The 110,067-nt window shown below is 46.4% G+C and carries 127 protein-coding genes and 1 tRNA gene (2 of these 128 running past the window's edge); 38 read left to right on the forward strand and 90 right to left on the reverse strand.

All coding sequences use genetic code 11. The features are described from left to right. Nucleotides 1-1,103 carry the 3' portion of a glycosyltransferase gene (locus DXN05_RS03170; protein ID WP_116845744.1) on the forward strand. It extends 10 nt beyond the left edge of the window, so 1,103 of the gene's 1,113 nt are visible here — the last part of the coding sequence; the start codon falls outside the window, past its left edge; the stop codon is at nt 1,101-1,103. Here the strand turns inward: DXN05_RS03170 and DXN05_RS03175 are convergent. From DXN05_RS03175 to DXN05_RS03230, 11 genes are all read right to left on the reverse strand, one after another. Continuing rightward, nucleotides 1,066-1,557 carry a SixA phosphatase family protein gene (locus DXN05_RS03175; RefSeq protein ID WP_116846377.1) on the reverse strand — a complete coding sequence of 164 codons (492 nt, stop codon included), beginning with the start codon at nt 1,555-1,557 and terminating at the stop codon, nt 1,066-1,068. The genes DXN05_RS03170 and DXN05_RS03175 overlap by 38 nt on opposite strands. A gap of 102 nt (nt 1,558-1,659) precedes the next feature. Beyond that, nucleotides 1,660-3,507, reverse strand: a complete 1,848-nt coding sequence (locus DXN05_RS03180; RefSeq protein WP_116845745.1) for an amidophosphoribosyltransferase — start codon at nt 3,505-3,507, stop codon at nt 1,660-1,662. 92 nt (nt 3,508-3,599) lie between these two features. Then, nucleotides 3,600-4,151 carry an NADPH-dependent FMN reductase gene (locus DXN05_RS03185; protein ID WP_116845746.1) on the reverse strand — a complete coding sequence of 184 codons (552 nt, stop codon included), beginning with the start codon at nt 4,149-4,151 and terminating at the stop codon, nt 3,600-3,602. 98 nt (nt 4,152-4,249) lie between these two features. After that, nucleotides 4,250-4,960 (reverse strand): pirin family protein, encoded by a 711-nt coding sequence (locus DXN05_RS03190; protein ID WP_116845747.1) that lies wholly within the window; start codon nt 4,958-4,960, stop codon nt 4,250-4,252. A gap of 220 nt (nt 4,961-5,180) precedes the next feature. Further along, entirely contained in the window at nt 5,181-5,705 is a 525-nt protein-coding gene (locus DXN05_RS03200; protein ID WP_116845749.1) for a YceI family protein, read from the reverse strand. A gap of 45 nt (nt 5,706-5,750) precedes the next feature. Further along, nucleotides 5,751-6,467 (reverse strand): pirin family protein, encoded by a 717-nt coding sequence (locus DXN05_RS03205; protein ID WP_116845750.1) that lies wholly within the window; start codon nt 6,465-6,467, stop codon nt 5,751-5,753. Nucleotides 6,468-6,522: 55 nt separating this feature from the next. Further along, nucleotides 6,523-6,975 carry a MarR family winged helix-turn-helix transcriptional regulator gene (locus tag DXN05_RS03210; RefSeq protein ID WP_116845751.1) on the reverse strand — a complete coding sequence of 151 codons (453 nt, stop codon included), beginning with the start codon at nt 6,973-6,975 and terminating at the stop codon, nt 6,523-6,525. Between the two features lie 174 nt (nt 6,976-7,149). Beyond that, nucleotides 7,150-8,532, reverse strand: a complete 1,383-nt coding sequence (locus tag DXN05_RS03215; RefSeq protein ID WP_116845752.1) for a peptidylprolyl isomerase — start codon at nt 8,530-8,532, stop codon at nt 7,150-7,152. Nucleotides 8,533-8,712: 180 nt separating this feature from the next. Next, entirely contained in the window at nt 8,713-11,994 is a 3,282-nt protein-coding gene (infB, locus tag DXN05_RS03220; protein WP_116845753.1) for a translation initiation factor IF-2, read from the reverse strand. Nucleotides 11,995-12,133: 139 nt separating this feature from the next. Further along, nucleotides 12,134-13,381 (reverse strand): transcription termination factor NusA, encoded by a 1,248-nt coding sequence (gene nusA / locus DXN05_RS03225; RefSeq protein ID WP_116845754.1) that lies wholly within the window; start codon nt 13,379-13,381, stop codon nt 12,134-12,136. Between the two features lie 65 nt (nt 13,382-13,446). After that, nucleotides 13,447-13,917: an LSm family protein gene (locus DXN05_RS03230; protein ID WP_116845755.1), complete on the reverse strand. Its 471-nt coding sequence runs from the start codon at nt 13,915-13,917 to the stop codon at nt 13,447-13,449. Nucleotides 13,918-14,362: 445 nt separating this feature from the next. On the opposite strand from DXN05_RS03230, the gene DXN05_RS03240 reads away from it, so the two are divergent. Continuing rightward, complete coding sequence (locus tag DXN05_RS03240) at nt 14,363-14,629, forward strand: DUF4834 family protein (RefSeq protein ID WP_116845757.1); 267 nt, start codon at nt 14,363-14,365, stop codon at nt 14,627-14,629. A gap of 54 nt (nt 14,630-14,683) precedes the next feature. Here the strand turns inward: DXN05_RS03240 and DXN05_RS03245 are convergent, their stop codons facing one another. The 3 genes from DXN05_RS03245 to DXN05_RS03255 all read right to left on the reverse strand — a co-directional run bounded on the left by DXN05_RS03245 (nt 14,684) and on the right by DXN05_RS03255 (nt 17,005). Further along, a complete protein-coding gene (locus DXN05_RS03245) occupies nt 14,684-15,301 on the reverse strand; it encodes an HAD family hydrolase (protein WP_116845758.1) in 618 nt (205 codons plus the stop codon). A gap of 93 nt (nt 15,302-15,394) precedes the next feature. Next, complete coding sequence (locus tag DXN05_RS03250) at nt 15,395-16,063, reverse strand: hypothetical protein (protein WP_147313818.1); 669 nt, start codon at nt 16,061-16,063, stop codon at nt 15,395-15,397. Nucleotides 16,064-16,150: 87 nt separating this feature from the next. After that, on the reverse strand, nt 16,151-17,005 hold the full coding sequence (locus DXN05_RS03255) for a hypothetical protein (RefSeq protein WP_147313819.1): 855 nt from the start codon (nt 17,003-17,005) through the stop codon (nt 16,151-16,153). Nucleotides 17,006-17,185: 180 nt separating this feature from the next. Between DXN05_RS03255 and DXN05_RS03260 the strand changes: the two genes are divergently transcribed. The 9 genes from DXN05_RS03260 to DXN05_RS03300 all read left to right on the forward strand — a co-directional run bounded on the left by DXN05_RS03260 (nt 17,186) and on the right by DXN05_RS03300 (nt 27,633). After that, a complete protein-coding gene (locus DXN05_RS03260; protein ID WP_116845761.1) occupies nt 17,186-19,030 on the forward strand; it encodes a type VI secretion system Vgr family protein in 1,845 nt (614 codons plus the stop codon). A gap of 17 nt (nt 19,031-19,047) precedes the next feature. Continuing rightward, nucleotides 19,048-20,322: a hypothetical protein gene (locus tag DXN05_RS03265; RefSeq protein WP_116845762.1), complete on the forward strand. Its 1,275-nt coding sequence runs from the start codon at nt 19,048-19,050 to the stop codon at nt 20,320-20,322. Beyond that, nucleotides 20,300-20,818, forward strand: coding sequence for a hypothetical protein (locus DXN05_RS03270; RefSeq protein WP_116845763.1), 519 nt, complete (start codon nt 20,300-20,302; stop codon nt 20,816-20,818). Before DXN05_RS03265 ends, DXN05_RS03270 begins: the two co-directional genes overlap by 23 nt. After that, nucleotides 20,815-21,744: a hypothetical protein gene (locus DXN05_RS03275; RefSeq protein WP_116845764.1), complete on the forward strand. Its 930-nt coding sequence runs from the start codon at nt 20,815-20,817 to the stop codon at nt 21,742-21,744. Before DXN05_RS03270 ends, DXN05_RS03275 begins: the two co-directional genes overlap by 4 nt. A gap of 16 nt (nt 21,745-21,760) precedes the next feature. Continuing rightward, nucleotides 21,761-22,231: a DUF4280 domain-containing protein gene (locus DXN05_RS03280; protein WP_116845765.1), complete on the forward strand. Its 471-nt coding sequence runs from the start codon at nt 21,761-21,763 to the stop codon at nt 22,229-22,231. Between the two features lie 22 nt (nt 22,232-22,253). Beyond that, a complete protein-coding gene (locus DXN05_RS03285; protein WP_116845766.1) occupies nt 22,254-25,004 on the forward strand; it encodes a hypothetical protein in 2,751 nt (916 codons plus the stop codon). Between the two features lie 77 nt (nt 25,005-25,081). Beyond that, on the forward strand, nt 25,082-25,975 hold the full coding sequence (locus DXN05_RS03290) for a hypothetical protein (protein WP_116845767.1): 894 nt from the start codon (nt 25,082-25,084) through the stop codon (nt 25,973-25,975). A gap of 207 nt (nt 25,976-26,182) precedes the next feature. Next, nucleotides 26,183-26,256: transfer RNA gene (locus tag DXN05_RS03295), tRNA-Ile, on the forward strand. Nucleotides 26,257-26,364: 108 nt separating this feature from the next. Then, a complete protein-coding gene (locus DXN05_RS03300) occupies nt 26,365-27,633 on the forward strand; it encodes a tyrosine-type recombinase/integrase (RefSeq protein WP_116845768.1) in 1,269 nt (422 codons plus the stop codon). Nucleotides 27,634-27,684: 51 nt separating this feature from the next. Here the strand turns inward: DXN05_RS03300 and DXN05_RS03305 are convergent, their stop codons facing one another. The 29 genes from DXN05_RS03305 to DXN05_RS03445 all read right to left on the reverse strand — a co-directional run bounded on the left by DXN05_RS03305 (nt 27,685) and on the right by DXN05_RS03445 (nt 55,665). After that, nucleotides 27,685-27,876, reverse strand: a complete 192-nt coding sequence (locus tag DXN05_RS03305; RefSeq protein WP_116845769.1) for a hypothetical protein — start codon at nt 27,874-27,876, stop codon at nt 27,685-27,687. Continuing rightward, a complete protein-coding gene (locus DXN05_RS03310) occupies nt 27,860-28,411 on the reverse strand; it encodes a helix-turn-helix domain-containing protein (RefSeq protein WP_147313820.1) in 552 nt (183 codons plus the stop codon). Before DXN05_RS03310 ends, DXN05_RS03305 begins: the two co-directional genes overlap by 17 nt. A gap of 37 nt (nt 28,412-28,448) precedes the next feature. Further along, nucleotides 28,449-28,715 carry a hypothetical protein gene (locus DXN05_RS03315; protein WP_116845771.1) on the reverse strand — a complete coding sequence of 89 codons (267 nt, stop codon included), beginning with the start codon at nt 28,713-28,715 and terminating at the stop codon, nt 28,449-28,451. Between the two features lie 224 nt (nt 28,716-28,939). Then, nucleotides 28,940-29,560, reverse strand: a complete 621-nt coding sequence (locus DXN05_RS03320; protein WP_116845772.1) for a hypothetical protein — start codon at nt 29,558-29,560, stop codon at nt 28,940-28,942. Between the two features lies 1 nt (nt 29,561). Continuing rightward, the gene (locus DXN05_RS03325) at nt 29,562-30,251 is read right to left on the reverse strand and encodes a hypothetical protein (RefSeq protein ID WP_116845773.1); all 690 of its coding nucleotides are present in this window, start codon (nt 30,249-30,251) and stop codon (nt 29,562-29,564) included. Next, on the reverse strand, nt 30,248-30,547 hold the full coding sequence (locus DXN05_RS03330; RefSeq protein ID WP_116845774.1) for a hypothetical protein: 300 nt from the start codon (nt 30,545-30,547) through the stop codon (nt 30,248-30,250). The genes DXN05_RS03325 and DXN05_RS03330 overlap by 4 nt, the downstream gene beginning before the upstream one ends. A gap of 31 nt (nt 30,548-30,578) precedes the next feature. Then, entirely contained in the window at nt 30,579-33,362 is a 2,784-nt protein-coding gene (locus tag DXN05_RS03335; RefSeq protein WP_116845775.1) for an SGNH/GDSL hydrolase family protein, read from the reverse strand. Beyond that, nucleotides 33,359-33,730: a hypothetical protein gene (locus tag DXN05_RS03340; RefSeq protein ID WP_116845776.1), complete on the reverse strand. Its 372-nt coding sequence runs from the start codon at nt 33,728-33,730 to the stop codon at nt 33,359-33,361. The genes DXN05_RS03335 and DXN05_RS03340 overlap by 4 nt, the downstream gene beginning before the upstream one ends. After that, complete coding sequence (locus tag DXN05_RS03345) at nt 33,730-34,428, reverse strand: hypothetical protein (protein WP_147313821.1); 699 nt, start codon at nt 34,426-34,428, stop codon at nt 33,730-33,732. The genes DXN05_RS03340 and DXN05_RS03345 overlap by 1 nt, the downstream gene beginning before the upstream one ends. After that, nucleotides 34,382-35,785 (reverse strand): phage portal family protein, encoded by a 1,404-nt coding sequence (locus DXN05_RS03350; protein ID WP_116845778.1) that lies wholly within the window; start codon nt 35,783-35,785, stop codon nt 34,382-34,384. The genes DXN05_RS03345 and DXN05_RS03350 overlap by 47 nt, the downstream gene beginning before the upstream one ends. Nucleotides 35,786-35,788: 3 nt before the next feature. Next, nucleotides 35,789-36,043, reverse strand: a complete 255-nt coding sequence (locus tag DXN05_RS03355; protein ID WP_116845779.1) for a hypothetical protein — start codon at nt 36,041-36,043, stop codon at nt 35,789-35,791. Nucleotides 36,044-36,053: 10 nt separating this feature from the next. Next, the gene (locus DXN05_RS03360) at nt 36,054-36,875 is read right to left on the reverse strand and encodes a hypothetical protein (protein ID WP_116845780.1); all 822 of its coding nucleotides are present in this window, start codon (nt 36,873-36,875) and stop codon (nt 36,054-36,056) included. Between the two features lie 44 nt (nt 36,876-36,919). Then, complete coding sequence (locus tag DXN05_RS03365) at nt 36,920-37,807, reverse strand: hypothetical protein (RefSeq protein ID WP_147313822.1); 888 nt, start codon at nt 37,805-37,807, stop codon at nt 36,920-36,922. 172 nt (nt 37,808-37,979) lie between these two features. Next, a complete protein-coding gene (locus DXN05_RS24880; RefSeq protein WP_211329967.1) occupies nt 37,980-38,570 on the reverse strand; it encodes a hypothetical protein in 591 nt (196 codons plus the stop codon). A 45-nt stretch (nt 38,571-38,615) separates the two neighbouring features. Then, nucleotides 38,616-39,740, reverse strand: coding sequence for a head maturation protease, ClpP-related (locus DXN05_RS03375; protein WP_116845782.1), 1,125 nt, complete (start codon nt 39,738-39,740; stop codon nt 38,616-38,618). A gap of 40 nt (nt 39,741-39,780) precedes the next feature. Continuing rightward, the gene (locus tag DXN05_RS03380) at nt 39,781-40,020 is read right to left on the reverse strand and encodes a hypothetical protein (RefSeq protein ID WP_116845783.1); all 240 of its coding nucleotides are present in this window, start codon (nt 40,018-40,020) and stop codon (nt 39,781-39,783) included. Further along, entirely contained in the window at nt 40,017-40,706 is a 690-nt protein-coding gene (locus DXN05_RS03385; protein WP_116845784.1) for a hypothetical protein, read from the reverse strand. Before DXN05_RS03385 ends, DXN05_RS03380 begins: the two co-directional genes overlap by 4 nt. Further along, complete coding sequence (locus DXN05_RS03390) at nt 40,706-45,697, reverse strand: phage tail tape measure protein (RefSeq protein WP_116845785.1); 4,992 nt, start codon at nt 45,695-45,697, stop codon at nt 40,706-40,708. Before DXN05_RS03390 ends, DXN05_RS03385 begins: the two co-directional genes overlap by 1 nt. 3 nt (nt 45,698-45,700) lie before the next feature. Further along, entirely contained in the window at nt 45,701-48,154 is a 2,454-nt protein-coding gene (locus tag DXN05_RS03395; RefSeq protein ID WP_116845786.1) for a hypothetical protein, read from the reverse strand. Then, a complete protein-coding gene (locus DXN05_RS03400; RefSeq protein WP_147313823.1) occupies nt 48,154-49,395 on the reverse strand; it encodes a hypothetical protein in 1,242 nt (413 codons plus the stop codon). The genes DXN05_RS03395 and DXN05_RS03400 overlap by 1 nt, the downstream gene beginning before the upstream one ends. 41 nt (nt 49,396-49,436) lie before the next feature. Next, nucleotides 49,437-49,928 (reverse strand): hypothetical protein, encoded by a 492-nt coding sequence (locus tag DXN05_RS03405; protein WP_116845788.1) that lies wholly within the window; start codon nt 49,926-49,928, stop codon nt 49,437-49,439. Next, nucleotides 49,925-50,188, reverse strand: coding sequence for a hypothetical protein (locus tag DXN05_RS03410; RefSeq protein WP_116845789.1), 264 nt, complete (start codon nt 50,186-50,188; stop codon nt 49,925-49,927). Before DXN05_RS03410 ends, DXN05_RS03405 begins: the two co-directional genes overlap by 4 nt. Continuing rightward, nucleotides 50,188-50,847: a hypothetical protein gene (locus DXN05_RS03415; RefSeq protein ID WP_116845790.1), complete on the reverse strand. Its 660-nt coding sequence runs from the start codon at nt 50,845-50,847 to the stop codon at nt 50,188-50,190. Before DXN05_RS03415 ends, DXN05_RS03410 begins: the two co-directional genes overlap by 1 nt. Then, nucleotides 50,840-51,202 (reverse strand): hypothetical protein, encoded by a 363-nt coding sequence (locus tag DXN05_RS03420; protein WP_116845791.1) that lies wholly within the window; start codon nt 51,200-51,202, stop codon nt 50,840-50,842. The genes DXN05_RS03415 and DXN05_RS03420 overlap by 8 nt, the downstream gene beginning before the upstream one ends. Beyond that, entirely contained in the window at nt 51,199-51,627 is a 429-nt protein-coding gene (locus DXN05_RS03425) for a hypothetical protein (RefSeq protein WP_147313824.1), read from the reverse strand. The genes DXN05_RS03420 and DXN05_RS03425 overlap by 4 nt, the downstream gene beginning before the upstream one ends. 198 nt (nt 51,628-51,825) lie before the next feature. Continuing rightward, nucleotides 51,826-52,533, reverse strand: coding sequence for a hypothetical protein (locus tag DXN05_RS03430; protein ID WP_116845793.1), 708 nt, complete (start codon nt 52,531-52,533; stop codon nt 51,826-51,828). Nucleotides 52,534-52,535: 2 nt separating this feature from the next. Further along, nucleotides 52,536-53,312 (reverse strand): hypothetical protein, encoded by a 777-nt coding sequence (locus DXN05_RS03435; protein WP_116845794.1) that lies wholly within the window; start codon nt 53,310-53,312, stop codon nt 52,536-52,538. Nucleotides 53,313-53,471: 159 nt separating this feature from the next. After that, a complete protein-coding gene (locus DXN05_RS03440) occupies nt 53,472-55,019 on the reverse strand; it encodes a terminase large subunit domain-containing protein (protein WP_158559110.1) in 1,548 nt (515 codons plus the stop codon). A gap of 28 nt (nt 55,020-55,047) precedes the next feature. Then, the gene (locus DXN05_RS03445) at nt 55,048-55,665 is read right to left on the reverse strand and encodes a terminase small subunit (RefSeq protein WP_116845796.1); all 618 of its coding nucleotides are present in this window, start codon (nt 55,663-55,665) and stop codon (nt 55,048-55,050) included. A 107-nt stretch (nt 55,666-55,772) separates the two neighbouring features. On the opposite strand from DXN05_RS03445, the gene DXN05_RS03450 reads away from it, so the two are divergent. Next, nucleotides 55,773-56,600: a hypothetical protein gene (locus DXN05_RS03450; protein ID WP_116845797.1), complete on the forward strand. Its 828-nt coding sequence runs from the start codon at nt 55,773-55,775 to the stop codon at nt 56,598-56,600. Between the two features lie 439 nt (nt 56,601-57,039). Here the strand turns inward: DXN05_RS03450 and DXN05_RS03455 are convergent, their stop codons facing one another. The 3 genes from DXN05_RS03455 to DXN05_RS03465 are packed head-to-tail and all read right to left on the reverse strand — an operon-like array spanning nt 57,040 to nt 58,432. Beyond that, nucleotides 57,040-57,411, reverse strand: coding sequence for a hypothetical protein (locus DXN05_RS03455; RefSeq protein WP_147313825.1), 372 nt, complete (start codon nt 57,409-57,411; stop codon nt 57,040-57,042). A 10-nt stretch (nt 57,412-57,421) separates the two neighbouring features. Beyond that, complete coding sequence (locus tag DXN05_RS03460; RefSeq protein ID WP_147313826.1) at nt 57,422-57,709, reverse strand: hypothetical protein; 288 nt, start codon at nt 57,707-57,709, stop codon at nt 57,422-57,424. Between the two features lie 39 nt (nt 57,710-57,748). Continuing rightward, nucleotides 57,749-58,432, reverse strand: coding sequence for a hypothetical protein (locus DXN05_RS03465; protein ID WP_116845800.1), 684 nt, complete (start codon nt 58,430-58,432; stop codon nt 57,749-57,751). A 32-nt stretch (nt 58,433-58,464) separates the two neighbouring features. Between DXN05_RS03465 and DXN05_RS03470 the strand changes: the two genes are divergently transcribed. Continuing rightward, on the forward strand, nt 58,465-58,734 hold the full coding sequence (locus DXN05_RS03470; RefSeq protein WP_116845801.1) for a hypothetical protein: 270 nt from the start codon (nt 58,465-58,467) through the stop codon (nt 58,732-58,734). 179 nt (nt 58,735-58,913) lie between these two features. Here DXN05_RS03470 and DXN05_RS03475 read toward each other — a convergent pair whose 3' ends face one another. The 20 genes from DXN05_RS03475 to DXN05_RS03580 all read right to left on the reverse strand — a co-directional run bounded on the left by DXN05_RS03475 (nt 58,914) and on the right by DXN05_RS03580 (nt 71,494). Continuing rightward, the gene (locus DXN05_RS03475; RefSeq protein ID WP_116845802.1) at nt 58,914-59,342 is read right to left on the reverse strand and encodes a hypothetical protein; all 429 of its coding nucleotides are present in this window, start codon (nt 59,340-59,342) and stop codon (nt 58,914-58,916) included. Then, entirely contained in the window at nt 59,329-59,502 is a 174-nt protein-coding gene (locus DXN05_RS24455) for a hypothetical protein (protein WP_158559111.1), read from the reverse strand. The genes DXN05_RS03475 and DXN05_RS24455 overlap by 14 nt, the downstream gene beginning before the upstream one ends. A 390-nt stretch (nt 59,503-59,892) precedes the next feature. After that, nucleotides 59,893-60,366: a TRM11 family methyltransferase gene (locus DXN05_RS03485; RefSeq protein ID WP_116845804.1), complete on the reverse strand. Its 474-nt coding sequence runs from the start codon at nt 60,364-60,366 to the stop codon at nt 59,893-59,895. An 18-nt stretch (nt 60,367-60,384) separates the two neighbouring features. After that, nucleotides 60,385-60,531, reverse strand: a complete 147-nt coding sequence (locus DXN05_RS24555; RefSeq protein WP_158559112.1) for a hypothetical protein — start codon at nt 60,529-60,531, stop codon at nt 60,385-60,387. A gap of 25 nt (nt 60,532-60,556) precedes the next feature. Beyond that, nucleotides 60,557-61,003: a hypothetical protein gene (locus tag DXN05_RS03495; protein WP_116845806.1), complete on the reverse strand. Its 447-nt coding sequence runs from the start codon at nt 61,001-61,003 to the stop codon at nt 60,557-60,559. Further along, entirely contained in the window at nt 61,003-62,556 is a 1,554-nt protein-coding gene (gene dnaB / locus DXN05_RS03500; RefSeq protein WP_116845807.1) for a replicative DNA helicase, read from the reverse strand. The genes DXN05_RS03495 and dnaB overlap by 1 nt, the downstream gene beginning before the upstream one ends. Beyond that, nucleotides 62,480-63,334, reverse strand: a complete 855-nt coding sequence (locus DXN05_RS03505) for a hypothetical protein (RefSeq protein WP_116845808.1) — start codon at nt 63,332-63,334, stop codon at nt 62,480-62,482. Before DXN05_RS03505 ends, dnaB begins: the two co-directional genes overlap by 77 nt. Before the next feature lie 2 nt (nt 63,335-63,336). Next, nucleotides 63,337-63,534, reverse strand: coding sequence for a hypothetical protein (locus tag DXN05_RS03510; RefSeq protein ID WP_116845809.1), 198 nt, complete (start codon nt 63,532-63,534; stop codon nt 63,337-63,339). Between the two features lie 12 nt (nt 63,535-63,546). Beyond that, on the reverse strand, nt 63,547-63,846 hold the full coding sequence (locus DXN05_RS03515) for a hypothetical protein (protein ID WP_116845810.1): 300 nt from the start codon (nt 63,844-63,846) through the stop codon (nt 63,547-63,549). Beyond that, a complete protein-coding gene (locus DXN05_RS03520) occupies nt 63,847-65,547 on the reverse strand; it encodes a DEAD/DEAH box helicase (RefSeq protein WP_116845811.1) in 1,701 nt (566 codons plus the stop codon). A 6-nt stretch (nt 65,548-65,553) separates the two neighbouring features. Continuing rightward, complete coding sequence (locus DXN05_RS03525) at nt 65,554-65,958, reverse strand: hypothetical protein (protein ID WP_116845812.1); 405 nt, start codon at nt 65,956-65,958, stop codon at nt 65,554-65,556. Nucleotides 65,959-65,988: 30 nt separating this feature from the next. Continuing rightward, nucleotides 65,989-66,612, reverse strand: a complete 624-nt coding sequence (locus DXN05_RS03530) for a hypothetical protein (protein WP_116845813.1) — start codon at nt 66,610-66,612, stop codon at nt 65,989-65,991. A gap of 294 nt (nt 66,613-66,906) precedes the next feature. Beyond that, the gene (locus DXN05_RS03540; protein WP_116845815.1) at nt 66,907-68,181 is read right to left on the reverse strand and encodes a hypothetical protein; all 1,275 of its coding nucleotides are present in this window, start codon (nt 68,179-68,181) and stop codon (nt 66,907-66,909) included. Next, nucleotides 68,178-68,609 carry a hypothetical protein gene (locus DXN05_RS03545; protein ID WP_116845816.1) on the reverse strand — a complete coding sequence of 144 codons (432 nt, stop codon included), beginning with the start codon at nt 68,607-68,609 and terminating at the stop codon, nt 68,178-68,180. Before DXN05_RS03545 ends, DXN05_RS03540 begins: the two co-directional genes overlap by 4 nt. A gap of 6 nt (nt 68,610-68,615) precedes the next feature. Continuing rightward, nucleotides 68,616-69,485 (reverse strand): AAA family ATPase, encoded by an 870-nt coding sequence (locus tag DXN05_RS03550; RefSeq protein ID WP_116845817.1) that lies wholly within the window; start codon nt 69,483-69,485, stop codon nt 68,616-68,618. Between the two features lie 61 nt (nt 69,486-69,546). Further along, nucleotides 69,547-69,999 carry a hypothetical protein gene (locus DXN05_RS03555; RefSeq protein WP_147313828.1) on the reverse strand — a complete coding sequence of 151 codons (453 nt, stop codon included), beginning with the start codon at nt 69,997-69,999 and terminating at the stop codon, nt 69,547-69,549. Next, entirely contained in the window at nt 69,971-70,183 is a 213-nt protein-coding gene (locus tag DXN05_RS03560; protein WP_147313829.1) for a hypothetical protein, read from the reverse strand. The genes DXN05_RS03555 and DXN05_RS03560 overlap by 29 nt, the downstream gene beginning before the upstream one ends. Nucleotides 70,184-70,244: 61 nt before the next feature. Then, nucleotides 70,245-70,718 (reverse strand): hypothetical protein, encoded by a 474-nt coding sequence (locus DXN05_RS03565; RefSeq protein WP_147313830.1) that lies wholly within the window; start codon nt 70,716-70,718, stop codon nt 70,245-70,247. A 240-nt stretch (nt 70,719-70,958) separates the two neighbouring features. After that, a complete protein-coding gene (locus DXN05_RS03575; RefSeq protein WP_116845822.1) occupies nt 70,959-71,210 on the reverse strand; it encodes a hypothetical protein in 252 nt (83 codons plus the stop codon). Nucleotides 71,211-71,245: 35 nt separating this feature from the next. Next, a complete protein-coding gene (locus DXN05_RS03580; RefSeq protein ID WP_116845823.1) occupies nt 71,246-71,494 on the reverse strand; it encodes a hypothetical protein in 249 nt (82 codons plus the stop codon). Nucleotides 71,495-71,607: 113 nt separating this feature from the next. Between DXN05_RS03580 and DXN05_RS03585 the strand changes: the two genes are divergently transcribed. The 13 genes from DXN05_RS03585 to DXN05_RS03640 all read left to right on the forward strand — a co-directional run bounded on the left by DXN05_RS03585 (nt 71,608) and on the right by DXN05_RS03640 (nt 79,700). Further along, nucleotides 71,608-72,186, forward strand: coding sequence for a helix-turn-helix domain-containing protein (locus DXN05_RS03585; RefSeq protein WP_116845824.1), 579 nt, complete (start codon nt 71,608-71,610; stop codon nt 72,184-72,186). A gap of 337 nt (nt 72,187-72,523) precedes the next feature. Beyond that, on the forward strand, nt 72,524-72,739 hold the full coding sequence (locus DXN05_RS03590) for a hypothetical protein (RefSeq protein ID WP_116845825.1): 216 nt from the start codon (nt 72,524-72,526) through the stop codon (nt 72,737-72,739). Between the two features lie 10 nt (nt 72,740-72,749). Continuing rightward, the gene (locus DXN05_RS03595; RefSeq protein WP_116845826.1) at nt 72,750-73,259 is read left to right on the forward strand and encodes a DUF4468 domain-containing protein; all 510 of its coding nucleotides are present in this window, start codon (nt 72,750-72,752) and stop codon (nt 73,257-73,259) included. Nucleotides 73,260-73,392: 133 nt separating this feature from the next. Further along, nucleotides 73,393-73,707 carry a hypothetical protein gene (locus DXN05_RS03600; protein WP_147313831.1) on the forward strand — a complete coding sequence of 105 codons (315 nt, stop codon included), beginning with the start codon at nt 73,393-73,395 and terminating at the stop codon, nt 73,705-73,707. A 184-nt stretch (nt 73,708-73,891) separates the two neighbouring features. Continuing rightward, complete coding sequence (locus DXN05_RS03605) at nt 73,892-74,281, forward strand: hypothetical protein (RefSeq protein WP_116845828.1); 390 nt, start codon at nt 73,892-73,894, stop codon at nt 74,279-74,281. Nucleotides 74,282-74,573: 292 nt separating this feature from the next. Beyond that, on the forward strand, nt 74,574-75,116 hold the full coding sequence (locus DXN05_RS03610) for a hypothetical protein (protein ID WP_116845829.1): 543 nt from the start codon (nt 74,574-74,576) through the stop codon (nt 75,114-75,116). Between the two features lie 64 nt (nt 75,117-75,180). Then, on the forward strand, nt 75,181-76,128 hold the full coding sequence (locus DXN05_RS03615; protein WP_116845830.1) for a hypothetical protein: 948 nt from the start codon (nt 75,181-75,183) through the stop codon (nt 76,126-76,128). A 107-nt stretch (nt 76,129-76,235) separates the two neighbouring features. After that, complete coding sequence (locus DXN05_RS03620) at nt 76,236-76,580, forward strand: helix-turn-helix domain-containing protein (RefSeq protein WP_116845831.1); 345 nt, start codon at nt 76,236-76,238, stop codon at nt 76,578-76,580. A gap of 38 nt (nt 76,581-76,618) precedes the next feature. Continuing rightward, nucleotides 76,619-77,320 carry a CHC2 zinc finger domain-containing protein gene (locus DXN05_RS03625; RefSeq protein ID WP_245975108.1) on the forward strand — a complete coding sequence of 234 codons (702 nt, stop codon included), beginning with the start codon at nt 76,619-76,621 and terminating at the stop codon, nt 77,318-77,320. Next, the gene (locus tag DXN05_RS25020) at nt 77,305-77,571 is read left to right on the forward strand and encodes a toprim domain-containing protein (protein ID WP_245975144.1); all 267 of its coding nucleotides are present in this window, start codon (nt 77,305-77,307) and stop codon (nt 77,569-77,571) included. Before DXN05_RS03625 ends, DXN05_RS25020 begins: the two co-directional genes overlap by 16 nt. Before the next feature lie 118 nt (nt 77,572-77,689). After that, nucleotides 77,690-78,070, forward strand: coding sequence for a plasmid mobilization protein (locus tag DXN05_RS03630; RefSeq protein WP_116845832.1), 381 nt, complete (start codon nt 77,690-77,692; stop codon nt 78,068-78,070). Further along, entirely contained in the window at nt 78,067-79,113 is a 1,047-nt protein-coding gene (locus DXN05_RS03635; protein ID WP_116845833.1) for a relaxase/mobilization nuclease domain-containing protein, read from the forward strand. Before DXN05_RS03630 ends, DXN05_RS03635 begins: the two co-directional genes overlap by 4 nt. A gap of 29 nt (nt 79,114-79,142) precedes the next feature. Further along, nucleotides 79,143-79,700 carry a hypothetical protein gene (locus DXN05_RS03640; protein WP_116845834.1) on the forward strand — a complete coding sequence of 186 codons (558 nt, stop codon included), beginning with the start codon at nt 79,143-79,145 and terminating at the stop codon, nt 79,698-79,700. Between the two features lie 104 nt (nt 79,701-79,804). Here DXN05_RS03640 and DXN05_RS03645 read toward each other — a convergent pair whose 3' ends face one another. The 3 genes from DXN05_RS03645 to DXN05_RS03655 are packed head-to-tail and all read right to left on the reverse strand — an operon-like array spanning nt 79,805 to nt 82,872. After that, nucleotides 79,805-80,200 (reverse strand): hypothetical protein, encoded by a 396-nt coding sequence (locus DXN05_RS03645; RefSeq protein WP_116845835.1) that lies wholly within the window; start codon nt 80,198-80,200, stop codon nt 79,805-79,807. A gap of 35 nt (nt 80,201-80,235) precedes the next feature. Next, the gene (locus DXN05_RS03650; RefSeq protein ID WP_116845836.1) at nt 80,236-82,605 is read right to left on the reverse strand and encodes a P-loop ATPase, Sll1717 family; all 2,370 of its coding nucleotides are present in this window, start codon (nt 82,603-82,605) and stop codon (nt 80,236-80,238) included. A 51-nt stretch (nt 82,606-82,656) separates the two neighbouring features. After that, the gene (locus DXN05_RS03655) at nt 82,657-82,872 is read right to left on the reverse strand and encodes a helix-turn-helix transcriptional regulator (protein ID WP_116845837.1); all 216 of its coding nucleotides are present in this window, start codon (nt 82,870-82,872) and stop codon (nt 82,657-82,659) included. A gap of 468 nt (nt 82,873-83,340) precedes the next feature. Here DXN05_RS03655 and DXN05_RS03660 point away from each other — a divergent pair, with 468 nt between their 5' ends. The 3 genes from DXN05_RS03660 to DXN05_RS03670 are packed head-to-tail and all read left to right on the forward strand — an operon-like array spanning nt 83,341 to nt 85,432. Further along, nucleotides 83,341-84,093, forward strand: coding sequence for a sensor histidine kinase (locus DXN05_RS03660; RefSeq protein ID WP_116845838.1), 753 nt, complete (start codon nt 83,341-83,343; stop codon nt 84,091-84,093). Between the two features lie 24 nt (nt 84,094-84,117). Then, nucleotides 84,118-85,035, forward strand: a complete 918-nt coding sequence (locus tag DXN05_RS03665; RefSeq protein WP_116845839.1) for a HEPN domain-containing protein — start codon at nt 84,118-84,120, stop codon at nt 85,033-85,035. Nucleotides 85,036-85,066: 31 nt separating this feature from the next. Next, a complete protein-coding gene (locus DXN05_RS03670) occupies nt 85,067-85,432 on the forward strand; it encodes a hypothetical protein (RefSeq protein ID WP_116845840.1) in 366 nt (121 codons plus the stop codon). 316 nt (nt 85,433-85,748) lie between these two features. Here the strand turns inward: DXN05_RS03670 and DXN05_RS03675 are convergent, their stop codons facing one another. The 4 genes from DXN05_RS03675 to DXN05_RS03690 form a co-directional block, all read right to left on the reverse strand. Then, nucleotides 85,749-86,618: a nucleotidyl transferase AbiEii/AbiGii toxin family protein gene (locus DXN05_RS03675; protein WP_116845841.1), complete on the reverse strand. Its 870-nt coding sequence runs from the start codon at nt 86,616-86,618 to the stop codon at nt 85,749-85,751. Further along, nucleotides 86,605-87,639 (reverse strand): type IV toxin-antitoxin system AbiEi family antitoxin, encoded by a 1,035-nt coding sequence (locus DXN05_RS03680; RefSeq protein WP_116845842.1) that lies wholly within the window; start codon nt 87,637-87,639, stop codon nt 86,605-86,607. The genes DXN05_RS03675 and DXN05_RS03680 overlap by 14 nt, the downstream gene beginning before the upstream one ends. Before the next feature lie 305 nt (nt 87,640-87,944). Further along, a complete protein-coding gene (locus DXN05_RS03685) occupies nt 87,945-88,379 on the reverse strand; it encodes a tyrosine-type recombinase/integrase (protein WP_116845843.1) in 435 nt (144 codons plus the stop codon). Continuing rightward, entirely contained in the window at nt 88,333-89,169 is an 837-nt protein-coding gene (locus tag DXN05_RS03690) for a phage integrase SAM-like domain and Arm DNA-binding domain-containing protein (RefSeq protein WP_116845844.1), read from the reverse strand. Before DXN05_RS03690 ends, DXN05_RS03685 begins: the two co-directional genes overlap by 47 nt. A 452-nt stretch (nt 89,170-89,621) precedes the next feature. On the opposite strand from DXN05_RS03690, the gene DXN05_RS03695 reads away from it, so the two are divergent. Continuing rightward, nucleotides 89,622-90,593, forward strand: coding sequence for a sugar phosphate isomerase/epimerase family protein (locus tag DXN05_RS03695; RefSeq protein ID WP_116845845.1), 972 nt, complete (start codon nt 89,622-89,624; stop codon nt 90,591-90,593). A gap of 75 nt (nt 90,594-90,668) precedes the next feature. On the opposite strand, the gene DXN05_RS03700 is transcribed toward DXN05_RS03695, so the two are convergent. The 4 genes from DXN05_RS03700 to DXN05_RS24560 form a co-directional block, all read right to left on the reverse strand. After that, on the reverse strand, nt 90,669-91,043 hold the full coding sequence (locus DXN05_RS03700; protein WP_116845846.1) for a nuclear transport factor 2 family protein: 375 nt from the start codon (nt 91,041-91,043) through the stop codon (nt 90,669-90,671). 96 nt (nt 91,044-91,139) lie between these two features. Next, entirely contained in the window at nt 91,140-92,012 is an 873-nt protein-coding gene (locus DXN05_RS03705) for a hypothetical protein (protein ID WP_116845847.1), read from the reverse strand. A 30-nt stretch (nt 92,013-92,042) separates the two neighbouring features. After that, nucleotides 92,043-92,435: a hypothetical protein gene (locus tag DXN05_RS03710; RefSeq protein ID WP_116845848.1), complete on the reverse strand. Its 393-nt coding sequence runs from the start codon at nt 92,433-92,435 to the stop codon at nt 92,043-92,045. Nucleotides 92,436-92,455: 20 nt separating this feature from the next. Continuing rightward, nucleotides 92,456-92,593 (reverse strand): hypothetical protein, encoded by a 138-nt coding sequence (locus tag DXN05_RS24560; RefSeq protein ID WP_158559113.1) that lies wholly within the window; start codon nt 92,591-92,593, stop codon nt 92,456-92,458. Between the two features lie 126 nt (nt 92,594-92,719). On the opposite strand from DXN05_RS24560, the gene DXN05_RS03715 reads away from it, so the two are divergent. Further along, nucleotides 92,720-93,499 (forward strand): DNA-formamidopyrimidine glycosylase family protein, encoded by a 780-nt coding sequence (locus DXN05_RS03715; RefSeq protein WP_116845849.1) that lies wholly within the window; start codon nt 92,720-92,722, stop codon nt 93,497-93,499. Nucleotides 93,500-93,510: 11 nt separating this feature from the next. On the opposite strand, the gene DXN05_RS03720 is transcribed toward DXN05_RS03715, so the two are convergent. Together DXN05_RS03720 and DXN05_RS03725 are read right to left on the reverse strand one after the other, a co-directional pair. After that, complete coding sequence (locus DXN05_RS03720; RefSeq protein ID WP_116845850.1) at nt 93,511-94,029, reverse strand: GNAT family N-acetyltransferase; 519 nt, start codon at nt 94,027-94,029, stop codon at nt 93,511-93,513. Nucleotides 94,030-94,032: 3 nt separating this feature from the next. Next, nucleotides 94,033-95,622 carry a M20/M25/M40 family metallo-hydrolase gene (locus tag DXN05_RS03725; protein ID WP_245975109.1) on the reverse strand — a complete coding sequence of 530 codons (1,590 nt, stop codon included), beginning with the start codon at nt 95,620-95,622 and terminating at the stop codon, nt 94,033-94,035. A gap of 232 nt (nt 95,623-95,854) precedes the next feature. On the opposite strand from DXN05_RS03725, the gene DXN05_RS03730 reads away from it, so the two are divergent. Both DXN05_RS03730 and DXN05_RS03735 read left to right on the forward strand, forming a co-directional pair. Further along, complete coding sequence (locus tag DXN05_RS03730) at nt 95,855-96,673, forward strand: DCC1-like thiol-disulfide oxidoreductase family protein (RefSeq protein WP_116845851.1); 819 nt, start codon at nt 95,855-95,857, stop codon at nt 96,671-96,673. 10 nt (nt 96,674-96,683) lie between these two features. Next, nucleotides 96,684-97,610 (forward strand): TIGR01777 family oxidoreductase, encoded by a 927-nt coding sequence (locus DXN05_RS03735; RefSeq protein WP_116845852.1) that lies wholly within the window; start codon nt 96,684-96,686, stop codon nt 97,608-97,610. Here DXN05_RS03735 and DXN05_RS03740 read toward each other — a convergent pair. The 5 genes from DXN05_RS03740 to DXN05_RS03760 all read right to left on the reverse strand — a co-directional run bounded on the left by DXN05_RS03740 (nt 97,607) and on the right by DXN05_RS03760 (nt 103,295). Beyond that, a complete protein-coding gene (locus DXN05_RS03740) occupies nt 97,607-97,987 on the reverse strand; it encodes a hypothetical protein (protein WP_116845853.1) in 381 nt (126 codons plus the stop codon). The genes DXN05_RS03735 and DXN05_RS03740 overlap by 4 nt on opposite strands. A 25-nt stretch (nt 97,988-98,012) precedes the next feature. Then, entirely contained in the window at nt 98,013-98,444 is a 432-nt protein-coding gene (locus DXN05_RS03745; RefSeq protein ID WP_116845854.1) for a hypothetical protein, read from the reverse strand. A 29-nt stretch (nt 98,445-98,473) separates the two neighbouring features. Next, nucleotides 98,474-99,373 carry a GH25 family lysozyme gene (locus DXN05_RS03750; protein WP_116845855.1) on the reverse strand — a complete coding sequence of 300 codons (900 nt, stop codon included), beginning with the start codon at nt 99,371-99,373 and terminating at the stop codon, nt 98,474-98,476. Nucleotides 99,374-99,384: 11 nt separating this feature from the next. After that, nucleotides 99,385-100,392, reverse strand: coding sequence for a hypothetical protein (locus DXN05_RS03755; RefSeq protein WP_116845856.1), 1,008 nt, complete (start codon nt 100,390-100,392; stop codon nt 99,385-99,387). Nucleotides 100,393-100,766: 374 nt separating this feature from the next. Then, entirely contained in the window at nt 100,767-103,295 is a 2,529-nt protein-coding gene (locus DXN05_RS03760; RefSeq protein WP_211329968.1) for a zinc-dependent metalloprotease, read from the reverse strand. 111 nt (nt 103,296-103,406) lie between these two features. On the opposite strand from DXN05_RS03760, the gene DXN05_RS03765 reads away from it, so the two are divergent. Next, nucleotides 103,407-103,796: a VOC family protein gene (locus tag DXN05_RS03765; protein ID WP_116845858.1), complete on the forward strand. Its 390-nt coding sequence runs from the start codon at nt 103,407-103,409 to the stop codon at nt 103,794-103,796. A 55-nt stretch (nt 103,797-103,851) separates the two neighbouring features. Here DXN05_RS03765 and DXN05_RS03770 read toward each other — a convergent pair whose 3' ends face one another. The 3 genes from DXN05_RS03770 to DXN05_RS03785 all read right to left on the reverse strand — a co-directional run bounded on the left by DXN05_RS03770 (nt 103,852) and on the right by DXN05_RS03785 (nt 105,684). After that, nucleotides 103,852-104,415: a globin family protein gene (locus DXN05_RS03770; protein WP_245975110.1), complete on the reverse strand. Its 564-nt coding sequence runs from the start codon at nt 104,413-104,415 to the stop codon at nt 103,852-103,854. Between the two features lie 10 nt (nt 104,416-104,425). Then, entirely contained in the window at nt 104,426-104,854 is a 429-nt protein-coding gene (locus tag DXN05_RS03775; protein WP_116845860.1) for a hypothetical protein, read from the reverse strand. Nucleotides 104,855-105,090: 236 nt separating this feature from the next. Next, a complete protein-coding gene (locus DXN05_RS03785) occupies nt 105,091-105,684 on the reverse strand; it encodes an acetate uptake transporter (protein WP_116845862.1) in 594 nt (197 codons plus the stop codon). A gap of 490 nt (nt 105,685-106,174) precedes the next feature. Between DXN05_RS03785 and DXN05_RS03790 the strand changes: the two genes are divergently transcribed. From DXN05_RS03790 to DXN05_RS03800, 3 genes are read left to right on the forward strand one after another with little or no spacing between them, the layout of a single operon-like run. Then, entirely contained in the window at nt 106,175-107,023 is an 849-nt protein-coding gene (locus DXN05_RS03790) for an alpha/beta fold hydrolase (protein ID WP_116845863.1), read from the forward strand. Beyond that, nucleotides 107,023-107,496, forward strand: a complete 474-nt coding sequence (locus tag DXN05_RS03795) for an RNA polymerase sigma factor (RefSeq protein ID WP_116845864.1) — start codon at nt 107,023-107,025, stop codon at nt 107,494-107,496. The genes DXN05_RS03790 and DXN05_RS03795 overlap by 1 nt, the downstream gene beginning before the upstream one ends. Beyond that, nucleotides 107,483-108,076, forward strand: a complete 594-nt coding sequence (locus DXN05_RS03800) for a hypothetical protein (protein ID WP_116845865.1) — start codon at nt 107,483-107,485, stop codon at nt 108,074-108,076. The genes DXN05_RS03795 and DXN05_RS03800 overlap by 14 nt, the downstream gene beginning before the upstream one ends. A 20-nt stretch (nt 108,077-108,096) precedes the next feature. Here the strand turns inward: DXN05_RS03800 and DXN05_RS03805 are convergent, their stop codons facing one another. The 3 genes from DXN05_RS03805 to DXN05_RS03815 all read right to left on the reverse strand — a co-directional run bounded on the left by DXN05_RS03805 (nt 108,097) and on the right by DXN05_RS03815 (nt 109,707). Beyond that, a complete protein-coding gene (locus tag DXN05_RS03805; RefSeq protein WP_116845866.1) occupies nt 108,097-108,393 on the reverse strand; it encodes a hypothetical protein in 297 nt (98 codons plus the stop codon). A 187-nt stretch (nt 108,394-108,580) separates the two neighbouring features. Then, nucleotides 108,581-109,267 carry a DUF1345 domain-containing protein gene (locus DXN05_RS03810; RefSeq protein ID WP_116845867.1) on the reverse strand — a complete coding sequence of 229 codons (687 nt, stop codon included), beginning with the start codon at nt 109,265-109,267 and terminating at the stop codon, nt 108,581-108,583. Between the two features lie 26 nt (nt 109,268-109,293). After that, nucleotides 109,294-109,707 carry a winged helix-turn-helix transcriptional regulator gene (locus DXN05_RS03815; RefSeq protein WP_116846379.1) on the reverse strand — a complete coding sequence of 138 codons (414 nt, stop codon included), beginning with the start codon at nt 109,705-109,707 and terminating at the stop codon, nt 109,294-109,296. Nucleotides 109,708-109,828: 121 nt separating this feature from the next. Between DXN05_RS03815 and DXN05_RS03820 the strand changes: the two genes are divergently transcribed. After that, on the forward strand, nt 109,829-110,067 hold the start of the coding sequence (locus DXN05_RS03820; RefSeq protein ID WP_116845868.1) for an FMN-dependent NADH-azoreductase. Its footprint extends 364 nt past the window's final position; 239 of the gene's 603 nt are visible here — the first part of the coding sequence; its start codon is at nt 109,829-109,831; its stop codon lies off the right edge, out of view.

The following is a 110,067-nucleotide window of genomic DNA, read 5'->3' on the forward strand; positions in this document are numbered from 1 at the left end:
AAAAAATTAACATACCAACCGTGCTGGTAGCACCGCTTGATTGGGGGCTTGGCCATACCACCCGTTGCGTTCCCATCATCCGCCAATTACAACATCATGGTTATAAGGTAATTGTAGCAGCAGAAGGCCCTGCCCTTTTCTTACTGCGGCAGGAGTTTCCCGGAATTGATTACCTGGAACTGAAAGGTTACCGTATACAATATGCTAAGTATAAACGCCTTTTGCCCCTGAAAATTTTGCTGCAGTTACCCAAAATTTTCTTTGCTATCCGTTATGAGCACCGCTGGCTGCAACAGAAAATAAAGGAATTACCTGTTCAAATGGTGATTTCCGACAACCGTTACGGTTTGTGGAGCAAAGCAATACCCTCCATTTTTGTAACGCACCAGCTGCAAATTCAAACACCTTTTACATGGTTAACGCGATTTGTCCAAATCCTTAACTACCGCTATATACGTCATTTTAACACTTGTTGGGTGCCCGATACGGCCGGGAGCTTTAATGTTGCCGGCAATCTTTCTCACCCGCAGGTGCTGCCACGCGTACCGGTAGTGTACACAGGGTTACTCTCCCGGCTGCAAACCCTACCCCTGCAGGGTGCTGCGATGCGTTACCGCTGGTTGTTCCTGCTCTCCGGACCAGAACCGCAACGCTCGCTGCTGCAACAAAAACTGCTGCAGCTTGCCGCTGAAATGGATGAAAATGTGTTACTGGTATTAGGCAGGCCTGGAAGTACCGCAGTAACGCAGGGGCCGGCCAACTGCACGGTGATTAATCATTTAAGCAGTGAAAACATGCAACAGGCTTTTGCCGGTTGTGATTTTGTGCTCAGCCGTTCTGGTTATACCACGGTAATGGAATTGCTGTTGCTGCAGAAAAAAGCATTACTGGTACCTACACCCGGCCAAACCGAGCAGGAATACCTTGCCGGTCATTTGCAACAGCAACAATGGTGTTACACCTGCACACAAAACGAACTTACTATTGAGCAGCTGCATGCCGCAACGCAGTTCCATTACCAGCTGCCTGCCTTTACCAGTACAGGGCTCGATGAGGCCATACAGGCTATGCCTTGGGATAATCAAAAAACCAGAACCGCTTAACTGCCGTTTGAAAATCTTTCCAGTCAGTGATGTCTGTCTGCACGGCAAATATGGCGCAGGTGGGCATATCGTCTATGCGGGTAGACGGCGTAAGTGTATTCACGAAATCGGTAATGCCAGGATTGTGCGAGAAAATGGCAATGGTATCGAAAGCATTATCTGCCCCTTTCACTACATCATAAAATACAGGCACGCCTGCATGGTACAGTGCCGGCACACGAATAATGGCGCTGTGGGCCACCTGGTAGGCATCTGCAAAATAACCCGCCGTGGAAAAAGCCCGGTTGGCAGTGCTGGCAATAAAAGCATCGATAACGATGTTTTTCTTCAGCAGGCGACTGGCCATTTCCGGCGCGTCCCTATGACCTCTTGCATTGAGCGGCCGGTCAAAATCCTTTTGTTCAGTATTGTCCCAGCTGCTTTTGGCATGCCGTATAACGAGCAGTGATTTCATACAACAAATGTAACAAAAGCTGGCAGCAGGCATTAACAAAAAACGGATTCAGCCGGTATAACCCGGCTGAATCCGTTTGCGCTTTAAACTGTTGCGTAAAGCTTAATATCCTCTTACATTCTTGCCATCCATGTAGTTGATGAAGGCCTTGTTCACCACGCGGTTGCCACCCGGTGTGGGGTAGTTACCGGTGAAGTACCAGTCGCCCAGGTTGGTGGGGCAGCTGTCGTGCAAATCTTCAATGGTCTGGTAAATTACCTGAACAGGAATGTCGATTTCTTTTGGTGTAATGAGTTCCGCAATTTTCAGCGAAATCTCTTCCGGCGTAAAAGGTTTGTACACGCCTTTTACAATGTTTTCGGTATGCAGCTGGTTGGTGCGTTGCAGCTCTTTGCACTGTTCGTACAATTTGTTCAGCTCAGCTTCCATACCTCTTTCCTTCAGCAGTTCAATGGCCGCGCGGAAGGCAATAAAATCACCCAGCTTGCTCATATCAATACCGTAACAATCGGGGTAGCGTATCTGCGGAGCAGAAGAAACCACGATAATTTTTTTCGGTTTCAAACGGGCCAGCATACGCACAATGCTTTCTTTTAAAGTAGTGCCGCGTACAATGGAATCGTCTATCACCACCAGGGTGTCTTCGTTTTTCTGAACGGTACCATAAGTAATATCGTACACGTGTTGCACCATTTCGTTGCGGCTGGCATCTTCTGTAATAAAGGTGCGCAGTTTCACATCCTTGATGGCGATTTTCTCCTGGCGTATTTTGCGGGTTACCATCTCCTGCAGCTTTTCTTCGGTAACATCGTTACCCCAGCTGAGTATGCGCTGAATTTTGATCTGGTTCAGGTAGTCTTCCATCCCTTTTACCAGGCCATAAAACGCTACTTCTGCGGTATTGGGAATATAGGAGAAAATGGTATTTTTTAAATCGTAGCTGATATCTTCCAGCACGCGTTTGCTGAGGTGGTAACCAAGTGCAATACGCTCGCGGTAAATTTTTTCATCACTGCCACGGCTGAAATAAATGCGTTCAAAGCTGCAGGCTCTTCTTTCTTTAGGCTCAAGTACCTGCTCAATAACATAGTCGCCGTTGCCTGAAACCACAAGTGCATTACCCGGCATTAATTCCAGCACTTCGTTTTCGCCCACATTAAAGCTGGTTCTGATAGCTGCTCTTTCACTGGCAGCCACAATTACTTCATCATCGATATAGTAATAGGCCGGGCGTATGCCATGTGCATCGCGCATAACAAAGCTGTCGCCATTGCCAATTAAACCGCCAATGGTGTAACCGCCGTCGAACAGCGGGGTGGCTTTTTTCAGCACATTTACCACGTTGGCCGCATTGGGTTGTTTGTCATCTTCTTTAGAAAGAAAATGATGCACTACTTCCATCATGGCAGCGAGGTCGCTCTGTTTCTGAAATTCACCCGGGTCAATATTAATCAGGTCAAACAGCTCTTCTGTATTTACCAGGTTAAAGTTCCCTGCCAATGCAAGGTTTTTACCCGGAAGCAGGTCGCGTTTAATAAACGGATGACAAAATTCAACATTGTTTTTGCCTTGTGTGCCGTACCGGAGATGGCCCAGCAGCAGTTCGCCCATAAAAGGCAGGTGGCCTTTCATTAAACCGGGGTGCTGTTTAATATCGGGCTGGTATTTCTCCAGCTCTTTCAATTCCTGGCCCAGTTTAAAAAAGATATCTGCAATGGGTTGCTGTGCATTGCTGCGCGTGCGGTACAGGAACGGATAACCCGGCTCAGTATTCAGTTTTACAGCTGCAATACCTGCACCATCCTGGCCGCGGTTGTGCTGCTTTTCCATGAGCAGGTACAACTTGTTGAGACCGTACATCACTGTTCCATACTTCTGCAAATAGTACGAGAAAGGTTTCCTGAGACGAATGAAGGCGAGCCCGCATTCATGTTTTATTTCATCACTCATGGTAGTAGAAAAAGAAGCCGCAAGGTACGACTAGCATTTAAATAAATACGCACTTTAACTTAAGATAAGTACAACACCAGCCGGTTCAGGACTTAGTGTTTCGCAGCAAGGCGTTCGCTCAGCCATAAAAACTCCGCAGTAAATGTGTCGATGGAACCGGTAAAGCTCTCGTCAACCAGTTTGCCGTCGGCAGCGAATTTTTGTTCAACCTGCGGCACTATCAACATATAAGGACTGGCAATACCAAATAAAGCGTTGATCAGCAGTTGCAATTGCTGGCTGGCGCGCATACCGCCCATTGGGCCAACCGAAGCGGTAACAATACCAAAGGTTTTGTGTACCTGCTTAGGAAAATGGTCAAACAGGTTTTTCATGGCCGGTGTGTAGCTGCCATTGAATTCGGGGGTTACAATAATAAACGCATCAGCTGCAAACATGCGGTGCGCAAGGTCTTTCAGGTTATCGGGTGCTTTATCGGGCGATACAAACACATGCTGTAACGCGGCGGGAATTTCATGCTCGCGCACGTCGATTAAGCCGATGTTGTGCTGGGTTTTCTGTGAAAAGTGCTGCTGCAGAAACAACGCAACACGGTTGGTTACGCTGGCTGCACGTGGACTACCAGATATGATTTCAATGTTCATATGTATATGTTATTTACTAATGTAAAGTTAAGTCTATCACGGTGCCGGTTAAAAACCAGCACAAATAAAAAAGCCGTTTGCTGTAAAACGGCTGTAAATTAGTGATTGATAGGTACTTCTATTAATAAAAGTTCTGTTCCTGCCGTCACCTCCAGGCTCACTTTGTCTGTGTCCCAGAAGCCCATTGCGTCTCTTGCCTGCAGGGTTTCACCGGCTGATTGTACGGACCCGCTGATCACGAAAACAAACACGCATTTATTTACGGGGTTAAAGCTGTAATCCAGCGTTTGAGCGGTTTCATAATAGCCAAGGCCCAGTTTGGCATTCTGGTTAATCCAGCAATGCGCCGCGCCCTCTTCATTGCTTACAACGGTTTGCAGGGTGTTTTTCCGTTTTTCGGGCGGGAAATGCCTGCGCTGGTAGCGCGGGTTGATATTTTGCAGTTTGGGTTCTATCCAGATCTGTAAAAAATTCACTTCCTCGTCGCCTACATTGTGTTCTTCGTGCCGCAGGCCCGAACCTGCACTCATAATCTGCACCCAGTCTTTCTCTACTACTTCTTCATAACCCAATGTGTCTTTGTGGCTCATTTTACCTTGCAGCATAATACTGATGATCTCCATATTGCTATGCGGATGGATGCCAAAACCGCCGCCTTTCGCTACAAAATCATCATTAAACGTGTGCAGTAAACCAAAACTCTTTTTTACCGGGTTTTGGTAAGAAGAGAAACTAAAAGAGAAATTACTTTTCAACCAGCCTATATCCTTCAGGCCCCTTGTGGAGGCCCGGTATACCACTGTTTCCATAACCTTGCTGTTTAATGGTTGCCTGTTCTGCTTTATTGGAAAGCATTTATCAAAATGCTGCTGACCCGGTTTGCCGGTTTTCCTTCGCTGCATTGCCTTTCCTTTTCACACTTGCACGTACCTCAACCCACTACCGGCAAACCGGGCAGCATACATTCTGAACATTTAAACAAAAACAACCTGTATGGCATTGCTGCCACACATTGGGGGTAATAATGCCTTAAGCCTGTTTAACAACCTGTATGTTCATGCTCAGTTTTACATCGTCAGACACCATTACGCTGCCTGTTTCAGTTACTGCATGCCAGGTAAGACCATATTCTTTCCTGCTGATTTTACCAGCGATTTCAAAGCCTGCTTTCACCTGACCATAAGGGTCGGTTACAGTACCATTGTAAGTAACGTCGAGGGTAACAGGTTTGGTTACATCGCGAATGGTTAAATCGCCGGTTAATGTAAATTCGTCACCGTCTTTTTCTACTTTGGTAGAAGTGAAAGTGAGTTTTGGGAATTTGTCGGCCGAAAAGAAATCATCAGATTTCAGGTGACCATCACGCTGTTCGTTGTTGGTGCTGATGCTGTTTACATCTGCAGAGAAATTGATTTTTGCATCAGAAAAATCTTCTTTGTCCGATTCCAGTGTGCCTTCGAATGAATTGAAACTACCGGTTACATTGCTGATCATCAGGTGTCTTACTTTAAAAGTAACTTCTGAGTGTGCTGCATCAATTTTAAACGTTGCCATGATTTTTATTTTTTTATAGGTAAATTCGTTAATAATTAAGATTGCTTATGCGGGCAATTGCATGGGTACATCCATCAGTAATATTTCTGCTTTTGCGCCGGCAGTGATGGTGAATGAATCTGTATCCCAGATACCCAGCGCATCGCGTTTGTTCAGTTGCTGACCGTTAACCTGTACAGACCCGTCAATTACGAACAGGTAAACGCCGTTGCCTTCTTTTTTAACCTGGTAATGCTGGGTATACCCGCCATCGAAATTGCCCAATGAAAACCAGGCATCCTGGTTAATCCAAACAGCACTGCTGTCATCGGGGGCCACAACTGTCTGCAGCTTATTTACCCTTTGGCCGGGTAAGTAGGTTTTCTGCTCATAACGCGGTTCAATCCCCTCTTGTTTAGGAAAAACCCAGATTTGAAGAAAATTAACCGGCTTATCGGCATTAGCGTTCATTTCGCTGTGTTGTATGCCGCTGCCCGCGCTCATAATCTGCACGTCGTTCGAACGGATAATGGCATGGCGGCCGGTGCTGTCTTTATGCTCAAGGTCACCGGAAAGCGGTATGCTGATGATCTCCATGTTTGCATGCGGGTGCGGTGGAAAACCGTAACCGCCCAGCACAATATCATCGTTAAGCACGCGCAACACGCCGAAGTGAATTTTATCGGGGTTGTGATAACCTGCAAAACTGAATGAGTGCCAGCTGTCGAGCCAGCCGTGGTTGGCATGGCCCCTGTCTGATGCTTTGTGAAGAATTGTTTTCATAATTTTTCTCCTTTTTTACAAATAGATGTATGTACATCTATTATTCTAAATTTTTTTAGTCCTTCCTGAACTGGTCCAATAAACTGTTTAACTGCTCCAGCTTTTCGTCGTCGAGACCACAAATTTCTTCGTGCAGTTTTTCGAGCAGGTTATTGGTTGTTTCCAGCATATTGATACCTGCCTGGGTAAGTATGATAACGGTTTCCCTTTTGTCTACAGCCGATGTGCTGCGCTTTACCAGTTTCTTTACCTCTAAACGGTCTATAATCCTTGGTATATTTGAGCTGCGCTCAATTGTACGGGATGCAATATCGCGTACGCACATATGCTCGGGATGCTTGCCTTTTAATATGCGCAGCACATTGTACTGCTCAGCTGTTAAACCGTATGCCTTTAAGCCGTCACTGATATGGCTTTTAACCAGGTAGGCAGTGTACATGATATTTACCACTGCTTTGTGTTTTTGATTTTTGAATCCCTGGGTTTGTATGGCATTTTCTATTTTCACAACACAAATGTATGTACATACATCTAATTTACCAAATTATCTTTGCCCGTACATTTTTGTAACTGTATTACAAGGAGTTGGGAACTTGTATGTGGGAGAAACATGGGAGGAATTGCAGTTGTTTGGTAAGTAAAAACGTTCGCCGGGGCGAACGTTTTTAAAATATCCTTTGTGTTATTTCTGTGTGGTTATGTTGTTGCTTTTTTCAGCAGCCTGCAGCCATTCGCCAAGATTGCTGCATTTGTTGTAATCCGGGTCTACGTTTACATAGTACGTAGAGATGTGTTCATCAAACCATTTCTTCATGGCTGCATCTTTTTTCTCGGCCAGGGCGCGGTTAGAAATGCGGTCGTAATCGTCTTTCATATTCTCGCGGTGCGGTGCTGTTTTATCGCGCAGGAACAGGATGCGAACAGCTTTACGGCCACGCTCGTCGGTGAATGATTGCGGCGTAGATATATCACCCGCTTTCAGGTCTTTCACAGCAGCCACCATGGCAGGGTCAAGCTGGTCGTAGGTAAGGTAGGTTGAACCATCCTGGCCCATAATAGCACCACCGCTGAATTTGCTGCCTTCGTCTTCACTTATTTTATTTACTGCTTCACCAAACTGCATACCGCCGCTTTTTATTTTGGTGCGGATGCTGTCGAGATATGCTACACCCAGTTTCACTTCGTCATCGGTGATTGGCGGAATGCGCAGGATGTGACGCACAACAGCATCATCCCCTGAGCGGCTAACCAGCTGAATAATATGGAAACCGAATTTTGATTTGATTACAGAAGAAATCTGCCCTTCACGCAAACGGAATGCAGTGGCCATAAACGTAGGGTCCCACATACCCTTGTCGCCGCGGTTGAGGGTGTACTGCCCGCCATTGTCTTTTGAACCCGGGTCATCTGAGTAGGTTTTTGCCATCTGCTCAAATGATTTACCGCCTGCTTCAATCTGGCGTTTGATGTCGTAGAGTTGTTTGGTTACATACTCATCCACATCTTTATTGGCTTTCGGGTAAATTACAATCTGGCTCAGTTCGAGCTGTGTTTCGTAGAACTTCAGGCTGTCTTTGGGTATTTTATCGTAATAAGTCTGTGTTTCTACAGGTGATATTTTGATGTTGTCGAGAATTTTGCGGCGCATCTGGTCGGCCAGGTTGCGTTCGCGGAACACGACGCGGAAATCTTCTTTCAGCTGGAATACGGTTTTGCCGGCAATTTCTTCGAGTGCTTCTTTGGTGCCGAAGCGCATGATAAAACCACGTACCTGGTTATCGAGCTGGGCTTCGATTTCATCATCGCTTACGGGAAGCGAATCTTTCTGTGCCTGTAATACCAGGGCTTTCTGGATCATCTGCGATTCGATCATTTCGCAGGAAGTAACTTCCATTTTAGCATCACCGCGTTTAATGTCGGCAATGGCATTGTCGATATCAGATTTCAGGATGATTTTGTCGCCGACCTGCGCCACAATTTTGTCGGCTACAATTTTCTGTGTCTGGGCATGCACTCCCAGGGAAGCAGCTACCAGCACTATAAACAGTGAAGTTTTTACACGCATAGAACGGAAATTGATTCAAAAATAACTGATTGCCCGTTGTTTTAACAGCTTTAAAGGGTTTTTAACAAAGCATTGTTCTGAGTATGAAACCCTTGCGGCAGGTGATGTTGTTTGCGGGTTAGCGAAAGCAAAAAGGCCGCCCGCTGCGGGACGGCCCTTGTGTATCTTACAGATGCTTAATTACAATGTACGTTTCACTTCTTCTTCTTCGAAGGCTTCTACTACGTCGCCCACTTTGAGGTCGTTGAAGTTTTTGATGGTTAAACCACATTCGTAACCTGCAGCCACTTCTTTCATATCATCTTTGAAGCGTTTCAGGCTGCCCAGTTCAGCATGTTGTCCTTCACCTTTGGGGTATTCAACGATACCGTCGCGGATGATACGGATTTTATTGTTACGGGCAATTTTGCCGTCGAGCACATAACAACCTGCCACTGTAGCTTTGTCGAATTTGTACACTTCGCGTACTTCCACATTCGCCACAATTTTTTCCTGGATCTTCGGTTCGAGCATGCCTTCCATCGCGCTCTTCACTTCTTCGATAGCCTGGTAGATGATGGAGTACAGTTTAATCTGCACGCCTTCTGTTTCTGCGAGCCTGTTAGCCTGCATGCTTGGGCGAACGTTAAAGCCGATAACGATGGCATCAGATGCGGTTGCGAGCAGCACATCACTTTCAGAGATCTGGCCAACCGCCTTGTGTACTACGCGTACGGCGATTTCTTCGGTACTGAGTTTCTGCAGTGAATCGCTCAGGGCTTCTACAGAACCGTCCACGTCACCTTTGATGATGATGTTGAGTTCTTTAAAGTTACCCAGGGCCAGGCGACGACCGATTTCATCGAGGGTGATGTGTTTGCGGGCGCGTAAGCCTTGTTCGCGTAATATCTGTGCGCGTTTGTTGGCGATTTCTTTGGCTTCAGATTCATCGGTGAACACCTTGAATTTCTCACCTGCCTGCGGAGCGCCGTTCAAACCCAGGATTTGTACGGGTGTGCTTGGCGCAACCTCGTCAACACGCTGGTTACGTTCGTTGAACATGGCTTTGATGCGGCCAAAGTATTGACCGGAAACCATCAGATCGCCCTGTTTGAGTGTACCATTCTGAACCAGCACGGTGGCTACATAACCGCGGCCTTTATCGAGCGAGGCTTCGATGATGGTACCGGAAGCTTCCCTGTTGGGGTTGGCTTTCAGGTTAAGCAGTTCTGATTCCAGCGCAATTTTTTCGAGCAGCAGATCTACATTCAAACCCTGTTTGGCAGAAAGCTGCTGGCTCTGGTATTTACCGCCCCATTCTTCTACCAGAATGTTCATCTGCGACAACTGTTCGTAAATTTTCTGTGCGTTGGCACCGTCTTTATCGATTTTGTTGATCGCGAAGATCATCGGCAGCTGGGCGGCCTGTGCGTGGCTGATGGCTTCTTTTGTCTGGGGCATCACCGCATCGTCGGCAGCGACTACGATAACCGCAACGTCGGCTGCTTTGGCACCACGTGCACGCATCGCGGTAAACGCTTCGTGACCGGGTGTATCGAGGAAGGTGATTTTTTTCTCGTTGGCAGTGGTTACCTGGTAGGCGCCGATGTGCTGGGTGATACCACCTGCTTCACCCGCTACCACGTTGGCACTGCGGATATAGTCGAGCAAAGATGTTTTACCGTGGTCAACGTGACCCATGATGGTAACAACCGGTGCGCGTGGCAGCTGGTTTTCTTCGCTGTCTTCTTCTTCTACGTCGTCTTCTTCAACATCGTCGAGGCCCATGAATTCAACTTCGTAACCGAACTCGCCGGCTACCAGTTCAATTACTTCGGCGTCGAGACGCTGGTTGATAGACACCATGATACCGAGGCTCATACATTTGCTGATAACTTCTGCGAAGCTCACATCCATTAAGTTGGCGAGCTCACTTACGGTAACAAATTCTGTTACCTGCAGTTTGTTATCATCGTTGCCTTCGCCCATGGCTTCGGCAGCTTCTTCGCGTTTTGCACGGCGGTATTTGGCTTTCAGGCTTTTACCACGGCCGCTGGCGCCAGCCAGTTTGGCCTGTGTTTGCCTGATTTTTTCCTGGATCTCCTTCTGGTTGATTTCTTTTTCTTCGCGGCGTTCACCTGGTTTGGTAACGGTAGGACGGTTAGGCCTGTTGGCATTACCGGGACGGTTATTACCCTGTCCGCTGCGGTTGGTGCTGTTGTTGCCACCACGGTTGAAACCACCCTGGCCTCCCTGGCCCTGGTGACCACCATGCTGACCTGGGCCGCCATGACCGCCCTGGTGCTGGCCACCGCCCGGCCTGTTCTGGCCCGGGGCGCCGCCACCGCGGTTAAAGTTGCCACCACCCTGCTGACCACCGGGACGCTGCTGGTTTCCGCCACCGCCCTGGTGCTGCTGGGTATTGTCGCCTTTTTTATCGATCGGAATGCGTTTGCGTTTGCGTTTTTCATCACGGTCGCGCGGTGCAACCTTAGGACGCGTATCGTTGTCGACCGGCAATTCAATTTTGCCGAGTATTTTAGGACCTTCTATTTTCTCTGCTTTGATATTTTCAATGCGTACTTCATCGTGTTCAGCAGCATCGGCTGTTGGGGCCGTAGTGTTGGCAACGGGTGCATGTACTGTTGGTGCGGTAACAGGCGGTTGTTCGCGCTGTACCTGCGGCGTGGCAACGGGTTGTTGCGGCTGCTGTTTGGGGGCTTCCTGTTTTTCGGCAACAGGAGGTGTTTGCTGAACCTGCTGCGGTTGTTCCGCAACAACTGGTTTTTCAGCAACGGGTGCGGGTTTGGTTTCCTGCACAGGAGCGGCTGGCGCTTCTTCTTTTTTCACAACCGGTTTTTCTTCCTCTTCGGTACGTTTCTCTACTTTTTTAGGACGGGTAGAAGAATCGATGGCCGACAGGTCGATTTTATCGAGGATTTTAGGACCTGCGATTTCTGGAGCCTGCACTTTTACAATGGCAGGTTCTTTTTCTGCTTCAACCTGTACAGGCTTCGGTTCAGGCTGGGCAACTGGTTCCTGTGCAACAGGCGCAACGGGTGTTACGGGCTGCTGTGCCACAGGTTTGGGTTCTTCTGCCACAACGGGTGGCGGAGGCGGTGTTTCCTTTACAGGAGAAGGTGGAGCCTGCTCTTCTGCGGGCTGTTCAGCTTTTTCGGTCTTCTCTTCTTTCACCACCACTTTCTTTTCATCTTTCCTGAAGACCTGTTCTTCTTCTTCTTTTTTGCGTTTTTCGCCCTGCATTCCCTTGGGAATTTCGATAAGATCGGCCTTGTTCTTGGCCACCTTATCGCCCTGAAATTCCTGTTGCAAAGCGCGGTACATAGGTTCGCTGAGCTTTGCAGTAGACTTCAGATCGTCTCTGTTAAATCCTTTGCCAACAAGGAATTCAACCAGGGTATCCTGGCCAACATTGAACTCCTTGGCAGCAGCCAACACTCTAGGTAATTTCAATTCAGACATTCAGTACTTTTTATGATAGGGTTCCCGATGCGGGAACCACGGATTCTGATTCAGTCAACGGTCATGAGCCATTGCGCCATGAAGCCTGTGACAAGATACGGGTGACGTATTGCGGCTGTATGACTGATGACTGACCAGACTATTCTTTTTCAAATTCTTCTTTCAAGATCCTTCTCAACTCAGCGATGGTTTCTTTTTCAAGATCGGTACGCCTTTCGAGTTCTTCTGTTGTGAGTTCAAGCACGCTGCGGGCGGTATCGCAACCAACGCGTTTGAGCTCTTCGATAATCCAGGGTTCGATTTCGTCTGTAAATTCTTCCAGGTCGATATCGAACTCTTCTTCTTCTCCTTCGCTTTCGCGGAACACATCAATGTCTAAACCAGTCAACTCACATGCCAGTTTAATATTCACCCCGCGGCGGCCAATTGCCAGTGAAACCTGGTCGGCTTTAAGGTAAACGTCAGCATGTTTGCGCTCGGTATCGAGTTCCATGTAGCTGATTTTGGCAGGAGTAAGGGAGCGCTGAATCAATAACTGCACATTGGCGGTGTAGTTGATAACATCGATATTTTCGTTTTTCAGTTCACGAACAATACCATGGATACGGCTGCCTTTCATACCAACGCAGGCACCTACGGGATCGATGCGGTCATCAAAACTTTCCACGGCCACTTTGGCTCTTTCGCCGGGTTCGCGAACGATTTTGCGGATTGTAATGAGGCCATCAAAAATCTCAGGAACCTCAATTTCCAGCAATTTAGCCAGAAATTCGGGACTTGTGCGACTAAGAATGATTACAGGCGTATTATTTTTCATATCAACCCTGCGAACCACCGCACGAACGTTCTCTCCTTTCTTGAAATAATCCTGCGGGATCTGTTCACTTTTGGGGAGAATGAGTTCATTGTTTTCCTCGTCGAGCAGCAGCACTTCTTTTTTCCAAACCTGGTAAACTTCTGCGCTGATGATATCGCCGATACGATCACTGTATTTTTTAACCAACACATTCTTTTTCAGGTCGCTGATACGGCTGGCCAGTGTTTGTTTGGCAGCCAGGATGGCGCGGCGTCCGAAGTCGAGAATGTCTACTTCCTGGTAAATTTCTTCGCCCACTTCAAAGTCGGGCTCAATTTTAACGGCATCACTATAGGCTATTTCGGCCAAAGGATCCATCACTTCTCCATCTTCCACGATCATCCTGCGGCGGATGATTTCCAGGTCACCTTTTTCAGCATTTACAATTACATCGAAGTTATCGTCGCTACCGAATTTTTTACGGAGCAAGGTTTTAAAAACATCTTCCACCACTTTCATCATGGTGGGGCGGTCTATATTTTCTGCATCTTTAAAATCCTGGAATGCTTCGATCAGGTTAATACTTGCCATAGCATGAGTTTTAATACCTTGCGCGCCGGAAGCCGGGTGTGTAGCCGTTTCCCGGGCGCTGAGAGTTAAAATTGTATTTGAACAATTGTTGCTTTAATGTTATCAAATGGTATTACCAGCTGCTGGGTAACTGCTTTTTTACCCTTGCCGGTAGTGTGTTCCAAAATAATATCCGATTCGGCCACCTCGAGCAGTTTGCCTTCTTTTTTAGTGCCGTCGTTAAACTGCACTTCAACCGGGCGGCCTATGTTTTTGAAATACTGGCGGTGCATTTTCAGGGGCTCGTCTACACCGGGTGAAGACACTTCGAGCGAGAATTCTCCTTCGGGATACATGCCGCTTTCTTCGATTAATTTATACAGTTGCCTGTTAAAATAAACGCATTTTTCAATGGGCATGCCTTTGTCACCGTCGATAAACACCTTCACGTTGTTGGTGGGCTTTATTTTCACAAACACCCTAAAATATTCAGGATCAGCCGCTAACAGCTGATCTACCAGTTGTTCTATTTGTTGTATTGCTGTTTCGTTCACCATACCTAAAAAGAGAAGGGAACGTCTTTCGTTCCCTTCTGTTTATTCTTTTTCCTGTGCAAATGTAATATAATTCGGCACAGGTTTCCAAAATTTTGTTGAAACTGTGCGCTGGCGGGGATTACGGGAATCGTGAGTTGTGAGTAGTGAGTTGTCAGTCGGTGCGAAGGGATGGTCGAAGCGGCCTGGGTTCAAATGTTCTCCGAAGGAGTTCTATGGACAATTTTTAGCTAAGACGCTTCACGGATGGGATAACCGGAGGGTTGTGTGGGGGACGGATTTGCCTGTGGGCGGCCTGCCAGGGATTGCGGGAAAGAAGTTTAAGTGCCTGGCGGTGGACGGATAGAGGGCTGTGCCGGGAGCTGTTTTTTGCAAGTAACGGTTAATCAATTGCAAAAATCAAGCTTCAATCATTTGCGGACATGGCTGTACACTGTACCTTTACAGGATGTTACGTTTCTTATTTCTACTGTTTGTGTTTTACCTGGTGTACAAGCTGGTGTTTGACCTGATTGTACCGGTATCTCGTGCCACTTCACAAGTGCGCAGCAAAATGCAGGAAATGCAGGATCTGCAGAATGCCCAGGTGCGTCAGCAACAGCAGCAGCAGGCTCAGGCTGCACAGCAAAGACAACAAGCTGCGCAGGCGCAACAGACGCACCAGCAACAGCCTTCCAAAGATGATTATCTTGATTTTGAAGAAATAAAGGACTAAACGAAACGCGTTATGCGTTTAGTGACCTGTTTCTATCCCCATATTGCGCCTGGTTTATAAATCCAGGTTGAGTACGGTTTCCGGATGCACCAGGTGTATGGTTTGCAGGCCCGCCGCTTTTGCCCCTTCTATATTTTTCAGCGTGTCGTCTATAAACACTGTTTCATCGGCCTCGAGCCCATGCAACTGCAGCAGTGCAGTAAACGATGCAGGATACGGCTTACGCAGTCCCAGTTCGTGTGAGTAATGCGCCTTGATGAAATAATCATCGAATGACTGGTTACTACCCGCAGCTTTGCGGAATACATCTGAGAAAAAATCGTAGTGAATTTTATTGGTATTCGAGTACAGGTAAACATTGTACTTATTGCGAATGGCATCGAGCCATTGCAGGCGATCGGCCGGGAAGTCGAGCAGCATGGCATTCCATGCGTCGCGGATCTGCTCATCGCTTACCTGTAAACCGGTTGTTTCGCGGAAGGACTGGTAAAAAGCTTCGGGCTGAATTTTGCCTGTTTCGAGTTGTTCGAACAAATCGTTGGCGTGGCTTTGGGCAAACAACTCCTGGAAGTTGGTAACGCCCATTTCAATGAAAGCCTTTTCTGTGGCGGGATAATCGAGGTTAAGAAATATTCCGCCCAGATCGAAGATGATGTTTTTGATTGTCTGCATAATTTCAAAAATAAGAAGGATGTGGATGCGCGTTGCAAATAAAAACCGCAATGGCACAAGCAAAGCCCTTAACCCAGGGGCATGCGTATCTCCCTACTGAATTTTATACTCAGTGAGTTCACTTACCTGTGCACCGGGCAGACCGGGCAAACTGCCGCTGCTTTTGATTTCTGTACGGATGATGCCGAGACCCGGCGCGCAGTAATAATCGGAAGTGATGGAGCCGTTTACAATAAGCACATTAAAAGAAGCGACCACACTGCTGTGTATTATGTTGGTGTATTGTTTGCCGTTGACTGTTTTGGTAAGGTTCTTTTCGAGGATGGTGGTTTTTACCTGTACCGGAATGGCCGTGCCGCTGTAGTTGATGTTGGTAGTGGTTGTCCAGCTGGTGCCTGTTGCCACAGAATCGTCGAGGTAATTGAGCGTAAAAGGAACATTGGTGTCGTCGATACTGAAGCTGGTGTGCAGGTAATATTTTGAAGCCAGTTTTGCATAGAACAACCTGGTATCTCCGCCCGGACCGCTGGAAGCAATGGCTTTGTAGGTGATATTATCGAACACCGCAGTGCTGTCGAGTACGGTTTGTGTATACACATCACCGGTTGCACTGTCTTTGTATTTCCAGTACGATCCTTTTGTGCCGGGCTGGTAGTCTGGCCTTGTTACAACAGGATCCGGAGCCGGTGAATCACTGTTTTTACTGCAGGAAACAAAAGCCACCATGCAAAGCAGTAATGCGGCACAATACTTCTTCCTCATTTTTGAAAGGTTAAACAGGTTATTAAAAGAACAGCAGCATTACAAAATGCGTGAATGCTGCTGTTGGTTATAAAAAAATGCGTGTGGTTAAAGAACGGAGTAATCAACCAGGTCTACATTGTTCTCGTAGCTCATATCAGGCAGTGCCGGCACACCGGGCAGGCTGGGCAGGTTGCTGAGCGATGCGCTTATCTGGCGCCTGATGATGCCGATGTTCTGGGCACTGTAATAATCTACCTGGCCAACTTTAATAGTGAAGCCGGCAAATGTTACGCTAATGGCAGAAGAAGTATGCACCACATTGTTATAGGTTTTTCCGCCCACTGAAAGCGTTAGTCCCTGGCCAACAAGCGTGGTTTTCACTTTGGCGGCGATACCCATTACGGAGCCCGAGGAAGCCCAGGTAGCACCGTTGGTGGCTGCAGCATTCAGGTATTTTACCGTGAGCTCAATGGAAACAGTGTCGAGTTTAAAGCTCAGGTGTTGGTAATAATCGTTGTTCCGGGTAGCCAGGTATTCCGGGAGCGTACCTGCATTACCTGCGTCGCTGAACACCTGGAACGCGATACCATCGAAACTGGCAGTTTGACCGGTTGCGGTGCTGATGTAAGTTTCACCGGAGGATTGCTCCTGGTATTTCCACCATGACTGGGCTGTATGTGGCAGGTAAATGCCGGGTGGCGGCGGGGTTACTGTGCTATCGGACGGATGCGTAGAATCTGCCGGTGTTTGACCATTACCGGTTCCTGTAGAATCGTGCGGCTGGCCGGGTTTGGTGGTATCGGGGTGACCGTTGGCCGAAGAATCGTGGGAGCCGGGTGGGTTTACCCCTGTGGAATCTGTATCGGTGGGTGGTACCGGTTTGGGATCGTAGGTTTTCTCGCAGGCAGTCCACATACAAATGCAAAAGGCTGCCACCAGGAGTAAAGGTATTGCTCTCATAAGTATTAGATAGTTGTATTTGCTTTAATAAGTTTAGGGTATCGCAAAAGCAGTCGCAATATAAGCAACAGCGCTATTTCCCTGTTTAAAATTTATGCATTTGTAACCCCGTATTATCAAATTAGCTTATTTTTATGGCCTGGCTTTTTACCTAAGTTGCTAAACACCACGCTATCACCTATGTACGAAAAACTACATGTTGCCATTGATATTGAAGGCACTGTTATACCGCATTTCACCAGCTTTGTGCTGAAACAATCATTCAATTCCCACCATTATTTTGAGCTGCATTTCAACAACGACACCCTTGGCATGCCGGGCATGGTAAGCCTTGACAAGTCGCGTGATTTCATTGGCAAAAACCTGGCCATTGAATTTGGCAGGGCTTCGGGCGCAGCGCAGCATTTTGTGGGGAAGATTACCCGTGTAGCTGTATCGCAGCGCCAGGGTTACCATGGCTCACTGGTCATCAGTGGCTACTCACCTACCATACTGCTCGACCGCGGAGCGGATGTGGGCTCGTACCTTGGCAAAGACCTTTCCGGCATCGTCAACAAACTTGCACAGGGGGTACCATCCAACGATTTAAACCTGCAGGTACAGCCGGCTTTCACAGATACCATTGATTACATTATACAATACCGCGAAAGCGATTTCAACTTTATCGTACGCCTTGCAGCAGAATACCATGAATGGTTTTTCTACGACGGCCTGAAACTGCATTTCGGCAAACCCGCGCAATTGCCGGAAGCTGCACTGGTATATGGGCGCGATGTAAAAGAGCTGCAATACGGTATTGGCATTACGCCGCTTAACAACCAGCAGTTTGCTTACCACTCCCCTGCCAATGAACTGTTACAGGCACAAAGCGGCAGGGGCAGCGCCAGCCAGCCTGACCAGGTGCATGCGCTGCAGGCATCGCGTGCAACATTTGGCACCCTGCACAGCGGCCCGGGCAGCATACGTTTAAGCACACCATCGGCTATTGCCACACATACCGATAATGAAGAGTTGTCGCGCATCAGCAGCCTGCTGAAAGTTACCGGCACCGGAGATAACCCGCAGGTACAGCTTGGCGGCATCGCAGCAATTTCAACCAGCCTGCGTACAGGCATCGGCGATTTTGCCACATCAGACATCGGTAAATTCCTGATCACTGCTGTTACGCACGAGATAGACGGCGTAGGGCATTACCTCAACCACTTTGAAGGCATTAATGCCGATTCGGAAAAACTGCCTGCCCCGGCCTACACCAAACCGCTGGCAGATATGCAGCTGGCACAGGTAACCGACAACCAGGACCCGCAGCAGCAGGGCCGCATTAAAGTGCAGTTTAAATGGCAGTGTAACAACAATGACACAACAGAGTGGCTGCGTGTATTAACACCAGACGGCGGCAACAGCGACCTGGTTAGCAAAAACAGGGGCTTTGTATTTATACCAGAAAAAGGCGACCAGGTACTGGTTGGTTTTGAAGAAGGCAATGTTGCACGCCCTTTTGTAATGGGCAGCCTGTTTCACGGCAATAACGGCGCAGGCGGCGGCACAGACAATATTACCAAGAGCATTACCACGCGCAGCGGCCACACCATTGAGCTGAACGATAACGGCAACACCGGCACACATATTATTATACGCGACCCGGGCGGCAACACCATACACCTGGATACACAGGGCAAAAACATCACCATTACCGCACCGGAAACCATGACCTTTAATGCGCGGAATGTAATTATCAATGCAGGGCAAACAGCTACCATCAACGCCGGTGAACACATCAACAACGTGGCAGGTAAAAACGTAAGCACAGCTGCAGGTGCCAACATCATGCACAATGCAGCGAAAGACCTTACGATGACAGCCACCAACATTATAGGCACGGCCGATGAAGCATTAACCCACAACGCAGCAAACATTACCAAGCGGGCCAACGAAATATTTGCCAGCAGCACCGAAGAAAACTTCCAGCTCTTCAGCAGCAAGCAGGTAGTAAACACCAGCGGAGAAAAAGGTAAATTGTTTTAACCTGCAAACCGTACCCTATGGGCAGAATAATTTTCAGGGCAAAAAAGCTCACCGAAACATCCAAGGCAGCCAGCTGGATAGCAGACAACGGCAACCTGCACCTGCAGGCCGATAAAGCCAATGTTATGCAAAAAGGCAATGAAGGTGTTCACCTGAAAATTGGTGATCCTCCAAAAGCCGATACGGCAGTACCGGAAGTGGCAGCTATTAAAATATCCACTCCACTCGATCAGGGCATTAACAACAGCGGCGCTGCTGTAAACGGCATGTTATTCGACCACCGTTATATATTCGAGGTAACCGCTTTTAAAAACGGCACTCCGCCTGCCAGCGAAAACCTGATTAAATGGGCCTATGCATACACTACTCCTGAAGGCCAGGTAATAAAAAACTGGTTGCAGGGCGCTTTTGGTAAAAAGATTATGCTGCACATTGCAGCACACGAAGCCTGCGGCACCCAGCTTACCATAAGCGCCTTTATTAAGCAGCCAGATAAAGGGGCCAGTATTACCACCTGGGTACACAACCGCTTTCGCTGGTTTCCACGCAACCAGCTGCAAACACAGATAAGTCAAACCCAGCAGGCGCCTGAAAAAATTGATCAGAACAGCACACCGCTGTGCGGCATAGCAGCATTGGGTTACCTGCTGGTAAAAGATGATGCAGCCGGTTATGCCAACCTGCTGCTTAACCTGCACAGGAAAGGAGAATACCTATACAAAACCTTCCTGGTAAAACCGCTGGATGAGCAACTGTACGATATGGTACCCGATACCGGCAAAAATCCCGGTTACCCGCACAATGCTGCCGGCCCCATGCGCATGGCCGACTGGCTGCTGCTTGCATCTGTAAAAAACAGCGAGGTAAAAGCCTATGAAGGCAAACAAGGCGAGGAATGGGATGGTATTACCTGGCCCTGGGATGTGCTGCCGCTGCTCAAAAAGCTGCTCAATTACCAAACAATCAACAACCAGGCACATTACATTGCACGCATTACTCCCTTTAGCAGGTATACCAGCAAAAAGCAAGACCTGCTGGATATGCAGGCTGCCCATGCTGCCGGCGAAAAAGTACTGATGCTGATTGATGCAGACATGCTCAGCAACAAGAATACTTACACCATTACCACTACCAGCTGGCACTGGATTGTATTTGAAGGTGATGCAACCGTAGACGATGCGGCAGAGACCTATACCTTTTCCTATTATTCGTGGGGACAAAAAAACAACAAGGCAGTATTCAGACAATCAGTGTTCAATTCTAATTTTTATGGCTTTATTTCCGGCAAATAAACGGTTGTTGCATGTGGCATTGCTATACCTGCTTGTCAATAGTACAGGCTGCCATTTGAAATTGTCGCCCGAAGAACTGGCTGCCGCAGCAGCGCAATGCAAACAGCAAACGCATTACCGAGACGGGTTCTATATCCTGTTCACCGGCCTTTCGGCATCACAGCTGAAAGCGGCTGTGCATATCAGTATTACAGACACAGCAGGCCAAACCGGCAATGCGAAAGCAGATACTCTTCACCGCATTATTATGGCAGATAGCAGTATGGCCGGCGAGCTGAAAGTAGATGCCGAATTTGATATGCACAGCGGCATGGTGATAACACTGGACAACCGGCCATTTACATTTACCCATTTTACAACAGCCCCTAAAATAGGCGTAACCGGCATGGGCAAAGAAACCATTGCAGGCTGTTACCTCGACAGCGCCAGCATTGACGGCCATTGGCAGAAATATAGCGGGTCATTCACCATTAACATAAAAGAGTATACGCCATGATGCCCCAACCCGTCCCGCTTCCACCTTTACCGGCAGCCGGTATGCCTGCTTGCACCTATGGTGTTATTATACGCATCAGCAACAACGGCAACGAACAACAGGTGCATTATGAAACACAACTCAACCTGCTGAAACGGTTGCCAGACAGCAGCCTGCTGTACCAGCTGAACCGCGGCCAGGTATATGTTAACCAGCAGGCTCCTTCCACTTTAATGGATCAGCTTGCAGATACCTGCGGAAAAGTGTTGTATCCATTGCAGGCAGTAACTACATTATCAGGCGATTTTTTTGCAGTTGCCAATACAGCAGCCATCGCTCAAAGATGGGAGGCCACGCAACAGCATATTCAGCAATATTACAATGGCAGCATTGCCGAAGACACCCTGCAATACATGCAGCGTGCTACCCAAAGCAATGCACATCTGTATGAATCGCTGCGGCAGGATTGGCTGATGGCCGTATATTTTGCCTGCTGGCGGCGCCAGCCCGGGCAAACAACACCTGTATACCTGCCGGTTATTCCCTACACTACCCCTGTTTGTTTTGCAGCAACTACCAGTTATATTCCACCCGGTAGCGACACACCCTATTTTACCATTGAGCAAACCGGCGAATATGCCGATGCAAGAAGTGCAGAAGACCTGGAACAGGAACGCCCTGCAGCATTCAGCCGGCTGCTGTATGGCAAACACACACCCGTTGCCGGCACCATGCATTACAACTGCCGCCTGTACGACGCTACCGGCATAGTGCAAAGCATTACCGGCGAAACAAGCATATCGCTGCCCGGCAGCGGCACTAAAACAATAAGCCTTGAAATGTACCATATGCCCGAACGTGACCAGCCTGCCCTGCAAACGGCAGCGCAGGAAGTACACAACGATAAGCCGTTAAAGCGGCGGTCCCTGTTTTCGCTTTTCAGGTAACCTAAAACGAAATTGTATGAGTGAAAAACACCTGGTATGCCAGGGCGCAGTTTGCCAGTGCAAGTTTGGCACAACGCCCGATAAACTGAAAGTAAAAAGCCAGCAAGGCTATTATGTAAATGATAAAGATGGCGCACAAAAGCCCATTGCCAATACCAAAGACATTGGCCAGCCCTTTGAGGCCAATACATTTGGCAGCTGCAAAAAAATGAACAACAACAGCTGCAAGCCCAACATAACAGCATGGAAGGATTTTTATGACCAGGTAACACTTCCCAACAACGGCAAGATTTTGCTGGAAAACAGTAAAGCTGTTTGTGCGGTTGCCGGCAGCCCGTGTATAGACATTACTTTTCACGGGCAAACTGCGGCGATTACAGCAGCACATGCACAAAAAGCCAACAACGATGTGCAAAGCCAGCTAAACCCGCTCATGAACGCCAAAGACGCCGGTGCCCAGCTGCTTGCTTTTAACCTTGCTGTGTAATAAACCTGTAAAACACCTGTTCATGGCTAACAACAACACCAACTCAAAAAAACTGATCATCGTTTACCCGCAGGAAAAGGTAAATGAAGCCGATCACGCCGTAGTGCTCGACCAGTCAGATACCATCAGCGCGCGCGTTGAAGCGCCTGCAGTAAAGGGGCCCGCACCACACAAGCCGGTCAATTACCAATGGATAGCGCGCATTTTTTCTACCCTAAAATTCACACATGGCGATAAGCACGAAGGCCTGTCAGGCTCGCGCATTTCAGTTAATTTTCCCAAAGCATACGAGGGCGGCGGCCTGGCCTGGCTGGAGCCGTTTGCCCCCGGCAACGAACCTACCGGAGTTGTACCGAACGGCTATTTTCTTTCTGCCAAAGGCAAACCAAAGATTGTTTCAGCCGAATGGCGCCAGTATGCAGACGACAATAACGGGCCTGTTATTACCAGCCAGACCAGACATTTCGGCCAGCGCGTACAGTTGCATATTTATACAGAAGCATTATACGGGCACCTGCTGCAGGTGTACCTGAAAGACCATGACCATTACCTGTTTGATGCAGATGACGACTTACCAGAATACGAAACGCAGCAGCCGAAGCCGGTCATCAAATCGTCTTTCTTTTCTGCTAAAGTGAATGTGTACAAGGCCATGCCCGACGAGCCGCAGGAAAAGGCCAACAATGATGATATTGTACCTGTTCAAAAAGCAATTCTGAATGTATATTTAGATGAAGCCTGGATTAGCAGCGCCGGCCACAACCTGGAGGTATACTGCCAGGTTACTGCAACAGAGGCCAATATTGCGCATACGCTTGACCAGAAGATATTGTACGTAAACGACCACCAGCAAGGCACCGATAACCGCGAATTGTCTAACCAGCCCGTAGTAGTGGGCGATATTCCTACCAGCCCTGCAGATTATTATCCCTGCCGCTACACGGCTGTTACCCTTACTACGCAAATGACCAACAATACCACCGGCAAGGATGAAGACAAAAAAGTGGATCTTTACCGTGAAAAGAAAACAAGCTTCAGGAATTTTGAAATAGTAGCCGGCCCGCAAAAGGGCGCCAAAACAGTCACCATTTCGCTGGAAGAACTTTCGGTAAACGATGCAGACTGCCGCGAAGCAAAAGGCAAAAAGCACAAGGGCCATACATTACAGCTAACCAGCTGGCCCGAAACGCAAACCAAAACAGTACCGCCTGCACAAAACAGGAAAGAAGAAAAAAGCAAGTGGTCTGTACAAACCACCCATGAAACCAGCCAAACAGGCGGCAAGCATTCCGAAACCACTGTAGCAGGCGCACCTGCTGCACTGGAAATACTTTCCTCCACCGATCAGCAGCTGAGTTTTAAAGCACGTTATTTATACGACCTGTCTCCTTTCCAGATTGGCCCTGTAAACGTGCACCCTATTTTCCGCTATTTCTGGCTGGGCAAACTGGCAGAAGGCAAGCCTTATGTAATTGCTGCCAACACCTGCCGTCACAGGCACAATTTCAGCGTTATCACCTATCCCGATGTAAAATGGAAACTCGCATTTGAATACGCTTTTCCCAAATCAAAGATCACGGCCATAAGCACAGCCACTTACCGCAACCCACCCGAAAAAAAATGGGAAAAGGTGGGCGACAGTGAAATGTCGCTGTCGCTGGAAGCAGAGTGGGATGGCCAGCAAAAACTCAATCTCACCAAAGACCTGAAAGATTCGTTACAGAAAAAACTGGAGCGGCTGGAGAAGCTGATTGTATTGCTGGAGCATACCTTTGAAGGCAAGGAAAACAATAGCACCAGCCAGCCTGTTGACCCGCGGCACCAGCAAATTTTAAACGAGGCCAGGCAAAAGTTCAACCACGCCAATACAGAAAGGGAGCGACAGGAAAAAGATGCCCAAAAACTACGCGATTATTTCAACAGCCGTTCAGCGCAACTGAAAAACGCAACACCCGGCAGCAGGGACTACAAAGAACAGGAACGGCAGCTTACATTGCTGCAGCGCAAAATGGACAAGGATTTTCCCAAGCTCAAGCGCGATGTGTTAGGTATTGAAATCATCAAACCCAGCCTGTCTGCCTCATTCAGCTGGGGCCGGGCAGATACCAATATTGGTCAACGTGACGATTTACTCAACCGCACCGGCATTTTGCTGGAAGGCAGCTTTGAAGCCAAACCCCTGATCGGCATTTCTGCCTTTCTCGATTTCCTGGGGTTGCTGCAGCGGGCGCATCCCATTGCATTGGCAGTAATTGCAGTGGCCGACTTATCGTTACGGCTGATTGGCGATGGCAGCAGCATTACCTGCGAACTGCGGGGTACCGGCCAGCTGGGCGGCAAGCTGCAGGGATTTCTGAACACACTTACAAAAAAAAATTCTTTCAATATAAAAGACCAGAAATCCAACGATAAAAAAGCAGTTGAACTAACAGGTGACCTCAGCTTTGGACTTAAAATCTCTATCCGCCTGCAGATGGAAAAACGTGTAATAGGCGCCCGCGTGGTTGGTGAAGCATCCGTTAGTACAGAAGCCAAAGCCAAATGGTCGGCCCGCGCATTCCTGGATGCAGAAGAGAAGGGCTACTTTATAAATGTACTCGGCAAATTTGATGGCCTGGAAATTGTTGCGGAGGGAACCATTAAAGGTAGAATTGAGAGCGGCGACGGCGATATTTACGGCAGTGTAAGCGAATCGGCCCAGGTAAAATACCAGGCCATTGACAAGCAACCGGAAAAACAGCTGTTTACGATCCACATTAACAATCAATCGTAAGGAATATGAGACATCAGTTGCTTTTTTTCTTTATCCTGTGTTCATTGATTTCTTGTGCCCAAAAAAACACCACTTACATGAAACAAACGGTAGACACCCTGCTTGGAAACCTCGATCAAAAAGTGCGCGCCTATGACCAGCGTGTAAACTATCATGCAGATATACATGTTGGCGGCTGCAATTTTGAATTCCTGGTAAATGATATTCCCGTATTGCAGCATTTTGGCAATGCCAATGGTACCATACAAACCAGTGCCCCTATCAATACCGCCATCCTGCAACCGGGTCCGCAACAATATAAATTGATCTTGTACCCGCCTGCAGGCCAGGAAGCCAGGGGCCTGTCTGAAAATATTGAAACCGAAATTACCATAGAGGCCCTGCGTTTCAGGGAAGGCGGCACAGACCGTGTATACCCGGACACAGCTATTATAACGCCCATGAAAAAAATCAACGCAGCGGGCGACAGCATATTTGCCGATGCCGGGAAACCTGTTGCTGTTTACCAGGGCAGCTTTACCGCCAGGGTGCCCTACCAGCTGCAAGGCTGGCACAACAGCCAGGACCTCCGGAAAACCGACAGCAGCAGGCTGGCTGCAGAAGTAGTGGCATTTTACCAGCAAACAGCGGAAGAAATTGGCCAGGGGCAGCTTGACAAACTGGCCGGCAGCCTTGAGAAAAGTGAAACAGAAATTGCCCAGGCCCTTTTTTACGGGAAGGCAGAAGCCGCTGATTTTCTCCATACCTTTTATGCCTCGTATGGCAGGCCCGACCTGCATGTTCAGCCTTTGGAGCATTATAAAATGTGCATCTACGGAGACGGCAAACTGGTAACCCTGCAACGCACCGATGTAAAAGGTAAAACACCATTGTGGGCCAAATACAAAGAAGGCGATACACCCAAATACTTTGCCTATACGCTTTACCTGCACAAACCACAGGGCAGCAACCGGCTGGAAGTAATACGGTAATAATTCGCTTATGAAACAAACCAACCTGTTTCGCGCTGCAGCATTAATACCGGGTAGTAGCAACAAGCAATTCACCTGAATATGGCTGCAAGAAAAAAAAGCACTGTTTGCGTGATTTAAGCGAGATTTTCTTATTTTTGCCTCCCTTCCACCGGAAGGCAGTCATAATAAACCAGTTATGATTGACAAACATCTTGTAAAAGATGCGGGCCTATAGCTCAGTTGGTTAGAGCACCTGACTCATAATCAGGGGGTCCCAGGATCATGCCCTGGTGGGCCCACAAGGCTGAAATGCTTTACTGATAAAGGTTTCAGCCTTATTTTTTCTCTTTTTACTCTTTATTACCGAGCGGCATTTTGCTTAAACGTTAACAAAAACGCTAACAAAAATGCTACGCCTCCCCAACAATTGCCGAGCTGGCAAAATGAGTGTTTTTCCAAAAAATTGGAAGACCCTAAAGGCTTCGACTAAATCTCACTGGTACATTTCCTATCGTTTTTACGATGATAACCTGAAGAAAAATAAGCAGGTTGTGATCAAAGGAATGAACGTGTATTCCGAATTGCCAGCTCGGCAACAAATAACTCAGGAGTTCCTGGATGATGAAATTAAAAGGCTACAGCAGGGCCTAAACCGGATAACAGACAAATACGTTGAACCGGTGCTTCCGGCAGATGAAATACCAGAGCTTGAACCTCAGTTAGAGGAAGACCTAACTGAACACACTCCTTTTATCTCAGCTCTTTATTTTGCCTTGCCACAAGTAAAGTGTGTTCGTTCCACCCAGATTGATATCGAAAGTGTGCTGAAGTATGTCCGTATTTCGGCCATGATTCTGGGGATCGCAGATATGCCGATTAGCCAGGTTAAGCGAAAGCACATTGTGAAGATTTTCGAAAAAACGAAAGAGATGAAACTGGCCATTCGAAGAAAACTGCAGGCGGAAAGCCCTGGCAATACCATAAAAGAGAACTGGACCGCAAATACATTCAATTACTACCGGGCCCACCTTTCGATGGTATTTAAGCGCCTTTTTAAAATAGAGGTAATTGAAACTAATGTGGTTGAAGGGATAGATAAAGAAAAAGCGGTTGAGAAAATCAGGGAGACGCTTAGCAAGGAACAGCGACGAATTATTAACGGATATCTGCGAGAATGCCACCCGAGCTTTTGGCGCTTCCTTCAGGTTTTTTTCCATTCAGGTGCCAGGATAAAGGAGGTTTTGAACGTAAGGAGATGCGATGTAGATCTCGACAGGCAGCGCTTTAAAATAACGGTACTTAAGGGGCAAACCTACCGGGAAGAATGGTGTGTGATAAAAGATATTATTCTTCCGCTGTGGGAAGAAGCCTATAACGAAACTGCTGATGAACAATATCTTTTCAGTGAGGGTCTTATTGCTGGCAACCATGCAATTCGCCGGGAGCAGATAACACGACGCTGGCGCCGGCACATAAAAAACCGTTTCAATATCACGGCAGACTTTTACTCCTTAAAGGCAAGCAACCTGGATGAGATCGCTGCTGAAATGGACGCCCGCGCAGCACAAGAAGCAGCTCGCCATGCAACACTTGCGGTTACTAAAAAGCATTATCTACCTGGTGAAGGGGAGCGAGAAAAGGAACGAATCAGAAGTGTAAACAATGCTTTTGCATAACAGAGGAGCGATTAAAATAAGTGGCTTCTGTTCGGTTAAGCATAAGGCATTTTATAATTCATTTCTTTTAAAATAGTCATCAAAAGCAACTTCAGCTGCCTGGTTACGATTAGGTAATGCGTTAATCCGTTCAGCCAGTTCCACTGGTAATGATAGCCAAACTCGACCACGCTTTTTGGGTCTGCCCGCCCCTTTCCTGGCACCACCGTTATCAGCCCTACCGTCTTTATTGATTTTCTTCATCTGAATATAATTTATCTTCCTCGCGCTCATGCAGGGCAAGGAAGTTCCAACAATCAATTAATATACTTTCGGCTTCTTCTTGGCTGCCTGGCTTATCTGTCGGGTCTAACCATTGCAGGTCTGTGTGATTGGCTTTCCAGTCGTCAAAGTCAATAAAATGACTATCAGGGTAATTGAACCGTAAAAACAACCGAGGGGACGTTAGCTTCAGAATAGCCAGCTGATTAGGGTATAGCATCAGATTTTCGCTGATGTAATACCCGTGATACCTCTCGGCATCATCGTCGGGCCTGTTCCTATAATCTTCGCTGCCTGGCGGCTTTGTCGTACTGAAATAAGGCTTAATTTCCATGGCCTGGCACAACCGCAGGTGAATGTCTATATCCCAGGCAAACCGGCCCGTTTCAATGCCATTGATGGTGTTTGCGGTTACGCCTAGGAAGTCGCCAAGTACTTCGATGGGAATCCCCATTTCTTCCCGGCGCTGCCGAAAAAAAGCTCCCAACTGCGCGCGTGCGGTCTTTATTTCATTCATAAAAAAATGCCCGGATACGCTCCGGGCAGGCGAGATATTATTCAATCTCTTTCTTTTCAATGTACGCTGTACATGCATCTAATGTTAGGCAATCCTCACCAAGATGGCGGCGCTTTTGCTCCGGCTCGCCTTCATAATAATCGTCTGCTAAATCTTTCAAGTATTCGCGAGCTTCTTTAATCGTGTCGAACTCTTTTTTGGCTGAAAATGAACCGTTGATGTGTTTGGCTGAACCCATCTTAAAAGCGTGAAGTGAGCTGAGTTGGTAAACAGTAGGTACTGTTGCTTTGATTACTACTTTCATTTTGTTTCGCGACTTTAGTTTTCTGTATGCTCCTGCGCCGGAGCCATTTGCTTTGTTTGATGAATCAAAGATATATCGAAAGATTGAATCATGCAACTAAATTCAATCTTTTTTTAAAAAATTCCCTTTTTGCTCACAAAAAAGCCACCGGCGTGAATGACCGGTGGCTGTAGCAGGTTTGTCGCTAGAATCACGCCGTTACTGCTTTATTAAAGGTACTGTTTTTACGCAACCCATTCCCTGAATTGCATAACATTGGCAGCATATGCCTCCGCCCGAGGGCCGCTGCCATTATACGCCTGCACAATCTTTTCAAGGGTACTTTGCTTTCTCGCTTTTCCGTTCAGCTCTTGAACCAGGTGCGCAAGGCAGTCGGTCATGTTGTACCATTTCTTCTCCTGAAAGAAAGCACGATCTGTCACGATATTCTGTAGGTCGTTCTGAAAAATCCCGTATCCTTTGTATAGGAAGCCAGCTGGTTTGTATCCGCCTGGTGCATCTACCTGCGGCATCGCGCGCTGTTTGTTTCCTTCGTTCACGAGCATGGCAGCCAGATCTTTCCCATATTTGTCTTCAAAATCTGCCCGGTTCTTCGGGAAAGCCGAACGGCCGGTGCCGGGTAAGTCGCCGCTGGCATCAAACACACAACGCTGCAGCACCACATCTGCCGGATATTTGTCTATCCACAGCAACCACTTGTACGCGGTCTCCTGGCATGCTATGGCGCACACCAGATCAACAGTCCACGGCGTGCCGGCAATGCCAGCTTTAATTACTTCCTCGAAGTTATTTTTTAGCCAAGCGGCAGCCTTCTGCGCCTGCTGTTTAGAAAGTGTATATTCCATATCAGAATCGAATTAAAGAGTATTGAATTGAGAAGCCGCCGGTAGGTGCCCATTTATTGCCGCTGTACCCGTAACCTATGAAAGGGCCAATGGACCAGCGCCCGGGTTGCTTCACAGGCACGCGAAAGCCGGTCAGGCCAGTGACACGCATATTGGGGTTAAGGCTGAATGCGTCGATGTAAACCTCCTTCTTGCCCAGTCCGAAAAGACCGGTTTTCTTTGTATAGGTAGTAATTACCAGGGAATCCTGCAGAGTATAATTTAAGATCGGTTTGGCGCCGATGGTCCCCTTTAACGATAACCAACGGTCGTTGTAATTTAGTCCGTACTCTTGCCGGCCACTATCCAGATAAATGGTGTCTATACGCGGCCTAACTGTTCCACTGGTCGTGGTGGTGATGCCGGTATAAGACTGCAGCTGATCGTCTTTGATCTTTAAGATTGCAGTGATGCTGTCGATCTGCTGAGTATACGCAGTCTTCAATAAAGCAATGTCGGCCTCTGCCATAATCTTTTCTCCATGCTCGCGCCCTGCTTCGTCCTTTTTGTGCTGCAGGGTATCGTTTTTTGTTTCAACCAGCTTCGTGAGCACCTGGTTCTGCTGCGCCTTTTTAAAGCAGGTGGTCAACGACATATAGGCAATCACAAGTAAAAGGGCTACTATGATCAACCTTTCTTTTTGAAATATCATCTTTGCAATTTTTCAGTTAATGAATCGACGGCCTCAGTCAACCGCTCTGTTGAATCACTCACACGGTTCAGTGCCTCGGTGCTTTTCTTTTCACACTCGACTACGCGATCGAACATTGCATCGTGCTTTTGCTCGTACTCTTTGCGCATCGAATCCATTTGGTTGCGCACCTCCCTTAGCTCTTTCATGAAATAGTACAGGAAAAAGCCAAGGGTAGCAACCATGGTTAGTTTTTCCCCCCAGTCCGGCAAGGCTAATTCACCGGCGGTAGCAAGCAACACGCATCTTTTAATCATTACTCCTGTTTTTAGAGGTTCGGAATTATCACTATCGCAAACCGATATTATAAACCGCCATGTACATTGCATCTGCTATGTATTTTGCTCCGCTTTGGGTCGGGTGAATATCATAGTCGAGTGTTTCCGTGAACGACGGATTAAATTTATCTGTGTTGTAAGGCTGTGTAAGAATTGCGGATCTCACATCGAAATGTGCCGCAGTCGGCACAACGATAACACCACGTGCCTTATATGCTGGCGTGTCAAATAGCGACAGTATGAAGCTATTCCAAACCTCCTGGTTATATTTCGCTCGTTCATAGCTTTCGAAATTGCCACCATAGAGTGAAAGGAAATGGCTGCCGGCAAATGTGGGCGTTACGGTGTGCAAAAACACCTTGATAAAGGGATCAAAGGCCAGCACACTTTCTACCAGGTCTATCATCTTTTGCCTGACTGAAGGTATATAAGTGTTGATCAAATCATCAGTATAGTTCCAAATTGCATCGTTCAGCCCAACGAAAGAAACAAAGCAGTCAATATTCTGACTGCCCGCACCATGCGGCTTATATGATGGGAAATAGTGATTGATGTAATACGAGAAATCAAACTTACCGGTAGATGGGTTGTAAAACTGATTGCGCGCATAACCATGGCTACGTTGTAGGTCGGTCAGGTTCGCGTCGGTGTCGCCTGTATGCCAACCGTTGGGCTCATTCTCTCCCCAACCTGGGTCCCACTGCTGATCCGCGAGAGGACGATCCGCACGATAGTAGCCCACAGGCGCCTCTGTATACCATTTGTAAGTTTCGCCGCTCCAGGCATCATCCTTTAACGCCGGGTCATTTGTTGAGTGCAAGCCAATCATATTGATTGTGGCTGTTGTGTCCTGTTTCAGGAATTGCCCAAAATATGTGCTTACGCCGTACAAATCAGTGAAGCTGTCGCCAATGGTAACAATGTTGGCCTTCCTGTTTTTTGAAGTAGTCGCATCTTTGTCGATTACATGAAGGGTTATGCGTTTTGCCGCAGCCGTATAAAATTGGTATATGTGAACGATCCTGATCTCAATGGTAACGGTACCGGCTTCGTCCGGCGTAACGTCCCATTTATAGGAATAACCATCACCGTACTGCGCATATGACCCGTCTGAATTTAGTTTTTGACACCGAACGTAATAATTGCCGTGCAAAAAGGCGTGGCTGAATTTGATCACGTTTGCCCAGTATATGCTGAACAGTTCGCCCTTGATAAGGTAGATATCAGAAGGCAGCTGTATTTCAAAAGCCGGCTCTTCAATCTTGCTGGCCGGAACAATTGCCTGCTGATAGCTTTCAAAGCGAGAGTTAACGATGTTCTCCTCCAGTTGCTGACGCTCGATATCAGCCACAGGCATGCTGATTTTGATAAAGGCACAACCTGCAGGCGTAGTAAACGATTTCATCGATGACAAGTTTGCAAACCCACTGATGTAGTTTTTGCTTGCATCATAAAACGGCACCTGCTGCGGAACAGTGAATGAGTAAATTGTATTTGGTTTAACTGAAATAAAATCACTTACAGCGAAGCTACTGTTCACTTCCAAAGCTCCAGTAGCCTGGTCTGCATAGTAACCCAGTTTCACCGTGCTTTTATTGAAAAGGTTCTTGGTACTCTGATCGCCAACCGGGAAAAAATTATCAGCGCCAATGATGTTTCCCGCCAATACGCCGAGGTCTTCGCGGTAAACCTGGTAAGGTTCATAGTTTTCTACCGCGGTACCCAACTGCAGCTGCTGGTCATCTACGTTACTAACCGGCGTGCTGATACGAACGTAAGCACAGCCGGCAGGTGTAGTAAATGTGGTGGACCCGCCTGAATTCGGGAACCCGCTGATGTAATTTTTATCGACATCATAAAAAGGAACCTGCTGTGGATATCTGAAAGCATACGTAGTGCCGGGGCTTACCTCAATGAAATCACTGGCAGTATAGCCGCTATTGGCCGTCAATGCACCCGTGGCGTGGTCGGCGTAATAACCATGTATAACAGCGCTTTTATTAAACAGGTTTTTGCCTGTTTTGATCCTGAAAGCCTTATCGTTCAAATAAACGACGAATGGCTCGTAACCGGTACCCACCACACCCTCCTGCAGAAGCTGGTCGTTAAGATTACTTACGCTTGTACTGATGCGAACATAAGCACAGCCGGCAGGTGTGGTGAACGTATTTAATGAGCTTTCGTTTGCAAACCCGCTGATGTAGGCTTTATTGGTGTCGAAAAATGGTACCTGCTGCGGGTGTACAAAATAGTATGTAGTGTTCGGCTTAACAGGGATATAGTTACTCACACTATAGCCTGCCAGAGGAACAAGGCCTCCGGTCGCATAATCAGCATAAAAGCCTTCAGTTATATCGCTTTTATCGAACATGTTTTTACCAGGTAACCCTTCGGCAAACGATCTGCGTACATTGGGGTCCAGGTACCGGTTTATGATTTGCGAATCACCCAGCTGCAAGCTGATTTTCAACTTTTGCCAGCTGCTGCCATTGCCGGAAAGAACGAGCATACCCTGCAGATCTTCGTCCGTTACCACAATACTGTTGTTTCCTGGATCTTTGAAAAACGAGTAAGTACCAGGACCGTCGGCAAAATAAAATCCGTCTGGCACCGCAGGGTTGGTACCGGTGTCGGCTATGCCTTTGAAATTAGCACTCATGGCCGTTCCGAATAAAGACTGCAGTGCAAGCAAAGTTGTTCTGAACATTTTGCCAGTAAGGGTATCGAAAACAGAAATACCCCTATCAACAGAAAGGGTCGAATCAAATGGCAATATATTATTGGTCTTACTCATTGAAATAGTATTGTTGATTTGTCATTATCGTTGATAGCCTGCTGATCAACGTCGATAATATCATTAACAGGGTTAGCTGTTAATGCCTGCAAACTTGCCCCTATTTGGAGAGCCAGTGTAAAAGCAAACGGGCCGGCCGCTCCGTACAATCTGCCTATTTTTTGGTTAGAGCCGTCGCTGTTCCATAACCCAATGAAAGCAGCCTTATCATCAGCAACTCCAATCGCCTGGCCAGTTGCATTATAAACGGTTACCGGAAATTGTGCAACCATATTACCATCTGTAGCCATCATACCTACAATTTTCGGCGCCTCGGGCACTATTCCCACCGCGATAGGGTTATCAATATATAGATCAAACCGCTCCATTAATTCCAATCATTTTCATGTTCGCAATTCCTTTTCCTGTCATACAGGCCAGGTATCCACGCAGACTTGCGCTGAATACTGATGCCATCGGTTTGCCTTGTGCAGCCTTTGCATGTATAAGTGGGAAAATTGCCTTTGTTTTCACACAGCCATAAATGCATTGCCTCGATAAGTGGATCGATACGTTCCATCATAAGCTTATCCATTTTCCACTTAATATCCTTCAACTCTACACTGGCCGCACCCTGGCCCTCGCCTGTGATGCTTTTTGGGTTATTCTGCATTTCACCTTGAGCGGTGAATCTGCTGAAATTGGTGGGGCTGGCGATGAACACTACAGCTTCAGCGCAAACCTTCCACAGGTATTCATTCCATAGCTCTGTATAGGCTGGCGTCTCCACCAATTCAATTGCGTTAACCATCTGCCCTACACTCAGCGTAATTGGCTCTGAATAGTTACCGGCATTTACTTTGGCCGTTAAATCATCAATGTTCACATCGGTAACAATCACGTTTTTTTGCCTGCGGAAATCCTCATACAGGCCCGCGCAGATGGCAGGCCTTACAAAACGATCCTCTGCAATCTGTATCGACTGCAGCAGCTGCCGGGGATCTGCATCCTGGTTAATTGGCCCCAGGGCGATTACCTCATCAGTTGTTATCAGCACCCTTCTCGGGAGCGGGTTCAGTCGGTACATCTTTATTGGTTTTGTTGGCTGCGGGTTTAACCTCAGCCAGGTAAACGCCATCTTTACTTTCATCGGGTGCCAGGCCGGCCAGCTCACGCGCTTCATTGACTTGCATAAACGAACCCGGGTCGATGTCACCCATGAACGAAAAGGGCATGGCAGACTGGAAAAAGAATTCGTATTCCAGCACGTCTTTTGCGCCAAACCATTCAGCATATATCTGCATAATGGGACGCACCACCTTCTCCAGAAGTTCGGTACGCAGCGGATTGAGCAGGGTTGCCTCTTTCACGTCATAAATAGACCGGATATATGCACTACCGGTACCGAGGCTGCCAGTCCTGGTGAAACCTGCTAGCAAGGCATCCCAGTTGTTGGCCGCAATAATCTTTTCCTGCACATGTTTGTCGAATTCAATAAACGAACCTTCCTGCTGTGTGTTATACGGCTTGAATTCAACATCATTCAACCCTTGCTCGGATGATATCACAGCGATGCGGCCTGTTTTGCCCTCGCCGATGTGGCTCATCATGATCTCCTTTGCATTTTTCTGCGCCTCTTCCTGCGTCATACTGCTTTTGAAGATCAGCATGCCGCCCAGGATCATGTTGTTGTCGAAATTGTCAATGTTGTACTGGGCAGATTTACCTTCCAGCACCTGGTGACGAAGGCCGGATACCGATGCCGGAAGGCCGTAGTGTTCCATGCCACTTACTTTGTTCTTAAAGTGCAACATGGTCCGTTTCTCCCCATTTTCTTCGAGCCATGGCTTATCGAGTGGATTGTCTGACCAGAGAGGTATTTGCCGGGCATTTTCTGGTATCATCTGGTACCGCTGCTTTGCCAACTGTTTACTGATCACCACCGCTGTTGGCTCGCTGAAATCGTCAGGTTCATTCAACCTGCAGAAAAGCATGGAGTGCAGGTGCACCTTCATGTACTTTTTTCCATTCACCTGGCCCAGTACAATTTCAATGAACTGGTTGCCCTGCGTACGCTCACCATCAACAATGTTCTTCAAAACCTCATTGAATGATTCGCGCTTGTTATTAACGCTTCTCATCCATTCAAGCAACCCGGGATTTGGGCTTTCTACATCACGTACCAACAACCCCTTACCCACCGTGCTGCGCGCGATGGATTCAATGCATGCGTTCTGTGTAACCGAAGTCATTCGCGCCTCTAACAGGAGGTTTGGCATGTTGTCTTTGCCTCCCATAAAAGGTATGTACTTGCGGCCCTGTACCACCTTGAACGAATCACCGCTGAAACGAATGGGTATAGGGTCCTTCGGATCAAGCCGAACCTCATTCCGCACGGTGAATTCCACACGCTGCTGCTTGTTCTGTTTTTTTTCCTCCAGCATTGATTACTGCTTTTCTGTGTCTGCCGGCTCCTGCGCGGCAGCTTTTTTGCTTTGCTTATCCAGGAAGGCCTGTTCTTTCAGAACAACGATTTCCTGATCATCCGGCACTTCCTCGAACATAACCAGGATTGATTGATCGTTGTGTGTTTTGCCCAGCTGCACCAACAGGTGCAGATCGTAGCGTTGCCCCAACGGAAGGGCGCTGTTATTGAATCCAACAACAGCGCCCTCGTAGGCCTTTTTCAGCTTTATAGCCATGGTAAAAAAATTAAGGTGCGATAAAAGGCTTCAGTGCGGCCATGCCACCGGTAAACTCGTAAGGACCGCGCAGGTAGTCGGCCTTCACCTGGAAGTCGTTGCCGTTGAAGTCGGTGAATTTTTTGCCGGTTTGGAACTTGCTACCGTCCTGACGGAAGCGGAAGCGCGGTATTTCCAGGCTATTCACATAGCGCTCACCGGCTACGAAAATGCTGCCGTCATTTGTTCTCCATACGAAAACAAGCTGGCAGCAAATACTGGCCAGGTCCAGTTTCTTGGCAAAATTGGTCATCTGCTGGCTTACGCGTGCCTGCCTGGCAGTGATTACGTAAGAGTAAGCAGAACTGCTACCGTCTGCGTTTGCCTGGGTGATTTCTACGCCGATCGTATCAACAATGGAATCGATGGGAAACAGGTAGGCGCCTGCTGCAGGCGATGCAGCACCGCTAAATGTTATTGTAGGTGCAGAGGTGTAGCCTGTACCGCCAGCGGATACCGTGATCGCTGTTACTACGCCGCCGGATACAGTTGCTGTCGCAGTAGCTCCAGTACCACCACCGCCCGTAATAACAACCGTAGGGGCAGTTGTGTAGCCAGAGCCACCTGCAGTAACACTGATGGCAGTTACTGCGCCGGTGGCTACAGTGGCCGTTGCTGTTGCGCCGCTACCACCACGGTAAGCAATGGAAGCGTAACCGGTAGCATTACCATCGGTATCAGCCTCGCCTTCTGTAAAATTGAAATCGTTGGCATCGCCAACCAGGAGTAAATCTGCACCGCCGACAACCGGGGTACAGGTCTGTTTAAATCCTGATACTGAACAACCTAACATAGGTAAAAATTTGAGGTTTGAATTTTGTTTACTTGTTGAGCGGGTTAGAAAGAAAGGCCGACTACTGAATGTTGTGGCGCCGCTATTTCGGTACCGGCTTTCAGGTGAATCTGGCGCTTCCATACGTTGTCATCATCCGACCACCATACGCGAATCGCTTCGTTTCTTCGTGGGCCACCGCCGTACTTGCTGTCAGCAGCATAGAGCCAGTTACCACGCAGTGTGAGAATAACAGCATGCTCAACTGTGCCGCCATTCATGGCCGCGAGAACGCCGTTCCATTTCTTCCACTTGATCTCAATGCCTTTGAAGTACATCTTCGCAGGAAGGCCGGTTTGCTTTTCCACAACGCCCACAAAACCGGTTGCCAGCAGCCATTCGTAGTATTTATCAGCGAGCTTTTTGTCTACGTAAAAGGCTTTCAGGTCGTCGTCGAAGTTGTAGAGCAGAGAATCCTGCGCATCATACGCAGTCATCAGCTGATCGTGCGCCTGCTGTGCGGTGAGCTCGCCGGATGGAATAGTGAAAGTCTGTGACGCCGGGATGGTGCCATCGGCAATATACTTGGCATACTTGGTGAAAATGCCGTCGAACTTGTTCCAGGACCACATGCCGTTAACATCCGACTGGCGGGTAATATCGCCAAAATACTTGTTCGTGTAGATGTCAGAGGCAACGCCTTTCTCCAGCATTGGCAGTACCTTCTCGCCAAAGATGTCGAAGTTTTCCTGCTCGTAGTCTTCGAACGCGCCCTGGTAGAACTCTTCCTGGCAGTCTTCGGTAGCTGCATACAACTTTTCAGTTGTGATATAGCGGGCACCGAGACGACCTACAGGTGAGTAAATCAGCTTACACGTGGCATCACGACGTTTCAGAATGTTTTGGCCGCCGAAGAGGTCCATAATAGGACGGCTATGAACCACGTCGTCCATAATTTGCCAGTCACCTTCTTCAGGGCTGGGGATCACCACGCTGCCGGTTTCTCCGTCGATAACATCAGCGAACTGCGGCATTACGATCAGTTCGTGCATCGCTTTGGGTTCAACGCGGTAAGGAGTTAATTGAGGCATATCAGAATTTTAAAATAGGTTTGAGAATGTGTTTTTATTTTTCCATCACGAATGCGCCAGAGCTCAGGCTGTTCATGATTTTACGAATGCTGCCATCTTTGGCCAGGCCTTTTGTGCTCACCACTTTCACAGTCATGGCCAAGCCGCGGTCGGTGTTCAGTGTGCTTGTATCGATGGCAACAGTGGTGGCCGCATTGAGGATGTAGCCCTCCACTTTATGACCATGGTAGTCGTACACTTCTACATCTACAATCTTCCTGCTATCGCCAGACGGGTAGGAAGTATTGTCGGTGATTGTCATTGTACCCTTTCCTCCGCCTGATGTCACAGTAATAGCCGTTACAGCACCACCTGATACTGTAGCAGTTGCCGTAGCTCCACCAGGAAGGCTTACTGTGGGAGCAGTTGTGTAGCCAGAGCCACCTGCAGTAACATTAATCGCAGTCACACGGCCACCGCTGATTACAGCTGTTGCGGTGGCACCGGTACCACCGCCACCGGAAATAGTTACTGCAGGAGCAGATGTATAGCCTACTGTATCCAGGGAGAATGCCACTGCAGCATTCAAGTTGTTTTGTGGTGCGGGATAGTAATTGAGAACCCCGCTGTTATCTATCGATTGCATATTGCGCTTTTAACGATTAAAATTTGGTTTCAGTCAATGTTTCAGCTACGCTTCGTCGCTCCAAACTTTGGCGCCGGAAAAGCGGTTGCGTGGATTGATTTTGCGCGCCTGGTTACCGGTCTCGTCAACCTTGGTTTTGTTGCCAAGCTTGCCAGCTAAAGCAGCCGTGAGCGTATTTGACAGGTCGGTAATGGATTTCGTGAGGTCTTCCTTAGTCACTGCGTTTTTGGTCGCTTCGGTAATCGCGTTTTTGAAGGATTCAGGAACTTCTTTCAACGCATTACCTACAGCCTGATTAACCAGCTCCTGTATTTTTTCGTCAGTTGGCACCTGGTCTTTCAGCGTGTTCACAAGGCTGTCGGTAAAGCCTTTGAAAGCGTCCGTTACTGCAGCATCATCCTTTTTATTGGAGAGGCCCAGTTTTTCCAGCACGTTCTGCAGGCCCGCAGACACGGCTTCCTCTATTTTTTTGAGGTCCATATTGGAATTGTTTGATTGAATGAATGAATTGTATGCTGTGAGCACTGATTTATTTGCATATTGCCAGTGCTCAGGCTTTATTGAATTTTTGAAAGTGGCCTGACCGGTTACGTTTTTTACAAACCCTTTTTCTTTGGCTTCTTTGCCGGTCATCCAGGTTTCTTTGTTCATCTGGGCAGAAATCTGTTCAGGCTCCTGGCCAGTTGCATTTGCGTAGAAGTCACGGATTTGGTTGTTGAACTTGCGCATTGTCTTGGCATAGTTCTCAATGATGTTGACATCGCCCCATATACCGCCGCTTACATTATGAATCATGAACCAGCTGTTTTCAGACATACTGCTGTTTTTGCTGGCCATAACGATGTACGTTGCAGCAGAAGCTACAATACCAATGCCCTTGGTATTAACCTTAACGCCCTTACTCTGGAGTTCAACCAGGTAGTCATGCATTGCCATGGCATCGCCTACGTGGCCGCCGCCGGAGTTAACGTTAACGTTCAGCTCTTTCGGCTTTGCTGCATCAATCTGATTCCTGAATGAACGAAATGATACTGAAGTTTCATCGCCCCAAAATTCGCGGAGAAGTTCCTGGGTAGGTGCGTCAACGATATCGCCATCGATGTTGATATCGAGCACATCGTTGCTTTGATTTGCGAGGGAAAAAGTAAAACAGTGCAGTTGAGGCGTCATGCCTCAAAATTGATATTAAAATAATAATTGTATAATTATTTTACTCTTTTGTTTCTGAATAAGTCAGACACTTTTTGCAGCGGTATTCAGCCTGGTTTTTGGTCACATTGAGGCGAGTAGCAATTTGATTGAGTGATTTGCCGCGAGTTTTGAGCAGGCAAATCTTTGCAGAAGTGATTGTTTCCTCACCAACCAGCTGCACAAAGGCAGCCCAATCGACCAGCGCCAGCTGCTGCAGGTCACGGTCTAAATCAGTATAGTATTTATCATCTGTCCTCATGTCGTTGGTATGCTGAAGTTTGCGCCTTGGTAGGCAGTTTGAATAATAGTGGGCGTGCCGGTAGTGTTAATTGCCATGGCGGCATTTTGAAAGCCGGTAACTTTCGCAAAGCTGGTTCCATTGGCATTCAACGTTAGCCCGGTGTAGTTGCGGACCTCTACTGTTGAATTGCTGGTATCATTAATGGTAATAATTGTGGTGGTGTGGTCTTTCGCAGTAAAACACAGCGTGCCGGTATCATTCACTGTAATCGAAATCGATGAATTGTCGAACGTTTTTATCTCAGCGAAGGCCGTATCGTTAACCTCCAGCACCAGAGAAGCGTTCCGGCCAACCCAAATATTAACTGCATTTACACCGGTTAAAGTCACAGTAACCGCTGCGGTACCAATGATGGTAATGTCACCTGCAGGATTAAGCAGCGATACCGAACCTGTCGCATATATGCCAGCTGCATTCAATGCCGTTTGATCAACATCAGAAATTAACGCATCGGTGACGCCGCCACTTTTTAAAAGCCACAGCAGCGGGTTTATATCGACCGTGCTAACGGCCATGGCGGCGGCAATCAAAGCCGGATAATCGCCCGCGTTAACTGCCTGGTGAAAAGCCGCACAGGTGCCAAGCGGCCGAGACAACAGCAGCACCTGCGCTTTTACTTCAGCGAATGTTAATGGTAACGCCATTATAACCTCCCTATTTGTGATTGAATAGAATCCTTCCTTTGCTGCGCTGTCATTTCCCGGCTCACCACCTGCACTTTGATGTTACGCACTTGCTGGGCAGTATCGGCGACCTGCTGGCTCGTGCTTGCCACCATGCTCTTTAATTCAGCCATTTCCCGAGCGTTATATGCGCTGGGCTGATTGGCGGCAGTGCCGAGGAATGCACCGGGATTAAAGGGCGCTTGCAGGCGCTCGCCCAGCGGGAAATCACCCAGCGGCCGGTAGGCGATACCACCGCCGGCAAAACCAGGCACTCCGGCAGCAGCGAACGCCGCCGGGCCTCCCATTGCCCGCTGCTGCGATTCGTTCAGTATAACCTCACCCTTTTTTACCGTGGCAAAAATGTTGTCGCCGTTGGATGTGGCAGGCATGTTGGGATCTGTAGTTATCAGTCCATTGCCCACATCAGCAACGCGACCACCACGGGCAAACTGCGCGGCATTAATTCGGGTAACGTTCAGGCCAAAGTTTACCAAGGCCAGTGCAGCCTGCACGCCGTACATAATGGCGCCGGCAGCACCCAGGGTAGCGATGTTTAACGGGTTCGGAGCAAATGCAATCACCGCCAGGTTTGACAGCTGGGTGGCCAGGTTGATTTCCGCCTGGGCAATTTGCATTTTCTTATTTTTCTCGAATGCTTCTTTTTCAGCGGCCAGCTTTTTGGCAGCAAACTGTCGTTCGATTGTGTCCTGTTCTGCAGCGCTTTGAGCTTTGCCCAGCGTAACGCGTTTTTCGGCATCCAGCTGCCGTTCCTTCAGCTTCAGGCTATTCTCAATGCTTTGTCGCTCAACATCGAAATAGGATTGCATTGCGTTCTGAGCGGTAGCATATGTTTGCTGAAGTGTGTCGCCTAATACTTTCCTCAACTCCGCTTTTTTCTTGATATCATCATCAGAATCATTAGCATTTGGAACAAAGGCAGTTTTAAAGACGGAAGTTACACCGGCCCGAATCAGCCCAGGTACATCATTGATATTTTTAAAAAGGTCATCCTTGGTGGCATTAATAATGTTTTGCCTAAGCAGGTTTTGCAATTCAGCTATTTTCGACACGTACTTCTCGTAAAAGTCTGCATACTCTTTATCGCTGATCTGTTTTTTTGCCAGTAAAGATTGATATATAGGCAATTGTTTTTCCATTGTAGCAGTTTCAATACTTAGTGTTGAAGCCTGCTGTTGTGTATCAATTTCGCTTAGGGCACTTTCCTTTTTATTGTTAGATTTCTTGCTATTTATTATACTTAGCCGCGCCGCGTCGAAAATTTGATTCGCTCTTCCTATTGCATCGTCTCCAAATTTCTGTTTATCTTTTATTTCCGCATTCAATTCTCCTAAACGCTCTTCCTTTATCTGCTTTGTAATGGCCCTTATAGCCTGTGCCCTCTCCAGCTCATTATCCTTCGACTGCTGAACATATTTTCTTTCAAGCTCATTCATTTGGGTGTTGAAACCATGCTGAGCAGCCAGTAACTGAAAATTGGCTTCCTGCCGGGCAGCTGATCTCGCGCTTTCAGTCGAGTTGGGATTATCAACAACAAGGTCCCGCTGCGCTTCAGCTGAACGCTTGGCCTGGTTAAGATCATCCTGAGCACGCTTGGCCAATATATCAAACAGCTTTTTGTTCGTCTCCTGTTCCTGGGTAATACGATCCAGTTGCAGTTCTGCGTACACTTTCTTTTCTTCTGGCTTTTGCTTGCCTTTGAGCAACGACAGTTTCTGGTCAATATACTTTTGATTAATGGTAAGCATGTTGCCCAGGTAAGTAGCCTCATCCACTTCGTTTTTAGTTCTCCTCAGCTTTTCTTCTGCGAGGGCTAAATCGCGCGCTGCGTCTATTTCTTTAAACTGGTCTTTCTGTTCTGCAGTTAGCTTGGAGGCGCCACCGGATGTTGGATTTTTAGGCTTTATTAAGTCCTGCACCTTTTTTTGGAGATCGAGCAGGTCCTTGTATTCCTTACTGGCCACTGCAGTAGATTTTTTCTGTGTTTCAATCTGCTGCAGCAACGTCTTGAAATCGGCCTCAGTACCGTTGTTATCTACCAGCTCTTTAAACCGATCAAAAACACTCTGTTTAGGTGAGCTGCCCGCAGGCGCTGGTGTATTCTGTTGCTTATATAGACTTGCGTATATTTTGGTAGCCTCATCTACCACCCTTCCCTGCTGCTTAATTTCCTCATTCAAGTTTCTTATGGCTGCGGTAAAATCTTTATCAGAGATTTTTGTTTTTCCGAATATGGCAATGGTTGCCTTATCCAGCCCATTAAGACTAAATGCTTCTTTTTCATCGTCGGTAAGCGACTGGTAAGTGCCGCCGCCGGTGCTCTTTTTTATTTCCAGCGATGTGCGAACATTCTGCAGCTGCACAAGCCTATTATACTGACTGCTTTGCGTTGCCTGTGCCGCCTCCAGGGTCGCTTTCTTTTCCAGGTTGCTATTATATTCCAGCAGCGCCTGGTTCAGGTTGCCAATATTTATTTTACCATCAACAAGTGTTTTCTGAAAAACCGGGTCAATGGTAATAAGGTCCTGCAGCGCCTTTCGCCTTGTTTGCTCCGAAATTGTCAGGTCTTTCACGACGTTGGCCAGTGTCTTCGCCTTCAGCTCCTGATCAGCTACTGCTTTGGCCACCTGGGCCTGAATGTCTTTATTAAGCTGAAGTGCAATATTGTGGCGTTTAACTGCTTCAGAGGCATCATCCAGGCTTTTGCTGAATGCTTTAAAAGCCACAGCACTTAACCCCAGCAGTCCCAGTATTATTTTGAGAGGCAACCCGCCAATGGTCACCCCAAACAACCGAAGTGTAGCGTTTGCTGCGGTAACAGCGGCATTGAGCAACCACACCGCAGCTGTAAAAAGCGTTTGGGTAATGGTGATAGCCGCCAAAGCTATCCTGCCGGCCAGGAGTTGGACATTTACCAGGATGAGCTGTCCACGTTGAATAATTAACGCCTGATTAGCCACAGCCCAGCCTGCTGCGTAAAAGGCCAGCACGGTTATGATAGGGCCCAAATTGGTAAGGATAAGGGCCAACAAGCTTGCAATTGACCCCAGCAACACCTGAAAAGTCCTGTTTGCGCCAATGAGCTCAAATTGTTTGGCAATACGGTCCAACGTGGCGGCAAAAGTGTGCTGTTTAATTTCGTTGGCGGCAAGAATTGATGCCTGATCGCCGAATGCGGCATTTGCATCACGTACACGCTTACGCATATACTCTGCATTACCGGCGATATCACCCAGCACGCCCACCACCCTTGCGCCATGGATACCGGCAGCAGTGAAAGCACTGGCAATTTCTTCCAGGCTGGCCTTATCCTTTTTGAGGCCTTCAGCTACCTGAATAAGCGCCTCAACCGGGCTTTCATTCAACGTTTTTGTGAACTCAGCCACGCTTTTGCCCGCAACAGCAGCATACTTCGGAACGTCTGCAAAAATCTTTATGATTAATTGTGAAGAAGCTGTTGATGCCGTTTCAGAGCGCTGCCCCAGTTCCTGGATGGCGGCGCCAAGCCCCAGCACGTTCTGGATAGACACACCGGTGATGCCGCGCACACCCGCAAGACGTTCGGAAAAGTCGATCAGGAACCTACCGGTAGCAACGCCCGATGACGTCAGCTTTTGGATTGCAGCGCCGATATTCCCGATGTTATCTGCAGTTACGTGCTTATCCTCGCTGTACACGTTAACGAGTTTCACCAGGGAAGAAACAGCTTCATGCGGGTCACCGGCTTCCTTACCCAGTACCACAAACAGCTGATCCAGTGCCTTCGTCACGCCAGTGATTTGATCTGCAGCAACACCCTTCTTTGCCACAATGGTTGCGATGTCCACAAGGCTGGCCAGCGATGTGCGGGTATCCAGCTTCTTAAGGCTTTCCACCAGGTTTTCCGCAGCATCTTTGGACCCATGCAGGTAAATCTGCAGCTGCCCGATACTATCCGACAGCTCGGCGTTTTGGTGTATTAAATTGCGCACGCCAGACACTGCTGCTTGAAAACCAACATACCCGAGCAATACCTGTGCAATGTCATTTTTTAAATTCTTAAACCCCTGGCTAATGCCGGCGACAACCTGCGAACCGATGCTATTGGTGTCATTCAACGTTGAATTGATTGCATGCAGGTTCGCTTCCAGTTTCTGCTGGTGCTCAATGTTGTGTTTGAGCTCGGTGTCAATTTTTGAAAAGGCATCGCCGCCGGCGGCCTGTGCCTGTTTATAGGCTACAACGAGGTCCCTGTTCTTTTGTATTATTTGCCCAAGCTGATTATTGATGTCATCCCTTTGCCGCTTCAACACGTCACTCAGGCCAAGATTTTTGAGCGCATTGAGAATACCGGTCTTATACTCTCCCACCAGCGTGCCATCCGGTGACAATGTTCGGCTAAACTCATCCAGCTTTTTCTTCGCGTCAACCGCTTCCCTTTTTACTTTTTCAAAGCCAGCTGAATCGCCGGTGCTTTTATCAAACAACCGGTAAGCCTCCTGTGCCTCACGAAAAGCCTTCAATAAGGCGTAATAGTTTTCTCCTACCGCTTTCGCCGAATCAGCCTGCTGCTTATTGCGCCGTTGCTGGTTAGCAATCTGCCGGTCCAGCTCTTTATCCTGATCCGACAGGGATTTTGCTCGCACCGCAGCAGCCTTGGCCGCCTGGAGCTCCGCGTCTGCACTGAGCTTTTCCGCGCGGGCCAGAATCTCCGCCTCCTTGGCCGATTGCTGCCGCTGCTTATCCAGGTTCTTCATTGCCGTTTCCAGCTCCGCAATGCGTGCTGTCAGTTTGGAAACGGCTTCAGCGTTACCGGCAGCAACAGCCTTTTGCAGCTGCTCATCCGTTTTGCGCTTGGTCTGGTCCAGCTTATTAAACGCCGCGGTGAGTGCCTGTACGTTCTTCAACGAAGATTCAGTGCCTTGCACCTTTATATCATACACACGATTCACTAATGACTGGTTCTGTGCCATGGTCTACTGTTGAGGTATATCAGACGCCAAACACATCAGCGGCTGGTATTTGGTTTCGAAAATGTCGGTTGTGTTGGGGGTTCCGCTTACACTGTTTGCGGATGGGTATACAGCATTGAAGTCATCTGCAGTAATAGGTGACCACTTACGCAAGCTGCACTGCGTGCTTTGGTCGTTACTGGGCCGATAATTCTGTATTTCAACCAGCTCCCAACGCTGGCCAGTGGCTATGATGTGCTCCCGGTGCAGAATATTGCCCACATCCTCATTGTTCAACCGGAAGCTAGTAGTATAGTATTGGCCATTGCGCATGATAGCCATGCGCTGCAGGAAGAAGCGGCGTGTGAGGCCAACTGCATGCGCGCTACCAATCAGCTCGTCACAATAAGAAAGGATTGGATCATTTTCCCCGCCGGCGTTATAATTAACAGAAAATAGGAATGGAATGGTTGTGCGGTTTGTGCCGTTAAAGCGCCAGCCACCAACGCCGCTCACTTCACCTTTGTACCAGGCTATTTTCGGCTGAAATGTATTCGCCGCTTCGCTGGCAGAGGTGTTACTGATGTTTTCCGGAATTATACAAATCAACTGCGGTGCCTTACCGGTAATTCCTTTCCAGTTTGTTTCAACGTAATGCATGCAAGGTGAAAAGAAACTGTTCTCCATTTCCGTCACATCCTTGTTGAACCGGTCGGGTAATACATATTTGCCAGCTCCCAGCATGCTCTTCGTAATAGCCCAAGCGTTCAATGAATTGGTAATGGTATCCTGTTTATACTGGTAGTTGGTTTGAATTCGGTCTGCCACCACTTTCAGGCAGCCGTCTGAAGCATCGTCACGGAAACGGAATACAAATTCCCGGTTGGCATCGCTGTACAGCTGCAGCTTTGAGGCCTGGCTAAGATCCTGTTTAAAGTTCCAATCCAGGTAGTTGCCATTCATGTAACCTCCTGTTTTGTTTGCTTGGCTGTGCACCAGGCTGTATGCATGCATGGGCTCAATGTAAAGCACTTTGTTTACCGGATCTGCCTGCGGCTGAAGATTGAACAGATCAATCAGGCCTTTAAAGAAGTCTGTGAATTTGTATTGCTTAAAGAATGTGTAATCAGAGAAATTTATCAGGGCGGAATTATCCAGAGGCGTTTTAAAATACTCGAATTTAAACGATACAACACGATACTTCAATTCAACGCTACCCAGCTTTGAATCGAACATATGGGCCAGCAGCCGGGCACTTATATAGTCGCCTTTCGAAACCGTGGTGGAAAAAAAAGCAGTGTTATCACCTGCGAACGCCCCGCCGCCAATCGTGATGTAGGCAGCATCAACCTGGACCAGATAATCGAATGAGCTTCCCGTGATCTCATTTACAACAGGCACACCATTCTTATACCAGTAAACAGCAACATTGCCATCGCTGTTACCCGTTGCATGGCCTGAATAATTTAGTTCTAATGATAGCCCGACCCGCTGTTTTCCAAAATCAGCGTTGTTTTGATACGTCCAGCGCATTTCCTGATTGTTCTCTATGTAGCTGTAATCAGCGAACGCCGGTCCGTTGGCTATTGCATTGTTGTCAAACGTACCGACCAGTGAAGGGTCAACCAGCACATTTGCCGGTAGCCATTTATCTTGGCTGCCACTTTCATAAAGGTAATTGCCGGCATCGTTGACGTTTTTGGTCATTGCAACAAACTTGTGAATATCTTGCTTCGTGCCGTTACTGGACGGGAAGGCACCAAAAGTCCAGGGCATTACCATGCGCCTGAAATAATCAGTATCCATAAAGTCAGATTGTATCCGGTACCCGATGCTTTTAAAAGCATTAAACAGTATCCAGTAAACCGAAAGCGAAGGGCATAGGTACGATGGGTCTGTGTTGTAATGCGCGTTACGCTGGTCTGTGTTGTCCAGCGGATCGAAGGCAATATTATCAAAGGGCAGCATGTACCGCACCGGGGCGAACACGTAGGGCAACTCTGCACTACGGCCGTCGAATGACCAGCTGGCCATGATGTTAGCCGTGGAGTAGCCGAAACTGATACCTTTCAAAAAGTCGTACAGGGTGGTGTCTTTCAGCGCAATGATCCAGTCTGCATTATTCCCATAGATATTCATTTCGTATTGCTCAGGCCTGTCCGTATGCGTTGCACTGGTAAGTAATGCCCTGCCTACCAGTACCTCCACGCCACCTTCCTCAACAACACACTTCCTGAAGGTTTTAAAGGCCTCTCCGGAAGTGAGGTCCTCAATACCAGCGTTATGAAAGGTGTTGAGCAGCCGGTCATTGGTAAGCGTGGCCGGCAGCTGCACGCTCAATGCCTCCGCTGACGTTTTTACCTGGAAATTGTCAGGATCTTCCAGCTTATACGATATTGTTACTGGAAAATCATCAACACTGTTAATGTCTGCCTGCTGGTCGTCGATAAGCAGCCGTATGTTACTGGTCTGTGGCATTAAGTACGGATTGAATAGTTCTGGTTACCTAATTTGAATTGCATAACGAACGTGTATACATAGTCGCCCGAGGCCTGGTTTTTCTGTTTGTCAATCTTGGACGAGTTGACAACAATTGGCAAGTACGAATCTGGCTGCCCCTCGGTACCGGTCCATTCTACAAAGGCCATTGGCGAATCTTTGAGCTCCTGAAGCCATGACAGTGCATCTTCGGGGTACTGCCTGCTACGTACCTCATACGTATCATTGCTGCGGACGTTGAAGCGCTGCACTGAAGTAGCCGTTTTAGTCAGCGGGTAAGGCAATGGCCGCACATACTCGTCGTTTTTGTCTTCATGAGTGATCTGTGCTTTTGGAAAGGTAACTGCGTCAATGGTACCCAGGTAATTGAGGAAGTGCACCCGGCAAATATCATTATCAGCATCTATCACTTTGTTTACACAGGTGGTTAGAATTAGCGTTGAATCTGCGTTCCAAAGCTCCAAAAAGTATTCTTCAATAATAGACCAGTCCAGGGAATCGAACAGCGGCCGCAGGTTCTTAGGACCATTGGGTAATGAATATACACCAGCCTGCAAAGTGTCACCTACCAGTGTTTCTCGTTCGTTATAAACGCCTGTTCCTTTTATCTTGTATTTTATTCGCAGGAGCTTTAATACCTGGGCCTGCGTGCTTACAAATGGATAACTGTCTGAATCATTCAGGCCAACATTGTACCGGTATGGCCGGTGCGTTAACGGTAATGCATGCGTGGCAGCACCAGGTGTGAACGTGTTGGCAAACTGGTAACGCAGGTGCGTGGCCAAGTCCTGATTGTCTGTATGCTGCAGCTGGCAGTTTAATACAAAAAAACTGTTCGATTGTGTGCCCGTACCTGGTACAGGCGATGTCCCACCGGTACCCTGAACAGGTACCGTGCCTTCCGGTACAATAAACCCGTTTGGATCATATCCGCTACTTCTGAACCGGCAAAAGGTGGTTGCCATTGCATGCTGATACCAGTATATACCGGGATAGCCGTTATCCGCTATTGACGACTGCAAAAACTCCTGCGCGGCATCCTCGATATCGAAAAACCAGTCGCTGTCTGTGCTATTAAGCTGAGCATACTGAGTTTTAGCTACGGTTTTATAATACGTGCCGCCAAAATAAATATCGCAGTATACAACGGGTGGCACGGCCTGGCCGTCGGTCCTTTGCGCCCGCACAGTGAGCGCTACGGGCCGGTATGCTGCAGTCAAAGCGTTTGCCGCCGGCTGTGTTATGATGGATACGATTGCCATTACACTATCCCGCTTTTTGTTTTATTGAATTCAGCATCCAGCTCACCAATAACCACGTTATCGATCATGCCGGTATACCTGTTATCGTTTTTGTAAAAGGTGTCAGCGACTGATTCCAGCCTGTTCCCGGTCTTGGAGAATTGGTAGCTGTTGCGTGTGGGCATCCCTTCCTTTTGCTGCTTTTTCAGTATCGCAATAGCCACCTTTGTGGCCTGCTTTCCTTTGTATCCCATGCGCAGCTGTACATACCTGGTCATGGCTGCAATGGAAGTGGCATCAATAGCGATATGGTTACTAGGAACGCCCTTCTCCAGATCTTCGATATAACCCAGTGCAGTCGCCTGCAGGTCTACACCGTCCGGCAATTGCGCAATAGCGTCATGCAGTGACTGCTCCAGAGCGCCAGTAAGAAAGTGGCCCTGCAGGCGCAGCTCCTGCTTAATGTTGCTGATAATTTCCAGGTTTAACTGGCTGAGTTTACCGGTATTCATCGTTCTTGCAATTGAAGGTTTTCAAGATGCGGTTTAAGCCTGCGCCATTGCTCCAGTATGTGCCCGCGGCATTTGTGACAACCAAAGTCGTCGAACTCGCCGGCCGGGTCCAGGAACTCTTCGTACACATCGAAGAGGTATTCCATGGGGCTGTTTTGCTCCTGCAGATTCACGGCCTTATCGATAAACCTTTCCTGCAGTATTATTTTCCTGATTCGCGCCGGCACCCGCCTGGCCGCTATGGTCAAAAAGTCTGGCATCAGTGTTTGTGTATTGGGTGAATTTCTAATGGGGGTACGGTGATCTTGTTCAGTACATCATCAGGATAATCATTCAGCTGGCAACCGTCCGCATACATGTTGATGAGAAACTGTAGTGATACACCGGTAATATCGTCGCTGCCGAATCTGCTGATGCGGGCAATCTCCGCTGGTCGGTCGAAATCAACGTTCAGCACACTGCGCATGCTGACAGGCACTCCTTTCAACAGGGCGGCACTTTTCAGGATTACCTGCTGCAGCAACACCCAGAAATTGCCGGCACACTCCTTCATGTCCTTCCAATCTTCCCACACCTGGTGCTTGCTGGTGTTGGTCGCAGCATCGGGCGCCTTCAGCTGGTTGGTGCCGGATACAAACGACTTGCAAAGGAAAAACAGGGTGAAGCTGAACTGCTCCCAATCAGCGCCATTTACCTTTACCAGCCTACTGCGGGGTGTGATGCACACACACAATGGGTATTTCTGCAAAGGCGTTTTGCTGCCACTTGCCGGATCGCTTATGTAGGCGCCCAGGTTATTTGTATTGAGGTCATACCCATAATCAGGCGAAACATGGTACCGCCCCTGCATTACAGATGACTGCAAAAGCAACTGCTTAAACAGCCCTTTATCCCGGTCGTATAAAAAAAGTTCATCCATTGTTGTCTTCATTTAAGATGCCTAAACGAGCTTTGCGATCGCAATTACATTTTCTCTTCTGCCCGTCCCGCAGGAAAATCAGCAGCGTGCTAAGCACCACGTTAATACCGGCAGCGATGGCCAGAACAAACGGCACTGATGTTAGGTGCACTTCCCAAAAGCCGACCCTGTTGCCCAGATACAGCACCAGGTAGCCCCACCAGGGTGTCATACATGCAGGGCAGTCATAAATAGGCTTACGCAGCCATACAGGTGCATTTTCCAGCAGGTAATGCACCCAGGACAGAATCATTCCATCCCAAGTACAGGCGTGCAGGAAAAGCACAATGAGGGCAATTGATAATATTACACTCATGCTTCACCCTGGATTAAGTGAATACCTGGTTTGTTCTGCATAATCTTGAACCGCTTGATCAGCTGGTCGCGCACCGGCGCAACCTGGGCTTCCCATTGAGCACCTATGGCCGCGTTGAGCTTTACTAAATGGGCGAACTGCTGAGGGCTTATATGGAAGTCAGCCGGAGTGCGCGCATCAAGATTGTTTGCCAGCACCATCACCACGTTGAGGTTTATTCCCTGCGGTATGGTTTCAAACAACTGCTCGTATTTATCCGCTGGTACCTGCAGCTGCTGGATACTGGCCTTGCACAATGCCTCTTTGGCAAACCCATACCATTCACTTAGTTCGGGTGTCCAGGACATAAAGTGTTTTTCCAGTTCGTCGTTAAGCTGCTGGCCAAATTCGATTTGTTGCTGTCTGTTCAATTGTAGTTGTTGCATGTTATGTTGTGGTTTTGTAGGCATTTTTTACCGCGACATCGAAGTCGCGTTTCTCGCTGGCAAAAGTCAATACCTTAAAAGCCTTTGCCTGTTTTGCACACTCAATACTGTCAAGGCCGCTGCCCGGTATGTCAAAAACCTTTGTCTCTGCGATGGAAGAAAGGAAGTTTATCCATCCCCATTTCTGATAGTGTTCCGTTAATTCAGGTTTGGCATCTCCTGCACTTCCTCCTGCGAATACGCTAAAGTGGTCATCCAGGTATGCACACAGATGGTCAAAAAAAAAGCTACCTGGCACACGTAAGGCATAGGTAGCTGCTGCATCAACGTTAAGCGCTCACCGCCTTCAATTACCATGTCATCCGTAAACGCCTCGTCCTTTTTCCTGAAGTAAACCGCGCACAGATATGGCATTGCCTCCCAGCGGCCTTTCCCCAGCGTGTGCAGTTGCCGCATTACTTCTTTCGCCGTGATTACCTCGTTGAATGACATCGAGCTCGCCGGGTTGATCTTAAAGTCCTGGATAGTCCATTCATCTCCATTCCACAGGACTGACGCCGGCAGCTGCTGCGCCTCGGTGAATGCCTGCTGCAGGATTGAACGAAATAGCCGGTACCGGTCAAGCAAAGGCTGTATGAGTGGCGCCTGCCGCACGTCGAAAAGGTCATGCTTGGTCCAGAAGGAAAACCAGGCCAGCGCCTCATTGTCGATATGGGCATCGATATCCATTTGCCGCAACAGGTCGGTATCATCCTGATCCCCATCATATTCCTTTTTGGCAATTACTTGCATGGCCTCATCCAGCTCACGGCCATATTGCTGGTGATATTCCAAGTATTGGCCCAGCGATATATCAGCAAGGTCGAAAGGCACGTCGTGCAGCTTATCGTTGATGGTTACCTGCATGGTTAACCCTCCATGCTTTTCAGTTCTTCGGTAAGGCTTATTTCATCGGCATGCAGTGCGTCCATCTTGGCGGCCAGCTCGTCAACCTTTTGTTTTGCTGCTTTTTTCTGCGCAGCAGTGAGACCGTCCGCATTGGCTTCAGATTGTGCTTTGTTGAACGCTGGGTATGTTACATTCTTTTGTGCTGCGATGTCTTCCAGTAAGCCTTTTATTTCCGCAATCCTGGCTGCCTGTTCAGCGGCCAGGACATTGGGATTATCTGCTGCTGCAGCAATCCTGGCCGTTTCAGCGATGGCTTCGCGCACTGTGTTTAAAAAGTTACCATCAATCTTCGCCGGTTCGGTGTCTGTAACCGGTAGTCCGGCTTTTTTACCCACAGCACGCAGCTCGATTTCCGAATATGTATCCAGCAATGCATCATTTTCCATGCTCGGCAGCAGCTGGTACAATTCTTCAGCTTTTGCTCTAAGCTCTGACACAGCTGCCTGTTCAGCGGTCTTAACAGCTTCTGCAGGCGTAAGAGAGGCCCCTACAGCGTGCGTACTGGCAACAGGCCTGCCCAGTACATGTGTTAACGGTTTACGGCCGCCAGGCTCGGCGGTAGCCAGGTCTGCACCGACCAATGCAGAAAGCATGTTGATTTCTTTGTCCAGGCTGCTTGTGGCGCGCAGGCAGAATGTGCGGGTGGTGGAGTGTGCCAGGTATTGCTCGATATCTGCCTTAGCAGTTTTCAACGAAACAATAGCAGCTTCGATGTTTGTTTTCTGTGGATGGCTCATTACTGAAGTTTTCGTGAATAATTATTTCAATACAAATGTAATTAAAATAATTATTACTTATCTTCACGTTTCAAACACAATAATGCATTTGGTGATGTAGTGTTGATGTGTTAACCGGCCATGCAGTTTTTGGAAAAGCCACTGAAATCAGTGGCTTTTTTATATTTGGTCCAGTATGGACTTTGGCCCCGGTGTGGCTGTGCGGATATTGCCAGTGTTGAAGTCGAAGTGTACGCGCAGCATGGAGCCGTCGGAAAAGTCTGGCGACCGGCCGCGCAGCAGGGTCTTCTGTTCTGACTTGGGATTGATTTGCTTTTTGCCGTATTCATCCTGTTTCGTACTACGAATGGCACGGTGGTCTTGTTTGATAAGGTCCCGTACATCGTACATCCTACCCTTCAGCTTTATCTTCAATCCAGGGTAGCCATCGATATAAACGTTGTCGGTGGACAGGGCCATGCTTACCTCATCGTTGTTTACCTTCTCGGCATACCGGTAGTAGAATTGGGTTTTCCTGTTTTTGTAGTTCTCCTTTACCATTTCGCCTCGGTCATTTCTGGTGCCGGCATCTTCCAGCGGCGGGGCGTCACCGGAAAAGCCGATATAGCCGCCCAGCTTAACCACACCGCCACCCACGCCGTCCTGGTCAACGATTACCTTTCCTTTCGGTATAGCGTAGCGCTCACGCTCCTTTTCGATTACATCCACTGTTTCCTGGGCGTCGGACTTTGAGAGTATAATCAGCTTAACTACCTTCCATCCGTACCATATCCATATCGTTTCCAGGTCTTGACCAAACCGGGCGGCATCGCAGGTGATGTAGCGCTGATTGGTATTGGATGGGTAGACGTTCGAAAACATATCAGTCAGGGCTTTGGCATTGAATAGACAGTTCGGGTCTATCTTTATTTTCCAGTTTCCACCTAGCAGGCGTATCTTTTCCACCTCATCCAGCGCCATCAGGTTGCCCAGGTATTCCGGATTTTTCTCGATGAGCTTTTTATTCTCATAGATGCTGCCGGGAATGAATGTGAGGGATTTAACAAAGTGCTCGGCATCGATCACCTGGTTTGCCGGGTTCTCAAATATGTGCGGGCATTTTGATATCACCTCCTCCTTGGTATCTCCCCAGACAAACTCGTCGTTATCAACCAGGAAGTAGCGTATTACTCCAATACGCTCAGGAATCGGATAACCGTAACGCGGGTTGAGCTCACCATTCTCCAGGCGCTCGTCCTGGTCGATCCACCATTCTATCATATCAGCAACAAAGCTATCAGGGTCCGGGTTGCATGATGACCGTACGTAAGGCTTAACGCCGCAAACGGACCGGTTGCGGGAAAGCATGTAGATAAATTGCTTTTTGGTAAAGTGGGTAAGCTCGTCGAAGATGATGAGGCAGTACTGTGCACCCTGGTGCTCATATATGGTAAACTCATGCTCCAGGTGGCTGAACTTGAATAGCGCACCGGATGGGAAGGTCCACCGAAGCTTCTGCTGGTTCGGTATGCCTGCGAACAGCGGGTACAGCTCGCTGGCTTCATCCCACAGGCCACCCGGGTTGGTAATCTGTACGGTGGTCCTGCGGAAAAAGATAGCGTTGAAGCGTGCCACATCTTTATGCCTGAGCGGCTCCAGCAGCTCCGCAAAGGTTTTGCCCACGCCGGCACCTGAGCCACCCACCACAATGTCCGCGGATGATGACAAGAACTTTTCCTGAAAACCAGGTTGAGGCCTAATTTCCCGCATTCTTCACCTCCCTTCCGTTGGATGGCATAATTAAAACGGTGGCATTGGTTTCTGTTTGAATAGGTCCGCCGTCCCTGCCGGTGTGGCGTGCTTCCACCGGTGCATTATAACCCATGATTTTACAGATCGCCTCCAGCGCGGTAAGCTTGTTGAGCAGCTTTACTTTCTGCGTTGTGCCCAGCACCATACCGCTTTCCGGCTCTTTTACGTCGTAGGATTCGATGCCAGCCATTACTGCTGCAACATCCTCGTCCAGTTCATGTATGCTTTTCAGGCCACTGTCAACGTTATAGGCTTTGCGGATATCGAAGAAGGCAATTTTGGCGAGCTCTTCCAGCACGCGCTCCTTGGTGATGTGAAGTTTTTTTGCGGATTCGGCAATAACGGCTTCCTGTTCACGCCTGCGTATGGCTTCAGCTTCGGCCAGTCTTTTATCTACTGTTGGCCTGGCGGCTGTCATCCACTTTTCGACAGTGGATTTACTGACACCGTAAGTTTCAGTAAGGTTCCGTACTATTTCCTTGGTTTGCGTGCCCAAAAAAAGAGCATCAGCCACCAGTTCCACACCTTTTTCCCTCGATATTTTACGGTTTCCTTTCTGCACACGTAAATTTAGCTATAAAATAATTATTTTAATTACTTTATAGCTAATGTTTTGTCTTGCAAGTATGAGCAGATATTTATATGTTTACGCGGCAACACTCATAAATTATGGAATTTTGGTTTTATGCAGGCGTCATTTGTGCAGCTCTAACCTTGATATTAGTTGGTTACTTAAACTTTTTGAAAGAGAATTCCCAGTTCCAGAAGCTAACCCGTCATGGGCTGTTAATCGCTGCAATCGTAGGCGCGCTTATAGCATTGGCGACTAGTGTAAGTGGCCATATTGCAGCTAACGAAGCCGATGCCAAGCTAAAAAATGCCAGAGATACAATAAATTTATTGCTCCATACAAATCTGGATTCATCTAAAAGGCTTTTACAAAAAAGCGACACGGCCCTGGCTACTTCTTTAACTATAATAGACAGTTTGAAAAAACTTTCCCTTTTACAAAGTAAACTACTGGATAAAGAGAACGAAATCTCGGTCCAGGCGAAAGAGTATGCTTTTCAATCAATGGGCGATAAATCTGCCCCCAAAATAATAATACGGCCGGTAATTCAAAACCTACCTGCGTACACGAAAACACTTATGGAAACTAGTTTCCAATCATTTATGTATTTAAAGAACACTGGTAAATATCCTATCGTTTCAATTAATTACCGAATTGAAGATATAATGGGTCATCCTTATGAAGGTTTAATGCCGCTAGGAACTATCGCTTACTTAGGGCCGGGAGATTCGGTAAAAATGTATTCATCTACCCAGAAGGTTAAAGAAAGTTCATTTGCTGGATACATTGCCTCTATTTCCTGGCGTGGAGGAAACTATGTCTATTATCCAATTTACCTAATTAATGAAAATAACTATACAAAATCAAAGGAAAGCTTTACTATAAACGGGAAGCCACGACCGTACAGAGATTTTTTGAAAGAATAACGAAAAAAAATTCAGCAAGATTTGCCTTGGTTATTTGTCCTGCAGTTTCCATGCTTACTACAGCTAATCTTCTGCTTACTTATATCTGCAATTAGGTTGCTCATTATTCCAATAAAGTAAATGGGATGTTGTTTAATATCCCAAAGCCGAACATAACGTTTACAGCCAGGATAGCTACACATCCACTTAACCAGTCTTGATTTTGGCATAGCTCAATAATCTTTTGCATAACGAAATATAGCCCCACCTTTCACGAAGCCATTGTGAGTAATCTGTTTTATCGCACCGTCTGCCGCATCTATATCATGCACTGGCAAAGCGGACTTTTTGGTATGCACTGGAAAAAGAACTGCGAATATAAATATCGTCGTTATCCTCATCATTGTTTTGAGTGCAGTATACTGCAAGGTTATGGAAGGTATTTACGGTTTCCCGTTATCTACCAACGCCGTCCGAGATAAAAGGTGTATAGACCATGCACTACGCCCGGTCGAATTAATTCAGGCATTTTCAGCTCATACCCCAGTTCGTACATTTTTTCGTAGCTCGAAGATGCCACATTTACCCATGCCCGTTGCCGGCGATGGCCGCAGCAGCAACCTGTTGTTTCAATCCCGTTTTCCCACAGCTCCTTGATACACTCAACTATGCATGGGTCAATTGAAACGGTCGGCGGCAGGCCATCTTTCAACCGGCGAACTCTTTCAGCACTATGCTCTGGCAGCTGTAGCGTCACTTGCTGGGCATTTCTTTCGACAATAAAGTCGGCGGTACCCATATCAATATGGCAGGTGCAGGTATATTGTTTCATTGTTTTGATATTACGACAACAGCAATAACGTTTTAAATTCCTCCCTGATTTCAGAGATGTTAACACAGGGCCCTTCTGTACCTGCAGCCAAATGTATCAGCTGGTGAACAATACCCAGGTCACCAACTGTGTTGGTGATTGATAACTCTTTAAGGTAGCTGATAATACAGGCGAGGTGAGCAGCCGACAGTATGTTTTTCATAAACTCGTCATCTGTCATGACTAAAAAGCGAGCATAATGATCTTTCAGCTCGCTGTAGCTCAAGGAAAATTTTCTGCCGTCAATTAAATAGTCCATGTTTGACTTCTATTTGTTTTTTGTTGCGAGAAAAGAGGTTTACCGATCAAATTCGATTACCCATACCCATGGATTGGCTGCCCAGCTGTCTACGCCGTTAATACTCTCCCAAAGCGATTGGAATGATTGTTTTGCAGTACGAAGAGGCATGATGTTTCGATAATTCTTCCATTCTTCCCCAGATCGACCAAAGCCACCGGCTGATATTCTTAGCACACCCTCAGCCTTGGCATCCGCTTCAGATATATCCTGGAGCCGCTCAACACTATAACCTGTCACCCTGAGAAATACACGTGCATGCTTTCGGAACATGAACCGGGCCAAGCGTTTGTGCCAGTATGGTTTTGTAGGATTGCTTTTAGAGCGCGCTGTGAATATCGGGAACGCCATTCCCGCAGTGTCGAATCTAACTTCCTCGGTATCGCCAACAAACTCCCATTTCTGTTTACCGGTATTAGTCAGCACGTCTTTAACCGGCTCCCAATGGCCATACCTGAAATGTTCTTCTCTTACCCATAACACTGAACCGATTCTGCCAAAAGGGAATGGAACTACTGTGCCATCGCTGAAAAGTGCCTGCCCGATAGTATCATATCGAACAAATGTCGCCGTTGATGAGGGCTGTTTCAGCAGGACACGTCTGGTTTGTGTTTTAAGACCGGCCAAAATGGCTTTTACTAGCTCTACAATAAAAGCTATTGCATAATGCTTTGGTGCTTGCATTAGTAAATTTTGTTTTATATATTTAATGAAAAATGATGGACGACTTCACAACTACATTTGAGTTCGAGGGGAAGGACAGAAATATTGAGGTACGCGTTTCTACATCCCGAATGCCACATTTCTATTGGGCTACTATTGCTGATCCCGAGCTGAGCAGTGAATACCCGAATCCTTTACAAATTTCCGACGATGGTAATTTTATTTCAACGGGTATTTCAAGCGGAGCAAGAGATTTAGAGATCAAAACGGCTATCTGGCAGGCTATAGATAGCTATAGGCTTGCCAAATTGAATGGACTTTGAGGTATTTCATTCCATTTCCGGCCGTCGTGTAGGCGGCCAGTTTCAAATTTTTTCCGCTGTCTAATCGTAGAAGCGGTTAGCCCAGGTTGTTCGCGTAACCAGCAGTGGTTGGGCTATGAGGTTGTGAATGAAGTACCAGAATTTGCTTTTCATGATTTATTCCTTGCCCATTGGGCCGGTTAATTCGTTAATAAATTGGATCCGTTTTCTTCAATATGTTTATAAAGCGTATTGCCCGATTTGGTAACAGCATATGGCAAAAACACCTCAGGCATGCTGGCAATCTCCGCCTGTATAATGGCTAGTTGAGCTTCAACCCAATCCTTAACGATTCGCCAGGCTACACGAAGCGCCTGTGCATCCGTGCATTGCGATCTAGGTATGTTTTTACTTTTCAGCATAGCTCGCTTCACGCCGTCATAGTTACAAGGCAGGATATAAGCAGCAACGCTACCATTCCAGCTAAGGCAGAAAGTAAGAGCGACCGGATCACCATTGGCGTTGTGGTCCAGAATAATTTTAGAGGCGCCATTCTTAGCAAGCAGCTGCTGTATTTCACTAACGGTTTTATGGCTGTCTATTTTTGTTGTGTAATTAAGGATTGCCATTTTGTTGCGTGCCGCGCCCGTTTGGATTTACATTAATTAATTCCTTTGCCTGGTCAGATGAAAGGCCACCGCCTTTCACTACTTCGGCCAAAAACATTTCTATTATCTGCACAGCAGCTTCCTGCCGCTGCGCAAGCGTTCCGCCACACACAGTAAGCATTTTTGTAGCTCGTGCTGTCAATTTTACTACGTTGAACATGAGTTGTTTTTATGAAAATTATGTATAGGAGAAGCAGGATAAAACCGGGAGTTTATCAGGTTTTATCCTGCTTTCGGCAATGGAAGCCTATTGAGTGGGCCACAGGGACTTATCAATCTTACTTTCAAATCCCCCGTATGGAGAATGCGGCAATTCATCAAAAGCCTTTTTTGCTTCATCTGCAGTTAGGCCCCCGTTTCGGATAACTGCATCTAAAAAGCATTCTAATGAATGCTTAGTGCAATTGAACCTTTTGTTTGGATCAATAATGTCAGACCGTAATATTTTATAATCTATTGCGGCACCGATGCTTAAAATGTTCATATGTTTTAATTGCCCTTCCGGGCCGGTTTATTTTTTTAAAAATGTCATCCAGATAGTTCGCCCATGCTTTCCGGACGTATGGCCAAAAACAGGCTCCTGTGGCAGCAATGGCATTACATCGGACAGCTTTACGCTTGATTCGCTCCATTTAAATACCAGGACGCCGTAAGGTTTCAGCACACGCAAACACTCCTTTAAACCTTCCCGTATATCATCACGCCAATGGTAGGACAGTATGCCATAGGTTTTGGCCATTATTGAAGACTTGCCCAGGTCATGTATGTGCGGCGGGTCAAATGCTACCAACCTGAAAGTTTCGTCAGGAAACGGTAACTGGGTGAAGTCCAGGACAACATCAGGCCTTATTTCCAGCGTGCGCCCGTCTATAAGTTCGTGCGTTTCGCTGCGTATGTCCCCATATATGGCGTTTGGGTTGTTCTTATCAAACCACATTTTCCGGGCCCCACAGCAGGCATCAAGTATCAGCTTATCTTCGATCATATAGGTTTGAGTTATGCCCTATGCAGGGCGGTTAATGCGGCTTTGCGCGCCATCTACATAAAAAGTCGGTTCACGCATTGCCTGTTTTATTTTTCCATAATGTTTTTTATACAGTCCATCCGCAACCCTTTCCAGGTATTGCTGGCGCTGCGTGGCGGTACTCAAACCGCTATACTTTACCATAACCTTGTCAACCTTCACATTTCCCAACATCATCACCAGGTACATAAGCCTCTATAATTTGAATGATTGATTTGTAATTCAGTACTGTCACCCGAATAACCCGCCAGCCCAGAGCCTGCGCTGTGTTGTACTTTTCTGTATCGCCAGTAAACCCGGTTATCGTTGTGTGGCGGCTTTTGGCACTGTTCAGCCCCTCGTACTCAATTCCTATTTTAAAGGCTGGCAAGGCGAAATCAAAGCGCCATTTACGCTGCTGATGGAACCTAAATTCCCGGTATAGCTCAAATCCGAAAATCATACACCAGGTACTCAACTGCAGATTCATCCAGGCCACTTGTTTGGGAACCTTAGCCGATAATTTCACAGAGGCAGCCGGCTTTTTTGTTACCTGGTAGCCGCGAATTTTGCCGACGCTTTGCAGCTGCTCAATTTGCTTAATCGTCCAATTCTTCATTAAAAAGGCATTTCGTCGGTTAAATCATCTGGTGCTGCAGGTTTAGGAGGCTGCTGCGAGGTAGGCGTCGGCACAGGGCGCCAGCTACCCCGGGCAATATTCCTCTGCCCTTCATAATCCCTGTATTGCTCCGGCTCAAACCAGGCCTGTATTCGCAGGTCAGTGTTAAATGCCAGCTTATCCAATGCGCCATTCCTGTGCTTTTTAATGTGCAGATCGGCTAGATTCTGCAGTGCTGGGTCCACGTCGCCCGCAGCCTGCTGGTAATCGGGACGCGTTAGAAACATCACCATGTCTGCATCCTGCTCTATCGCTCCGGATTCTCGCAGGTCGCTCAGCTGCGGTTCATTTCCTTTCCTACCTTCCACCGCGCGGCTTAACTGGCTGAGCGCGATGATGGGAATGTTCAGCTCCTTGGCCAGCTTTTTCAGGTTGCGGGATATGGTGCTAATTTCTTGTTCACGATTTCCCTGCTTACCCTCTACGGTGCCGCTCATTAGCTGCAGGTAATCGATGATGATAAGGCCAACACTGTGTTTATTTACCAGCCTCCTGGCTTTGGAGCGGAGCTCGAAAATGTTCAGTGCAGCCGTATCGTCAATGTAGATTGGAGCCTGTGCCAGCGTATTTGCCGCGGACTTAAACCTGGATAATTCAAGATCATCCATCCGTCCTTGCGTAATTCTGTCCAGCGGCACCTGGCTTTCCCGCGACACCAGCCTATTCATCAGCTGGCCAGCACTCATCTCCAAAGAGAAGACCGCCACAGCCGTTGGCTTCAGGTGATTGATAGCAGCCTTTCGAGCCAGCTCCAGGGCAAATGCTGTTTTACCGACAGAGGGGCGTGCTGCCAAAATAATCAGGTCGGGTGCTTGCCAGCCTGCGGTGATCCTGTCCAGCGCAGCAAACCCGGTTGGTACGCCGGTCAAAAAATCACGGTTATGCATTCGCTGCTCAGCTTCAGAAATAATGCGGGCTGCCAGGGCTTGCGTAGAAGCATAATCGCTTTTTAAATGCCCTGTTGTTATCTTGAACAATTCGTCTTCCACCTGGTCGAGGAGGTCGAACGGATCGTTGCTATCTTCATACGCATCCGCTATAATTTCCCCGCCTACACGTATCAGCTCGCGCTGAATAAACTTTTCAAAAACAATACGAGCGTGGGCATCAAGGTTAGCAGATGATGTAACACCGTTGGAGAGCTTTGTCACAGCAAACGGTCCACCAACCGAATCCAATTCTTCACAGCGCTTCAGCTCCTGCACAACGGTCAAAATATCTACAGGCTGCGACCTGTCAGTAAGTCGAAGGCATGCGCCATAGATCCGGTTATGGGCATCTACATAGAACATCCCCGGTTTCAATATCTCCACAACCGTGTCGATGGCAAACTTTTCGATGAGTATTGCACCCAGCACTGCCTCTTCAAGATCTCTGGCCTGCGGTTGTATCTTACCATATACCAGAGTGCTTAAATCAGCCTTGCCCGAGTTCACGCGTTCTCGCCTCTGCTTCCTGTCGCTTTTTGAGATATTCGTCTGTTGCGTTTGCATTGCTTTGCTGGTTTAATTCTTGGCTTTTAGGTTGATAATTACCCTCCAGTATCTTCAGGTAATTGGATTCGTTTTCGATGATCCAGTCAAACCCGAACCAGGAACTGGTTAGCAGAAACTGCGACTGGCTTGCCATCGAGAGTATATCCAGAAACTTGAATGAGCGCTCGTGTATCCTCACCGAAAATTTTTTTATGCGTGTACTGGTGATTTTGCTCACCTGTGCCAGCTTACGTTCTTTTGCAAAAAAGTTCCAGAGGTCAACGTAGGGGTGTATAAGCGTTGGGTTGTGATCCCTTATGTACTCAAACACATCCCGCTTGTTTTTATTCACCGATTGATACAGATCCTGCTCACTCACCCCGGTGGAAACCGGGATAGTGTTTTCTTTTTCTACTTCCTTTTCGGTTTCGGTTTCAGCCCGGAACTCGTTAACGATTTCCCGGAAGTCGGTGCCAGTTGGTAACGGAAATTTTGCGCGCGATTTGTCAAGCCGCTGACGGAATTCTTTTATCTGTAAGAACCACTTGCGGTTGGATTGGTAGAGAACAATCAGTCCGGCCTTTTCGCACTCAGCGATCCAACGGGAAATGTCGGCCTCTCGCACAGCATCTAATAGCAAGGGAAAAAGATTTGCCTTCAACAGGCTCACGTTCGCGTGAAAACATCCATAATCATCCGCTTTCATGATCAACCGGGTAAAGAACCGTTCTGCTTGTGCTGACAGGTTTTTCATTTTTTCACTATCAGTCCAGTCTCTTAACATTCGGTTGGGCATAACTATAGCAGGGGTATTTGTTTGGATTTTTGGTTATTAACTTCATCCTGGATCAAATGGTCCACCTCTCGTTCGAGGCGGCGGGACAGGTCCAGGTCTGCCCGGGCGCGGTATTTAAAAAACTCTTTCTGCACACCGCGCATGCGCCGCACCTTTTCAAGAAGGTGGTTGTACTTTTTCTGTAATTCTTCCTGGGTCATACACGTAATTTTTTACAGTCCGAAAACAGGCCATGATTTTTTGGGGAGATAGCTGCGCAGCATGGCCTTGTCCTGCTCGTCAGCTTCTTCGTCATAGTCTCCGCGAACAACTGCGTCGCTGATGTCCTGCAATTCAGGAAATGAAGACAGGTCTGCAGCCAGTTCCATTTTCCCACAGATTACATCATCAGGGTTTTTGTAGTCGTGGTAGCGGTTGCTTTTTGCGTTTTCGATCAACTGGTCATATTTACCAGTAAGGTTTCTCTTCTGAAGCTCAGCAACAAGCTCTTTGTTGGTTGATTTTTTTGCCATCTATGCAACTTTTTTATTGGTGAAAAGATTGAGAAGTTTGCTGACCACCTGCATTTGCATCTCATCGCTGGCGCCGGTAATCGTATTGCCGATATGGCGTTTTTCCTGGATGATTTCGTACAGGCGTTCATCTATGGTATTGACGCCGTTGAAGTAGGTGCACATCACATTGTTCACCTGGCCGATACGGTGAGCACGGTCTTCACACTGCACACAATCAGCATACGTAATAGGGTATTCGACAAATGCTACGCGTGAGCTGGCAGTGAGGGTAATACCCACGCCTGCTGCCTTTATGTTACAAACGATGAGCTTGCAGCTGCTGTCATTTTGGAAACGATCGATATTTTCCTGCTTTTGTTGAGCGCTGTCGCGGCCGGTAACCGTGACAGCGCCGGGAAATAATGAAAGCAAGGAATCAACAATTTCATAGAGGTTGCAGAACACAATCAGCTTTTCATCAGCTTCGAGTACTTCCTGAATGAACTCCTTGGCCTCAGCTATCTTTCCGCGGGCAGATATCTGGCGCAGCACATTCAACTTCAGTAAAGCCTCGCCGGCCATTTTTTTATCGATCTGCTCGCCATTAAAGCCAGACCCTTCCAGCCACTGCTTCAAATCACGTTCAGCTCGGTCATATTCAGCCCTGGTGGTTATATCGCACTCTATTGTCTGGCGCTGCTTTTCCGGCAGATCTTTGGCCACGTCCTTTTTTTCTCGGCGGAAAAAGCAGTGTTTGCGCAGCAGGTAATTCAACTCTCGCAGGTTATTGGCGCCATTACCGCCTTCGCAATATCTTTCCAGGAAAGCAGCCTTACCGCCAAACAGGTGAAGTGTGCCCATTATGGCCAGCTGTGGCCACAGGTCCTTTGGCTTGTTGATCACCGGCGTGCCCGACAAAAGGAAACGGTGTTCCAGCCCTACAAACAGACGCAGGATAAACTTGCTCTGATTGCTATTCGGGTCTTTACACCTGTGGCTTTCATCCAGGATGCCAGATTTAAACATGCCCATGAATGGTTTCAGGATAACATCCTTGGCCGCCCATGGCTTTTTCTTACCTGTTTTGGTTTTCTCCTGCGGGAATGATTCGACAAAAAAGGTGGGTATAGATTCGTAATTAACGATGACCACATCAGCCAGGCCTGCAGTAACATACTGGTGCCAGCTTTTCTTTTGCTGTGCGCTCATCGTGCTATCCAGCACCATCGCTCGCTTGCCGGTAAATTTTTCCCACTCCCGCTTCCAGTTGTACTTCGTTGCCGCCGGGCATACTACAACACAGGGAAAGGAATTCAACCCCAACACGCTGGCTATGGACTGAAATGTTTTGCCGAGGCCCTGCTCATCACCGTTCATACACCTACGAAAGTTCATCATACCGGCAACACCCTGGCGCTGATAAGGGCGCAGTATTGCATCTGGTTTTAGCGGCAGTTCGACGGACAACTGAGGCAGCGGATCTACTTCGCCAATCATTTCTGGTTTCAGCGCGTCGGGCACAATGATCTGCGCACGGTGCGTTTCCCGCAGCTGCAGTACTGCATCCCGGCTGTTGCCGGATACCCACCAATGCTTTTTGTCGGCGATGTAGCGGCGATCACTGGCCGGCAAATCCTTAATGGATTGAAGGTTACGCTTGTGCCAGTGATCCCACTCCCATGTTACAATGAATTCGTGTCCGTAGTCGATAATGCGCATGCCTTGCTATTTGTTTCTTAAACCACTTGTGAGTAATGCCCATAGTTTACGTTTGCCATGCGGCGTAGGCTCGCCCGCAATGAGTATTCTGCCTGCATGGTCATCAAAACCAACACTTTCACAAATAGCCCGGGCCATGGCTGTATTATTGAAGATGAGCCCTTTGCTCACAGTTTCTTTTTTTCTCAGCACAAAACCATTATCGTGAACGATTTCCAGGTACCAGTCTTCAGGATGCTCTTCATCCTGATAAATAATTATCTGTTCACCATCAATCAACTTCAGCTGCTCCACTGCACCTAGGCTGAAGTTGAATAAACCTGTTTTCTGATTGAGGGAAACCGCTGATATAACTGCGGCGCCACCACGGAGCGGAACTGTATTTTCCGCATTAAACTCTTTCAGTTTCATTCGATATTTTTTTGTTGTTTACAAATCGGCCTATATCGCCAGCGAAAGATCTTCTTCCTGGCCATCTTCAGGCATATCCAGCTCTGGCTGGATCCAGCGGGGTGCGGCCTTACCGTGCATGTACTTATCAACTTCAGCGCGGAGGTCATCAATAACCACCCGCAGCTCATTAATGAAAGGATAGTCGTTGATCCACTTGGTTTTTGGAGTATCCAGCTTTAAGTAATCGCCGGTTTTTAAGCGTTTGTGTCCAGCCAATGTAACACCCTCGTTTTCGCCGGTTCCGTCGATTTTGAAAGATGTAACGGTAAACCTGGACACTTTGAACTCCATGCTTTCCTCGTTGTGCATGCTGGAATCATATTCCGCTATGTCTTCGATATCGAGTACATCTAACGGGTCAATTTCTTCACAGATAACAGCAAGGTGAACGTTAAGCCGGGCGAAGGCCTTTTTCAAATCATCGTGAACCAATACAGATGATTTAATATTAACGGTGTTCGTTGTGTTGGGCGCCACCAGGTGATCATAGGTGTAGTTACAGAATTCGTCCTTCAGAGCGGCACTCATAATCTGAATTGGCGATTTTACCACCTCAACACCCTGCTCGTCCACCGGCGGGGCAATCTGAATTTTTGTTGTTTTTTTTCCCATTTATAATGTGTGTTTAAAAAAGCGAACATTGATTACTCGGGATGGGTTGTGGCCGCTTGGTGCCGGCCCTGGCAGGAGCTGCATTTCGTACCGGTGTAGGATCAGGCAACCGATCCGGTACCGTTGCAGGGCAATGGTTCACCAGGTGCTCCGCCCTGCAGGTGAACCTGAAGCCGTTACCATCTTCAACTATCGCTACACCATCACTATCCATCCGTTTCACTGTAACCTGGGTGCCTGCGATGCCATACACACGACTGCTGCAAAAGCTCTTTATGGTAACGGCCAGGTACATCATATTTCTATCTCCGATCCGGCAAGCAATTGCCGGGTATATAGGTCAATGAAATGCTGTTGAAACGCACGGGTGTGATCGTCCATGCCGGTATTGTAGTGCTCATTTTCTTCAACAATCATTGTGATAATATCGAAGAGTGGCCGCTGCAGCATGGTATTTGAAACCATGATCTTTTTGGTATCCATCACCACTTTGGCCAATACCATGTTGTCTTCAAAGAAACCGTACACGAACTGCAGCTCCGGGTGAATCACATACCCACAAGCTTCCAGGATGGTAAGTGCCTGCTTCACTTTACCTTCGGTTTGCTCGTTGTGGGCTTCGTAGAAATCACTGAGCTTCGAGGCTACACGCAGAGCACTGATTCCGTCGAACTGCTTTGAAAGAAAATGAAACAATTGTTTGGGAATCACCAGCAGCGTGCTTTCATCCGGTGTGTTGCCGCGGTCCTTTATTTCCTTGAGCACCTCGGGGTGTATGATCTTTGCAGAACCAATAACATTACGCCAAGCCTGGCCGAATGATTGGTACCAGTTGTAATCCATCTCACCTTCGTAGTGACTTTCTGTTACGTTCTCCAGGAAATAGCGGGCCGCGTTCTCGTTACAGTTATGCAGAGCGCAAACAACTGCGTAACTAGGCGAACTACGGTATTCACGCAGCTCGTTAATTTCCAGGAATGATACATCGTAAGAGAAAACGCCCTTCTTTTCACGGTTTTCGTAAACCAGCACACCGCCTTTGTAAATACAGAGGTGATCACCCGCAGGGTATAATGCGCAATCATTACCCTTCCAGATTGGTTCCTGTTCGTGTATAAAATACCTTGACCATTTGTTAACGACATCCTGCACCTGTCGATCTGCCTGGATGAAAAATGTAGTCTTTCCTTCGGCACCTTCCAGCTGGTCTGTTATCTCTTTAACAGCACCACCTTCGTCCAGGGCGTTGCACCATAATTCGCGAATGATCATCCATGCGGTCCAGTCTTCACCCATTTTGGTTGTGATTGAGCTGCGGTGGCCGTTGATGCAAATGATTTCAAACACTTCATCGCGGATCTCTTCTTTTTCAAGGTCAATTCGCACCTGTTGTGTGCCAGCAAAAATTTTAAAGTCAAGGTTGTTTCTGAAAAGAAAGGCGAGGGTGTATTTAAGGCCGGTGCCGAACTGGCCGATCTTGTGTCGATCGTTGGCTTTAGTGGTACCGCCCATGAGGGCTACCAGGCGAATGTCCAGTATGCCATCGTTTTGAATTTTTAAGTACTTCATTTCTGTGTTTTTTTGAAGGTTTTGAAATAGGCAGTTTCGGCTGCTTCTGGACCATTTTTGAAAAAACAGTCAACATACGCGTCCAATGCATCAAGCTCAGTCTTGTCCCTTTGTTCAGTTTGTGCAAGCCATTTCTTCGGCTCCCAACCTCTTTCCGGTTTAACAGGAACAAAAGGTGCCGGGGTAACTTTTGGAAGGCCAGTACTCAGGCTGAATACTTTTCCTTCAATGGCACTATAGTAGAAGCACTCGCCAGCATGGCCTGGCTCTAGTGCATGATCAGATTTGCATTGTGGGCAATATTCATACTGCTCATCACCTTCTGCATCCTGAGATTCCAGGGATGACCAATTAACGCCGCATTGGTTACAGAAAGCATACGCCTGCTGCTCCCGTACTTCAATGAATATTTCTTTATTACGTACCATGGCCGGTTAATTTTTTTGAGTAGAAGGTGCCAGCAGCTTCTTTAGCTCCATGTAGCGGCTGTTACCGGCTGCCTTAAACTCCGGATCATCTGTAACGAACGGCTGCAGTGTTTCCTTGAAAAGGCGTAGCTCTTCAATAGTCTCGCAATTTCCCAGCTTCGTTATGGCATCACGTATTTCAGCCTGCACATCTATTCCAGTCTCGCACCATTCTGCTATCATTTTTCCAGTTTCTACAGAAGGGATGAATTCTGGCTTTCCGGCAAACAACCCGGTTCTGTCTTTGGAAGCCGTAGCGTTATGCATAGCATCCAGCTGTAAGTTTATTGTCAGTTCATACTCAAAGCCCTCTCGTGTAATCTCCCGTAAGCCGTTCTTTTCAACTTTTGTTTTCCCTCCCTCCTGAATGATGTTGTAATCCTGTTTGCGCCGTGCAGTAGTAATCATATGGCAGGGGCTTTGTAGGATTGCATTGATGAATACCTGATGGCGCGGAGTAAGCTTAGCCCATTTGGTTATACTGGTGCCCGGCATATTGTCGGCTGCTTCCAGAATACCGCCTGATCCATCCCACTCATGCGTAATGCTATCTACAATAATTACCTCCATACCAGCAGCATGGCAAGCATCAATTGCCTGGATATAACGTTCAGGCGTGAACGGTGCAGAGATTGGAACAACATTATACGAACCCAAATGCGCGTATAAATCTGCACTGTTGTTTTCGGTATCCACAACGGCTATTTTATCCCAGTCACCACAAAGTCCGTAAGCAATCAGTAATGCCGAAAAAGTCTTACCACCTCCGCTTATAGAAGATAACCCGAGCCTGATTTTGGCTTTCGTTCTTGTGGCTTTGCGTAATTGAAATGACATAAATTTTAGTGTTAAGGTTTTTAGGAAAGCCAGGCTGGCATTACACAGCCTGGCTTTTAATTTAATCCACTTCGGCTAAGGCGCTAGCTTCTTCCACAACGCCTTCATCACCTTCAGTTTCGTCGTCGCCCGGTTCGTCAATCGTGTCAACCTTTGCGTTCAGCGCAGGGTCGCTTGAATTGCCGAAAATGTTTTTGCCGTGCACTTCGTTTTCGCCGGCAATAGTTGTTGTGTTCTCGTTCATGGCATCCAGGTTAACCGCCACCTGCAGGTTTTGATTTTTATTGATCTGATTAATGAAAGCGGTTGTAAGCTGATCGGCCGCGTGCGCTATTTCTTTTGCTGATTGCGCGTCAATTTGAAAATCGTACGCCGGTACCATGTTTGCCATAAAGTGAAGCAGCGCTGTCTGTGCGATTGTCATGCCTGGTGCTGATGCATCGCCATGGGCCCAGCCATCTTTCAGGCGCGGACTGGCTGGCTCGTTACCCGTCAATAATTGCGTACTTTTCATTTTCTTGCTTTATTTTTTTCAATCCCTCGGCAACCATATCGAGCAACGATTCTGATAAATCCGAACCTGGATATTTTTGAGCAAAGAGATTTACCTTTTGGAGCGCAATGGAAAGCTGGCCCGGCGTTTTGCAGCTTTCGATTTCCAGCCGCACGCGCTCGTAATCGAACAATCTTTTTTTCATAATGAGAAGTTTTAAAGGGTGCCCCACCATGAATAGCAGGGCCATCAACCCTAACCCTATATTATTGATTGGATATTGAACTTATTATTGCGGGACCAGCCTTTGGAACGTATATATCACCGATAGGCCAAGCATTACTTTTCAAAGCGTGCTCTACGCCGTGCCCGCATATCTGCTGCAACAGGTGGGCGTAACGCTGCGCGAAAAAATCTTTTTCAGGCTTTGTTTGCGCTTCCATGTAAAGCTTCAGGCATGCAATAGCCTGTTGATGGTAGTGGGTGTGCAGTACAGGCGTGGGATCATTTTGTATTGGCTCGTCACGCTTGCGAAGAAAGAAAACCATTCTTACGGTTACTACTGCCACAAGGGCGATGAATGCACAGATTTTAAACCACATGGCTTTGATGTTTTTGATTACTGATGATGTTACGTAGGGAGGAACTACCAGCAGGTAAATGGTAACCAGTGCGCACATAACAATGAACGCAGCACCAACAATGTGGTAGTACAAGGAGAGAGTGTAGAAAAGTTTCATGGGTGTGTTTTATTTGATTGTGGAGGAAGTGGAGACGGTGTTTGGAGGTTATTAAATCGCCGGTTTTTTCGTTCAAGGAGCCTTGCGATTTCCGCATCGCTCAAAACCTTTTTTTTACTGCGTCCTGTAGACACAGGCTGCAGCCTCTTTATTAACCTTGCGGCGATTTCCGCAGTGCCCACAGCCCAGCTGTGTAGCGCCTGCAATTCTTTTATTACTTCGGTATCTTCGATAACCTGGTTACTCATGTTGTATTGTCGTTAACCCCATCAGGGATGGTTTGTGAAAGAAGTAGTTTCCCCTCATGCTTTTGCGCCAGCAACCATCTGGCAGAGTGCCTGCATATACCCGGTTCATCATACTTTTAGCCGTAATTCCTTTGCCGCCGTTTAAAAGCTTCCTGGCTTCATCAAGTGTTATCCAGTTAGCCGGGTCGAAAAGTGCGAGGCTTGCGCGCCGGCTGATCAACTTTTTTCGTTGTGCTATGCTCATATAGGCTGAATTAGGGTTAACTATGGAAGTATTTTTTAGGGGGTATTGTGAGTACCGATGACCGGTAATACTTTCGTTTCAGCAATGATAAAAGATCGAATCTTATCAACGTATTCAGCTTTACCGGCACCACGTGTTAAGATGTTTCTGATTGTGTCGGGAATAATTCCTGTCTGTTGAGAGGCATACACCAGGCAACCATAGGGCTGTGTCAGCTGGCGCAGCTTATCCTGCTCTGCAGGAGTGAGGTCCTTATTGTTCTTACGGCGGCTTTTTATTATCATTGCTTTTGTAATTGTTTTACGAAAACAAAGATTGTCTACTTTTCCGACATTTCAAAGCAAAAATGTCGTTTTTATCGAAATTTAGACAATGTCTAATAATCCGACATTTTTAAATGAGTTATTCTGAAGACATAAGCGATTTGTTGAATAAAATCAAAACTGATTTTGGATTCACTCAGGAAGAAATTGCCCAAAGATTAGGGTATACGAGGACTTACATAAGCGACATATTGAAAAAAGGCGGTAACCAAAAGTTTTTAAACCGTCTTGATTCATTCTACAATAGTCTCGGTATTGCATATAAAAAAGTGTCGGAAAAAACGAATAATGAAGTTCGAGAACCGTTCGAGGAGTACACATCTAATAAAAAAGAGCTGCAAGGAAGTGACACTACCCTGCAAGCGCTTTTTAAATTAAGTGAGGCAAATAATACTTTGGCCGAGGCAAACAAAGCATTAGCTGAATCCAACCGGACTTTGGCTGACAATAATCGAGATCTGGTGCAAATGGTAAAAGCTATTGCTGGTGGTTCCTCAGAAATTCCTGCAAGCGTTGAAGCCAGATTCCAGGCCCTTCTGGAATTAACAGCCGAGGTTGCTGCAGGGAAAAATTATAAGTCAGTGCAAGAGGCGTCCGCAGATATGCACAGGCTTTATAACGTGTATTCTGGTCAGGATATTGGCGTAAAATAGGGCATTCAGCTGCACGGGGACATAGCATGCAAATTGAAACGGTCGTCATTTCAAAGCAATTATGGGAATCAGTAATTAAGAGTTGATGTTATACAGGAAGTGTCGGTGCAGGCAGGCTTATGAGACTATAGGTTTTATATAGGTCAGGGCCACGCTCCAGTGCTTTATTAGTTGTGTGTTCATCTGGTAATGGAGTTGGTGTGTTGAATGATTTACAAAACGAATATATGAGTAAGAAATCAATAAATACTAAAAAATTTAGTAATCGTAGTGATTGAACAGAATGAACAAACATAAATATTTACAAATCAATACGTTTTAACCAAAACTCACAATTATGGGAAACTTAGCAATCCAGGAAATTTTGCTGATCATTGTCGGCGTTGCCATTATTCTGTATGTTAACAAACTTCTTATCGGCTGGTACTTTGAAATAAGGAAAAGAAACCGGCTGATGGAGGCTCAATTAAAATTGCTTGGACAGATCGCTGCTGCCAGTAATGTAGACAAAGATAAGATTGCCGAAATTATTACTGAAGCCACATTTAACTAGGCAATTACCTATGAATAAATTACTGTTTCTCGCTTTGCTTATACCTGTGTTATCTTTTTCGCAGCGTGTGGAATTGCCATTAAGAGACGGACACCTTATCTATGAGAAAGTAGATAGCATACCCGGGAAAAGCATGTCCGAAATCTTTCTGTCCGCAAGGCAGTGGGTTAATGATCATTTCACTCAACCCAAGGATAATCTTCAAATAGATGAAAAAGAAACCGGTAAACTGCTCGGCCGTTACTCGTTTGATACTTATGTAGATAAGACATTAGCAATTCATAATTCAGTCATTGTAACAATTGAATGTAAAGAAAACAAAGCAAGGGTTAGGCTCTTAAGTTTCGATTTTATTGTTGACGGCGCCAAAGAAAAAAGGCGAGTGGACGAGGTAATCCAGGAACAACAAAAATCAGGCATAGATATATATAGCTATGAAAATTGGGGAGAATTAGATGCTGCTGCAAAAAGTATTCTATCTGGCATTTTCAATGCCTTGAAAATAGATGACAAGTTTTAATTATGAGCGAGATAAGATTATCAATATCGAATTGAAGGTAAAGTAAGTTACGACGGCGCATACTACTATATCGGCACTGCTAATTCCTTTTTTAATTGGAGGGTTTACAGGTAGCAACATAAAAATGTTTACGATGAAAAAGTTTTTTATACCCTTTGCCAACTCACCAGCAGAAGCAGAGGAAGCTTATGGCCTCATAAAAGAAAGCCTGCAGGCCCAGGGCAATAAAATATCCGACATGCGAATTGCATCCATCAGCTTCAGGCACGAAGGAAAAGTTTATTACGAAGAAGTTGGAGAACAAAGCGAGCGCATTGGAGAAACAATAATCGCGATTTTCCGGACGGACCGGCTTTTTCTCGTCCTGTCAAAAAACAGAGGAATCGTAAAAGGAGAACCCATGTTAGTAGGCCTGCATGAAGTAACGGAGACAACGCTGTTCTCTTAATTGAAGGTTCCCTGGTATAAAGGCACCACATATAGCGCAATGGCAGATCCAGATTTCTGGTGCCAACGAGGATTTTAACCAAGCGAGGCACTATTACCCGTTTACCACGGAAAAACACAGAGTGTTTAGGTTTGGCTTTTCCCATAACTAAAATAATTATCTGATAATTATTTCAAAGATACAAATGAGTGAGATAAGATTATCAATATGGAATCAGCGGATGCTGGAATTAATGGAATACGTGATCGCTCGCGACCGTGCCGGCAGCCAGCAGGAATTTCTGGAAGCCCTGGGTTTTGGGCACACCAATCTCCGGCAGATCAAAATTGGCAAACAAAGCTTCCGCCATGAGCATTGCTGGAGTGCCTGCCACCTGTATGGGGTAAACATGAACTGGCTGTATGGATTCGAGAAAGAAATGTTCCGAAATCCCGAAACGCTGAATGCCGTCCAGAAGCTGAAACTCATAGTAGAAGAGATAGCTGCAGAGCTGGACGACCGGAAGGCCTCCGTAACAAAAAAGTTAACAAAAAAGACAGCCAAGAAGGCAAACACATCAACATCAAAAAAGTAAAACCCGCACTGGTGCTGAGTTTCAGAGAAAAAATGCTTTGGCCCATCTCTCTCATAATCAGGGGGTCCCAGGATCATGCCCTGGTGGGCCCACTCAGTATCAAGCAGTTATGACGTGAAAGCGCATAACTGCTTTTTCATTTGATACAGGTTTTGATACATGTTTTTCGCGGAAAAAATATTTGTTAAAAATGTTGATTTAGATTAAATTTGTTGCCTTTTTTTCATCTCCTGCCTTCCCAATTCACTTACATCGGTATTGATTGTAAATTGAGCTATCCTAAATAAATTCTATGAGTGACCATAGCGTATCGCTAGTACCTAAGCTATCAGTATGTAACGACAGGAAACAAAAAGCCAATGAAACCCTGAAATGGCTTATTTCAATTGATGCCGTTAAATCTGAGCCCTCAGCCTGCATTCTTAGTTCCGAATACGGCTACTCAATTTCTCAGGGAGCCAGTAAAATAACCGCCGAACCAGAATATTTGCCATTTGAGTTGCTGGTAAACGGACTGGAAGTAATCACAGAACGGCAGGTATTTCATGCAGGGGAAAATGGTATTGAAACGCTTATTTGTCCAAATTGCCAAGAGGATATTGCATCGGAAGATTGGGAGTTTCTAAATGAATGGAGCAGTGGCGAGAGCAACAATCTGACTTGCCCAAAGTGCGAGGTGGGTGCAGAGATTCACAACTTTAAATTTATTCCTGCATGGGGATTTAGCGATTTGGGATTTACTTTTTGGAACTGGCCTGCTTTTACTGATACATTTATTGAGGACTTTAAAAGGCAGGTCGGGTGTGATATTGAAGTGGTATACGCGAAAATATAAGCAATAGTAAGAATGCAATAGGGAATACAGGATATCTTAAATTTATAGCTGACACCTATAACAAATGGAAAGACCTAAAAACATAGGCTTCACTACAAAATACCTTTCTAACCGAAACTATCTGAAAGAGCTTTCGGTCGATGGGAAGCGAACAGGGCGCTTTTACTTCTATATCGGTTTTTACGATAAATACGTTTCCCAGATTATCCGCAACGGTAATTGCATTTCACTGTTAACACATGAGATTGGTATTACGTCAGACAATTTCTGGAACACTAACTATTTTGAAGATTTGTCCCGGTTTGTATTCTGGACATTCAACAAAAGCTTTCTGCTTACTATCACCGAAAAGATTGACCTTCTTAAACTTTCTGTTTTAAAGCGCTGCCGGGAATTGCTTTCAGAAAACCCGGCTCCATACGGTGAACAATTACAAAATGATGCAGACGAAGAACTACAATGGTGTATACTAAAGAGCCATAACCTGAAGAAAAGCGGACAGTTTGAAAACATGTACGCATTAGACGGACAAAACCGTTCAGCCATTCTTTCAGCACTTGATAATAAAATTGCTTCCCATTCTCCCACACAAACACTCGCACCGGAAAACTTACCTTCTACTGTGCAGGAAATCCAAGCCAACAACACGCCGATTTTTTTAGAGATGCTTCGGCCGATGCATGGAGAAGCGGAAGATACCTTGCAATTCATCAAATCGAAATTATCAGAAGCAGATTTTGAGTTTAACCTTTTTGAATCTATTCCCAAGTTAGCTAACGGAAAGAATCCTTACGGATTAAACGGCTGCATTGCGGCCATGATTGAGTTCTTTTACCAGCACAATTATTTTAAACCGGAACATACATTGGAGGAAATCTTCAAAGCATACCAGTTTTATTCCGGTAATAGGATTGGAAAATTAAAAGTATTTATTTCAGAATTTAGGAACGACAACAATTTCAGAAAATATTCAGCACGGTTGAAAGAGTTGAAAATAAGCCGATTACCGTAACACAAAGTAACTTTCCCTAATTGCCTGATTTCATTCCCTGATACGCCTGATTACGGGAGCCTTCCATAAGAATTTGCATACAGTTAGTAACAATTAAAACTACATGTATGCAGTCAGGAAATCCATTTGAAGTTATTATTGAACGTCTGGATCAACTACAGATCACAGTTAATTTATTATCCAGTCACGCAGAAAAAGTGCAGGCTGGCCCGGCATCTGATCCCAACCGGTTAATTGATTTAACAGAAGCCGCTAACATTGTTTGCCGCCCAATTGGCACTGTTAGGCATTACATCCATCACCGGAATTTACCCGCTATTAAAGTCGGCAAAAGCTATCTGGTAAAGTACAGTGAATTACTGGATTGGGTACAGAAGTTTAATGATCCGCAGCTTCTGAAGAAAAGCGCTATTTCTCCAATGCTAAGTATTCGCAAACGATACGGCAAGTAAGACAGTATTCCATTGACCACATTATTAAATCGGATATTATGGAACGCAGTCTTTCTATCCAGGATGCGAAGCAGATTAATCTGGTGGATTATCTGGCAACGTTAGGTCATCAGCCGCAAAAAATCAGGAACTCAGATTATTGGTATCTATCTCCTTTGCGGGAAGAAAAAACGCCGTCCTTCAAAGTGAACCGGCAACTAAACGTCTGGTACGACCACGGCACCGGGCAGGGCGGTGATATTATTGACTTTGGAACGCAGTATCACCGGTGCCAAATCAAACAGTTTTTAGAACGGCTATCCATCATACCCACCGTTCCTTTTTCTTTTCACCCGCAGTCTTCCCCCGGCCTTTTGCCTTCTGTCCCGGCTGTTGTTGCTGGTGAAAAGAAAGAGCCTGCCTATGGTAAAATTATCATTCAGGACGTGCGGCCCCTTGCGGATAAAAGCCTATCAGACTACCTGCATAAAAGAAGTATTCCGGTAGATATTGCCAGCCGTTTTTGTAAAGAGGTGGATTTTCTTCTGTATGGGAGGCAGCATACTGTCATCGGCTTTCCCAACAACGCCGGAGGCTATGAGCTGCGAAACGAGAATTTTAAAGGCAGCAGTTCCCCCAAAGATATTAGCCTGCAACAAGGCAGGCGGTTGGATGATCTGGTGGTATTCGAGGGCTTTTCAACTTCCTTTCTTTTCAAACGATCAACCGGGAGAAGCAAGCGCCCCTGTCAAATTGCCTGATACTAAACTCCCTTTCCTTCTTTGAAAAAAGCCGTCAGCAGATGGAAGAATACAAGACGGTGCATTTGATTTTAGACAGGGATACCGCTGGAACAAATGCCACCAAAAGAGCGCTGGAATGGAATACCGGCAAGGAAGATAAATACATTGACCGCAGCGAGTTTTATAAAGGCCATAAGGACTTAAACGCATGGCTTATTCATCAGCAGTATATCAAAGAGCAAAACCGGAGCATAGGAAGGCATTTGTGAGTTTGAAGTAGCCAGCTATGTTTTGGTAAAACCAAAACGCTGGCCCACTCATGCCGGGGGCATTCGTGGGGGGATTTTTTTCATGCTATCGCATTCAAAAAATTAAAGTGAGAACGATATGGAGCAGCAGATTAAAACAACAAAAAGCAAGGGTGGACGGCCACCCAAAGCGATTAAAAAAGATCAGTACCTGGCTATCAAATGCAGTCAATACGAAAGGCGCGTGATAGAAGCAAAAGCTAAAAAAGTAAACGCCACAGTATCCGAGTACCTGCGAAAAATGGGGCTTACCGGAAAAATTGACATAAAGGAAATTACCCTGCCGGAAGATTTTCTAGCCTTTACCGCCATGCTAAACCACATGGCAGCGAACCTGAACCAGATTGCCAAAAAGCGAAATGGCATAGACGAATTAAGTTCTTATGAACGTGCCGACCTGAAAGTAATAGCAGCACGTTTCCGGGAGATTGCTTCACAAATTAAAAGCAGTTTAGCATGATCGGCTATGTGGGAACCGGGGCTTCTTTCTTTGATTGTATGCGGTATTGCTTAGAAGACAAGAAAGAATTATCCGAAGAAAAGAAGCGGGAACTTTCAGAAAAAGACCATCTGCAGCATAAAGACCGGGCAGAGGTTTTGTATTACCACAAGTGTTACGGCGACAAAAAAGAACTGGCAAGAGATTTTAATGAGGTAGCCCGTTTAAGCAAGCGAGTGGAAAAACCGGTGTTTCATTTTTCGTTACGGCTGGCTCCCAGCGAGGAACTTTCCAAAGACAAATGGATGGAAATAGGTCAGGCATGTGCAAAGGAGTTTGGTGTATCAGAGAACCAATATTTCTGCGTATTGCACAAAGACACTAAAGAGCAACACATTCATATTGTTGCCAACCGCGTTGGCTTTGACAAGAAAGTGGCCAGCGATAGCAATAGTTACCGAAGAATGGCACAGCTCTGCCGCAATCTGGAAAAGCAATACCAGTTAAAAGAAGTGTTAAGCCCACGTGCCTTTTTATCAAAAGAGGAACGTAGCCTGCCCCGCCATGATCTAAGAAAGGAACAGCTACTGAATGATATCCGGCAAACATTGAAGGAGACTAACAATTACCGGGAATTTGAAAAAGGAATGCAAAACCGCGGGTATGAGGTTGTAAAAGGCCGGGGGATTTCCTTCATTGATGATAAGAAAGTAAAGACAAAAGGCAGTGAAGTTGGCTTTTCCCTTTCCAAAATAGAAAAGGTGCTTTCTCTCAAAAATGAACTCGCGGCAAAGAAAGCAACACAACAGGCTTACCAGATAGCACAGCGGCAGCAGGCACACAAACAAGACAGCAGCGCCGATATTCCCAAATCAGGCCGGGATGAAAAAAAATGGGAAAAAGCTACACACGGCCAACATGATAAAAGTGTTGCCTTTTTAGAAAAGATGATCGACGACCTCCTGAAATACACACCTACGAATGACCACATGCCTTTTGAATTAACGCAGGAAGGGTATGAACAAAGAAAGAGAAAGGAAAAAGCCCAATCTCTTAGCAGGTAACATTACTACTAAAAAACAAATCTATTTTTATGAATACAGAACATATTGAAATTGTGATGAACGAGTTTAGCGAAGAACTGAAAACAACGAATAAAGCTGTTGTTGATATGGCAACGGCTTTTAACACGCTGCAACATAAAATTGCCGGTTTCGAAGAAAAATTAGCTAACCAGCATTTAACAGCTTCAGCTGATATGGCTCCTATACAGGACATTGTAAAGAAAGGTATGACTGATGCGCTTTTAATTGCAGCAAGACAGCCTAAGAGCCTAACGAAGAAATTTCAAATTCTGCTTTTTCCTGAACAGGATGCTAAATTATTCTATAAGATAGTGTTTGGCTGCTGGTTTCTTTTAGTAGTAATCGCTCTTGCAATTGGCGATATTTACAAACTCGGCAGCCAGTGGATAGAGAAAGAAAAGGCGATAGAAATTGTTCTTCGCCAACAGGAAAATGCCCATATTGTAAAAGCATGGCATAACCTTTATCAAAGAAGCAAGAAAAGTTTCAGGATTAAAATGGATCAAATCATAGTACGCAATACAATGCAATCAGAAGATACCCTTGTGAAAATAGACAATAATTAGACAAAGAATAAAAGACCTATGTTTCTCGATCAAAAATATCAAGAACCATAGATCCTGATAAAAGACAATGATATATCAGACAATCTTTTTTCGGCTGTCAAAACCTATACATTCTTTAGATAGCCTAACAAATTATGGACTTCTTGGTCTTTTACAGTATAAATAAGATTGGCGCCTAATGCATATTTTTTGTATTCCTTTTGAAAAACACAATTGAAGTTATAAAACGCCTTTTCCATGATGGATTTTATTTCGAGAAAATTAAGGGATTTTATTCCGTCATTAATAAATACCTGTTCGGCAATACAGTTTAGACTCAAATCTGCTTCTTTATAAAACTTGACAAAACATCGAAATAACAAGCCATTGGCGATTTTGGTATCAGGTTTCAATACATGCCGGATGGTCATACCCATGTCTGTTTTTGTGATACTTTTAGGTGATTTATAATACTCCCAATGGATTATTTTAATTGGCAACTCGTCAGTCTTAAACTCCATATTGTTACTTTAAGAATGAAATATGTTTAGCTCTATTAACCATTATCAGATACTTCTAAATAGGGTGCAAAAGCTTTATGTATCTTAAAACGCTTTGTGCCCAATTTAGATGCAAGTATTTTAATTTTCTTGTCTGTTTCAAAATCGTAAACAAAAGCAAACTCGTCATTCCTTATTTCACGTCCTAGTAAGGAAAGCTCCACAAGACGATCTAAAAAAGCGTCTATCTTCTGTTCGGAGCTTATATCAATACTCGCAGAATTCATAAACGCAACAAGTTGATCTCTTGAAAGTGTACCATTCTCTCCAATTAAAACATAAAGAAAGGCTTCCATTTGGGCGTAAGAAACCTCATTCTCAACCACTATAGTTTTAAAAACCCAGCTACTGTACTCTTGCAGCGCCTTTTTTACATCCGATGCCAGAATTTGGGTATGGCCTCTTGATACTGCAATATTTTTAGCGGTGGTAAAAAAGAATATAATATCTCGAGGACGAGGTATTATGCTTTTAAAAATAAAATCTTTGACGGATTCGTTGTCAACCATATCTACAATCAATTCATCCCAAAAAAGACTATGGGTGATCTTTGATTTGTCGTTTAGTATATCAATACGTTCATTTATTAATCTTAAAAAGATTTCGGGATCTTCCCAGACTAATTTTGTTATCTGGATTTTATCAGGCTCGGACGCATATTGAATTATATTCATGTATATGTCACTTCTTAAAAATATAACTAAGCAAAAATTGAATGGATGGGGGTTGCTTGGCTTACCTTTTAAGTCTTTAGATATGCGACCTATTACGTTGAGTAGTCCATAAATAAATTTGCCTACCATTTCCATGTCAGCATTTTTGCTCCATGATTTATCTAAGTTATCTATCAGGACGACAAGGCTATGTTTCTTGGAAAGATGGTTGATAATAAGCTCCTTCATCTTTTTGATTATCCCTTCATGAAGCACTTCGGCAGTTTTCAAACGGAAATCAGCTTGACTAAAAGAGTCTTTCAAGCTCGATAATTTACTAAGTTCTTGCTCTAATCGAGTTGAAAAGTCGGTTAAAACTATCCTTCTGTTTTCTTCTACAAAAGCAATAATTTCTTCATCATTTTTATCTAATGCATATAATGGCTTTTCTGAAATGCTTGGAAAAATGCTATTCATTATTTCGGTATATATAAGAAACTTCCAAATGGACTCAATTATATAACCACGCTCAAACTCGTCTTTTAAATTTAATAAAATAGATATTATGCCATCTATTTCAAAGTCTATCGGCTTTATAAGGCACACTTCATTTTTGACATTCTTTGATAATTTTGCATTCAAGTAATATAGTGTTGCCGTTTTGCCGGTCCCTTTTCTACCGACAACAATATTATGTTCGTTCTTTATAAGGTTTTGCTCATGAACAGTATTGACATAATAGTCATAAAGATCATCTGCTTCATGTTCAGCGATAAAATCGCCAAATTTTAATTTTTGCAAATAGCTCCTAGCTTTTACAGAAATTTCAGTCTTAATATTTTGTTGATAGAACTTAGGTAACTCATTTCTGACTTCAGTTAAAAACGACTCGATAATTTTTTTACATGTTTCTAAATTGTGAAATTTTTTAAGCAATTCCTTATAATCCATCGGAGTATCGTAATACTCTTCCGCAACCATTTGTACTTTAACTCCGACACCCAGAGCTAATCCAGCAACTAAGGCACACTTAGCATTATGAATCTCATAACCAAACTTATTAGTGCTTGAAAATTCAACTAATGCAGAGGGTGTTGATAATAAATGTTCAATATACCAAGATAGAGGCTGTACATTCCCTTCGTATGGATCGTCTATTGAATAAGTGAATTTATAGTCTTCAATTTTTTGGATAATCAATTTGTTATAATCAGTACTGTGTTGGCTTTTTAGATAGAATAATATTTTGTCTGTTTGTTTTTGTTCGACTGTTGAAAATATTGACTCTATAACATCACTATTGCTTTCGTACACTTTTTCCGAATCGAATTGCCTAATAATATCGTCACTACTCGTATATGATGAATAGCCAATTGGCAGAAGTAGCTGGAGCTCCTTGTATTTGTTAAACGAAGAGATGTTTGTCGTATCATTTATTAACCATATTGGTTTCTTTTTACCTATAGCAAACCCAATTTCAAATAGAACATTATCGTTTACCCCGGTGAGGTCTGCGCAGAAGAAATCACACTTCTCTATTTTTTTTAAAATTTCTGTAATAATAAGTTTACCTGAAATTTGTAGATTTCTCCATGATTCAAGGAAAACTAATCCATTATTCTTCCTAATATGAGATAAGGCTCTTTCAATGAATTCGCCGGAAGAACTTGGGTAGGAAGAATAGGCAAAGAAACCGTTTTTTATTATGCTCATTATTACGTGAATTATGTTCTAATTAACATTATGAGTTTAAGAAAATCAAAGCTACTTCTTCGATAAAGTGGATTCAAACAAATCTCTAATATCAACTTTCATTAAATCCGCTATTTGTACAAAAATCTCGACTTTGGGCTGCTGAGTATTATTAACCCACCTCGAAACGGTAGTTTCGCTAACACCGATTTTTTCAGCCAGCCATTTATTGGTTTTATTTTGCTCAGCCAGAACAACTCTAATCCTATTGATATTACGGGGTGACATCCTATTGAATTTGAACACTTTGTATTTGAAATATAGGGTGAATACCGTGGAATGAAAATTGTTGTCTTTTTGCGACTAAATATTGTCGTTATACGACTATTTATTATCTTAGTGGGAATAATGAAAATCCAGATGTTTTTTAATGACAGTTAAATCGCGATGCCTATTTTTGCAGGCATATTAAAATATTAAGCGTGTTTGCTTTACTTCTCGTCCTTGAAACTACGACCTTCAGCGACTACGGGAATAAGAGTAAATCGCTCACGTCATGGCGTGGGCGTTCTTATTCGTAGTCAAGGGTGTCGTAGCCCTCAAGGACGGTAAGAACTAACCCACGTCCTTTTTTGTTGAAACCAGCCACAGCAACGGGTTATTTCTTACCATACAACTCGCTTAATCCCAGCATTCTAATTCTTTCTCCTAATCATAACCAGGCTAGGGCTAACCAGGTTATCAAGCTATTATTTTATGGGATATTCAGAAAAGAGCAGCGGGGCCATTAATGATTCAGAACCCCTTTCCAGTCAGGAAACGACAGACAACAAACACATTCAAATCCAGGAGCTGTTTTTGGGGATTTTTGCGCATGAGTTGCGAACCCAGTTTGCCGGTATAATACAGGCGTGCGGTTATTTACGCGGAGAAAAAAGTGAACTTTATCTGTCGGCCATAATTACCATTAGTAAAAGTACCCTACACGTATTAGACAACATGCTTTCCACTGTCAAGATTAATGCAGGTAAGCTGACGATAAATCCAACAAATGAAACGTTCCTTTTCAGCAGCTGGCTTTCAGAACTGATAGCCCCCTTTGAACTGCACTCCCGTATGAAAGGGAATGATATTCAAATTTTCTACGGCACCGGCACCGATACTTTGCTAATCAATACAGATAAAGTAAAATTAGGTCAGGTGCTTGCCAACCTGTTGTCCAATGCCATCAAATGTTGTACACGCTCAACCAGTATTGACATTATTGCCAATGCAACAGAAAGCGGACTGCTCCTACAGGTTAGGAATCGAGGCATTCAAATCCCGACTGAAAAGGAAAGCCATCTGTTCGAGCCATTCTATCAACTTGATAACGGCCTTGCCGGTAGTGGATTAGGACTATTTCTTAGCCGCATATATACGGAAGCACTTGGTGGCTCTATTGAAGTCGATTGCCAAGCAGATACAACCGTCTTTTCCATCCTACTTCCATGTTCTACTTCTCACTAATCATTAACTATCTAAATCGTACCCATGTTAAACAAACTATCTCATTTGTCCAAAAATCAGCTTACTGCGCTTCGGAACCTAACTCACAAGATTATACAGGTAATTAAGCCCGAAAAAATAATGTGCTACGGCAGTCGAACAACGATTGCAAAAGATTGGACAATTTTTGGCGAGGATGATGTATGTAAGAAACATACATATCCTACCACATACGACCTTGTTATAATTACTAATGCTGATGAAAAAAAAGAAGATCACGAATTGATTCAAACTATAGAACAGCAGGCAGCAGGTTTAAATTGTGATGTTACCAGTGTGATATTAAAAACCACTGCATTCAGTCAGGCGCTGGAAGCTGGCTGGCGTTTTTTTACAACTGCTTATAGTAAAGGAATTATGCTTTACGACAGCAATGCGAATATTTTTTATGCACCTGTACAACCTTTTGATAATGCAGACCTAAAAAAAGCAATGGAAGCGCACTGGAACCAGTGTTTCCCCATTGCCCAACGCTTCTACAAAACAGCAGAGGGCTGTATAAAGGATAATTGGCCGGAACAAGCTCTTTTTAATTTGCATCAATCTGCACAGCATGCCTGTATGGCACTGCTTAGGTCAATTACTGGCTACAGATCAACAACACACAACCTTTCACGTCTTCTGGCCTTGATTGAGAATTTTACAATGGTGCCAACCACCGTTTTTCCATGCCTCACAACGGAGGAAACAGAACTATTTAATCTTTTAAATAAAGCCTATTCTGAGGCCCGCTATAAAGAGAGCTATACTGTACCGCTTGAAGTAGCGAAAGTGCTACAGGGCAGGGTTAAAGAACTAATGACAGTGACAGAAGATGCATACAAAAAGCGACTGGCATCTCTCGTGTTGCTGGAGAGCGTATCCTTTCCTGTAACAGTTGACAAGGCTGTTAACGCCATTTAATAATGCTGACTAATCGTTTTAAAACAATTTTATGGCAAATCGCATAGGGAAAGATGATTTACGTAATACCAAAGAGTTTTATCCTATAAGGCTGGGATTTTATGGCGCGTTATCAGAAGGAGATCTGAAACGCCACATTGATAATGATACGCTGGTTTATAAGCATTGGCACTTGCAGTCATTAAACCTGCAAATGGTAACCAGACAAGGATTTATCTTTTCTAATTCAAACGGCTCCATCCGTTATAGTTTGACATTAAAAATAGAAGCTAATACGCTCTATATTGCCTGCGACTGTGACAGACGTGTAGAAAGGCTTTGCCACCATGCTTGTAACGCTTTAAAGCACCTAATATCAATAAAAGGCGAATCCGTTTTTAGCGGAAAGCTGGCCTGATAGTTTCTTTGGCCCACCTTTAGCCGGTGGGCCTTATTATATAACTGCCTATTTAACCCTCTTTGTTATTATTATACTCTCTCTATAGGGGCTAGCCAATTGCGTTACATCTTTTTTTGCAGACGAAGGCAACTTGCTTAGTATCTTTCAGAAGGTGCCTAGAAATACTTAACAGGAAGTTTTTTACCAAGTCAATCAGCTTTGAGGGTTTATTAAGAATAGAATAGGCGAATACCCTGTAGTCGTTTTGCGTGAGATGCTACTTAACGCACTCTCCGGTAGGACCAGTAGGTACTATATGGTGCAGTAATATTCCTTACTCAGATGGTACACCGGCAGGCGTATGGGTCAATCCGTTTAACATACGAGTTAACCAGCTAGTCATCTCAATGATTGGTTTTCCTGTTTCGATAGCCATATTACGGATAAACAGACTTTTATCAGCGAGAGCAATATGCTTTTCCAGCATATTGATTATTCTCGTTTTTAAATTATTATTTTCAGCTATAATTAAGGCTAGTTCACGGCCGATAACTATTGATGCTATATCCTGCATTGTCATTTTATTTACTTCTTCTTCCTCTACCTGAAATATATCAAGGTTTTGCTCACTGTATACCAGGTCTGACTGAAGGTCAAAAAAGTGTTCAATGATATTGGCAATATCCCTGGGGTCTTTCTCTCTCTTCTCAGGCCGGTCATCAAAAGCGATCAGCTTTAGAAGCACAATCGCCGGCAGCGTGGCGACCTTGAAATGGTGCCCGGTTTTCAGTGTAACTGCGTTTGTTCCCGCCTGATATACTTCATGAAAGCCGTTTACCCTGATACTGGACATTCCGACCGCGTCGAGTTTAACGCTGGCGTCAATTTCAATTCCACCGAATGGTAATATGTCTACATTTATTCCACTTGGAGTAATCAATACAAAACCATTTTGTGCTGTTGTATTAAAGCCTTTGTTGTCTTTCAGATACTCTCTTATTGTCTGGTATTCTTTTTCTGAACCTACCAGTACGGCAAAATCCACGTCTTTTGATGTACGTGACGTTTTTCCTCCCTGAGAATACCACACATCCCGCGCAATGGCCCCTATCAGGTAATAATCAATGTTCAATGTTTTGAACGCATCTTCTAGTTCATTAAAGACGTCTTTTAAATCTTCTTCTTTTATACTATTCAAATTCATGTTTCAGGTTATTGTTGTAAAGTATTTCCGCTGTTTCTAGGCAGCGGGGTTCATCGGTGATCATCAGGTCGGCATACACCAGCAAATCAGGAGTTTGACGGTAGTGCATTGGTACATCCGGACTGTTATTCCAGAATTTCTCATACACCTGTACATTACCTTCTGCGGTGGTAGGTATCAGCTGCAGCTTTACCATGATTTCATTTTTACGCAGATCAGTATATACGGTGTATATCTCCGGGTTAAGGTATTGCGTAATTCTTTCTGCTGCCAGCTCACCTCCCACATACACATCTTGATGGATTCCATCAACAAGCATGTTACGTAAACCTACCCGGTTGGCGGCACGGAAATTACCAATATGCAACGTCGGTTTCAATACATCCCGGTAACCTTCTATCCAGCGGTCCAGCAGTGCTTTCTTTTTTTGTATGACAAATTTTTTCTTATCCAGTGGCAGCAGATAGCCGGCGTCTTTCAAGCCTTCCATTATCAATGGTATGTTACCCAATGCTACACCTGTTTGCTCCGCAATTTTTCTGTAAGTCTGGTTAATCATTTCCTGCTGCCATAAAAATTGGAATACGACTTTTAAGCCCTGTTTTGTAAATGCACGGTTCACACCAGTTGCCCTTTCGGTCTGGAGCTTTTTCTGGCCATCTATCCATATATATGTATTGGCATGTTGTATATATACATTCCCCGCAGTATCGATATAGCTGATCTTTCGCTTACGCAGTTCTTCTTTTATCTGTGGGTAAAGCCTGTCTACGACATATAATAAAGGATAATTTCCGCTTGGATCTGTTAACCGTTTATTCATGAGGTGAAAGTGCCGCATCTCCCTTTTTACATCCGCCCAAAACACCAGACCACCGTTTTCCAGTTCCAGACGCACCTCGGCATCCAGCCCTCTGTCATGACCGAAATCTGCTAATGTGTAATAGCCTTTTATGCCCGTTATTTCTTGTAGTGCGTCTAAGGCTTCTCTTAGTATGATATCATCTTCTTTTTTGTTCATTTTTTCCTGCGTTCACTGTCAGTGAACGTGTAAATTTAGTGAACATATTCGTTGTTTTCTATTTTTTGTTCGCTTTTTTCTCTTGTTCACTGACGGTGAACATAGGTGTAGGATGAACGAAAACCCCTTATTGAAATTAATGATTGAAAATCAATGCAATATATTAGCATGGTTTAATTCGGACAATAAGCCTTTCCAGATATTGGATCACAATGATTAAATCCCGCTGCTCAAAATCGCTGATGCATTCCATACTTTGCCATAAGCAATATGTACAATTGCACAAATGCAGACTGTTTTCTATTCTAAAAATTAACCAGCGCCTTTGCATATTCAGCTTGAACGCCTAAGTCAAACCCGGCAAAATACTTCTCAGTAGTGGTCAGAGATTGATGGCCTAGACTTATACTCGCCAGTTTCATGGGCGCTCCACTTTGCACTAAAATTGTGGCAAACGAATGCCGCGCTACGTAAGTAGTCAACTTCATTTCAAACTTCAAATCCTGCCCGATACGCTTTGTCCAATCGTTTGTAACGTGGGTAAACTGTTTTATTTTAGCCCGCATTAGTTCGTAGGAATCGCCTTTTTGTACAACATCAAAAATATAATCGTCTAGAGTTCCTCTCCTTGTACCCCATTTTTGAATAATCCGGTCGATATGTGCATTTCTGGGAACGGTGATTATAATAGGATTAGCTTTCGTTTGACGTTTGGTTTTCTCCCCTGATAAAAGTGACATGGGAGGAATGCAGGTCTTTCCACTGTAACTGACCAATATCCATCATGTTCATGCCATTGCATAAGTAGCTAAATATCCAGAAGTCACGCGCTTTCTCCATTCCGGTTCCCGGTATGGGTATATATTCAAATATTTGCTTTATCTGTTGCAGGCTCAGTGCTTTTTTTACGTTCTTTCCGGTAGGTATTACATATTTCCGCTTTCCGAAGGGGTAGGCTTCGGGATTGATGACACCTTTCTCCATTGCTATATTCATAATGCACCTTATGGTGCGCCCCCGAATTCCAACGGTTGTTATAGACTTCCCTTCAGCAAGCAACCAGTTTTCATAGCCTTGTAGAAACTCTTTAGTGATCTCGCCAAACGTAAGGCGCTTTTTATATTCTAAGAGCGAATGAATAGCGGTTTGGTAAATATCCGCCGAGCCATATTGCTGGTTAGCCCGTAGCTGCCGGATGTATTCATGATAAGCTGCCTCAACCGTTTCAAACTGGATTTTCTGAGTAAAGAACTTTTGCTCAAAATAGGAAAACGAAAAAGGAGAAACCGACTCACAGCATTTTTGAGCCTCTATTTCTATGGCAGCAACCGCATTTTTTATCTTCCGCAGCTTTCCCTTGGCATCCGCAGTATTAATAATATCCCATTCCTCATTTGTGGCCTCGTAGCCGGTGCTATAATACCTTCTGTTACCTTTATAAGTAACCCGCAGCTTTAACGGAAAACGCGATTTACTATTAGATCTTCTAATGTCTGGCGTAACTTTTATGTTCACTCGCTCCTGTTTCATACGTTTGGTGTTAGAATTTGATACATGTTTTGATACATGTTTCTTGAAAAATGACCGTTTTCAACCAGAAGCAAGTTAAAAAATAAAACTTCGTAAAAGTATTAGGGTCAAGCGATTAGGAGGTAATCAGCAGTAAAACAAAGTAACTAAAAACTTAGTTTTTGGCGCTCATAATCAGGGGGTCCCAGGATCATGCCCTGGTGGGCCCACAAAAGCTACGAATTACAATCGTAGCTTTTTTTACGCCCATCCGGCAGCCTGCGCATTATCAACAGGGATAGCCACACTATATAATTTCTTCCAAAACAATGCGGCAGATGTTTTTTGCCTTACAGCGCTACCTTGGTTTCAGGCAGCAGGAAAGAATATCTTTTTTATTTCATTGCGTCATTTAGACACATTTATTCGGCAGTTGCATTTCTTTCGCTATATTCAATAAAAACTATTGCCGTATGTATACGAGACGAAATTTTATACAAACCTCTGCACTCGCTGCTGCAGGGGCCATGCTTGCTCCCAAAGCATTGTTTGCCAAGGCTCCCGGGGAGCTTTCTTCCATTGGATTGCAGCTTTTCACCCTGCGTGAAGAACTGGCCAAAGATGTAAAAACAACCATCCGGAAAGTAGCTGCTGTTGGTTATGGAAATGTAGAAACATTTTATGGTTACAGCGGCCCTGCTGCTGCCGCAAGCTTTTGGGGACTGGATCCTAAAAGCTTCAAACAACTGCTCAGCGATAACAACCTGCGCTCGTACAGCGGGCACTATCAACTGAACGATTACCTTACCCGGGGCAATGGTAAAGATGATGCACTGAAAGCCCAGATTGAAGTAGCAGCCGAAGTTGGCCAGCAGCACTTTGTAATACCGGTACCGCCTTTTGCGCTCATTGATAAACTTACTGCAGCTGATTATAAATTTATGGCAGCACAAATGAACAAGGCAGGCGAACTGTGCAAAAAATCAAAACTGCAACTGGGCTACCACAACCATTTCTGGGAGTTTAAAACCCAGGAAGGCGGTAAAACCGGTTACGATATTATGCTGGAAGAAACAGAAAAAGACCTCGTAAGTTTTGAGCTGGATTTGTTCTGGATTACCAAGGCCGGCTTCCAGCCCCTGGATTATTTCAACAAGTACCCCGGCCGTTTTACCATGTGGCATGTGAAGGATATGGATAAGGCTCAATCTGACCCTATTTCCAGGGACAGCCTGGATCACGGTCATGTGATGAACATGGCTAAATCGGCAAAGTTTGCGGAAGTGGGCACCGGCAGCATTAATTTCAGCAGCATTTTCGCCGCAGCCAAAACTGCCGGTCTGCAACATATTTTTGTAGAGCAGGATGGTATTTATATGCCAGACAAATTTGAAAGCATCCGCCAGAGCTACAATTATGTAAAAAGCAACCTGGCACTGAAATAGCCAAACATTAGTCAGTGTTATGCAGGCAGACGATGAACCTGCAGCAGCATAACACTGACATTTTATTGCGTGTATTTATTTTTTAGCAGCGGCTTCCAGTACAGGGCGCGGATCGAAAATAACCCTGATCATGTTGATTTTCTCATTTTCTACATGGTACCAGCCGAAAGCAGGCACCGGCATTTCGTTCATATACACATCGTAAAACACGCAAACGTCTTCTTCATCGGTAAATACCTTCATTACATCGTAGTGAAATTTCATACGCTTCATGTCGTTAAAATAAGCATCAGCGCCATTGCGTGTGCCCAGCACGCCGATAAAAGCCAGTTCTTCACTGGCAAGCGTGCGCGCCGTTTCGTAATCTTCCTTGTTTAAAGCCTGAAGGAAAGACAACACCGTGTCTTTTGCTGCGTCTGCAACGGGTGTAGTTAAATTGATATCTGCCATAACATATTCGTTTTAGATGCTGCCCGGAATATTGAGCCTTTACAGTAACAAAAAAGCCGGAACAAAGTTCCGGCTGCATGGCATAGGATCAATACTTTACAACGGTGCGCTATACCTGTATCCTGTTTGGCGGGTAACAAACACATTGCCTTTGGGCACCATGTATTCGATCGTGATTCCCTCTGCACCGGCCCATTCTGTTACCAGTTCGGGATCGCCATTGTTATCGAAAGCCGCCAGCAGGTGATAATTATCAAAACCAAACTCCCCGCCATCGTCAACACCCCAGGTACTGGTGCTATCGAATTTTGCGGCATAGTCGCGGCTGATAATATCCCCGTGTTTGGTGGCAACCAGCGATACGAGCACAGAATCAAGCTTACGCTCAAATTCAACCAGGTAAACACCGGCACCGGCAGCCAAACCGGCTACGGCATGAATACTTTTAATCCTTCTTCTTTTGGATGATTCCAGCTGTGCCTTTACTTCGGCAGAGAGGTTGCTGCCCGGTGCAGGACTTCTATCCAGCAGGTGATGCTGCTGCAGAAAGGCAGCATTGGTAAGCAATACAGTCTCTTCTTCCGTATTTACCGGCTGCTGCAGTTTAAAAATTGCACCGGCGCTTTGTGCAAAATTATCTGCCAGCTGGCGACCATTGTCGTTTGCACCGGCAGGCAATTGTTTTACGAAAGTGCAATGCTGCTGTGTATTTTTTATGATAACTTCTGTGAAGGCAGCAGCGTTAACCTGGTTGCCTGTATCAGCTTTTGGCAGCAATACTTCAGTACCGGATTGGTTGGCAAATGCAAAGGCAAGAACCGGTTGTGCGCCTGCAGTAGTGGTTTGCTGAACAGCTCCGGCAGCTGCTGTACTGTTGTCTTTTATGGTGTTGTTGTTTACAGGCCCGCTGCAGGCAGCGAACAGTACGAATATCAGCCAGTGTTTTTTTAGTGAAAGGGTCGTATTCATGGATATGTTATCTCTTTGCGAAAAAGATGGTTACTGCTGTGTATATTTTTTTACCTGTACCTGTAACAGGCCCAGTACCGTAAGTGTATCGCCGCTTACCTGCAGTTTATCACCTGGCTGGAAGCTGCGAAACTCCTTTTGCAGGTTTATAAAACTCATCATAGCCCTGAAACTGGTACCGTTTGCTGCTTTCATCACTGCAACATATCCGTCTTTTCCGCGCTGAATTTCTGTGATGGTACCACTTGCAGTGTACACGCTATCTTTAGGCGCAACCTGTGTTGCAACACTGTCTTTTGTTTCCTTTGCAGCAACAGTACTGTCACCTGACGCAGGATTGTTTTGCTTTGATGAAGAACAGGCAACGGCTGTTGACATAATAATAACGGCTGCAGCTAAAACTTGTTTGTTGAAACGTTTCATATCTAGTTTTTGGGTTTACCTTATTCATTGTTTTCGTACAACCCTTTTACGTGTTTCTTCCCGAGATTGCTGGCATACGTTAAAAAAGTTGCCGGGCCGTTTTTAAAATTATTGCGGGTTGCTGTGCCGCAGCACACCAGCCAACGGTTAGTAAACATAGCGTGCACAAGGTATTTTATCGGCGCAAGATACTCCAAATAACAGCATGGCCGGGGTAATCAGTCAGGTGTGATTATTGTGGAATAAATCCGTTCACCGAACTGTTCCATTCAAACAAAGATCTTATGCCAGAATTACCCGATTTGCAGGCATTTAGTCAAAACCTGCACAAAAAACTGTCAGGCAAAACATTGAAAGATGTAAAACTGGCCAATGCCAAAAGCAGCAGCAGTTCTGCAGCCGCTTTTAAAAAAACACTGGCAGGGTTGCAGCTGAAAAAAGTGTACCGGGAAGGCAAGGAACTGCGCTTCAGGTTTGACAAAGGGGAAATACTGGGCATGCATTTAATGCTTAACGGCAAACTACAGCTGGACGAGAAATACCAGCCGTACAAAAGCGCAGTTGTTGAATTGTTGTTTGATGACGGGACCAGCCTTGTACTCACTGATTTCCGGGGATTGGCCAAGGTGTCGCTAAACCCTGCAGAAGAAGACGTACCCGATGCCTTATCCGATACACTGACAGAAACCTACCTGCAGGAAAAGCTGGGCGCCACACGTACGCCGGTAAAAAAAGTGTTGCTTGATCAGCATATAATCCGGGGCATTGGCAATGCCTATGCAGATGAAATATTGTGGGATGCAAGGTTATCTCCTTTTTCGGCCAGTAATAAAATACCGGTGGGTAAAATCAAAACATTGCTGCATTCGATCCGGAAAGTATTGCAGCACGCAGAAAAGCAAATTCTGAAAGCGAATCCCGATATTATCAGCGGGGAACTGCGTGATTTTTTGGTGATTCACCAGCACAGTCTTACACATAGCCCAACGGGCGGCATTATTAAGCAGGAAGAGATGAATAAAAGAAGCACCTATTTTACAGATGAGCAGGAGCTGTTTAAATAAGCAGCGCTGGTTTATAGGGCAGGAACCTCTTTCTCCATTTCAACAAAATGCAAACCGCCTACCGGCATACCGATACCGGGAGGTAATGCAATGGTTTTGCCTGTACGCACATAGCCGCGCCGTTCGTACCAGTTAATTAATTCGGTTCGTTTATTTACTACGGTTATTACTATGCGGCTGCATTGGTGTGACTGTGCGTATTGCACGCCAAAATCGAGCATAAAGCGACCAATACCGGCGGCCTGTAAGGCCGGTTGTACAGAAAGCAGCCCCAGGTAAACATACCCATCCTGTAATTCAAGAAGTACACAGCCGAGCAGGGCACCAGCGGCATTGCTGCATTTAAACAAGGTTTTGCCGGGCTGCTGCAATAAATCAAACACCCCATTTTCGGTAATTCTTTCGCCGGCGATAAATGCCGCTTCGTTGGTCCACCCCTCGCCTTCGCTGCGGTAGGCGCTGTTCACGAGTTGTGTAATACCGGCAACATCGGTTGATGTTGCCGGTGATAGTATCAGGTTTTGTATCATACTTTAGTCCATTCCGCCTTTGCGTGTTGCTTTTACCGGGGCAGGCCATTGCATTTGCTCGCCGGTGCGGTTGTTAACCGGCAGCACACTTTTTTCGCGTGATGTTTTTGCGGGATCTTCACTGGCTTCATACGCGAGGATGGCAGTGAGGATGGCATTGTTGCGCAGATCATCAAACACAATTTTATCGTACGTATCGCGGTTGGTATGCCAGGTATAACTGCCATACGACCAGTTGAGCGCGCCCAATGAAAATGCAGGTGCACCGGCAGCTACAAACGAAGCAAAATCTGACCCGCCACCGCCGGGTGTGCCGGGGAAATGCGTTTGAACAGAATCGCGGATATAAGACGGCGCAGGCTGCAACCAGCGTGTTAAATATTCATAGGCATGCAGGAAACCCTGTCCGGACAGGTTTACAATACGGCCGGTACCATTGTCCTGGTTAAACAGCGCCTGTATATTTTTTACAATCTCAGGATGGTCTTCTACAAAGGCCCTCGAGCCGTTAAGCCCCTGCTCTTCGCTGCCCCAGTGACCAACAAGAATGGTGCGTTTGGGATTGGGATATACTTTTTTAAGAATGCGCATGGCTTCCATCATGGTGAGTGTGCCGGTACCATTGTCTGTAGCGCCGGTGCCGCCATCCCATGAATCGAAGTGAGCAGAAAGCATTACGTATTCGTCTGGTTTTTCTGTGCCTTTGATTTCGGCGATGGTATTAAATACCGGTACCGGGCCTCTTTCTTTTGATTCGGTGTGTACGCTGATTTTAGGATTATCACCCGATTCAGTTAACCTGTACAGCATGCCATAATCTTCCAGTGCAATGTCGATGGTGGGAATGGTTTTGGTATAAGCACCAAAGATTTTGTCAACGCCAAAACCGGCAGACCAGTTGGAGCCCACAACGCCTGCTGCACCTGCTTTTTCCAGCACCAGGGGTAAGGTTTTGCTGGTGTATCCTGTTTTCTTGATACGGTTGGCCCAGGCTTCGGTTTGTGCAGTGCGGTCTTTCTTCATTTTTTCAAATGATTCTTTGGTCGCAAATTCCTGCCAGTTGTAATCGGGACGACCGGTAGGCTGACACATGGAAACCATCACAAACTTACCTTTTACATTGGGCAGCCATTGCTGGAAAGCCATTGAATCGGCAACATCTGGCAGAATTACGAGCGTTGCTTCCACCGTGTTTTTACCCATGCCAGGGCTCCAGGCAAGCTGTGTGGCTTCGAGTGATTTTACGCGGGGGTAAACCAGGTCAATATGTGATATACCACGCTCCCATCCACGCCATTCGCCCCATTTTTCATTGTGGGCCTCAATGCCCCAGGCGGCGTATTTGGCCACAGCCCATTGGTTGGCCTTTTCCATTTGCGGTGTGCCTACAAGGCGTGGGCCAATACCATCGAACAGCTCATGCGCCAGTTTCTGTAATTGTGAATTGTCTGTCGCTTCTTTTACAATATTGTCGATAACGGGATTTTTCGACTGGGCAATGCCTTTGCCCGAAACCATTACCAGCGCAACCATTGCCGGTGCGGCAACTGCGTAGCGGTAAATGTTGTGCAGATAGTCAGTTGTTTTTCTCATGCCCTAATTTAGGCATTCACAAGGAAATGAAAACTTGCTTCGATGAACTGCGGTTTTCTTTCGCTGCAAGCGAATACCAGGTTATTGATACCTGCAACTGTGAGCAGTGTAAGGAGATATTGTACTTCCGAAAACAATCTTTCACAAATATTTGAAAGTTCAGAATTTTAGAATAGTTTTGTATCCGAAAGCGCTTTCAACCCAACTAACTTATTCACTTAAACGGTAAACGATGAAAACGTTAAAGAATCATACTATTCTTTACGACGCCGAATGCCCTATGTGCAGCTTGTACACCGGCGCTTTCCAGCAAACAAAAATGCTCGGTGAAAACGGCAGGTTTCCCTACCAGGAAATGCCGGAAACGCTTTGCCCGCTGCTGAACCAGCAACGCGCGGTAAATGAAATAGCACTGGTAAACACTACAACCGGCGAAGTGCTGTACGGCGTTGAAAGCCTGTTTGCCATACTCGGCAATGCATGGCCGGTTTTTAAACCGCTGTTTCGTTTTAAACCATTTGCGTGGCTGATGGCGAAGGCCTATGCCTTTATTTCCTATAACCGGCGGGTTATTATTCCACCGCCACTGCATGCGGCAGCCTATCCCTATCAACCTTCGTTCCGGCTGCGTTACCGTATTGCTTATTTATTGGTAAGCTGCTTTATCACGGCATTGATTTTATCGCACTACACGCCCTTGCTTTACCCGCTTTTACCGGCAGGCAATTTCTACCGCGAATATGCCATATGCCTTGGCCAGCTGCTGGTACAGGGCTTATTGGTTGCCTTGCATGCGGGAAAACAATTATGGACTTACCTGGGTAACATGATGACGGTTTCGCTGGCAGGCGCCCTGGCCTTGTTGCCCATGCTGCTGACCGCCAGCCTTACACACATAAACCCGGTAACGGCAGCTGTTTACTTTGCAGTGGTGGTGGCACTTATGTTCGCAGAACATTACCGCCGTACCCGGTTGCTGCAACTAAACTGGCTGCCAACGTTGACCTGGGTTTTGTACCGTGTACTTGTATTGTATTTCCTGTTAGCTTAAAAAAAAGATGATGTTGTACCAGAAAATTGTACTGGCCGGTGGCAGTGGCTACCTGGGCACGGTACTCGCCGGCTATTACCGTAGCCGCGCAAAAGAAGTGATTATACTCAGCAGAAAGCCCCGGCCGGATGACGGCAATATCAGCACGGTAGTATGGGACGCCCGTACCACAGGCTCCTGGCTGAAATGCCTGGAAGGAGCAGACATGCTGATCAACCTCTGCGGCAAAAATGTGAACTGCCGTTATACGCCGGAAAATAAAAAAGCGATTGTGCTGTCACGTACCGTGCCCACACGGTTGCTGGGCGAAGCCATTGCCCTGCTGCAGCAACCGCCGCAGTTGTGGATTAACGTAACCTCGGCCACCATTTACCGGCATGCCGAAGATCGCCCGCAGGATGAGCTTACCGGTGAAACCGGCTATGGATTTTCGGTAGATGTATGCAATGGCTGGGAAGAAAGTTTCTGGCAATGTGCCACGCCGGCCACGCGTAAAGTGGCGTTGCGGATGGGTATTGTATTGGGCCGCAGGGATGGCGCATTTCCAAGATTACTGAACCTGGTAAAAATGGGATTCGGTGGCAGGCAGGGCAATGGCAGTCAATACATAGGCTGGGTACACGAGCAGGATGCGGCGCGTGCCACAGAATGGCTGTTGCAGCACCCGGCGTTATCAGGTATATTCAACTGCACTGCACCTGGCGGCATTACCAACAGTGCGTTTATGCGGTTATTGCGTGAAACTTATGGTATACGTGCAGGACTGCCCCTGCCCCAATGGCTGCTGGAAACAGGCGCCAGGCTTGCAGGTACAGAAACAGAACTGTTGCTGAAAAGCAGGTGGGTATACCCGCGTTTGCTGGAACAGGCCGGGTTCAGGTTTGCCTATGCAGATGCAGCACACGCTGTGCACGACCTGCTGGCTACCGTTGCCTAAGCCAGGTTTACCTTGGGTACAGGAATGGGAATGGCATTGCCTACCACGGTTTTCAGCACCACATCGATCACGATGTTCAACACCCCTTCAGCAAAATGCAGAACGCGCAGTTCGGCCAGGCCGGCCTGCTCCAGGCTGATCATTTTTACCAGTGTGCGTTGTGAACCTACCAGGAACTCGAACTCTGCAATTTTCAGCTGCCCGGTGCTTAACAGAAACGTCCAGCGGGACACATCGTTTTTTACATCGTTGAGTAACGTTTTGCCATCTGCAATGGCCTGGTCTTTAAAATTGCTCACTGTGCTTTGCGCCAGTGTGCCTATCTGCGATTCAACTTCAGAAAGTATTTGAGAGATATCGGGAACGCTAGTCGCCATAGGAATGATTTTTAAGCATAAAATATTAATGGTTTAACGGGCCGCCTTTTTTGCGCTGTTCCCAGTCTTGTATCAGCGCAAGCTGCTTCTGGGATTCTTTACTCATTTCCGTTACCATGGCCTGCGACATTTGTCCCTGGCTTTTCCAGAGATCGAAATAGCTGTACAGCCCGTTTCTGTCGGTTTGCACGGTTGTCCACATGTTAACGGTTTGCTGGTTTTTTGCCCGCTTTTTTTCAGCAGCAACAACCTGGTCGATATGCATTTTCAAAGCATCTACTTCTGCTGTGTGGGAACTGAACGGCTCTGTTGATTTATTGATCAGTGTCTGGGCTTCAGCAATCACTTTACCATCTTCGGTATTGGATGCCTCACTGAACTTCAATCCCGGCGCGCAGGAACTTAACAGCAGGATACAAATCAATGCAAGGGTGTGACGAACATTGCGTGTTTTCATACCATTGATTTTTGTTATTTTAAATTTACTCAGGGCAATAATTTATTCCAGGTTTGCGCATCGATAACACCATTACCGGTGAGGCCGTTGAACTCCTGGAATTTTGTAACGGCAGCCATTGTATTCTTTCCGAAAAAGCCATCGGCTTCATCATGCAGCCAGCCTGCATTCTGCAATGCCAGCTGAAAATCTTTTACAATATTGGAAAAAGGAAAGCCTTTCATAAACGTTAGTCCGGGCACGCTGCTGTTCAGCAATCCTTTCAAACTGCCGCTGTATACATCCTGGTCTAGCCTGCTGAAAGGGTCACCGGCAGTACCGCTTTCGCCAAAATGTGTTTGCACAAATGCAGCAGGTACGGGCAGGCCGGTCCATGGCCTGGCAATGCGTTTGCGGTTGTTGGGATCTGCATTCCATAACAGGCAGCCGGCGAAAAAAGCATTGTCTTCTGCCGATGCAAATGGTGTAATAAATTCTTCCCAAAAGCTGAAAGCCGTATAAATAGTGGGCCGCACGTTAATGGTAGCCTCTACCTGGCTGCAGTATTCGCGTATTAAGCCAATGCGTTCGTTGGCAGGTACTTTACCCCACAGCTCATTGCGGTCGGTTTGCGCAGCGCCGGCATTCCAGGTCCACTCAATGTCTATCACGGGCGGTAACACTCCTGCCCTGCTTACTTTGCGGTATTGATTGATAAAGGATAAAGCCTGTTGTGTAGGCTGGGAAGATGGCCAAAACCAGTGGTAAGCCCCACACAGCAGGCCGGCAGAGCGGCACATTTCCCAGTAGGTAACAAATTTTGCATCAAGTCCCTGCGCGCCTGTACCTGATTTTATAAAAACAAAGTACAGGTTTTCGGAACGTATCAGCGAATTGATAAGTGTGGCAGAAACCGTATCGCCATGAAATATGTCAATTCCGTTGATCATGTTCGTTGTGTTTAAAACTTATCGGGATTCCTGGCTGCCTGTTCACCCTTGCCTGTCTCTTCATCACCGGCGTTTTGATTATTGCCGGCATCATTACCATCGTCAAGGTCTTTCGCATGCCCGTTCTCTGCGGCTTTTAAGCCGAGATAAGTGGCAGAGCTGATACCGATTAATGCAAACTGCCATTCGGAAAAAGTAATGAGCGGGTATACCTGCGTGTGTATGCGTTCAAAGAAAAAGCTGATAAAGGCCATACCAAACACCACGTTGAATACCACTGCCTGGAAGCGGTGTATGCTAATGCCCGATTCATCGGATAATATATCGTTGAAGAAATCGGGTTTGCCTATCTTATCCTGTGTGCGGCCGCCGCAGGTGGTTTGTTTGATTTGCCTGGTATCAATTACTTTACCGCCGGCATATACCAGTGCACCACAGCCAAGCAGTATCACCGCTGTTTCGTTCAGTGGAATAAGCACCCCGGTAATGGCATAGAAATAAATAAAACAGAAGAACACAATCAGCGTCCACCACAACAATTGCACACGTGCATAACTGTAAGGCCGCAGTTTGGGATCTGCTACCAGCTGGCCGTTTTCATCAAGGCTCATATCCTTGCAGAGGGCTGTATTGATGGTGAACTGGTAGGCTTTGTACAATACAAACAGCAAAAACACGAGAGATAAAATAAGCCGCAGGTAGTCACCGCCGGTCTGGTTGCCTTTTTTAAAAATCGAACGCGGGTAAAGGTATAATTCGGGATGCTGTTGCGCCTGTTCGAGCATAGTGGTATCAACCGATACGCTGCCTGCGAGAATGTTGTTGATGTGCACCAGCGAATCACGCATAACATTTACGGAATCGGAAATGGCCTTGTTTTGTTCCTGCACTTTTTTAACTGAATCGCCCATAGCATCGAGCTTTTCGGTTACGGCGCTTACAACAGAATCTACTGCCGTTTGGGCATTCACACGGCATACCAATAATACCGGCAACAGTATCAGCAAACAATATTTCATTTGTTTATAATTTGAGTGAGCCTGAAATAGCAGGATCAGTAAAAACGGCAAGGGTTGCAGTCAATGAAAGGCTTATGCTTAGAAGGATAACGAAGCAATATTGCACTATTATTTTACAAATGCAATAGTGTACTGCTATTGACATTGTGGTTTTATAACGCTATTTTATTCAGCCTGACGCGTGCCGGAGGAAGCAGTGAAATGCCCTTTTTTCTATTAATGTACCATCGCCCGGGGATCGTCCGACCATCGTCCGAGGGTCGTTCGGCCAAAATTGCCAGAAAAAGGCTGGTTGGAGCAATAAAAAGACTGCCCCTTTTTGTTGAGGCAGCCTTTATTTTCCCTGTAACCTGTATCACCGAAGGAACAGGTGATCAATAATCAAACAGTTCACCGGGCATGCCGATGGGTGCACCCGGGGGCATTTCTGCAGCTGCGGGTGGCTGAAATTTATCGGGATTGGTTTTAAACGCCTCCATTTGCGAGAGGGCAAACAGCATATTGGCCTTTTGTGCCGGGGCTGCCGATGTAATGGCTGTGCCGATCCAGTGTTTCAGCTCATCTATTTTCAGCAATGCCTGTCCGCGCACTATTTCAGAGGCCCTGGTATTGGCAGCCAGCTGCAGCAGGTATTTCACGGTAAGGTTATTGACCAGTGTTTGCACCTGCCCTTTGTAACCCGCAGCAGGAGCGGCTTTCCAGGTTTGCGCCAGCAGGGCATCGACCACGGCCATAAAACCCGGCTGGTCGCTGCTGCGCGACTGGTATTCAATAAGGCGTGCGGCGCGTTCTGCATCCAGCAGGTACGATAAAGTGGTAGCTGCCGCTGTTTCCGCTGCACCCAGCGGATCGAAAGTTACGCCGGTATGGCCGGCAAAGGTTTCAATGCCGGAAGGGTAACCTGCCGGGCGCGGCGGAATTTTACTGATCAATGATTCAGGCAGCATGAGCGCTTCGGGCGTAATGGTATTGAGCAATGCATTCAATGCTTTGCGCTGCTCACCGGGTGCAATCATCTTTGTAACTGTTTGCCCGTCGTTTTTCAGCGCATGGGTAAAATACAAGCCCCCGAGCGATTTGGCAGCCGCCTCAATACTGTAGCGATGCAGCAGGTACATGGGTACCAGCACTTCTTCCAGCGTGCTCATGGGTGCATTGGCAGGAATGGCTTTTTCGGAGAAATTATCCAGGATATGCCTGCGCACCGTCATAATACGATTGAGTTCATCTACTGCATTTTTACCATCGTCCCATTGGTGGCTTAAGGGATGAACGTTGCCGCCGATATCGGGAATAAACAGGAAGCCCTGCTGCAGGGTTTCGTTCATAATTTTATCGAGTGCCTCATTTTCACTGGTGCCCGGCGCAAAATCCTGGTAGCCCCATATTACGGCACGTTTATCCCAGCTGCCGATGCCGGTTGCATAGGCGTCGCTTACATCAATCGTTCCGTCTGCTTTCAGGGTAAAACGCGGGAAGGGATAGTCCATCACAGAAGCCCGGTCTTTCACGCTGGCTGCGAAGTTGTGGTACATACCCAGGGTATGGCCAATTTCGTGCGCACTCAGCTGGCGTATGCGGGCAAGCGCCAGCTCCTGCAGTTGCGGCGATACGGGTTTGCCGTCTTCATACGGTTGCAGCAAACCTTCTGCAATCAGGTAATCCTGCCGGTGGCGGTCGCTGCCAAGCGTAACCACACCTTTGATGATTTCACCGGTGCGGGGATCGATGTAGGAAGAGCCGAATGAGAAAGCGCGCTGCGGCGAGCCGGAGCGGTCAACCCAGTTCACCACATTGTACCGGATATCCATGGGGTCTGCACCTTCAGGCAATTCCTTTACCTGGAAGGCATTTTTGTACCCGGCTGCTTCAAATGCCTGGTTCCACCACGAGCCACCTTCTATCAATGCTTTTTTAATCAGCGGCGGGGCACCGCGATCGATGTAGTATACAATGGGTTTTACCGGTTCACTTACTGCAGCTGCAGGATCTTTTTTCTGCAGGCGGTGACGGCGTGTAAAACGTTGGGTAAGGGGCTCGTTCATGGGTGCTGAAAAATCCATATAGGTAAAGGCAAACAAACCGGAGCGGGGATCGAATTTGCGGGGATGGTAATTGCTGTCGGGCAGCGCTACAAACGACTGGTGCATGCGCACACTCACAGCAGTAGGATCAGGTGCGATGCCATTGGCAGCAAATCCGAAATTAAAACCGCCGTTACTGCCACCCGTAAAAGTGATCACAGCTTCAAATTCAGTATTCAGGGGAAAGTTCCTGGTATTATCCATGTACAGCGCACTGCGCGATTCATCCATGCGGTAGGATGCACCGCCACCACCTGCCGGACCATTGATGCCTGCAGCCCTTGGGTTGCCGAGACGATCACCGATTTTCTGGCTATCGCGCACCAGGAACGGGGTAATATCTACCAGCGCATTGTCGCCCTCAATGGCTACAGCATTGAAGCCCCATAACACAGACTGTGCAAAAGCACGTTCTACGGTTTGTTTTTCATCTGCATTGCCTGAAGCGCGGTAGTTGAAAGAATTGGGTTGCAGCAACATTATTTTTGCGCCGTATTTTACAAATTGCACGGCGGCAGAAGCGGCCTGGCCTCTTTCCGGCCCGCCATTGCCCACCCCATCGGTAAGCGAACTGAAATACAGGAAGGGTTCATTCCACCTGCTTATTTCCAGGTAAATGCGTCCATTCCTGCCATCGTAGTAAAAATTGAAAAAGCCCTCGTACTTCTTAAACCCTGCGGAAAAATTGCTGATAGATGGCAGTGTGCGCGATTCGCTTTTGGCAGGCGGGGTATCGGCCTGCTGCGTATTACGGGGTTGCGCGAAACTACAATGGGCAGCCACCAGCAGCAGGCCCATGCAGGACAGTTGTTTTCTCATTTGCGTGTTATGGTTTTAAATTCGCAGTGTTACTAATATAAGCCATAATAAAAACATGGCCCTATCGTATTACCTAAAACAACCGGCTGTTCGCCGGGTAACCTGTTTGCCATGCAACAACACATCGCTCATATTGCACTGGTTGTGTCTGACTATGACGAGGCCATTGCTTTCTACACCCGCAAACTGCACTTTACGCTTACAGAAGACACGCAGTTAAGCGCATCCAAACGCTGGGTACTGGTTACGCCGCCAGGCAACAGCAGCTGTGCCCTGCTGCTGGCAAAAGCCGATGGCCCTGCGCAGCAACAGGCCGTGGGCAACCAGAGCGGCGGCAGGGTATTTCTATTCCTGGCAACGGATGATTTCTGGCGTGATTACAATGATATGCAACATGCAGGTATACATTTTCTTCAAACACCCCGTGAAGAAGCATATGGTACGGTAGCCGTTTTTGAAGACCTGTATGGCAACCGCTGGGACCTGATTCAACACAAATAAAAAACCGGCATCGCTTTTCAGCAACACCGGTTAAACAAAACACAATCATGCGCTATTAAGCCTGCACCACCACAGTGCGGAGTGTATTTACAATCGCACCCAATCTTGCAATAACCGCATCGGGCACCTTGTTTTTCTTAGCAGCAATAACGAGATCGGCAATAAACGCATCAAAATCGCTGTTGTCTGCTTTGCCATTCATACGCGGATTGGCTGCAGGATCGTGCGCATCCTTCATGTTTTTTCCACCGTAGGTGAAATCTTTTGCTCCTGTAGCTACACAAAAGAAATCAGTGAGGTTTTTACTTAAGGCCATAAAACCGCTGGTGTTGCCGCTGGTTACTTCGGCAAGCAGTACGGAGAAATGTCCATTGATGGCGGTATCACCTGCAATGACAAATATGGCACTGTCAACCACAGAACGTACCGCCAGGCGGCCGGCTTCAATCATGGCTCCTGCATTGGCAGGATCTTTCACCATGGCAGTACTGCCCAACGTATCATACAAGGTCATGGTTGCCGGGGTAGACGAAGGCGTATCGCTCTTTTTGCAAGCCTGCGTAAAAAGCATGGCTCCGCCGAGCAGCATGGTTGCTGCAAATAACATTGTTCTTTTCATGATCTTGGTATTAATTGAGGTGTCTGAAAAACCGGAGTACCCTGGAAGTTGCGGTATTGGAAGCTACCGGGCAACCGGCAGCCATTTCTTCTTCTGAAGGTTGTATACGCTTTGCCTTGTAGGGAAGGGTTTGCTGTAACCGCGCTATAATTGCAGTTGCACTTGTTTGTATGGGAGCAAAGGTAAAAATGGCGATATGCGTAACAGGATTAAAGAGCACGTGATCTACACCGGGCTGACTGTATAAAAAGGCAGTAACCGTGTCACCCTGCGCTGCACCCACGTTCGCAGCAAAATCAACACGGGCCATAATGCGCGTATGTACGTCGGGTGCCTGGGGCCTGGTTACCATGTACAGGTGAACGGCCAGCAACAACACCAGCCCCGCAAACACGGCAACGGTTGTAAGTGCTATTTTCCTGAAGTTGAGTTTTGGCATATGACTGTTTGCGACGGCTGTTTTGTATCGCATGCTTTACTTACGACAGTTGTATGACAATAGATTTGCGGTTGTAAGAAATAGCATAAAAAAAGTCCGGGGCATGAACGTGCAATTTAGCTGACAGACCTGTTACCACTGTCTTGTAACACCACACCGGCTTGTTGCTAAACATACCGCAAATAAACAGCCCCGGCGCAGGGCGCCGGGGCTGTGGTACAATAACCATTTATTGGTTAGCCCAACGGCAATACGGTTTTGCCATACACTTCGTTCAGCACCAGGGCTACGCTGCCGTAAAAGGCAGATAAACCACAAACAACACCTTCGTAACCTGCAAAAGTTTTGATGCCTGCATTTCCTGTATAGTCGCCTATGGCCAGCAGGAAAAACAATACCGTTAAAGTAGCAAACACCACCTGCAGCATACGGCTTAACCGCAGGCTGCCGAAAAACATAAATAAGGTAAACAGTCCCCATATAAACAGGTAAGCAGCCAGCGCCTTTTCATCTGAAGCCAGTGCAGCACCTGCGCCTGTTTTAGGCAGCAGCCATATCACAATCAGTGACAGCCAGAAACTGCCATAGGCGCAAAAGGCAGTGGCACCAAACGTATTGTTCTTTTTAAATTCCTGCACACCTGCTATCAGCTGGGCAATGCCTCCTACAAATAAACCCATGCCAATAATCATGGAATTAAGCGGGTAACAACCAGCATTGTGCAGGTTTAATAAAATAGTAGTGGTGCCAAAGCCCAGCAAGCCCAGCGGGGCGGGGTTGGCGCTTGTGTCTTTAATGACAATCTGCGTAACAGTTGATTCGGTTGACATGCAATCGTTTTGGTTTAATAAACAATGTAATTACACCGGATGGTGTGATATCGTGAATATAAATCAAATATTTTTTATCTGTTCCGGCGTGCCGGAACAAGTTCTTAAAAAAATTCAGCTCCGCCTGTAACATTTCAAACAGGGCTGTATCTAAACGGTATAAAACAATAATTATGATACAGGTTTTTAAAATTGCCGTTCTCATTGTTGCAGTGGTGCTGCTGATCCTGAACGTATTTGGCCATGCTGCACCAATACCGAAGTGGAGATAAAAACAACCCGGAAAAAAAAGTTCGCACCAATTGTAACATCTCATCCAACACCGTATCTAAACAATATAAAAACGAAAAAACATGAACAACAAAAAAGTAAAAATCGCCCTGCTGTGTTTCGCTATTGCTATGCTGATCATTAATGTATTCGGCAACAAATAAACACAATAATACCTCACCCGCTACACACCAATTAACCAACTATTAAAACCAGCACAATGAATAACCGCACTTTAAAAATTGTATTACTCTTTATAGCCTTTGCCATGCTTGCAGTAAATGTATTTGCACAAAACACGCCCACATTGCATGTTGATATTAAAGGCCATGGCAAACGCACGGCCGTATTAATTCCCGGCTACAGCTGTTCAGGCAAAGTATGGGATGAAACAGCAGCACGCCTGGGCAATAACTACACCTGCCATATTATTACTTTTCCCGGTTTTGGCGGCGAAAAAGCGCAGGGCGATGCAGACATTAAACAGTGGGAAACAGCTGTTGCCAATTATATTCAAAACAACAAATTGCAGCAACCTGTTATTATTGGTCACAGCATGGGTGGCGTACTGGCCATGGCCATTGCAGCAGATTACCCCAGCCTGCCTTCACGTGTTGTTGTAGTAGACGCGCTGCCCTGCCTTGCAGCCATGCAGAACCCTGCCTTTAAAGCACAGCCTGATGCAGACTGTAAGCCTTTTCTGCAATATTTCTCGGCCATGAATGATGAACAATTGTTACAGTCGCAAAGAAAAATCACCGCCTCACTGGTAGCCGATACTACCATGCGCGATACAGTGGTACAATGGGCCATGCACAGCGACCGCAAAACACTGGGCATTATTTATTGCCAGTTTGTCAACACCGATGTACGCGAAAAGCTGGCCAATGTACAATGCCCGGTAAACGTTTTACTGGAAGCCAATTTTGCCGATAACAACGCAACTATTCAGCAGCAGTATGCTTTATTGAAAAACAAAACGCTTACTTATTCTACCAAAGGACTGCATTTTATTATGTACGATGATAAAACTTGGTTTTTTCAACAGCTCGGTGCATATTTACAGTAATGCTTTTTGAAGAGATATACCAAAACTACTATCCAAAAATCTTTCGCCTGTGCATGGGTTATGTAAATGACGAAGCACAGGCAAAAGACATTACACAGGAAACCTTTATCACGGTTTGGCAAAAGCTGGGCAGTTTCCGCAACGAATCATCGGTTGGCACCTGGATATTCCGCATTGCATCGAACAACTGTTTGCGGAGTATGGAAAAAAGCAAGCGCATGCCTGCAGGTGAATTACCTGTTCAGCTGCCCGATGTGCCTGCGCCTGACAGGGAAGAAAAAATACGGCAGTTGTACAGCTGTATTGCCACGCTGGAAGAAACCGAAAGAATTATTATTGCCCTTGTACTGGAAGGATTGCCCCAGGCAGAAATAGCTGCTGTTACGGGCCTGTCTGAAGTGAACACCCGGGTTAAAGTACATCGCATTAAAGAGAAGCTGCTAAAAAAATTACAGGCCCATGAACAACTTTGATGATCTACAGCAATTATGGCAACAGGCCGCCCCTGTTGAAACACCGGATGCGGGTGAAGTGATCAGGCAATGCAAAAAGCAGCAGCGGCAAATGATTGCGAAAGGCGCGGGCTTAAGCCTGCTGTTCCTGGGCACGCTTGTTTTCATTATCCTTATTCCCATCCGGGTTCCGTTTAAACTGGTGAGCACTACAATAGGCACTATACTGGTAGTACTGGCAGTAGCAGCAGCCCTCGTGGTAAACACAGGCTTATTCGCAATGCTGCTGCGCACATCGGGCAATACTGCCGACAATGTGACTTACCTCAACGGCCTGAAACGGTACGAGCAACGCCTGCGTTTTATGCACACACGCGGTATCAGCATTTACTTTATTTTGCTTGGTACAGGCATGCTGCTGTACATGTATGAATTTTTACGCCATAATGTTTTAACGGCCGCAGCCGGTTATGCATTGGCTGTGGGCTGGATGTTGTTTGTATGGATTTATATACGCCCCAGGAGCATTAAAAAGCAAACCGCTGCCATTACAGGAATGATCAGCAGGCTGGAAAATATTACGGGGCAAATGGAAGAATAGCTGCAGGCTGTGAGCCAACCTTACTTCCACTGGTAGGCAGCCGCATTTACAACGGCATCGGTGGCTGCCTGGCTTAGCGGGTAAGCTTGCTGCAGGGCGCTGGTAGTTTCGGCCACACAATCAACCAGGGCTGCGTGTTTCCAGTTTTTTTCGTCCATAGCGGTATGCCACACCATAGCAAACCACTGCCTGTCGCCGGCAGACAAGGCAGGATGATGGTACACTTCATCAAAAAAGGTCCAGGGCTGGTTCCAGTTATTGAATGCCTCAATCACAGGTTCTACCACCATGGTATGTATCTGGTTATCCTGGTTCATGGTTATTTCCGTCGTTATGCTGCAATTCGTCCACAGAATGAACTATCTGCGTTATCAGAAAATCAAGTTCTTCAGTTGCGTGTTTTAAAGACGCCAGGTATTCACCTGCATTGCCACCTTGCTCCATCTCCATCAGGTGTACCAACCCCAGTATCGTAAAGATAGATGTATCCCCTTTGAATTTCCGCTAACTTTTTAAGCCTGCTATGAGGTTTACCGTAAGTGCCACCACAAATGTGTTGAGCGCAAAAGAAAGCAGGCCGTGTAAAAGCGCAACACGCCGGATATGCCTGGCCGAAATTTCCACATCCGATACCTGGAAGGTCATGCCTATCACAAACGCGAAATAGGCAAAATCAATATAATCCGGCCGCTTCTCATTGGGAAATTCCAGTCCGCCCGCGTGTTTGCCGGGGTCTGTTTCGTCATCATCATAATACATGTAGGCGTAATGTATCGTAAAAATGGTATGCACCATTACCCACGACAGCAACATGCCCAGTATAACAACGGGTATAAAAATGATCTGATGTGTACCTGCCGCTTCTTTCGACAACAATAACAGCAGTACGGTAAACATACTGGCAAAAGAAGCCAGTACAACCAGCAGGAAAATATAAAAGCGGCTGCTGTCTTCCTCCCTTGCTTTCTGGCGGATGTGATTGGTAGTTTGCTTAAAAAAGATCATCCAGGTGGTGCCGGTAAAGAAAGCGGCAAACACATCCCAGAAAAGCATTAAACGTACCAGCCCGTTTAAGCTGGTATTGCGCACCAGCAGCCAGGTAAGCAGTGCCAGCGCCAGGCCAATCAGCAGGCGCTGCAGCGGATGAAGGCGCATAAAAATATTCCCCGGGGGCGTTCGGTTAACGGGCATGTGGTGTTGTTTGGTGTTTGTCTATGTTACGCAACTTCAACCTTGGCCGCAACCTGCGCATGTGCCGGTTTCTTGCGCTCCCTGCATTTGGACTGCAGGTGTTTTTTATGTTCGATACCCCAGTCGCGCAGCGACAAAATCACTTCTTTCAGTGAACCGCTGTAGGGGGTTAAGGCGTATTCAACGGTAACCGGTGTGGTATCGTACACCGTGCGGGTAATAAATTCGTTGAGCTCCATTTCTTTCAGCTCTTTCGACAGCATTTTGGGCGTAATGTCGTCCAGTGCGCGTTGCAATTCCTTGAACCTGCGTGGCCCTTCAGACAGGGCGATGATAATGGGCAGCTTCCATTTTCCGTTCACTGCATACAACGCATCTTTCACCGCATCAAGGCTTTTCATGCATATCTCCTTAGACACATCTCCGTGGATCTCTTCCATAACAATATTCATTTTACAAAGGTAGTATACCCGAAGATACCGGTATCCTACGGGATACTGCTATCTTTTGTATAGCAAAGTTATGCAACCTTTGCAATATCAAAGACGCATACAACATTTTATGAAAAAGATTTTAAGCATCGTATCAAGCCCCAGAGGAGAAGCATCATACAGCATTAAACTGTCTAATGCACTGATTTCCAAATTACAGGAAACATACCCGGGCAGCACCGTGAAAGAGAAAAATGTAGCAGAAGGGTTTCCTCACCTGGCACAATCGCATCTAAATGCCTTTTTTACCCCTTCAGACCAGCATACCAGCGAAAATAAAGAATTCATCCAGACTTCGCAGGAATCGAT

It is taken from the genome of Deminuibacter soli (assembly GCF_003412455.1).
Classification (GTDB): Bacteria; Bacteroidota; Bacteroidia; order Chitinophagales; family Chitinophagaceae; genus Deminuibacter; species Deminuibacter soli.

What these genes read in the sequence shown, in the direction of transcription:
- DXN05_RS03175 (WP_116846377.1), bottom strand. Translation starts at nt 1,557, where the DNA reads ATGAAATCACTGCTCGTTATACGGCATGCCAAAAGCAGCTGGGACAAT.
- DXN05_RS03180 (WP_116845745.1), bottom strand. Translation starts at nt 3,507, where the DNA reads ATGAGTGATGAAATAAAACATGAATGCGGGCTCGCCTTCATTCGTCTC.
- DXN05_RS03185 (WP_116845746.1), bottom strand. Translation starts at nt 4,151, where the DNA reads ATGAACATTGAAATCATATCTGGTAGTCCACGTGCAGCCAGCGTAACC.
- DXN05_RS03190 (WP_116845747.1), bottom strand. Translation starts at nt 4,960, where the DNA reads ATGGAAACAGTGGTATACCGGGCCTCCACAAGGGGCCTGAAGGATATA.
- DXN05_RS03200 (WP_116845749.1), bottom strand. Translation starts at nt 5,705, where the DNA reads ATGGCAACGTTTAAAATTGATGCAGCACACTCAGAAGTTACTTTTAAA.
- DXN05_RS03205 (WP_116845750.1), bottom strand. Translation starts at nt 6,467, where the DNA reads ATGAAAACAATTCTTCACAAAGCATCAGACAGGGGCCATGCCAACCAC.
- DXN05_RS03215 (WP_116845752.1), bottom strand. Translation starts at nt 8,532, where the DNA reads ATGCGTGTAAAAACTTCACTGTTTATAGTGCTGGTAGCTGCTTCCCTG.
- infB (WP_116845753.1), bottom strand. Translation starts at nt 11,994, where the DNA reads ATGTCTGAATTGAAATTACCTAGAGTGTTGGCTGCTGCCAAGGAGTTC.
- nusA (WP_116845754.1), bottom strand. Translation starts at nt 13,381, where the DNA reads ATGGCAAGTATTAACCTGATCGAAGCATTCCAGGATTTTAAAGATGCA.
- DXN05_RS03230 (WP_116845755.1), bottom strand. Translation starts at nt 13,917, where the DNA reads ATGGTGAACGAAACAGCAATACAACAAATAGAACAACTGGTAGATCAG.
- DXN05_RS03240 (WP_116845757.1), top strand. Translation starts at nt 14,363, where the DNA reads ATGTTACGTTTCTTATTTCTACTGTTTGTGTTTTACCTGGTGTACAAG.
- DXN05_RS03245 (WP_116845758.1), bottom strand. Translation starts at nt 15,301, where the DNA reads ATGCAGACAATCAAAAACATCATCTTCGATCTGGGCGGAATATTTCTT.
- DXN05_RS03250 (WP_147313818.1), bottom strand. Translation starts at nt 16,063, where the DNA reads ATGAGGAAGAAGTATTGTGCCGCATTACTGCTTTGCATGGTGGCTTTT.
- DXN05_RS03255 (WP_147313819.1), bottom strand. Translation starts at nt 17,005, where the DNA reads ATGAGAGCAATACCTTTACTCCTGGTGGCAGCCTTTTGCATTTGTATG.
- DXN05_RS03260 (WP_116845761.1), top strand. Translation starts at nt 17,186, where the DNA reads ATGTACGAAAAACTACATGTTGCCATTGATATTGAAGGCACTGTTATA.
- DXN05_RS03265 (WP_116845762.1), top strand. Translation starts at nt 19,048, where the DNA reads ATGGGCAGAATAATTTTCAGGGCAAAAAAGCTCACCGAAACATCCAAG.
- DXN05_RS03270 (WP_116845763.1), top strand. Translation starts at nt 20,300, where the DNA reads ATGGCTTTATTTCCGGCAAATAAACGGTTGTTGCATGTGGCATTGCTA.
- DXN05_RS03275 (WP_116845764.1), top strand. Translation starts at nt 20,815, where the DNA reads ATGATGCCCCAACCCGTCCCGCTTCCACCTTTACCGGCAGCCGGTATG.
- DXN05_RS03280 (WP_116845765.1), top strand. Translation starts at nt 21,761, where the DNA reads ATGAGTGAAAAACACCTGGTATGCCAGGGCGCAGTTTGCCAGTGCAAG.
- DXN05_RS03285 (WP_116845766.1), top strand. Translation starts at nt 22,254, where the DNA reads ATGGCTAACAACAACACCAACTCAAAAAAACTGATCATCGTTTACCCG.
- DXN05_RS03290 (WP_116845767.1), top strand. Translation starts at nt 25,082, where the DNA reads ATGAAACAAACGGTAGACACCCTGCTTGGAAACCTCGATCAAAAAGTG.
- DXN05_RS03300 (WP_116845768.1), top strand. Translation starts at nt 26,365, where the DNA reads ATGCTACGCCTCCCCAACAATTGCCGAGCTGGCAAAATGAGTGTTTTT.
- DXN05_RS03305 (WP_116845769.1), bottom strand. Translation starts at nt 27,876, where the DNA reads ATGAAGAAAATCAATAAAGACGGTAGGGCTGATAACGGTGGTGCCAGG.
- DXN05_RS03310 (WP_147313820.1), bottom strand. Translation starts at nt 28,411, where the DNA reads ATGAATGAAATAAAGACCGCACGCGCGCAGTTGGGAGCTTTTTTTCGG.
- DXN05_RS03315 (WP_116845771.1), bottom strand. Translation starts at nt 28,715, where the DNA reads ATGAAAGTAGTAATCAAAGCAACAGTACCTACTGTTTACCAACTCAGC.
- DXN05_RS03320 (WP_116845772.1), bottom strand. Translation starts at nt 29,560, where the DNA reads ATGGAATATACACTTTCTAAACAGCAGGCGCAGAAGGCTGCCGCTTGG.
- DXN05_RS03325 (WP_116845773.1), bottom strand. Translation starts at nt 30,251, where the DNA reads ATGATATTTCAAAAAGAAAGGTTGATCATAGTAGCCCTTTTACTTGTG.
- DXN05_RS03330 (WP_116845774.1), bottom strand. Translation starts at nt 30,547, where the DNA reads ATGATTAAAAGATGCGTGTTGCTTGCTACCGCCGGTGAATTAGCCTTG.
- DXN05_RS03335 (WP_116845775.1), bottom strand. Translation starts at nt 33,362, where the DNA reads ATGAGTAAGACCAATAATATATTGCCATTTGATTCGACCCTTTCTGTT.
- DXN05_RS03340 (WP_116845776.1), bottom strand. Translation starts at nt 33,730, where the DNA reads ATGGAGCGGTTTGATCTATATATTGATAACCCTATCGCGGTGGGAATA.
- DXN05_RS03345 (WP_147313821.1), bottom strand. Translation starts at nt 34,428, where the DNA reads ATGTACCGACTGAACCCGCTCCCGAGAAGGGTGCTGATAACAACTGAT.
- DXN05_RS03350 (WP_116845778.1), bottom strand. Translation starts at nt 35,785, where the DNA reads ATGCTGGAGGAAAAAAAACAGAACAAGCAGCAGCGTGTGGAATTCACC.
- DXN05_RS03355 (WP_116845779.1), bottom strand. Translation starts at nt 36,043, where the DNA reads ATGGCTATAAAGCTGAAAAAGGCCTACGAGGGCGCTGTTGTTGGATTC.
- DXN05_RS03360 (WP_116845780.1), bottom strand. Translation starts at nt 36,875, where the DNA reads ATGTTAGGTTGTTCAGTATCAGGATTTAAACAGACCTGTACCCCGGTT.
- DXN05_RS03365 (WP_147313822.1), bottom strand. Translation starts at nt 37,807, where the DNA reads ATGGACGACGTGGTTCATAGCCGTCCTATTATGGACCTCTTCGGCGGC.
- DXN05_RS24880 (WP_211329967.1), bottom strand. Translation starts at nt 38,570, where the DNA reads ATGCAATCGATAGATAACAGCGGGGTTCTCAATTACTATCCCGCACCA.
- DXN05_RS03375 (WP_116845782.1), bottom strand. Translation starts at nt 39,740, where the DNA reads ATGACGCCTCAACTGCACTGTTTTACTTTTTCCCTCGCAAATCAAAGC.
- DXN05_RS03380 (WP_116845783.1), bottom strand. Translation starts at nt 40,020, where the DNA reads ATGAGGACAGATGATAAATACTATACTGATTTAGACCGTGACCTGCAG.
- DXN05_RS03385 (WP_116845784.1), bottom strand. Translation starts at nt 40,706, where the DNA reads ATGGCGTTACCATTAACATTCGCTGAAGTAAAAGCGCAGGTGCTGCTG.
- DXN05_RS03390 (WP_116845785.1), bottom strand. Translation starts at nt 45,697, where the DNA reads ATGGCACAGAACCAGTCATTAGTGAATCGTGTGTATGATATAAAGGTG.
- DXN05_RS03395 (WP_116845786.1), bottom strand. Translation starts at nt 48,154, where the DNA reads ATGCCACAGACCAGTAACATACGGCTGCTTATCGACGACCAGCAGGCA.
- DXN05_RS03405 (WP_116845788.1), bottom strand. Translation starts at nt 49,928, where the DNA reads ATGAATACCGGTAAACTCAGCCAGTTAAACCTGGAAATTATCAGCAAC.
- DXN05_RS03410 (WP_116845789.1), bottom strand. Translation starts at nt 50,188, where the DNA reads ATGCCAGACTTTTTGACCATAGCGGCCAGGCGGGTGCCGGCGCGAATC.
- DXN05_RS03415 (WP_116845790.1), bottom strand. Translation starts at nt 50,847, where the DNA reads ATGGATGAACTTTTTTTATACGACCGGGATAAAGGGCTGTTTAAGCAG.
- DXN05_RS03420 (WP_116845791.1), bottom strand. Translation starts at nt 51,202, where the DNA reads ATGAGTGTAATATTATCAATTGCCCTCATTGTGCTTTTCCTGCACGCC.
- DXN05_RS03425 (WP_147313824.1), bottom strand. Translation starts at nt 51,627, where the DNA reads ATGCAACAACTACAATTGAACAGACAGCAACAAATCGAATTTGGCCAG.
- DXN05_RS03430 (WP_116845793.1), bottom strand. Translation starts at nt 52,533, where the DNA reads ATGCAGGTAACCATCAACGATAAGCTGCACGACGTGCCTTTCGACCTT.
- DXN05_RS03435 (WP_116845794.1), bottom strand. Translation starts at nt 53,312, where the DNA reads ATGAGCCATCCACAGAAAACAAACATCGAAGCTGCTATTGTTTCGTTG.
- DXN05_RS03450 (WP_116845797.1), top strand. Translation starts at nt 55,773, where the DNA reads ATGGAATTTTGGTTTTATGCAGGCGTCATTTGTGCAGCTCTAACCTTG.
- DXN05_RS03455 (WP_147313825.1), bottom strand. Translation starts at nt 57,411, where the DNA reads ATGAAACAATATACCTGCACCTGCCATATTGATATGGGTACCGCCGAC.
- DXN05_RS03460 (WP_147313826.1), bottom strand. Translation starts at nt 57,709, where the DNA reads ATGGACTATTTAATTGACGGCAGAAAATTTTCCTTGAGCTACAGCGAG.
- DXN05_RS03465 (WP_116845800.1), bottom strand. Translation starts at nt 58,432, where the DNA reads ATGCAAGCACCAAAGCATTATGCAATAGCTTTTATTGTAGAGCTAGTA.
- DXN05_RS03470 (WP_116845801.1), top strand. Translation starts at nt 58,465, where the DNA reads ATGATGGACGACTTCACAACTACATTTGAGTTCGAGGGGAAGGACAGA.
- DXN05_RS03475 (WP_116845802.1), bottom strand. Translation starts at nt 59,342, where the DNA reads ATGGCAATCCTTAATTACACAACAAAAATAGACAGCCATAAAACCGTT.
- DXN05_RS24455 (WP_158559111.1), bottom strand. Translation starts at nt 59,502, where the DNA reads ATGCTTACTGTGTGTGGCGGAACGCTTGCGCAGCGGCAGGAAGCTGCT.
- DXN05_RS03485 (WP_116845804.1), bottom strand. Translation starts at nt 60,366, where the DNA reads ATGATCGAAGATAAGCTGATACTTGATGCCTGCTGTGGGGCCCGGAAA.
- DXN05_RS03495 (WP_116845806.1), bottom strand. Translation starts at nt 61,003, where the DNA reads ATGAAGAATTGGACGATTAAGCAAATTGAGCAGCTGCAAAGCGTCGGC.
- dnaB (WP_116845807.1), bottom strand. Translation starts at nt 62,556, where the DNA reads ATGCAAACGCAACAGACGAATATCTCAAAAAGCGACAGGAAGCAGAGG.
- DXN05_RS03505 (WP_116845808.1), bottom strand. Translation starts at nt 63,334, where the DNA reads ATGCCCAACCGAATGTTAAGAGACTGGACTGATAGTGAAAAAATGAAA.
- DXN05_RS03510 (WP_116845809.1), bottom strand. Translation starts at nt 63,534, where the DNA reads ATGACCCAGGAAGAATTACAGAAAAAGTACAACCACCTTCTTGAAAAG.
- DXN05_RS03515 (WP_116845810.1), bottom strand. Translation starts at nt 63,846, where the DNA reads ATGGCAAAAAAATCAACCAACAAAGAGCTTGTTGCTGAGCTTCAGAAG.
- DXN05_RS03520 (WP_116845811.1), bottom strand. Translation starts at nt 65,547, where the DNA reads ATGCGCATTATCGACTACGGACACGAATTCATTGTAACATGGGAGTGG.
- DXN05_RS03525 (WP_116845812.1), bottom strand. Translation starts at nt 65,958, where the DNA reads ATGAAACTGAAAGAGTTTAATGCGGAAAATACAGTTCCGCTCCGTGGT.
- DXN05_RS03530 (WP_116845813.1), bottom strand. Translation starts at nt 66,612, where the DNA reads ATGGGAAAAAAAACAACAAAAATTCAGATTGCCCCGCCGGTGGACGAG.
- DXN05_RS03540 (WP_116845815.1), bottom strand. Translation starts at nt 68,181, where the DNA reads ATGAAGTACTTAAAAATTCAAAACGATGGCATACTGGACATTCGCCTG.
- DXN05_RS03545 (WP_116845816.1), bottom strand. Translation starts at nt 68,609, where the DNA reads ATGGTACGTAATAAAGAAATATTCATTGAAGTACGGGAGCAGCAGGCG.
- DXN05_RS03550 (WP_116845817.1), bottom strand. Translation starts at nt 69,485, where the DNA reads ATGTCATTTCAATTACGCAAAGCCACAAGAACGAAAGCCAAAATCAGG.
- DXN05_RS03555 (WP_147313828.1), bottom strand. Translation starts at nt 69,999, where the DNA reads ATGAAAAGTACGCAATTATTGACGGGTAACGAGCCAGCCAGTCCGCGC.
- DXN05_RS03560 (WP_147313829.1), bottom strand. Translation starts at nt 70,183, where the DNA reads ATGAAAAAAAGATTGTTCGATTACGAGCGCGTGCGGCTGGAAATCGAA.
- DXN05_RS03565 (WP_147313830.1), bottom strand. Translation starts at nt 70,718, where the DNA reads ATGAAACTTTTCTACACTCTCTCCTTGTACTACCACATTGTTGGTGCT.
- DXN05_RS03575 (WP_116845822.1), bottom strand. Translation starts at nt 71,210, where the DNA reads ATGAGCATAGCACAACGAAAAAAGTTGATCAGCCGGCGCGCAAGCCTC.
- DXN05_RS03580 (WP_116845823.1), bottom strand. Translation starts at nt 71,494, where the DNA reads ATGATAATAAAAAGCCGCCGTAAGAACAATAAGGACCTCACTCCTGCA.
- DXN05_RS03585 (WP_116845824.1), top strand. Translation starts at nt 71,608, where the DNA reads ATGAGTTATTCTGAAGACATAAGCGATTTGTTGAATAAAATCAAAACT.
- DXN05_RS03590 (WP_116845825.1), top strand. Translation starts at nt 72,524, where the DNA reads ATGGGAAACTTAGCAATCCAGGAAATTTTGCTGATCATTGTCGGCGTT.
- DXN05_RS03595 (WP_116845826.1), top strand. Translation starts at nt 72,750, where the DNA reads ATGAATAAATTACTGTTTCTCGCTTTGCTTATACCTGTGTTATCTTTT.
- DXN05_RS03600 (WP_147313831.1), top strand. Translation starts at nt 73,393, where the DNA reads ATGAAAAAGTTTTTTATACCCTTTGCCAACTCACCAGCAGAAGCAGAG.
- DXN05_RS03605 (WP_116845828.1), top strand. Translation starts at nt 73,892, where the DNA reads ATGAGTGAGATAAGATTATCAATATGGAATCAGCGGATGCTGGAATTA.
- DXN05_RS03610 (WP_116845829.1), top strand. Translation starts at nt 74,574, where the DNA reads ATGAGTGACCATAGCGTATCGCTAGTACCTAAGCTATCAGTATGTAAC.
- DXN05_RS03615 (WP_116845830.1), top strand. Translation starts at nt 75,181, where the DNA reads ATGGAAAGACCTAAAAACATAGGCTTCACTACAAAATACCTTTCTAAC.
- DXN05_RS03620 (WP_116845831.1), top strand. Translation starts at nt 76,236, where the DNA reads ATGCAGTCAGGAAATCCATTTGAAGTTATTATTGAACGTCTGGATCAA.
- DXN05_RS03625 (WP_245975108.1), top strand. Translation starts at nt 76,619, where the DNA reads ATGGAACGCAGTCTTTCTATCCAGGATGCGAAGCAGATTAATCTGGTG.
- DXN05_RS03630 (WP_116845832.1), top strand. Translation starts at nt 77,690, where the DNA reads ATGGAGCAGCAGATTAAAACAACAAAAAGCAAGGGTGGACGGCCACCC.
- DXN05_RS03635 (WP_116845833.1), top strand. Translation starts at nt 78,067, where the DNA reads ATGATCGGCTATGTGGGAACCGGGGCTTCTTTCTTTGATTGTATGCGG.
- DXN05_RS03640 (WP_116845834.1), top strand. Translation starts at nt 79,143, where the DNA reads ATGAATACAGAACATATTGAAATTGTGATGAACGAGTTTAGCGAAGAA.
- DXN05_RS03645 (WP_116845835.1), bottom strand. Translation starts at nt 80,200, where the DNA reads ATGGAGTTTAAGACTGACGAGTTGCCAATTAAAATAATCCATTGGGAG.
- DXN05_RS03650 (WP_116845836.1), bottom strand. Translation starts at nt 82,605, where the DNA reads ATGAGCATAATAAAAAACGGTTTCTTTGCCTATTCTTCCTACCCAAGT.
- DXN05_RS03655 (WP_116845837.1), bottom strand. Translation starts at nt 82,872, where the DNA reads ATGTCACCCCGTAATATCAATAGGATTAGAGTTGTTCTGGCTGAGCAA.
- DXN05_RS03660 (WP_116845838.1), top strand. Translation starts at nt 83,341, where the DNA reads ATGGGATATTCAGAAAAGAGCAGCGGGGCCATTAATGATTCAGAACCC.
- DXN05_RS03665 (WP_116845839.1), top strand. Translation starts at nt 84,118, where the DNA reads ATGTTAAACAAACTATCTCATTTGTCCAAAAATCAGCTTACTGCGCTT.
- DXN05_RS03670 (WP_116845840.1), top strand. Translation starts at nt 85,067, where the DNA reads ATGGCAAATCGCATAGGGAAAGATGATTTACGTAATACCAAAGAGTTT.
- DXN05_RS03675 (WP_116845841.1), bottom strand. Translation starts at nt 86,618, where the DNA reads ATGAATTTGAATAGTATAAAAGAAGAAGATTTAAAAGACGTCTTTAAT.
- DXN05_RS03680 (WP_116845842.1), bottom strand. Translation starts at nt 87,639, where the DNA reads ATGAACAAAAAAGAAGATGATATCATACTAAGAGAAGCCTTAGACGCA.
- DXN05_RS03685 (WP_116845843.1), bottom strand. Translation starts at nt 88,379, where the DNA reads ATGTCACTTTTATCAGGGGAGAAAACCAAACGTCAAACGAAAGCTAAT.
- DXN05_RS03690 (WP_116845844.1), bottom strand. Translation starts at nt 89,169, where the DNA reads ATGAAACAGGAGCGAGTGAACATAAAAGTTACGCCAGACATTAGAAGA.
- DXN05_RS03695 (WP_116845845.1), top strand. Translation starts at nt 89,622, where the DNA reads ATGTATACGAGACGAAATTTTATACAAACCTCTGCACTCGCTGCTGCA.
- DXN05_RS03700 (WP_116845846.1), bottom strand. Translation starts at nt 91,043, where the DNA reads ATGGCAGATATCAATTTAACTACACCCGTTGCAGACGCAGCAAAAGAC.
- DXN05_RS03705 (WP_116845847.1), bottom strand. Translation starts at nt 92,012, where the DNA reads ATGAATACGACCCTTTCACTAAAAAAACACTGGCTGATATTCGTACTG.
- DXN05_RS03710 (WP_116845848.1), bottom strand. Translation starts at nt 92,435, where the DNA reads ATGAAACGTTTCAACAAACAAGTTTTAGCTGCAGCCGTTATTATTATG.
- DXN05_RS24560 (WP_158559113.1), bottom strand. Translation starts at nt 92,593, where the DNA reads ATGTTTACTAACCGTTGGCTGGTGTGCTGCGGCACAGCAACCCGCAAT.
- DXN05_RS03715 (WP_116845849.1), top strand. Translation starts at nt 92,720, where the DNA reads ATGCCAGAATTACCCGATTTGCAGGCATTTAGTCAAAACCTGCACAAA.
- DXN05_RS03720 (WP_116845850.1), bottom strand. Translation starts at nt 94,029, where the DNA reads ATGATACAAAACCTGATACTATCACCGGCAACATCAACCGATGTTGCC.
- DXN05_RS03725 (WP_245975109.1), bottom strand. Translation starts at nt 95,622, where the DNA reads ATGAGAAAAACAACTGACTATCTGCACAACATTTACCGCTACGCAGTT.
- DXN05_RS03730 (WP_116845851.1), top strand. Translation starts at nt 95,855, where the DNA reads ATGAAAACGTTAAAGAATCATACTATTCTTTACGACGCCGAATGCCCT.
- DXN05_RS03735 (WP_116845852.1), top strand. Translation starts at nt 96,684, where the DNA reads ATGTTGTACCAGAAAATTGTACTGGCCGGTGGCAGTGGCTACCTGGGC.
- DXN05_RS03740 (WP_116845853.1), bottom strand. Translation starts at nt 97,987, where the DNA reads ATGGCGACTAGCGTTCCCGATATCTCTCAAATACTTTCTGAAGTTGAA.
- DXN05_RS03745 (WP_116845854.1), bottom strand. Translation starts at nt 98,444, where the DNA reads ATGAAAACACGCAATGTTCGTCACACCCTTGCATTGATTTGTATCCTG.
- DXN05_RS03750 (WP_116845855.1), bottom strand. Translation starts at nt 99,373, where the DNA reads ATGATCAACGGAATTGACATATTTCATGGCGATACGGTTTCTGCCACA.
- DXN05_RS03755 (WP_116845856.1), bottom strand. Translation starts at nt 100,392, where the DNA reads ATGAAATATTGTTTGCTGATACTGTTGCCGGTATTATTGGTATGCCGT.
- DXN05_RS03760 (WP_211329968.1), bottom strand. Translation starts at nt 103,295, where the DNA reads ATGAGAAAACAACTGTCCTGCATGGGCCTGCTGCTGGTGGCTGCCCAT.
- DXN05_RS03765 (WP_116845858.1), top strand. Translation starts at nt 103,407, where the DNA reads ATGCAACAACACATCGCTCATATTGCACTGGTTGTGTCTGACTATGAC.
- DXN05_RS03770 (WP_245975110.1), bottom strand. Translation starts at nt 104,415, where the DNA reads ATGAAAAGAACAATGTTATTTGCAGCAACCATGCTGCTCGGCGGAGCC.
- DXN05_RS03775 (WP_116845860.1), bottom strand. Translation starts at nt 104,854, where the DNA reads ATGCCAAAACTCAACTTCAGGAAAATAGCACTTACAACCGTTGCCGTG.
- DXN05_RS03785 (WP_116845862.1), bottom strand. Translation starts at nt 105,684, where the DNA reads ATGTCAACCGAATCAACTGTTACGCAGATTGTCATTAAAGACACAAGC.
- DXN05_RS03790 (WP_116845863.1), top strand. Translation starts at nt 106,175, where the DNA reads ATGAATAACCGCACTTTAAAAATTGTATTACTCTTTATAGCCTTTGCC.
- DXN05_RS03795 (WP_116845864.1), top strand. Translation starts at nt 107,023, where the DNA reads ATGCTTTTTGAAGAGATATACCAAAACTACTATCCAAAAATCTTTCGC.
- DXN05_RS03800 (WP_116845865.1), top strand. Translation starts at nt 107,483, where the DNA reads ATGAACAACTTTGATGATCTACAGCAATTATGGCAACAGGCCGCCCCT.
- DXN05_RS03805 (WP_116845866.1), bottom strand. Translation starts at nt 108,393, where the DNA reads ATGAACCAGGATAACCAGATACATACCATGGTGGTAGAACCTGTGATT.
- DXN05_RS03810 (WP_116845867.1), bottom strand. Translation starts at nt 109,267, where the DNA reads ATGCCCGTTAACCGAACGCCCCCGGGGAATATTTTTATGCGCCTTCAT.
- DXN05_RS03815 (WP_116846379.1), bottom strand. Translation starts at nt 109,707, where the DNA reads ATGGAAGAGATCCACGGAGATGTGTCTAAGGAGATATGCATGAAAAGC.